The 108,619-nt window shown below is 32.0% G+C and carries 82 protein-coding genes and 2 tRNA genes; 42 read left to right on the plus strand and 42 right to left on the minus strand.

All coding sequences use genetic code 11. From position 1 onward, the window contains the following. Window positions 1–522: 522 nt before the first annotated feature. The 6 genes from OM075_RS08045 to OM075_RS08070 form a co-directional block, all read right to left on the minus strand. Window positions 523–3,162 carry a glycoside hydrolase family 3 C-terminal domain-containing protein gene (locus OM075_RS08045; protein WP_301189980.1) on the minus strand — a complete coding sequence of 880 codons (2,640 nt, stop codon included), beginning with the start codon at window positions 3,160–3,162 and terminating at the stop codon, window positions 523–525. A gap of 284 nt (window positions 3,163–3,446) precedes the next feature. Continuing rightward, complete coding sequence (locus OM075_RS08050) at window positions 3,447–5,123, minus strand: glycoside hydrolase family 28 protein (RefSeq protein ID WP_301189981.1); 1,677 nt, start codon at window positions 5,121–5,123, stop codon at window positions 3,447–3,449. A 103-nt stretch (window positions 5,124–5,226) separates the two neighbouring features. Next, a complete protein-coding gene (locus OM075_RS08055) occupies window positions 5,227–6,870 on the minus strand; it encodes a glycoside hydrolase family 43 protein (protein ID WP_301189982.1) in 1,644 nt (547 codons plus the stop codon). 61 nt (window positions 6,871–6,931) lie between these two features. After that, entirely contained in the window at window positions 6,932–8,137 is a 1,206-nt protein-coding gene (locus tag OM075_RS08060; protein WP_301189983.1) for a glycoside hydrolase family 88/105 protein, read from the minus strand. Between the two features lie 777 nt (window positions 8,138–8,914). Beyond that, on the minus strand, window positions 8,915–10,648 hold the full coding sequence (locus tag OM075_RS08065; protein ID WP_301189984.1) for a RagB/SusD family nutrient uptake outer membrane protein: 1,734 nt from the start codon (window positions 10,646–10,648) through the stop codon (window positions 8,915–8,917). A gap of 137 nt (window positions 10,649–10,785) precedes the next feature. Beyond that, a complete protein-coding gene (locus OM075_RS08070) occupies window positions 10,786–14,124 on the minus strand; it encodes a SusC/RagA family TonB-linked outer membrane protein (RefSeq protein ID WP_301189985.1) in 3,339 nt (1,112 codons plus the stop codon). Between the two features lie 414 nt (window positions 14,125–14,538). Between OM075_RS08070 and OM075_RS08075 the strand changes: the two genes are divergently transcribed. The 8 genes from OM075_RS08075 to OM075_RS08110 all read left to right on the plus strand — a co-directional run bounded on the left by OM075_RS08075 (window position 14,539) and on the right by OM075_RS08110 (window position 29,844). Continuing rightward, window positions 14,539–18,918: a hybrid sensor histidine kinase/response regulator transcription factor gene (locus OM075_RS08075; protein ID WP_301189986.1), complete on the plus strand. Its 4,380-nt coding sequence runs from the start codon at window positions 14,539–14,541 to the stop codon at window positions 18,916–18,918. Window positions 18,919–19,280: 362 nt separating this feature from the next. Then, window positions 19,281–19,796: a sigma-70 family RNA polymerase sigma factor gene (locus OM075_RS08080; RefSeq protein WP_301189987.1), complete on the plus strand. Its 516-nt coding sequence runs from the start codon at window positions 19,281–19,283 to the stop codon at window positions 19,794–19,796. A 231-nt stretch (window positions 19,797–20,027) separates the two neighbouring features. Further along, complete coding sequence (locus OM075_RS08085) at window positions 20,028–21,221, plus strand: TlpA disulfide reductase family protein (RefSeq protein ID WP_301189988.1); 1,194 nt, start codon at window positions 20,028–20,030, stop codon at window positions 21,219–21,221. A 43-nt stretch (window positions 21,222–21,264) separates the two neighbouring features. Then, window positions 21,265–22,425, plus strand: a complete 1,161-nt coding sequence (locus OM075_RS08090; protein ID WP_301189989.1) for a FecR family protein — start codon at window positions 21,265–21,267, stop codon at window positions 22,423–22,425. A gap of 242 nt (window positions 22,426–22,667) precedes the next feature. After that, on the plus strand, window positions 22,668–25,937 hold the full coding sequence (locus OM075_RS08095) for a SusC/RagA family TonB-linked outer membrane protein (RefSeq protein WP_301189990.1): 3,270 nt from the start codon (window positions 22,668–22,670) through the stop codon (window positions 25,935–25,937). An 11-nt stretch (window positions 25,938–25,948) separates the two neighbouring features. Next, window positions 25,949–27,382, plus strand: a complete 1,434-nt coding sequence (locus OM075_RS08100; RefSeq protein WP_301189991.1) for a RagB/SusD family nutrient uptake outer membrane protein — start codon at window positions 25,949–25,951, stop codon at window positions 27,380–27,382. A gap of 16 nt (window positions 27,383–27,398) precedes the next feature. Continuing rightward, window positions 27,399–28,145, plus strand: coding sequence for a DUF4843 domain-containing protein (locus OM075_RS08105; protein WP_301189992.1), 747 nt, complete (start codon window positions 27,399–27,401; stop codon window positions 28,143–28,145). A gap of 115 nt (window positions 28,146–28,260) precedes the next feature. Then, the gene (locus OM075_RS08110; protein ID WP_301189993.1) at window positions 28,261–29,844 is read left to right on the plus strand and encodes a PKD-like family lipoprotein; all 1,584 of its coding nucleotides are present in this window, start codon (window positions 28,261–28,263) and stop codon (window positions 29,842–29,844) included. Window positions 29,845–29,905: 61 nt separating this feature from the next. On the opposite strand, the gene OM075_RS08115 is transcribed toward OM075_RS08110, so the two are convergent. Further along, complete coding sequence (locus OM075_RS08115) at window positions 29,906–30,499, minus strand: sigma-70 family RNA polymerase sigma factor (RefSeq protein ID WP_301189994.1); 594 nt, start codon at window positions 30,497–30,499, stop codon at window positions 29,906–29,908. Window positions 30,500–31,008: 509 nt separating this feature from the next. After that, on the minus strand, window positions 31,009–31,815 hold the full coding sequence (locus OM075_RS08120; RefSeq protein WP_301189995.1) for a Cof-type HAD-IIB family hydrolase: 807 nt from the start codon (window positions 31,813–31,815) through the stop codon (window positions 31,009–31,011). Window positions 31,816–32,039: 224 nt separating this feature from the next. On the opposite strand from OM075_RS08120, the gene OM075_RS08125 reads away from it, so the two are divergent. From OM075_RS08125 to OM075_RS08145, 5 genes are all read left to right on the plus strand, one after another. Continuing rightward, complete coding sequence (locus OM075_RS08125; RefSeq protein WP_301189996.1) at window positions 32,040–33,755, plus strand: SWIM zinc finger family protein; 1,716 nt, start codon at window positions 32,040–32,042, stop codon at window positions 33,753–33,755. A gap of 35 nt (window positions 33,756–33,790) precedes the next feature. Further along, window positions 33,791–34,255, plus strand: coding sequence for a hypothetical protein (locus OM075_RS08130; RefSeq protein WP_301189997.1), 465 nt, complete (start codon window positions 33,791–33,793; stop codon window positions 34,253–34,255). Between the two features lie 644 nt (window positions 34,256–34,899). After that, a complete protein-coding gene (locus tag OM075_RS08135) occupies window positions 34,900–35,127 on the plus strand; it encodes a hypothetical protein (protein ID WP_301189998.1) in 228 nt (75 codons plus the stop codon). Between the two features lie 59 nt (window positions 35,128–35,186). Next, complete coding sequence (locus OM075_RS08140; RefSeq protein ID WP_301189999.1) at window positions 35,187–35,825, plus strand: DUF6266 family protein; 639 nt, start codon at window positions 35,187–35,189, stop codon at window positions 35,823–35,825. 307 nt (window positions 35,826–36,132) lie between these two features. Next, the gene (locus OM075_RS08145) at window positions 36,133–37,308 is read left to right on the plus strand and encodes a hypothetical protein (RefSeq protein ID WP_301190000.1); all 1,176 of its coding nucleotides are present in this window, start codon (window positions 36,133–36,135) and stop codon (window positions 37,306–37,308) included. Window positions 37,309–37,345: 37 nt separating this feature from the next. Here the strand turns inward: OM075_RS08145 and OM075_RS08150 are convergent, their stop codons facing one another. The 4 genes from OM075_RS08150 to OM075_RS08165 all read right to left on the minus strand — a co-directional run bounded on the left by OM075_RS08150 (window position 37,346) and on the right by OM075_RS08165 (window position 39,845). Continuing rightward, complete coding sequence (locus OM075_RS08150; protein ID WP_301190001.1) at window positions 37,346–37,840, minus strand: DUF4199 domain-containing protein; 495 nt, start codon at window positions 37,838–37,840, stop codon at window positions 37,346–37,348. Window positions 37,841–37,878: 38 nt separating this feature from the next. Next, window positions 37,879–38,718 (minus strand): alpha/beta fold hydrolase, encoded by an 840-nt coding sequence (locus OM075_RS08155; protein WP_301190002.1) that lies wholly within the window; start codon window positions 38,716–38,718, stop codon window positions 37,879–37,881. A 51-nt stretch (window positions 38,719–38,769) separates the two neighbouring features. Further along, the gene (locus OM075_RS08160) at window positions 38,770–39,339 is read right to left on the minus strand and encodes a hypothetical protein (protein ID WP_301190003.1); all 570 of its coding nucleotides are present in this window, start codon (window positions 39,337–39,339) and stop codon (window positions 38,770–38,772) included. A 68-nt stretch (window positions 39,340–39,407) separates the two neighbouring features. Further along, on the minus strand, window positions 39,408–39,845 hold the full coding sequence (locus tag OM075_RS08165) for a nuclear transport factor 2 family protein (protein WP_301190004.1): 438 nt from the start codon (window positions 39,843–39,845) through the stop codon (window positions 39,408–39,410). Between the two features lie 408 nt (window positions 39,846–40,253). Here OM075_RS08165 and OM075_RS08170 point away from each other — a divergent pair, with 408 nt between their 5' ends. Further along, the gene (locus OM075_RS08170; protein WP_301190005.1) at window positions 40,254–41,171 is read left to right on the plus strand and encodes a nuclear transport factor 2-like protein; all 918 of its coding nucleotides are present in this window, start codon (window positions 40,254–40,256) and stop codon (window positions 41,169–41,171) included. A gap of 142 nt (window positions 41,172–41,313) precedes the next feature. Here the strand turns inward: OM075_RS08170 and OM075_RS08175 are convergent, their stop codons facing one another. Further along, window positions 41,314–41,601, minus strand: coding sequence for an HU family DNA-binding protein (locus tag OM075_RS08175; protein WP_301190061.1), 288 nt, complete (start codon window positions 41,599–41,601; stop codon window positions 41,314–41,316). A 324-nt stretch (window positions 41,602–41,925) separates the two neighbouring features. On the opposite strand from OM075_RS08175, the gene OM075_RS08180 reads away from it, so the two are divergent. Together OM075_RS08180 and OM075_RS08185 are read left to right on the plus strand one after the other, a co-directional pair. Then, entirely contained in the window at window positions 41,926–43,221 is a 1,296-nt protein-coding gene (locus OM075_RS08180; protein ID WP_301190006.1) for a PAS domain-containing sensor histidine kinase, read from the plus strand. Between the two features lie 416 nt (window positions 43,222–43,637). Beyond that, the gene (locus OM075_RS08185) at window positions 43,638–44,741 is read left to right on the plus strand and encodes a hypothetical protein (protein WP_301190007.1); all 1,104 of its coding nucleotides are present in this window, start codon (window positions 43,638–43,640) and stop codon (window positions 44,739–44,741) included. Window positions 44,742–44,830: 89 nt separating this feature from the next. On the opposite strand, the gene OM075_RS08190 is transcribed toward OM075_RS08185, so the two are convergent. Beyond that, window positions 44,831–45,481, minus strand: a complete 651-nt coding sequence (locus tag OM075_RS08190) for a shikimate kinase (protein ID WP_301190008.1) — start codon at window positions 45,479–45,481, stop codon at window positions 44,831–44,833. A gap of 652 nt (window positions 45,482–46,133) precedes the next feature. Here OM075_RS08190 and OM075_RS08195 point away from each other — a divergent pair. Both OM075_RS08195 and OM075_RS08200 read left to right on the plus strand, forming a co-directional pair. Continuing rightward, window positions 46,134–47,510: a glycoside hydrolase family 28 protein gene (locus OM075_RS08195; protein WP_301190009.1), complete on the plus strand. Its 1,377-nt coding sequence runs from the start codon at window positions 46,134–46,136 to the stop codon at window positions 47,508–47,510. 13 nt (window positions 47,511–47,523) lie between these two features. After that, window positions 47,524–48,588, plus strand: a complete 1,065-nt coding sequence (locus OM075_RS08200) for a hypothetical protein (RefSeq protein WP_301190010.1) — start codon at window positions 47,524–47,526, stop codon at window positions 48,586–48,588. 80 nt (window positions 48,589–48,668) lie between these two features. Here OM075_RS08200 and OM075_RS08205 read toward each other — a convergent pair whose 3' ends face one another. The 5 genes from OM075_RS08205 to OM075_RS08225 form a co-directional block, all read right to left on the minus strand. After that, complete coding sequence (locus tag OM075_RS08205; protein ID WP_301190011.1) at window positions 48,669–49,937, minus strand: CHASE2 domain-containing protein; 1,269 nt, start codon at window positions 49,935–49,937, stop codon at window positions 48,669–48,671. Further along, the gene (locus OM075_RS08210) at window positions 49,934–50,740 is read right to left on the minus strand and encodes a hypothetical protein (protein WP_301190012.1); all 807 of its coding nucleotides are present in this window, start codon (window positions 50,738–50,740) and stop codon (window positions 49,934–49,936) included. The genes OM075_RS08205 and OM075_RS08210 overlap by 4 nt, the downstream gene beginning before the upstream one ends. Window positions 50,741–50,768: 28 nt before the next feature. Then, on the minus strand, window positions 50,769–52,751 hold the full coding sequence (locus OM075_RS08215) for a caspase family protein (RefSeq protein ID WP_301190013.1): 1,983 nt from the start codon (window positions 52,749–52,751) through the stop codon (window positions 50,769–50,771). Between the two features lie 74 nt (window positions 52,752–52,825). Beyond that, the gene (locus OM075_RS08220) at window positions 52,826–55,540 is read right to left on the minus strand and encodes a SiaC family regulatory phosphoprotein (protein ID WP_301190014.1); all 2,715 of its coding nucleotides are present in this window, start codon (window positions 55,538–55,540) and stop codon (window positions 52,826–52,828) included. 292 nt (window positions 55,541–55,832) lie between these two features. Further along, window positions 55,833–57,248, minus strand: coding sequence for a sigma-54-dependent transcriptional regulator (locus OM075_RS08225; RefSeq protein WP_301190015.1), 1,416 nt, complete (start codon window positions 57,246–57,248; stop codon window positions 55,833–55,835). Between the two features lie 555 nt (window positions 57,249–57,803). On the opposite strand from OM075_RS08225, the gene OM075_RS08230 reads away from it, so the two are divergent. After that, the gene (locus OM075_RS08230) at window positions 57,804–59,711 is read left to right on the plus strand and encodes a methyl-accepting chemotaxis protein (RefSeq protein ID WP_301190016.1); all 1,908 of its coding nucleotides are present in this window, start codon (window positions 57,804–57,806) and stop codon (window positions 59,709–59,711) included. A gap of 85 nt (window positions 59,712–59,796) precedes the next feature. Here OM075_RS08230 and OM075_RS08235 read toward each other — a convergent pair whose 3' ends face one another. Next, complete coding sequence (locus OM075_RS08235; protein ID WP_301190017.1) at window positions 59,797–62,568, minus strand: PAS domain-containing sensor histidine kinase; 2,772 nt, start codon at window positions 62,566–62,568, stop codon at window positions 59,797–59,799. Between the two features lie 246 nt (window positions 62,569–62,814). On the opposite strand from OM075_RS08235, the gene OM075_RS08240 reads away from it, so the two are divergent. The 3 genes from OM075_RS08240 to OM075_RS08250 are packed head-to-tail and all read left to right on the plus strand — an operon-like array spanning window position 62,815 to window position 65,361. Next, the gene (locus OM075_RS08240; RefSeq protein ID WP_301190018.1) at window positions 62,815–63,597 is read left to right on the plus strand and encodes an MlaE family ABC transporter permease; all 783 of its coding nucleotides are present in this window, start codon (window positions 62,815–62,817) and stop codon (window positions 63,595–63,597) included. Window positions 63,598–63,615: 18 nt separating this feature from the next. Continuing rightward, entirely contained in the window at window positions 63,616–64,377 is a 762-nt protein-coding gene (locus OM075_RS08245) for an ABC transporter ATP-binding protein (protein ID WP_301190019.1), read from the plus strand. Between the two features lie 21 nt (window positions 64,378–64,398). Beyond that, on the plus strand, window positions 64,399–65,361 hold the full coding sequence (locus tag OM075_RS08250; RefSeq protein ID WP_301190020.1) for an MlaD family protein: 963 nt from the start codon (window positions 64,399–64,401) through the stop codon (window positions 65,359–65,361). Between the two features lie 74 nt (window positions 65,362–65,435). Here OM075_RS08250 and OM075_RS08255 read toward each other — a convergent pair whose 3' ends face one another. Further along, window positions 65,436–67,808, minus strand: a complete 2,373-nt coding sequence (locus OM075_RS08255; protein ID WP_301190021.1) for a beta-glucosidase — start codon at window positions 67,806–67,808, stop codon at window positions 65,436–65,438. 433 nt (window positions 67,809–68,241) lie between these two features. Between OM075_RS08255 and OM075_RS08260 the strand changes: the two genes are divergently transcribed. Further along, window positions 68,242–69,000 (plus strand): NUDIX hydrolase, encoded by a 759-nt coding sequence (locus OM075_RS08260; protein ID WP_301190022.1) that lies wholly within the window; start codon window positions 68,242–68,244, stop codon window positions 68,998–69,000. 37 nt (window positions 69,001–69,037) lie between these two features. On the opposite strand, the gene OM075_RS08265 is transcribed toward OM075_RS08260, so the two are convergent. Both OM075_RS08265 and OM075_RS08270 read right to left on the minus strand, forming a co-directional pair. Continuing rightward, complete coding sequence (locus OM075_RS08265) at window positions 69,038–69,820, minus strand: Mut7-C RNAse domain-containing protein (RefSeq protein WP_301190023.1); 783 nt, start codon at window positions 69,818–69,820, stop codon at window positions 69,038–69,040. Window positions 69,821–69,969: 149 nt separating this feature from the next. Beyond that, complete coding sequence (locus OM075_RS08270) at window positions 69,970–70,485, minus strand: hypothetical protein (RefSeq protein ID WP_301190024.1); 516 nt, start codon at window positions 70,483–70,485, stop codon at window positions 69,970–69,972. 270 nt (window positions 70,486–70,755) lie between these two features. Here OM075_RS08270 and OM075_RS08275 point away from each other — a divergent pair, with 270 nt between their 5' ends. Beyond that, window positions 70,756–71,145: a YchJ family protein gene (locus tag OM075_RS08275; protein ID WP_301190025.1), complete on the plus strand. Its 390-nt coding sequence runs from the start codon at window positions 70,756–70,758 to the stop codon at window positions 71,143–71,145. A 70-nt stretch (window positions 71,146–71,215) separates the two neighbouring features. Continuing rightward, entirely contained in the window at window positions 71,216–71,470 is a 255-nt protein-coding gene (locus OM075_RS08280) for a hypothetical protein (protein WP_301190026.1), read from the plus strand. A gap of 55 nt (window positions 71,471–71,525) precedes the next feature. On the opposite strand, the gene OM075_RS08285 is transcribed toward OM075_RS08280, so the two are convergent. The 8 genes from OM075_RS08285 to kamA form a co-directional block, all read right to left on the minus strand. After that, on the minus strand, window positions 71,526–72,941 hold the full coding sequence (locus OM075_RS08285) for a sensor histidine kinase (protein ID WP_301190027.1): 1,416 nt from the start codon (window positions 72,939–72,941) through the stop codon (window positions 71,526–71,528). Between the two features lie 332 nt (window positions 72,942–73,273). Beyond that, entirely contained in the window at window positions 73,274–73,492 is a 219-nt protein-coding gene (locus OM075_RS08290) for a Nif11-like leader peptide family natural product precursor (RefSeq protein WP_301190028.1), read from the minus strand. A 273-nt stretch (window positions 73,493–73,765) separates the two neighbouring features. Continuing rightward, window positions 73,766–74,026 (minus strand): GlsB/YeaQ/YmgE family stress response membrane protein, encoded by a 261-nt coding sequence (locus OM075_RS08295; RefSeq protein WP_301190029.1) that lies wholly within the window; start codon window positions 74,024–74,026, stop codon window positions 73,766–73,768. Window positions 74,027–74,207: 181 nt separating this feature from the next. Further along, complete coding sequence (locus tag OM075_RS08300) at window positions 74,208–74,690, minus strand: MarR family winged helix-turn-helix transcriptional regulator (RefSeq protein WP_301190030.1); 483 nt, start codon at window positions 74,688–74,690, stop codon at window positions 74,208–74,210. Between the two features lie 133 nt (window positions 74,691–74,823). Then, window positions 74,824–75,066: a hypothetical protein gene (locus tag OM075_RS08305; RefSeq protein ID WP_301190031.1), complete on the minus strand. Its 243-nt coding sequence runs from the start codon at window positions 75,064–75,066 to the stop codon at window positions 74,824–74,826. Window positions 75,067–75,077: 11 nt separating this feature from the next. Next, window positions 75,078–75,278: a hypothetical protein gene (locus OM075_RS08310; protein WP_301190032.1), complete on the minus strand. Its 201-nt coding sequence runs from the start codon at window positions 75,276–75,278 to the stop codon at window positions 75,078–75,080. A 2-nt stretch (window positions 75,279–75,280) separates the two neighbouring features. Beyond that, complete coding sequence (gene ablB / locus OM075_RS08315) at window positions 75,281–76,129, minus strand: putative beta-lysine N-acetyltransferase (RefSeq protein WP_301190033.1); 849 nt, start codon at window positions 76,127–76,129, stop codon at window positions 75,281–75,283. Next, window positions 76,116–77,435, minus strand: a complete 1,320-nt coding sequence (gene kamA / locus OM075_RS08320) for a lysine 2,3-aminomutase (RefSeq protein WP_301190034.1) — start codon at window positions 77,433–77,435, stop codon at window positions 76,116–76,118. The genes ablB and kamA overlap by 14 nt, the downstream gene beginning before the upstream one ends. 526 nt (window positions 77,436–77,961) lie before the next feature. Here kamA and OM075_RS08325 point away from each other — a divergent pair. Next, window positions 77,962–78,198, plus strand: a complete 237-nt coding sequence (locus OM075_RS08325; RefSeq protein WP_301190035.1) for a hypothetical protein — start codon at window positions 77,962–77,964, stop codon at window positions 78,196–78,198. A 103-nt stretch (window positions 78,199–78,301) separates the two neighbouring features. Next, complete coding sequence (locus OM075_RS08330) at window positions 78,302–79,135, plus strand: BadF/BadG/BcrA/BcrD ATPase family protein (protein ID WP_301190036.1); 834 nt, start codon at window positions 78,302–78,304, stop codon at window positions 79,133–79,135. A gap of 110 nt (window positions 79,136–79,245) precedes the next feature. On the opposite strand, the gene OM075_RS08335 is transcribed toward OM075_RS08330, so the two are convergent. Continuing rightward, complete coding sequence (locus OM075_RS08335) at window positions 79,246–81,387, minus strand: S9 family peptidase (RefSeq protein WP_301190037.1); 2,142 nt, start codon at window positions 81,385–81,387, stop codon at window positions 79,246–79,248. A gap of 263 nt (window positions 81,388–81,650) precedes the next feature. Here OM075_RS08335 and OM075_RS08340 point away from each other — a divergent pair, with 263 nt between their 5' ends. Continuing rightward, entirely contained in the window at window positions 81,651–82,085 is a 435-nt protein-coding gene (locus tag OM075_RS08340) for a hypothetical protein (RefSeq protein ID WP_301190038.1), read from the plus strand. 29 nt (window positions 82,086–82,114) lie between these two features. Next, window positions 82,115–85,201 carry an ATP-binding cassette domain-containing protein gene (locus OM075_RS08345; RefSeq protein WP_301190039.1) on the plus strand — a complete coding sequence of 1,029 codons (3,087 nt, stop codon included), beginning with the start codon at window positions 82,115–82,117 and terminating at the stop codon, window positions 85,199–85,201. A gap of 44 nt (window positions 85,202–85,245) precedes the next feature. Here OM075_RS08345 and OM075_RS08350 read toward each other — a convergent pair whose 3' ends face one another. From OM075_RS08350 to rpsA, 8 genes are all read right to left on the minus strand, one after another. After that, window positions 85,246–85,626, minus strand: coding sequence for a DUF1987 domain-containing protein (locus OM075_RS08350; RefSeq protein WP_301190040.1), 381 nt, complete (start codon window positions 85,624–85,626; stop codon window positions 85,246–85,248). Window positions 85,627–85,644: 18 nt separating this feature from the next. Then, entirely contained in the window at window positions 85,645–86,193 is a 549-nt protein-coding gene (locus OM075_RS08355) for a SiaB family protein kinase (protein ID WP_301190041.1), read from the minus strand. Window positions 86,194–86,309: 116 nt separating this feature from the next. Beyond that, window positions 86,310–87,236, minus strand: a complete 927-nt coding sequence (gene epsC, locus OM075_RS08360) for a serine O-acetyltransferase EpsC (protein ID WP_301190042.1) — start codon at window positions 87,234–87,236, stop codon at window positions 86,310–86,312. A 12-nt stretch (window positions 87,237–87,248) separates the two neighbouring features. Continuing rightward, a complete protein-coding gene (locus OM075_RS08365) occupies window positions 87,249–88,847 on the minus strand; it encodes a S41 family peptidase (protein WP_301190043.1) in 1,599 nt (532 codons plus the stop codon). A 125-nt stretch (window positions 88,848–88,972) separates the two neighbouring features. Further along, window positions 88,973–90,502: a glutamine-hydrolyzing GMP synthase gene (gene guaA / locus OM075_RS08370; protein WP_301190044.1), complete on the minus strand. Its 1,530-nt coding sequence runs from the start codon at window positions 90,500–90,502 to the stop codon at window positions 88,973–88,975. Between the two features lie 79 nt (window positions 90,503–90,581). Continuing rightward, on the minus strand, window positions 90,582–91,502 hold the full coding sequence (locus OM075_RS08375; protein ID WP_301190045.1) for a ribonuclease Z: 921 nt from the start codon (window positions 91,500–91,502) through the stop codon (window positions 90,582–90,584). After that, entirely contained in the window at window positions 91,502–91,855 is a 354-nt protein-coding gene (locus OM075_RS08380; protein WP_301190046.1) for an STAS domain-containing protein, read from the minus strand. The genes OM075_RS08375 and OM075_RS08380 overlap by 1 nt, the downstream gene beginning before the upstream one ends. Before the next feature lie 44 nt (window positions 91,856–91,899). Continuing rightward, window positions 91,900–93,750, minus strand: coding sequence for a 30S ribosomal protein S1 (gene rpsA, locus OM075_RS08385; RefSeq protein ID WP_301190047.1), 1,851 nt, complete (start codon window positions 93,748–93,750; stop codon window positions 91,900–91,902). A gap of 401 nt (window positions 93,751–94,151) precedes the next feature. Here rpsA and OM075_RS08390 point away from each other — a divergent pair, with 401 nt between their 5' ends. The 6 genes from OM075_RS08390 to OM075_RS08415 all read left to right on the plus strand — a co-directional run bounded on the left by OM075_RS08390 (window position 94,152) and on the right by OM075_RS08415 (window position 100,778). Further along, window positions 94,152–95,480 (plus strand): UDP-glucose dehydrogenase family protein, encoded by a 1,329-nt coding sequence (locus tag OM075_RS08390; RefSeq protein ID WP_301190048.1) that lies wholly within the window; start codon window positions 94,152–94,154, stop codon window positions 95,478–95,480. A 212-nt stretch (window positions 95,481–95,692) separates the two neighbouring features. Beyond that, on the plus strand, window positions 95,693–96,640 hold the full coding sequence (locus OM075_RS08395) for a UDP-glucuronic acid decarboxylase family protein (protein ID WP_301190049.1): 948 nt from the start codon (window positions 95,693–95,695) through the stop codon (window positions 96,638–96,640). 13 nt (window positions 96,641–96,653) lie between these two features. Then, window positions 96,654–97,526 carry a glucose-1-phosphate thymidylyltransferase RfbA gene (gene rfbA / locus OM075_RS08400; RefSeq protein ID WP_301190050.1) on the plus strand — a complete coding sequence of 291 codons (873 nt, stop codon included), beginning with the start codon at window positions 96,654–96,656 and terminating at the stop codon, window positions 97,524–97,526. A gap of 43 nt (window positions 97,527–97,569) precedes the next feature. Beyond that, window positions 97,570–98,118: a dTDP-4-dehydrorhamnose 3,5-epimerase gene (gene rfbC, locus OM075_RS08405; RefSeq protein ID WP_301190051.1), complete on the plus strand. Its 549-nt coding sequence runs from the start codon at window positions 97,570–97,572 to the stop codon at window positions 98,116–98,118. An 8-nt stretch (window positions 98,119–98,126) separates the two neighbouring features. Continuing rightward, complete coding sequence (rfbD, locus tag OM075_RS08410) at window positions 98,127–99,005, plus strand: dTDP-4-dehydrorhamnose reductase (protein ID WP_301190052.1); 879 nt, start codon at window positions 98,127–98,129, stop codon at window positions 99,003–99,005. Between the two features lie 21 nt (window positions 99,006–99,026). Next, window positions 99,027–100,778, plus strand: coding sequence for a phospho-sugar mutase (locus tag OM075_RS08415; protein ID WP_301190053.1), 1,752 nt, complete (start codon window positions 99,027–99,029; stop codon window positions 100,776–100,778). 62 nt (window positions 100,779–100,840) lie between these two features. Here the strand turns inward: OM075_RS08415 and OM075_RS08420 are convergent, their stop codons facing one another. Then, on the minus strand, window positions 100,841–102,262 hold the full coding sequence (locus tag OM075_RS08420; protein WP_301190054.1) for an ATP-dependent DNA helicase: 1,422 nt from the start codon (window positions 102,260–102,262) through the stop codon (window positions 100,841–100,843). Window positions 102,263–102,352: 90 nt separating this feature from the next. On the opposite strand from OM075_RS08420, the gene OM075_RS08425 reads away from it, so the two are divergent. The 3 genes from OM075_RS08425 (at window position 102,353) to OM075_RS08435 (ending at window position 104,422) form a co-directional block, all read left to right on the plus strand. Further along, a complete protein-coding gene (locus OM075_RS08425; RefSeq protein ID WP_301190055.1) occupies window positions 102,353–102,982 on the plus strand; it encodes a hypothetical protein in 630 nt (209 codons plus the stop codon). Between the two features lie 61 nt (window positions 102,983–103,043). Continuing rightward, a complete protein-coding gene (locus OM075_RS08430) occupies window positions 103,044–103,895 on the plus strand; it encodes a DUF3822 family protein (RefSeq protein WP_301190056.1) in 852 nt (283 codons plus the stop codon). After that, complete coding sequence (locus OM075_RS08435; RefSeq protein ID WP_301190057.1) at window positions 103,886–104,422, plus strand: RsmD family RNA methyltransferase; 537 nt, start codon at window positions 103,886–103,888, stop codon at window positions 104,420–104,422. The genes OM075_RS08430 and OM075_RS08435 overlap by 10 nt, the downstream gene beginning before the upstream one ends. 28 nt (window positions 104,423–104,450) lie before the next feature. Here the strand turns inward: OM075_RS08435 and xerD are convergent, their stop codons facing one another. After that, window positions 104,451–105,353: a site-specific tyrosine recombinase XerD gene (gene xerD / locus OM075_RS08440; RefSeq protein ID WP_301190058.1), complete on the minus strand. Its 903-nt coding sequence runs from the start codon at window positions 105,351–105,353 to the stop codon at window positions 104,451–104,453. A 617-nt stretch (window positions 105,354–105,970) separates the two neighbouring features. Between xerD and aroQ the strand changes: the two genes are divergently transcribed. The 4 genes from aroQ to OM075_RS08460 all read left to right on the plus strand — a co-directional run bounded on the left by aroQ (window position 105,971) and on the right by OM075_RS08460 (window position 108,617). Then, complete coding sequence (gene aroQ, locus OM075_RS08445; protein WP_301190059.1) at window positions 105,971–106,411, plus strand: type II 3-dehydroquinate dehydratase; 441 nt, start codon at window positions 105,971–105,973, stop codon at window positions 106,409–106,411. 28 nt (window positions 106,412–106,439) lie between these two features. Next, window positions 106,440–107,876, plus strand: a complete 1,437-nt coding sequence (gene pyk / locus OM075_RS08450) for a pyruvate kinase (RefSeq protein WP_301190060.1) — start codon at window positions 106,440–106,442, stop codon at window positions 107,874–107,876. A gap of 524 nt (window positions 107,877–108,400) precedes the next feature. Continuing rightward, window positions 108,401–108,474, plus strand: a tRNA-Asp gene (locus OM075_RS08455). A 69-nt stretch (window positions 108,475–108,543) separates the two neighbouring features. Next, a tRNA-Asp gene (locus OM075_RS08460) sits at window positions 108,544–108,617 on the plus strand. Window positions 108,618–108,619: the final 2 nt, after the last annotated feature.

Below are 108,619 nucleotides of genomic sequence, written 5' to 3' on the forward strand. Positions count from 1 at the left end.
TTGATTATAAAGCAGGATTTGCAATCCGGGCATTAAATGTTACAATCATACAATCCAAATCTCACAGCAATTATTTACAGCACTTTCGTGGCACGGATTGCGCTTCACTTCTAAATCCGCAGCTACAACCGTATTTTATTTGATAAGATTTACAGAATTGAACAGATCGATTTCTTATCATGTAAATACTGTTTCAGTATGAAACATTTAATCCTGAAAATCCTGTGAATCCTGTCTTTTTATTTTTGGACAAGATTTACAGGATTAACAGGATCGATTTATGTGCTATAATTCGTTTTTAGGTTGTCTGATAACTACTCTCAATAAAAATAAGCTGCACCAAGTTGGCGCGGATATTCATCCGTGCAATTTACATCTTGTAAGTATCTATAATTATTTCAATGATAAACTATCTGGCTCTTTTGATTAGTTGCCAGGATTAGCAATCTGGTATTATAAAAAATAAAAACAGCGAGGCATAACACCTCGCTGTTCAGTCTAACACAAACTTGTTACTAAAAACTATTTAATATCAAATCTTTTATAACCTAAAACTTTAAAGCTACCCTTAATTACTTCAGTTGATGAAGCATCGTTATCACCACTAAAACCAGGTTGCTCACCTCCCACATAAATATCAAATGTACCAGGTTCAATAACTCTTTGAGTCTTTTTATTGATCATAGATAATTGTCGTGGTGTTAATGTAAACTCAACAGTTTTGCTTTCGCCTGCTTTAAGATAAATACGTTTAAAACCTTCAAGCTGTCTTATTGGTCGTGCCGTAGATCCTTTTTTATCTGTAATATAAAGCTGAACTACCTCATCACCGGCAAGCTTACCGGTATTGCTTACTATAACCGTTACTTTAATATCGTCACCAGCCTTTACGCTCGATGGCACTTGTAAATCAGAGTATGCAAAGGTGGTATAGCTTAATCCATAACCAAACGGATACAAAGGTTCACCTTTATAATATCTGTAAGTTCTGCCTTCCATATTGTAATTTTGGAAATCGGGCAGTTCACTTAACGATTGATAATAAGTAATAGGTAAACGACCGGCAGGATTATAATCTCCCCAAAGAACATCGGCTAAAGCATTACCGCCTTCCTCACCCGGATAACCAACATTTACAATGGCGTCAATATTTTCTTTTGCCCAGTTAATCGCTAAGGCACTACCTGCATTAATAACCAATACAACCGGTTTACCTGTTTCTTTAACTGCTCTTATTAATTCTTCCTGCTCTTTAGGTAATGAAATATCTGTACGGTCACCTCCCTCGCCTTCTAAACGTTGCGATAAGCCTACCACCACAACAGCAACATCAGCCTGTTTGGTAATTGCTACGGCTTCATCAACTAAATTTTGATCTGGTCTGGCCCATAGCAGACTAGCCTGCGCATTAGTTTCATCGGTATAAAATTCCACCGCTATAGCATATTTCTTACCTCCTACTAACTGTAACCTGTCTGTAGCATATTTTGAATGATGTATAGATCCCCGGCCATTTGAAATTTCTTTACCCTCGATTTTTACGGACATACCACGCTTTGCCAATAAACCAAGCTCATAAGTTCCATCTGCAGGTGGTACCAGGTATCCTTTCCAACGAACGGAAAATGTATCAATTAATTCCTTTGAAACCGGAGCATATTGCCACGAGAAATCTATTTTATCATCTACCCTTGTAAATGCAGGTTCTCTTGCAAATTGAGTATTGTTATAATAAGCACCATCCAACCCCTGACGACCATCTTCTGTTTGCAGATATACAGATGGAATAGGCTTGAGGTTTAATGTTTCATCGTTTAGATGCGAACCCTCAGCATAAAGCACTTCTATTTCCGGTTCTACTTTATTTTTAATACCGGTTAAAAAGGTAACCGGATTTTTTGGTGTTCCATGATAATTACCAACTAACGATTCCCAGTTATCAGCATTAGGTCCGATTACTGCTATCTTTTTAATCTGGCTTTTTGAAAGAGGAAGTAAATGATTACTGTTTTTTAACAAGATGATACTTTCCTGAGCAGCTTTTCTGGCCAGACTGGTATTGGCATCAGAACAAACTACTCCAATCGGAATTTTTGAAAAAGGTACTACCTCATCCGGATCAAACATTCCCATTTTAAAACGTGCCATTAATATTCTGCGCAATGCAACATCGATTTGATCTTCGGTAATAAAACCTTGTTCAACAGCCTCGCCTAAACTTTTATAATAACTTCCGCAATTTAAATCACAACCACCTTTAACTCCTATTGCAGCAGCTTCTGGCTTACTATTGGCAATATGATGGCCTGTTTCAATATCACGAATAGCCCCACAATCAGAAACCACATAACCATCAAATCCCCAGGTATCACGTAATACCTGATTTAACAGAAAATCGTGTCCACTACACGACTCCCCTCTAAAACGATTATAAGCTCCCATTACCGAGTATACTTTGGCATCTTTAATGGTTTTATAAAAGGCTGGCAGGTAAGTCTCATACAAATCCTTATCGCTAACATCAACATCAAATGAATGTCGTAATTTCTCTGGTCCGGAATGAACGGCAAAATGCTTAGAAGTAGCAATGGTTTTAAAATACTTAGCGTCATTTCCCTGTAATCCTAAGATAAACTCAGTAGCTAATTCTCCTGTTAAATAAGGATCCTCACCATAGGTTTCGTGTCCTCTTCCCCATCTTGGGTCCCTGAAAATGTTAATATTGGGAGACCAAAAATCCAAACCTGTATAAATAGTTCTTTTATTCTGACGTAAGAATTCATGATGCTTTGCACGTGCCTCATCAGATATAACCGTACCAATCTCTTCCAACAACTCTGTATTAAATGAGGCTGCTACAGTTATTGATTGCGGAAATACCGTAGCATAACCCGCCCGGGCAACACCATGTAAACATTCATTCCACCAGTTATATTCAGGAATCTGCAAGCGTGGTATAGCTTTTGACTCATTGGTCATTTGACTGATTTTTTCCTTTAATGTCATTTGATCCATTAATATATCTACCCTTTCTTCAAAAGGAAGATTATAATCCAAATAACTAAAGTCCACTTCCTTTTCCTGCGCATTACCTGTTAAACTGCTTAAAGCAATGGCTGCATATAAAGTATATTTACCAACTTTTTTAAGTTTTGAAATCATATCTAAATTAAATCGTGAATGTTTATAAAACTTGTTTCATGTGTCAATCAAATGTCAATAATGAACACAGAGGCACTGAGACACTGATTCTTTTTTAAAAAATTAATTAAATCCACAAGGATTAACCTCTGTGGACTTCTTTGTAATTTTATAAAAATGGTGTTGCATTACTTCTCTTTTTCTAATTTGTGCCATTTATAAGAGTTATATATGCAATACGCTCTGTGCCTACTATGTTATTCTTTATTCAACTATTGATTCGCATTTCTTACTAATTGTACTTATTACTCGGTTATCACATTATTTACCGGAGTACCTATAATCTTTATATACTTTTTAATATCCGGATTATTATTCAGGTTAAAATAAACCTTACCTGTTGACTCTCCTTTTACAACAACATTATGATTTTCTAAATCAGCAACTTCACTCTTAACAAATTTAATGTCGTCACTATTTTGCACAATAATCGACTCAGGTTTCTTTACATCTAGCGTTAATCCTTCTAACTCTACATCTTTAGCGTAACGCATTAAAATACCTTCGTTTGAAACGATATTAATATTTTTGATTTTAATGTTTTGCACCGGCATTTCAGGAATACCATTAATGGTAATTGCTTTTTCAACATTATAACATTCAATATCTTCGAAAGAAATATTTCTAAAACAAGGCGTTTCCTCTGTCACAGGTTCTTTAGTTACACCAATAATATTTCCGTTTTCATCCTCATTGATTTTTCCACCGTAATACAAGTTAAAACGAATGGCATCAGTAGGGATGTTAGTCATACGTACTCCTTTTACATATATATTTTCAACAACGCCACCTCTACCTCTTGTACTCTTAAAACGCAAGCCACAATCGGTTCCTAAAAAGGTACAGTTTTCAATATACATATTTTTTACTCCCCCTGACATTTCGCTACCTATTACAAAGCCTCCATGACCATGATAAACGATACAATCGCGAACAATAACAAATTCGGTAGGTACCCCAATATCTCTTCCTTGTTTATCTTTACCTGATTTTATACAAATTGCATCATCACCCACATCAAAAGTACAATTCTCAACGATCCCGAATCTACAGGATTCTAAATCAAGACCATCTCCATTTTGTGAGAACCAGGGATTTCTGACATTAATATTTCTAACTGTAATATGGGTACATAATAAAGGATGAATATTCCATGCCGGTGAGTTTTGAAATGTTGGTCCGTCCAGTAACACATTCTCACAACTGATAAGGTTGATTAACTGAGGTCTGAAAAGATCTTTATAGGGTTTAAGCGCCTCTACATCATTGTAATCAATCTTTCCACTACGCAGTAATTGCTCTCCTTTAAAATATGATTCAGAGGGATACCAGAGTCTTTCGTTATAAACAAATCCTCCGCTTGAGATGACTTCATTCCATTGTCTTTCAGTTAACTTATCCTTCTTTATTGGCCTCCAGGCACCACCTTCACCATCAATAATACCTTTTCCTGTAATTGCAATATTCTTTAGATTCTTACCTGAAATAGGATTTTGACATCTTGGATTTTTCTTTCCTTCATAAAAATTATCTAAAAGTGGGTATAAACTACGGTCGCCACTAAATTGAAGTAATGCACCCTCTTCTAAATGCAGATTTACATTATCTTTTAATACTACAGGTCCTGTTAACCAAACGCCCTTTGGTATTAATACTACACCACCATTATTTTTTGAGCATAATTCTATGGTTGAATTGATCACTTCGGTATTCAGAAACTTGCCATTTGAAATAGCGCCGTATTTTAGAATATTAAATGTATCTGCTTTAAATACCGGAACGATTACTTCTGGCATTTCAAAAGGTAAATTTAATCCCAGCGATTTAGATGCTGACTTTTTTACTTCAGAACAAGAGGTAAATACTACTGCAATACCGATTAGTAATAAAAGCTTATTTATTTCTTTTGAAAGGTTATTCATTCTATTTATTATTTAGTGGTTGCAAGAAAACTTTGGAAATTTAAGTCTTTGATAATGTCAAAGTTTTTTGAGATTCTTGTTCCCGAACTTTCTGAACAAGAATCTATTTAGTTACTCTAAACCAATCCACATCAATCCAGCCACTATCTTTATTATATTCATGGCGATTGATAAATAATCCCATTTTAGCACCAATCCATTTACCCTCTCTTGCTTTAAAAGGTTGTCCTATATTTGTAAACTTCTTACCATTAAAACTGTAGCTAAACTGACAATCGTTTTCGCCTTGCATGGTAACTCTTAAGTAAATAGGTTTGTCGTTTTTAATCGTTACTTTTTCGTTTATAACCTCTGTTTTTCCATTATCAGCACTTTTACAAAATCCCTGAGACAGCACAATACCGTCTTTAGTATCCTCCAGAGCCACAACACCATAATCACGTCCCATAATTACAAACCCGGCACGCTCACCATCATTATCTGGATTCGGTTGAAATGTCATTTTAACTGTGGCTGTAAATTCGGGTGCAGGAATCTTTTGTAAAAATAAATTCGGAACGTCCCATAAACTCTTATAATCTTCAGGAGTTAATACAGAATATAGACGCATATAACCGTTTGTAGCATCATTAAAAATCCAGAATGGAGCGCTATTACCATGCCATTGCCACTGGAATCCGGTTTTTGTATCGTTAAACTCATCGCTTTCGGCAGGTGTTATTATTGGATAAGTTTTACCCACATTTGGTTTTTTATAGGTAAGAACAGGATCTCCACAACCATCGTTATCTTTATCAATGCCCATTACCGGCCATCCATTTTTCCATGTCATGGGTTGTAAGTGTACAATACGACCAACTGCACCTACATCCTGAAAGTGAATGAACCAATCTTCGCCAGTTGGTGTATCAACCCAACCTCCCTGATGCGGACCATTAATCTCAGTTTTTCCCTGAGCCAATACAATTTTGTCTTCGTAAGGACCATATACATTTTTAGATCTCATTACAATTTGCCATCCTGTTGGAACGCCACCTCCCGGAGCAAAGATGTAGTAATAACCATCCTTTTTATAGAATTTAGGTCCTTCAATTGTAGGATGCTTTCCATGTCCGTCAAAAATAATAACACTCTCTGTTATGGCTTTTGTAGCATCCTTATTTAACTCACATACTGATAATACACTTTTAAAAGAAGCCCTGCTTCCTGCCACTCCATGTACAAGATATACACGACCATCTTCGTCCCATAAAGGACATGCATCAATTAAACCTTTACCTTCTTTTACTAAAGTTAATGGAGCCCATGGACCAGCAGGATCTGTTGCTTTAGTCATATATATACCATAATCAGGATCACCATAAAAGATATAGAATTCGTTATTATGATAGCGAATAGATGGAGCCCAAATACCGTTACCGTGTTGAGGTTTAGAAAATACATCAGCAGGAGGTAAACCGTAAGGAACTGCAGCACCAATTAATTCCCAGTTTACCAAATCTTTAGAGTGTAATATTTGTAAGCCTGGAATACAATTGAAACTTGATGAAGTCATATAGTAATCATCACCGGCACGACAAACATCCGGATCGGAATAATCTGCATATAAAATAGGATTTTTATAAGTGCCGTCTCCCTGATCAGCCACCCATACTTCAGAGGTAAAATTTAATTTATCCTGAGCCGATATGTTAGCTACTCCCACAAATACTATCATCACTAAAAATGATAATACTCTTGATTTCATTTGATAATTCATTACGTTTCTTATTTCCTTAGTTTATAACTATAATTCGAATATTAAGTATCTACAATCCTGGATTAAAGTCCGGATTATTCTCTACCATTAAACAAGTCATGATAAGCGGACCAATGGCCTTTCCATCATTTGATCTGATCTTTTCTTCTATATAATATTTATAAGAACCATCTCTTACCGGATTGTCTGCAGGACCTAATCCGGCACCGGCACAACAATTGGTAATTTCGAGATTTCCATTTTGATCTTTGCGTACAAAGTTTTTAAAAATACCCTGGTAACCTTTTTTTGCCGCATCAAGGTATTCATCACTCAGGATTCCGTTTTGAATACCTTTAAACATGCCGAACACAAACATACAAGAGGCGGTTGCTTCAAGATAGTTTCCTTCTCTGCTTGGATAATTAGGAACCTGGTACCATACTACTGTTTCTTCCTGCTGAAATTGAATAATGGCATCTGTTAAATCCTGATACATTAATACCAAATTTTGATAGTCTTTATGATCCTTAGGTATATAATCCAAAACATCAACTATAGCCATGTATAACCAACCAACTCCTCTACCCCAGAAGTTTTGAGACAATCCTGTTTCCGGATCAGCCCAGTAAACTTTTTTAGTGGCATCCCAACCATGATAATAAAGTCCTGTTTTATCATCCTTTAAGTTTTTTTGTACAAGTAATAATTGGCTTGTGATATCATTTAAATTATCCGTGTTGCCATATGTAGTTGCATAATGCGCATAAAAAGGAAGTCCCATATACAAACCATCCAACCACATTTGATTGGTATAAATCTTCTTATGCCAAAATCCACCTCCCTCAACACGGGGCTGATCTTTCAATTGATCTCTTAAAATATCAATTAGTATGCGATAACGTTCATCGCCGGTTTTACTATAAAGGGTAAAGAGTAATTTACCTGAGTTAATGTCATCCAGCTTAAAACTATTTTTATTGTATCTATTAATATGACCGGAAGAGTCAACTACCATATCCACGTAAGTATTTTTCACATAATCAAAATACTTTGGTTCATTATATTGTTCCGATACTTTTAATAAGGCCTGACAAACTAATCCCTGCACATAACCCCATTTGGGTTTACTTTGAAAATCGGTCATCCATGCCTTTGGATTATTGTACATAACAGATTCTGCCAGTTGAACAGAATAAAGAGGCTCCTTATTCTGATTTGTTTTGCACTGCACAAATAATAACAAGAGACAACTTAGAATAAACACTCTATTCATAAATTTCATCTTTTAAATCATTTATATTTTTTATTCCCCATTTTTACTATAACTCCTTACAAAACTAATACAGGCTTTCTTTGTAAAAGGGAGACAAAAAATCAAAACATAGGGGGAATATTTATAAAATGGCAGAAAATTCAGCATATACACTCATATTTTAGGCAAAAAGACAAGATATGAAATAGAGAAACACTCTTATTTTGCAGCCTAATCTGGGAACTGGAAACTATATAAAGAATTAGAGGAAGTACAAAAGCACTTCCTCCAAATTACTAAATCAAATAAATAATTATCGGTTATGATATAAACTCCTAAACCAAAATTCTATGAATTGCTCACTACAGTTTGTTAAATAGCTTAGGCGTATGATATCATAACTTAAGTTGGTAGACTTTATATATTGATAATACATTATTTGCTAATTTTTATTACTTATGCTGAGCACTAATTATCGCACTCAATAAACATAAAATAATTAGGGAGACACATTTATTAACTTTCATATTAAAACACCTTTCCTAATTTATATCGATTACTATTTAATGAGTACTTTAATTTACAGATAAATTTCTTTGTCTAATCATATTACATAACCAACGCAAAATCATCCATAGTGCCAGGAATTTTTTTTTTAATTTAGGGTGTATTAATTCCAAAACCATTTAGAATTTTAGAGCAGTAACAGAAAGAATATAAACTGGTTATCACATATTAACAATGATAACCAGTTCTTCTAAATAAGTACTAACAATTAAAAATTAAAATAGACTTCAATTAATAACCTGGATTTTGTTCAATTTCTGCGTCATTTAAATTAATAGCATTTTGAGGTATAGGTCGATACAGTTTTTGATTACCGTCTGCACCATTAAATGAATTTTCTCCATTGATTAATTCAGGGTTGTAAGCAATATTGTATTCTACCAATTTTTTAGTTCTTCGAAGATCACACCAACGAAGTCTCTCACCTGCTAATTCAAGTGCTCTTTCATCTAATATATCATCAAGGTCAACATTTGACTTTTCATATTCACTAGCAGTTAAACCACTACCTCTATAGGCACGTTCTCTAACGGTATTAACCATTTGGTCTACTTCAGCCTGATGTCCTCCTGCTTCAAGATATGCTTCTGCTGCAATTAAGTAGGTTTCTCCTAATCTGGCTAAAACAATATCTCTGTAACATGTATTATTATTAAATGAAGATTCCGGATCATCAAACTTACGTATACATGTTAATCCAAATACATCTAACGTAGCAGCCTCATAATAAGTATATGGTGTTACTTCATCAGTACTTAATGTTATTGATGTCATAGGAATAACTTTTGTACTTGCTCTATGAGCAAGATCTTCATTTCTCCAGGCTGCAATATCATCCGCTGAACTCTGATAATGTGCAGGATAATAATAAGAAATATCGTCATCTTCCGCAGTTCCATTATATGGAGCATAATAATCACCTGAATATTGATCATTTACATCTGTACAATAAAGTTTTGTCATATAAGTAGCCTCATATCTTGAATCTCCGGGTTCATATAAATACATTAAATGTTCTGAAGGACAAAAATTAGACGATGAATATTTATAATGATTTTCTTCTCCTCCATAATAAGATCCAAAGGGTGTTTGTAATTGATTACCATTTGAGGTTTCCGATAAACCTGCTGCTCCTGAAGAGATTCTGTCGTACTGTAAAGCAAAAACTACTTCCTGATGCATATTATCTCTTGATGGATCCCATAAGTCTGCATATGTTTCATCTAAACCTGAGCCTAAAGCAATTGCTTGTTGTGCATAATTGGCAGCAGTTGTGAAATATGTATTATTATTTAAATCCCATCCTGCAGTTAAATATACTTTTGCCAAATAATGATAAACAGCTTGCTTTGTAATACGTCCATTTAAGTCCGTTTCTTCCAAAGCACTACCACTTCCAACTATAGCTTCCATCTCAGAAATTATAAAACTATATGTTTCCTCTAAAGTGTTTCGAGGCATGGTAGTAACAATGCTACTAATGTATTCATCCACAATAGCAACCCCTCCAAAATGTTGTACTAATTCAAAATAAAAATAAGCCCTGATAAATCTTGCTTCTTGTGATCTTTTAGAAACTAAATTGTCATCAGCATCAACACTATTTGCATAGAATAAGGCACAATTAGCTGCCTGAATACCTCTATAACAATTCACATAAAAGCTATTAACTGTTCCATTCTCAGCATTCAAGGATGAATAGATCTGTAAATCCGTGTCAGGCATAGAATTTCTTCCTCTATGATACATATCTGTACCACTACATTGCATTGTAGGACTTGCATTATACAATGGCTTAAGTTGCGCATATGCATAATTGATCAATGTTTCAAAACCTGCTTCTGTATTAAAGTATTCATCTGAAGTTACATTTGATTTGTTGTCTGCATCCAAAAAGTCATCACAACCAGTAACCGTTAGCAATGCTATACACGAGAGCATTACTATATTTAATATTTTCTTCATGTATCTTAATTTTATTTTTAATGGTCAGATGAAACTTGCCAAAATTTAACGTCCTACTTTTTGAGAAACTATTGTATTGACTCAGTTTCATATGCCTATATTTTTTTAAAGAATTTAATATATTAACATATAACGCATTAAAATCTAACATTTACACCAAACTGGTAAGTCACTGTACTTGGTCCTCCATTTGATAAAGAAGCCGAAGCCCATTCTGGATCAAATCCCTTATAATCTGAAAATACAAAAGGATTTGTAATATTTGTATAAACACGTAAATAGCTAATACCTACTTTATCCAAAATCTCAGAAGGTAATGTATATCCTAAAGTAATGTTCTTAATTTTTGTATATGATGCATCAACATATTGATTTACATTACGGTAATAATTTCCTGATCCACCACGACCAGCACCTGAAAAATTGTTTGGATAAGCATATTTTCCATAATGTGTTGATTCTTGTACACCAACTGTTCCGTCAGACAATAAAATCGGAGTACCTGCAGGAATATAATAATCCATATTAATATGCATTCTACCACGGTCTCCATAATCCTGATATCTTTCCAGGAATCGTGATCTCACCATATAATTTTGTTTAGTGTAAAGGCTAATTCCCAAATCAATATTCTTATATCTTAAGGATGTTGAAAAACTTCCTGTCCAATCAGGTTCTGCATGTCCAATAATAGACTCATCGTCGCTATTAATTTCTCCATCATTATTTCTGTCTTTTACAATAGGCATACCCTCGTACCATCCATAATATTGATAATAGAAATCATATGCATGGTCAAATGATTGTGTCTGATTTGTTCCTGGTAAAGTAACAGTAATAGGTTTATCGCTAACAATTCCATCCAATGTATAGTTATAAAATACATCAACAGGTTCACCTACCCACCAGTTATTTCCAATATCTTCAGAAGTTCCATCACCATATAACTGTTCAATTTCATTTTTATTTTTTGCAAATGAAAATGTTGTTTCCCATTGCCAGTCGTTAGTTTTAACATTAATGGTACGTAAACTTAGTTCAATACCTTTATTTCTTACCTTACCGATATTATCTCTAACTACTGCACCACCTCCTGCTTCCACAGGTAAACTACGATTCATAAGAATACCATCCGTTAGTTTATTATAAGCATCAAAAACCAGACTTATTCTTTGATTAAATACTGACATATCAAAACCAAAATCAACTTCTTTGGTTTTCTCCCACATAATATCCCTGTTTACAATTCCATTAGGACCATATCCGTATGCCATTTCAGAACCAAAAGCATAATAAGCCGTTGAACTAGGCATAGTTGCAATATCATAATTTCCAACAGCATGACTACCTGTTGTACCATAACTAAGGCGAAGCTTCAAATTACTTAACCAGTTAAATTGTTTCATAAAAGATTCTTCTGATGCTCTCCAGGCAACAGCTGCAGATGGAAATGATCCCCAACGCTTACTTTCTGAAAATCGAGACGACCCATCAGCTCTAACAGTAGCCGTTAATAAATACTTTCCTTTATAAGAATAATTTAACCTTGCAGCGTAAGACATCAAGCTATTTTCGGTATAACTACTTGTACTTGATAGAACATTAGCTGCAGTTCCCATATTATAATAGCTGGTATTTGCAGGAAAATCTTCTCCATATTGATTGAATCTTTCATTAGTATATTTATTCATACTAAACAATCCCATAATACCAAAAGAATGATCTTCTATATCTAAAGAATAATTAACCTGATTATCCCATGTCCAATCAAATGAATTACTTGCTCTAACTGATGCATAATCCGTTCCTGCACTAGCTCTGGCGTCAGTTTCTGCTGTTTGGTAAAGATGTTCTCTTCCCTGATATAGATTTGGTGAAAAAGTAGATTTAATTTGAAAATCTTTAAATGGTTTCAATGCTACATATAGATTACCCAGAATATGTAATTTTTTATCACCATGAGTAGTATTGGCAATATCAAGCATTGGGTTACGAGAAGAAGTAAAACCACCAAAATCGCTATTTAAAGCCCCTGCAGATCCAGGCTGAACAACCAACTCTCCATTACTATCATATGGCGCACAATATGGATTTAATCGAAAAGCATTTGAAACTCCATCATCACTACCCCAATCATTTTCTGTTCTGGCAAGATTTAGAGAGATTCCTGTTGTAACATGATCACTAACTTTTGCATCAATAGCAGCTTTAATATTAAATCGATCTTCCTGATCATTAATAATAACCCCTTTATCCTGTTGATAACCAAAACCAAAATGATAACTTACATTTTCGCTTGCTCCGCTTACATTTACGAAATGATTTTGTTGAAAACCGTTACGAGTTACATAATCTCTCCAATTCACATCCTCCCCATTCATCATCATTCTTTCAACATTTGACATCTGAGAATCTGGATCATCATAATAATTATCATGATAGTTACTACCTACCATATAATTACCATTACCATCAACCTCAGGTAGATAATTTGCAATCAAAGTGGTTCTTAAATTAGGAGCTGTAATACCATAATTTAAAGATCCAACATCTGTAGCAGACCCGTCTTCAGGAAGAGTATACCTTGCAAAACGATATTTCATAAAATCTATACCATTCATGAAATCAGGCATTCTGGCAATACTTCTTGTACCTACATAACCATCATAAGATACTACAGGCTTTTGTGTTTTACCACCCAATCCTTTACCTGATTTAGTAGTTACAATTACAACACCATTAGATGCTCTGGACCCATAAATAGCAGCAGAAGATGCATCTTTAAGTACATCAATACGTTCAATATCTGCTGGGTTTAACATTTGAATATCACTAACAACAATACCATCAATTACATAAAGTGGAGAACTGCTGCCTCCTATTGATTGATTACCTCGAATAGCAATGTCAAAGCCACCACCTGTTCTTCCACTACTTTGAGTGATTGATACTCCAGGAACCTGACCTTGCAAAGATTCCATCATAGATGGTGCTCCTTTTTTTGTTAATTCCTTTGGTGAAACAGTACTAACAGAACCTGTTAAATCTGTCTTTTTTACAGTACCATAACCAACAACTACAACCTCGTCAATATCCTTGGTATCAGCTTCCAATACCACATTGATAACGCCTTGGCCTGAATACACAGTCTCTTGCGTTTTTAATCCTATAAAAGAAAATAGAATTACAGAATTAGCAGGCACATTTGACAAGGTATAATTACCCTCAACATCTGTAATGGTTCCAATAGTGGTACCTTTAACAACAACAGTAGCTCCAATGATAACCTCACCACTGGTGTCTTTAACATTTCCCTTAATTACACCCCCATCCTGAACAATTGCACCTGCATAAATACTTTCATTAGGAATTGCAGAGGTTATAACCAGAGTTAAAACAATAGCTTTAAATAAAGCCAAATTTGATTTCCATATTTTGTTCCATATGGAAATCAATGCATCATTTTGTTTTTTCATAAAAATAGATTTTTGAAATATTACGATAATAGTTTATCCAACATTTATGTAAGGCTGAAATAGATTCCCCAAAGCACTATCAAGTCATATTCTTATCATACCCTGAATAGTCATTACAATTATATTTAGGAATTTTAACATTTAAGGTGGGCATATTACAATTACAAAAGGGTACAATTACATAAACAACAACCAATCATGTATGAGCCGATTCATCAAATACCCATAAAATCAAGGCATACTCCTCTATACACATTTGTAACTCAATAATATTTTAACAATGTAACAACAGGTAAATAACACAACCCGTTACACAGGGGGCATTTTACCATTTATATAGGGTCATTTTACAAGTAAAATATATTTAACACCTATTTTGTATCATTTTGTTAATGACGGTTGTATTTTTATACAATGGAAAAAATAAAACTCATTTTTATTGCCCTGCTCTTAACATATACAGGTATTATATTGGGTAATGATAGCTACAAGGTAACCTCAATAAAACAGTATTTAGTTGAGGATGGCCTTTCGCACAATTTGATTAATGAAATCATTCAAGGTAATAAAGGTTTTATTTGGTTGGCAACATATAATGGACTATGTAAATTTGACGGATATTCTTTTACTCAATATTTACCTCAACCCTCTGATTCTATTTTATCAAAAAACAACAGAATAGATAAAATTACACAAGATAAATACGGAAGAATCTGGACTAAATCAATAATATTTAACCCCAAAGTCACCTGTTTTGATCCCTCTACACTTAAATTTTGGGGTAAAGAATTATTAAACAAAAAATCGCTTCGGGATTTTCCATTAACAAAGATTATACCCACCAATTCAGGACCTGTTTGGCTTTTATCTGAAACCAATGGCTGCATTTGTATTGCGGATACTAATTATACACTTATTGAGTTTAATAAAAATGAAAAGAACCTAAACGCACAGGCTGTATATAATGTACATGAAGATAGCGATCAAAACACCTGGCTTTTGACAAACAATGGAATCATACAGTTCCATCATAACAACATGAATACTCCTAAGTGTTATTTTAATATAGAAACTAATAATTCATTATCATTTTTTTCGTGCATAGAGTTTGATGATGAAATATGGTTTGGTGGCTCATTAGGAATTATCGCAAAATACTCAAAAGCAGAGGGAACTTTTAAAACTCAAAAATTACCCATAGACAGCGATATATTTAATCTTTATTTACTTAAAGATCACAAAATATTAGCCGCATCCAATCAACCTGAATTTTGTATAATCAATCAGTTTACAACCGAAACTGAACTATATAATTCAAAAAACATAAATATTAATAGTATAAATCCATTAGCTGTTACAAACGGTTCTCAATTTTGGTTTTACAATAAAAATACCAATGGTATATTTCAATTCGATCTGCAATCGAAACAATTTAAAAATTTCCCGGTAAATGAAACCAGTAAAGACAAATTAAAAAACCAAACAAACCCATTGGTTCTTACTGATAAAAATGGACAAGTGTGGGTACAGCCTCGTGAAGGGGCTTTTTCTTTTTACGATCAGGAATTAGATCAACTTATACCCTTAAAACCTCATTTAAATACTAATTCGTACAATACTTTTTCAAACAAGTTTCATGCTGTAATTTTCGATGAACAAAACAATTTATGGTACAACAGTTATGCAGCCGGATTAGGAGAAATTGTATTTAGCAACAATCATTTTAAATCATTTCAACTTAAACCCAACAAAAATGTTATTAGTAATGATATCAGGGCTATTTATCAGCTAAAAGACAGCACAATATTGATCTCCAACAAAAAAGAACAGATTTCAATACTTGATAAAGACCTTAATTATATTGGGCAACTGTCCATGAAAGGTGAAATAACAAATAATGCCTTTTGGACAAAATCTGCTTATAATTTTCTAGAAGATTCAGATAACAATATCTGGATTGCCACCCGCGGTGATGGTATATACAAACTTGTACCAAAATTAAAAACACGTTCCTACGATGTAATTCACTTCTTGCATAATCCCAATGACCTATATAGTTTAAGTAATAACGATGTTTATTCTATTTATGAGGATAGTAACAACAGAATATGGATTGGAACTTTAGAAGGTATAAACCTAATAGATGACTCTGATGATAAAGTAAAATTTGTTAATCATAATAATAAGCTAAATATCCCATTATCAAAAGGAGGTAAACGAATTCGGTGTATTACAGAAACACCAACCGGACTAATCTGTGTTGGCTCTATGGAAGGCTTTTACATTTTAGATCCAAATACAAGTGATTATAAAAACATCAAATGGAAATCATATGAAAACCAATTAATCAACAATCAAGGCTTGGTCTGTAATGATATAATGGACATCTGTATAACAAGTAAAAAAGAGATTTTTCTAGCAACATCTTATGGTGGCATTTCTAAAATTGATTCAGTTGATCATTCCGGATATCCTGTTTCTTTTACAACATATACAAAACAAAATGGACTACCTTCTAACAATACACTCTCACTGTTAGAAGACGTAGATGGTAAAATATGGATCAGTACAGATTTCCAACTCTCTCGTTTTAATCCTGAAAATGAAACATTTGAAATTTTCCCTGAAATAAAGACACTTACGAACTGGAATAACTTTTCTGAAGCTACAAAATTCAGATTAAACTCAGGAGATATATTATTTGGATATTCTGATGGGATTATTCATTTTAATCCTAAAAACATTGAAACCTATCAATATACCCCCTATTTATCTCTTGCAAACTTTAAAATATTCAATCAAAAGGGTTCGTATAAAAATCAAACACCTATTTTAAAGGATATCGATAACTTACATCAGATTACACTTTCGCATAGTGAGAACTTTTTTAATATTGGATATGCTGCACTGGATTACAAAGACTCTAAAAACATTAAATACGCATACAAACTGGATGGATTTGACAATTATTGGAATTATGTAGATAAGCAACGAACCGCTATTTATACTAATGTACCTAAAGGAGACTATATTTTTAAAGTTAAATCGACCAATAGCCAGGGAGTATGGACCAACAACCAAAGAGAATTACCAATTACTGTGTTACCCTCATTTTGGGAAAGCAGGTGGGCTTATTTTTTATATACAATTAGTATCCTGGTGATATTACTAACTATCAATTACACTTTATTTACCATTTATAAGTTAAGATCGAACATAAACATTGAAAAAAAGATGTCGGGCTTAAGACAAAAGTTTTTCATAGATATTTCTCACGAAATACGAACCCCATTAACAATGATTACGGCTCCTATTGAGTATTTAATAAATGACTCAAACACCCCGGAAAGAGTAAGAAACCAATTAAACTATGTAGCACAAAGTTCATCGCGTATGTTACGCCTGGTAAACCAAATTTTGGATTTCAGGAAAGTGCAGGAACTTAAATTACAAGTATCTGAAATTGAAATAGGAAATTATGTGAAGGATATATGTAATGATTTTGTTGAAATTGCTCATGAACAAGAAATCTCCTTTTCTTTTGAAAATAATGCCGAGGGTGTAAAAGTTTGGGTTGATCTTAACAGCCTGGAAAAAATATTGATGAACTTACTTTCTAACGCCTTTAAATATACACCACAGGGTAAATCAATTTATGTTAGGGTTTTTAATGACGAAAAGAGCGTAACTATTAATGTTAGTGATGAAGGTATTGGTATTTCAAAAAGTGTAATTAACAAGCTGTTTACCCGTTTTGTTTCTTTTAGCAACGATGAAAATAAACCAAGTACAGGCATTGGTTTATCTATACTTAAAGAGGAAGCAGATAAACATAGAGCCAAAGTTATGGTACAAAGTGAGCCCGGAAAAGGAAGTACATTTTCTGTTCAGTTTAAAACCGGTAAAAATCATTTTGCTAAGGATATAGAGTTTCTTGATCATATACCTACTAAAAACCTTACCCCTGATCTTGCTCAAAAACAACCATTATTTGATATCAATCAAGACGGAGATAATAAAAATACAGTCCTTATTGTTGAGGATGACGAGGAACTAAGGTCTTTTATTAAAAACATTCTTGAACAATCATATGATATATTATTAGCCGAAGATGGAGAAATTGGTTTTAGCATAGCAGTTGATAAATGTCCCGATTTTATTATAAGTGACATCATGATGCCTAAAATGAATGGTATTGAATTACTTAAAAAACTCAGAGATGATATAAAAACCAGTCATATACCCATTATTTTATTAACAGCTAAAACCAATATCGAAAGTAAACTGGAAGGTTTAACATACGGAGCAGACGATTATATTACCAAACCATTTAGTGTGACATATTTTAAAGCCAGAATTGAAAATCTCTTACTACAAAGAAAGAGATTACATGAAATATTTACTCAGGGAGACAAGACTAAATTCATAGATTTTAATCCTAAACCATTTCTGGTTACAAATAAGGATGAAGCCATTATGGAAAAACTTATACAAACAATTGAGGAAAACATAGATAATACAGAATTCTCAATTGAAGATTTAGCTGGCGAAGTAGGCTTAAACCGTACAACCATGCTTAACAAAGTAAAAGGCTTAACTGGGAAATCTCCTGTTGAATTTGTAAGAGATATTCGATTAAAACGATCTGCTCAATTGATAACAGATACTCAACTCCTTATAAAAGAAATAGCCTTTATGACAGGCTTTCAGGATCTTAAGTATTTTGGAAAGTGTTTTAAAAAGAAATACGAAATGACACCCATGGAATATAGAAGGAATAACGTAAATAAATAATATTCTTATGGCTAATATAAAAATCTGAATCACAAAGTAAAGTTTGCAGGTTTGGCATACTATAACTTTAACTTACACCTGTGCTTTATTTCTTTTAGGTGGAATAATTTTGTATTATTCCAAAGCGTATCATCGTTCAAAACAATACTTTATTTATCTACACCCCCAAAAAAATAACATTCTTCAATAAAGGCCATAAAAGTACATCAATTACATTTATATTATACTATTTTTCAATTTCTACCCTATCCTAATAGGGGTACAATTCATTTTTATACACTATTTAATTAAAGAATGATTTTTCTTAATCACTTTTCCTCACCCGAATTGTAGAATAGGTAGTATATAATTAATGATAGAGAATGAATAGGGATTTAGACTTAGGAATAAGAAGTAGTGCTCAGAAAATATACTCGGAAATGTATATCACACTTAAATATTTTGCGATAAGAATATTGAAATCTGAAGAAATTGCAGAAGATGTTATTCAGGATATGTGGCTTAAAATATGGACTAAAAAACCATCTTTCGAAAATAAACCTCAACTAAAATCATACCTGTATCAGGCATTAAGAAATACAGCACTTAACCATATCAGACAATCGAATACGCAAAACCTGTTTATTGATCAAGTGCTGATTTCAGAACTTGAAGAAAACATGTACGACGAAATGATTGAATTTGAAACGCTGGCTTTAATCAATAATGCCCTTGACCAACTATCAAACTCTGCCAAAAGGGTTTACGAAGAAAAACTTAATGGTAAAAAATATAAAGAAATAGCAAAAGATTTAGATATCTCTATCAATACCGTAAAAACACATATCACTAATTCCAATCAATTTTTACGTAAAAAACTGTTACCATACGTATCGTAATTTATGGCATTAACATGAAACCATAAAATAACAGTACCGGGAATCAATACATAAAACCAACCCTACTCAAATACACTTTAAATAAAGACAACCCCCACAAAAAAAGATGGGTTAAATTAATTTATTTAATTTTTTTGAATTTTTTCCATTTTAAACTAGGGGTACATATACTTTTTATACACTATAAAGACAACAGGAGTTAAAACATTAAAACTTAAAAATTTTATTCTTATGATTAAACGTCTTGCTTTTTTTGCAACTATGCTTTCTTTAGCATCTTGTGCTCAAACAAAAAGTCCTTCAGACACTAAATTCAGCGTTGAAGGAAAAATTGAAGGAGCACAGGGTAAAAAAATTGTGCAGATCATGTACTTTGATGAAGGAGAGCGAATTTATTTAGCAGATACCATTGATGATGGCATCTTTCATTTTGAAGGTAAAGTTACCTGCCCGCTAAAAGGTAATTTAAGAGTCAATGATTTGGATCCTGAAACCGGCAGAATTAAAATGACTATCGGTGATGCAGGTATGACTCAGTTGTATTTGGAAAATACAGCCATTAATGTCTCATTTAAGGAAGGAGATATTAAAAATGCATTAATTACAGGTGGACCTGTACAAAGCGAATTTAATGAATATAATAAATTCATTGAAGAACCAGCTTCCAAACAACGTGAACTAATGGAAAAACTTTACGCTGGTTACAGAAGTAAAAATCTCAAACCAGAAGATTTCCAGGCATTACAAGCTGAAATAGGAACACAAGTTGAAAAAATTACTGACCTTTCTATTAATTACATTATCGAGCATACAGATTCATATGTTTCTGTGGGGTTATTAGAAGAAATTGCAAGAAGAGAAGGCAAACCTGTTGACGAACTATTTGCAATGTTTAACAACATGAGTGAAGCTGTTAAAACCAGTCATGTAGGCGAAAAGTTAAATCAATCGTTAACTTATTTAAAAGCCAGTCAGATTGGAAATGTAGCACCTGACTTTACTAAAAAATCTATTACCGGAGAAGATCTTACGTTAAGTTCTTTAAGAGGTAAATATGTTCTTTTAGACTTTTGGGGAAGCTGGTGTGGACCTTGTCGTGCTAGTCACCCTCACTTAAGAGAAATAAACGAAAAATATAAATCTCACGGTTTAGAAATAGTTAGTATTGGTTGTGAAAAAAACAGGAGCCTTGAAAAATGCGAAAGCAGCTGGAAAACTGCCGTTGAAAAAGATGGTATGCAAGATTGGAAACATGTTTTGAACAACTATGATAAAGATAAGTTTGACTTACCATCAATGTTTAGTGTAAAAGCATATCCTACAAAAATATTGTTAGATAAAGACGGTAAAATTGTAGCCAAACATATTGGAGGAGGTAACAATGAAGAATTAGATCAAAAATTAAAAGATTTAATCGGATTGTAGTTATCATTGCACATTATCAATTGAATAAGTCATACAATATTTCATGAAAGACCCATTATCTATAAACGAACTAGCACACAAAAAGCTAAACGGCACTATTAGCGAAGAAGAAAATCGTTTGCTTGAAGAATGGTATCAATCAGAAGCCAGCAATAGTGATGCAGATTGGACCAGAGAAATTCCTGAAGAAAAACTTCAAAAGGAAATGTTTGATAAGATTATGCAGCGTGTAGACAGTTATGAATCTGCAAAATCAAGAAAAACAAAAGCAAAACATATTATTCGCCGATTTACTGAAGTTGCTGCTATATTAATTTTTGTTGTTGGTGGATATTGGATTTACACTGAAAGACAAAAGGCTGAAAGTATTGCTCAAGTAGAGCAAAAACAAGATATTTTACCTGGCACTGAAGATGCAATACTCCGCATTGGAAACAATAAAGAAATTAATTTGAGCAAAGTTTCAGATGGCCGTATTGTAGATAATGGAAAAACTAGTGTAGATAAAAAATCGGGATTATTATCATACGCAGCTGCAAATAGCTCTGTTAATGATATGGTTGAAATTCATGAGATAATTACCAAACGAGGCAATCAGTATCATTTGGAATTATCTGACGGAACAAAAGTATGGATGAACTCAGCAAGTTCTCTTAAGTTTCCTGAACGTTTTAATTCGGACAAAAGAATTGTTGAACTTGAGGGAGAAGCATATTTTGAAGTGGCCCACAATGCATCAAAACCTTTCTTAGTAAAAGTGGACGGCACTGTGGTCCGGGTTCTGGGTACTCATTTTAATATCAGTGCATATAAAGATGAGAAAGAAATTAAAACCACATTACTGGAGGGTTCTGTACAGGTTTCAAAAGATGAAAACGATGTTATCATTAAACCTGGAGAACAAGCTATAGTTCAAAACTTTAAAAAGGAACCTATACAAGTAAATCAAGCTGATTTAGCTTGTACAATGGCATGGAAAGATGGTTTTTTTGAATTCGACGGTGTACAACTTCCTGTTATTTTACGTCAATTAAGCAGGTGGTATGATGTAGACTTTGAACTAAAGGAATTCTCTACTAAAGAAACATATGGTGGTAGAATCAGTAAAAACCTTAAACTTTCTAAAGTGTTGGAGTTATTGGAAATAAACAATGTTTCCTTTGAATCAAATGGTGATAATTTTATTGTCCGTATTAAAGAATAAATCCCTAAAGCTTATTCAATTGGCATAATTAATAATCCAATAAAGACAACCGAAATCTGTTGGCGCAGACTCCGGTTGTATAACATTTTTAAGAGAATGCATGTCAAATATTAACTTAAAAATCAACGAAAGTTATGCATTTAATTCGTAAAAAAAGTAACGACACAAATAAATATAAGCGGCAGTATCTTAATCTTGCCGTTTATATTCTGTTTTGTTTATTTTCGTTCAACACAAATATCATGTCACAAACCCAAACGGTAGATCTTTCTTTTAAAGATACCCGAGTGCAGGATGTGATTAAAGCAATATCTCGTCAAACTGGTGTTTCTATTATATATAGCGACTCATACTTTGAGGGTGTTGCCCCGGTTTCAATAGAAACAAAAGGAGAAAGTATACTTGATGTACTTCATAAAATACTTAACGATAGCAAATTTGCTATTACTATGGATGGCGATGTCATCAGTATTAAAGAAAAACCACAAAGTGTTCCTTCACAACAAATCAACCAGCCGGTAATTATTATTAGCGGTAAAGTTCTTGGACAGGGCAACGAACCATTACCAGGAGCTGCAATTGTTGATTTACATTCGGGAAGAGGTGTTATTACCAATGTAGATGGTGAATATAACCTAAGACTACCAACAAGAGAAGGTGCTGTATTAAGAGCTAAATTCCTTGGTTATAAACCTATGGACATAGAAGTTGGCAAGCAGACTAATATCGACTTCAACCTTGAGGTTCTTAATAACGACTTATCTGAAGTGGTTGTAACTGGTATCTTCGATTTTAAATCAGAAACATTTACAGGAGCTACTCAAACATACAATCACGACGATTTACAAGCTGTAGGTAATATTAATGTTATCCAGAGTTTACAAAACCTGGATCCTTCGTTTATTGTAACAGAGAACCTTGCTATGGGATCAAATCCCAATGCAATGAACGAACTTTCCATACGTGGACAGTCTGGTTTTCCTGATTTAAATAATGAATATTCTACTAGTCCTAACCAACCGTTATTTGTTTTAGATGGATTTGAAACAACCATGGAAACAATTAACGACCTTGACATGGAAAGAGTTGAATCTATTACTATTCTGAAGGATGCTGCAGCTAAGGCTATCTATGGATCTAAAGCGGCCAATGGTGTTATTGTAATTGAAACACGCAGACCTCAACAAGGTAAATTACGATTAACATATAATGGAACAGCAAAAATTCAGACTCCTGATTTAGACAGTTATAATTTAACCAATGCATCAGAAAAACTTCAGGTTGAACAAAACGCAGGCTTATACGATGGTGGTATTGGTGGATTTATCAATTCGGTAACCAATGCAAATTTCCAGTATATATCAAGAGAAAGTTACTATGATTTATTGGATGAAGTATACAGAGGAGTTGAAACAGATTGGTTGGCACAACCAGTTCGCAATGCTGTCGGACAAAAGCACACCTTATATCTTGAAGGAGGTAGCGATAAATTTCAATACGGACTTGATTTTGCCTATAATAACGATGCCGGTGTTATGAAAGGATCTAACCGTAGAACCATTTCAGGTGGTATGACATTCATTTACCGCTTCAACGATTTAAAAATCCGAAATCAATTACTTGTTGCCAACAACAAAGGAAACAACTCTCCCTGGGGATCATTTAGCGAGTATGCGCTTATGAACCCCTACTTAAGACCTCGTGATGAAAATGGACATTTGATTCAAAGCTGGGAATTGGAACGTGCAAATTCCACATTGAGATATGTAAACCCTATGTGGAATAGTACTATCAATACAAAAGATTTTACTGAATACAACCAAATTACCAACAACTTTTATTTGGAGTGGACAGGTATTGAGGGTCTTAAAACAACCTTACGTGTAGGATTAAACCATTCCGACAACGGATCAGAAATTTTTCATCCTACAACGCATACCGATTTTATTACCTATACCACTGAAGATTTAATTGCTCGCAGAGGAACCTATGATTATATGGATGGAAAAAGTAATAAAATCACAGTTGACGCTATTGGTAGTTATACTAAAGTAGCCGGAGATCATTTCTTTCTGGCTAACCTTGGTTGGAACTTAAATTCTCAAACTGAAGAAAGAGTTTCTTTTACAGCAGAAGGTTTTCCTAATGATCAGTTAGATGATCCTGGTTTTGCCAGACAATATGCAGAAAACACAACTCCTTATTCGTTTGAAAGTACAACAAATGATGTAAGTTTTGTTGGTGCGGTGAACTATTCTTTCAAAGATCGTTACCTAATCGACCTTTCTGCTCGTTTAAATGGTTCATCTCAATTTGGTGCTGACAACCGTTGGGGTAATTTCTGGTCTGCTGGTTTAGGGTACAATTTACACAAAGAAAATTTCTTAAGTGATGTTGAATGGCTAAACCAATTAAAATTGAGAGGATCTTTAGGTTATACAGGTTCACAAAACTTTAACTCATATCAGAGTAAAACAACTTATACTTACGAAACTGAGTATTACTATAATCTGAATTCAGGAGCCTATTTACTTGGCTTGCCTAATAATAATTTAGCATGGCAACGTAAACAGGATTTAAATATTGGAGTTGATTTTACACTATTAAAAAATCGCTTAAGTGGTCGTTTTGATTACTATGTTTCAACTACTGACGATTTGCTTACTGACGTTACCATCCCTTATTCAACAGGATTTAATTCATATAAAGAAAATTTAGGTAAGGTTGAAAATAAGGGAACTGAAGTTTATTTGAACTATAGAGTTTTTCAAAACACATCTAAAAATGCGTATTTAAACGTTTTTGCTAGCGTTGCTACCAACAAAAACAGAATTAAAGAGATTTCAAACAGCCTTGCCAGTTACAACGAAAGTCAGGTTGAAGAATTGACAAACAGACCTGTAACAAGATATGAAGAGGGTCAATCAATGAATGCCATCTGGGCTGTAAAATCAAGAGGTATCGATCCTGCTACAGGACAGGAAATCTTTGTAAGAAGAGACGGAACAACAACAACAGAGTGGTCTTCTGATGATATGGTGGTATGTGGTGTTGCTGAACCGGATTTAAATGGTATCGCAGGATTATCATTTGGTTACAATGGAGTTCGATTAAATATTAACCTGAATTATTCTTTAGGTGGAGATTTGTACAATCAAACGGTAGTGGATAAAGTTGAAAATGCTGATCCTTATTATAATGTTGACCGAAGAGTATTCTCCGACAGATGGGTTAATCCTGGTGATATTACAAGGTTTAAAAATATCGAAGATCAATCAACTACTTATCCAACAAGTCGTTTTGTAGAAAAAAATAACTATTTAAATATTTCCAATATCAATATTAACTACGATTTAAATAAAATTAAATCAATCAAAGCTATTGGACTACAACAACTCCTTTTGGGTCTTTACATGGATGACATTGCTCGTTTTTCTTCTATTGATATAGAACGAGGTACTGATTATCCTTATGCTAAAAGTTATTCATTATCACTTAAAGCAACATTTTAAATATAAAGATTATGAGAACAAATTATATATCATATCTACTCATTTTATGTACGATACTTTTTGTGGCGTGTGATGATTTCTTAGATGTTCATCCTAAAACAGAAGTAGAAGGAACAGACTTATTTGATGATGAGGATGGTTTTAATGATGCATTAAATGGTTTGTATATAAAAATGACTTCAACCTCTCTGTATGGCAGAGAGTTAACGTTTGGATTTTTAGATGTAATCGGTAATTGCTACTATGATGCAGGAATACAGACATACAGTTATGCAAAAGATTATGACTATGCAAACGCTGATGTGGAATACATTATCAATAATATATGGATTGAAGGTTATAACATTATAGCCAATGCCAATTCATTGATTGAGAATATTCAGGATAAAGATCCATCTTTCTTCTCCAATGGCAATTATAACTTAATTTATGGAGAAGCATTAGGCATCAGAGCTTTTATGCATTTAGATTTATTACGTCTGTTTGCACCTTCGTTAGCTTATGATCCGGAAGCTGTTGGTATTCCTTATGTTAAGGCGTTTTCATATAACAGAACGCCATCTTCCAGTGTTACTGAATGCTTAGATCTTGTTTTACAAGACCTAACAGAGGCTGCTGCATTATTATCAGAGGTTGATCCTGTTTATTTAAGTAGTGAAAGTACTGAAAGATACTACTATATGAATTATTACGCCGTAAGAGCTTTAATGGCACAAGCCTATCTGTGGAAAGGAGATAATCAAAATGCACTATTAGCTGCTCAGGAAGTAATCAATAGTACAAAATACCGTTGGACAGCTTCCAATGCCTTATCTACATCTTCAGATGAATCTGTAGACCGTACTTTTACTCCTGAAACAATTTTTGCATTACAAAGCAATCAAATTGAAAACAACATATTGGGATATTTATACGGGCAGTCTTCTGATAATACCGCTCCTATTTTTGCAACGCACATAGATTGGTTGGCTAGTATTTTCCCTACCATCACTCATTCTACTGATTTAAGATATAGTATTTTGTTTGAAGCCGGAGGTAGTGAACCTAATTACATGGTATCAACAAAATTATGGCAAAAAGATTCGAATGGTGATGATTTAAGAGATGAATTTATAAAGAGATTACCTCTTATCCGTTTACCTGAAATGTATTTAATATGTGCAGAGGCTGACATTGATAACGCAGCTCAATACTTAAACGTAATCAGGCACAACAGAGGTGTGGAAGCTCCGGTAGAATTAACTACAGCCCCTGAGCTTTATGATGAGATTTTATTAGAATATTATCGTGAATACATAACTGAAGGTAAGCTGTTTTATTATAGTAAAAGACACAATCGTCAGTATATCGGAGGAAGATCTGCTTATAATCTGACTGCTGAGTTTGATACTGATAATTATACGCTTCCTATGCCACAACAAGAAATTGAGTATGGAAACAGATAACTTAAAGATTTTGAAGATGAAAAGATTAATCTATATTAGTTTTTCGCTCCTGCTTATTTTAGCTATAGGATGTGAAAATGATGATTTTGTTTACAATGGAGATGCTGGTATTTACGTAAGTAGCCTAATGGATCAATCTTCAAGTAACAATGCTGATTCTGTAGTATTTTCCTTTAAAAGCGTAGATGCTACTGAGGATAGTTATCCTGTAAATATGTTTGTTCACTTACAGGGAAGGCCATCCAGCCATGATTTATCATTCGATTTTGAAGTGGTAGATTCATTAACAAATGTACCTGCCTCTGCTTATGAAATAACAAATTTCACTTTACCAGCAGGTCAATTTAATACCGCTGTTCCTGTTGTTGTTCAAAAAAATATTGAAGGATTTGATCTTACTGAAGAAACAGCTCGTGTAACTTTTAAGATTAAAGATACTCCTGATCTGGAACAGGGCTTATCCGATTTTCAAACCTTTAGTATTGTATGGTGTGATTTTCTTGTTCGTCCGGAATCATGGCGATTTATTGAATACTATATCGGACCATTTTCTCAGGCACGATATAAATTTATTATTGAAAATACCGGCTATGAAACCTTCGAGGATTATAGTGGTAATTACAATATGCAATTCTGGCTTCAGGGAACTCTAATTAGACTTTTAGATGAGTATAATAGCAATCCTGCAAATGAGGGAAGACCGGAAGGATGGCCCTATCTTGACGATGATGGTGAACCATTACGCTTTGGTGCAGGTATTTAATACAATAGATCGTAAGATTTTAGATAAGAGATGTTAGACTGATTTACATTATAGCATAGGGATTCTTAGCTAAAATATTCAGCGATTATAATTAATTAATTAAAAATGAATATTTATGAAAAATCATAAATTAACAATATATCTGGTAGGTGTTTTTATATCTTTGGGATTGTACTCTTGTGATAATGATGATGGTAATTATGACTATCACGAACTTGCCGAATTTAGAATTGAAGAAAGTGAAGCCAATCAAACACTGGCAGTTAATCAGCTTGATTATGTACATTTAACGCCAACGTTAGTATACGATGAAGATCTTTCTGACATTGAATATACATGGTCTATCTATTCTTCAAATATTGATGCATATAACGATATTCTTGCAGATACAATCTCAAAAGAAAAGAATTTGGAGTATCAAATTGTAGAAAAACCAGGTTCTTATGTTATAGAATATGCTGCTACTGTTATGTCTTCAGGCAGGAGAACAACTACCCGATACTTTTTAAATGTTGAAGGTATCTTTGGAACATCCGGTTTATTTGTTTTATATGATGATGGATATACATCCGACTTTGCTATCATTAAAACACCTGTTTTTTCAGGAACTGCTCAGGAGGGGTCTGTAATATATGATATCTATTCGCAGGCAAACCCACAACGTCCGTTATTAGGTGAGGCCAGAAAGTTGGGTTTCTTCTTTAATCAAACCAGTTCGCGTGTGTATTTGCTAACGTCAGAAGATATGGTTCGCTTGTCAACCGATAATTATTCTGTTGTTGGTGATCCTCAGGACGGTTTATTCTTAACTCCTCCAACAACAGTTAATCCGCAGTTTTACTATACTCGTTTACAACCTAATTACCCATTTCCATGGGCTATGTATATACCAATAGAGTTTATGGTAAACGACGGTAAAATACATGGTTTGCTGACTGATTATGCAGGTGAATATCCTTATTTTATGACACCAAAAGTTGTTACAGGCAGTAGTTATGTAGCCAGTCCTTATATTTCTTTAGTGGGATCGGCCATAAATGCTTATGACGAGCAGAATGGAAGATTCTTAATTGGTTCAACATATAGTAGTGAATTATTTGAATTTGCAGGTACAAATGCTGAAGCATCCCGTAACTTAAACAGAACACTGTTGGATTATGAACCTATTCAGAATATGAATCTGGCAGCTATTATGAAAGACAATGATAATGATGCTTATTATTTAACTGCTGTAACAGCAAGAAATGCTAATACTGCAGGAGTTGTTGCCGATATTAATATTAGCACTCTAACAAATCTTTCTGAAGCTAATTTGTTTGCGTTACATCCTCTTGCTCCTGTAGGATTTTATGCAACAAGTAGCACGTTGTATAATTTCAATTACAATACTTATTCAGCCTCGGCAAACCCAGCTTCAGTATGTTGGACTGCTCCTGATAATGAAGAAATCACAAGTTTGTATTTAATGTCGAATGCAGGTTCTGATTTAGGAGGATTCATGGAAAATGATAAAAATCCTCAGGGAAAATACATGTGTGTTTCTACCTGGAATGGAACTGAAGGAAAGATTTACATCCTTGAGTTAAGTCTTGCTACCGGAGGATTTGTTGATTTAGTTGATTCTTATGAAGGATTTGGTAAGATTAAAGATATGAATTTCAATATTGGTCGTGTAGTTATGGTATTACCTGGTCAGTAAATAGAAATCGCTTATAAATGAAAAATCCTGCTTTGAATAAAATATTCAAAGCAGGATTTTTTTATTTAGAAAAATACAAAGTAATAAAAACATAAAAGGATGAGCGCAATAGCTTTAAAGCCTTAGTCATGTGGTTTTCAACTGTTTTCACAGATATACTAAGTTCCTGAGAGATTTCTTTCTGTGAGTAACCATGCATACGGCTAAGCCGAAAAACCTGTTTGGTTTTATAGGGTAATTGCTGTATTAACTGTTCAAGCTTAGAATAACTTTCGGTATAATCAAACCACTCTTCTGTAGTATTAATGCCAACATTGGGTATTTCATCTTCTGAGGTATGAATAACATCATTTTTGTAACGTTTTGCCAGTTGTGCAAACACCTGATACTTAACTGCAGATGACATGTATGTAAAAAAACTATAATTAATATCAATAGCACTTCTTCGTACCCAGATATCTAAAAAAACATTTTGTAGTACTTCTTCTGCTTCAGAATATGAGTTTAACTTTCTTTCAGCTTGGAGCAGCAGTTTTTTCCAATAGCGATTATACAGCGTTTCAAAGGCTAACCTGTCATCGTTATCCTTTAAAAATGCCAGTAATTCGCTATCTGCACAATTGCTGTACTCCTCCAATTTTACTCCCATTCCCATATATAAAGAAATTATATACTATTAGTTTTATATTAAAACTACATAACCCCTATTGAGTATTAATCTATAAGATCTATCCCAAAAATAGAACAAAATCAAAAGATAATCGCTTAAAAAATGTTATTTTTTAACACAAACCCATGTTATTAAAAGTTAACTCTATTAGGGTTATTTTCATGATCCCTGCAAAAGAGTACATGTATCAGATCGTATGATTGAAAAATACCTAGCTCTAAGCAAAAGAAGCAATAGGAAAAGAAGAATTAATCCTACTCATTAAAAAATGATATTCAACGAGAAAGAACCAAATAATGAGGATATTAATAGTATTATTCTTATTATACAGAAAACAAAATGAACCTAACAGCAGGACGTAACCCTAATTTATTTTGTCCCCGTACATTCGCCCGGGGAATAAATTCTCGTGTACATCTGAATCCGGAATGAAAAGCCCTATTTTGTCACATCCTGGCTGGAAAGAAATAAAACCTGCTCTGGTTAAAAATTCATTAATTCATAAAAAGCTCAACAACGTGGGCCACGCCATCCTCATCGTTTGATAAAGTAACAAAATCAGATACTTGTTTAACCTGATCCTGAGCATTGGCCATTGCAACACCAAAACCTGCAAATTCAATCATGGTTAAATCATTGAATCCATCTCCACAGGCAAGCATTTCTTCACGGGTATGACCGGTGTAATCCAATAACAATTGCAGCGATTGAGCTTTATCAATATTCAAAGGATTCAATTCTAAAAAGAAGGGTTCACTGCGATAGATATTCATCTCTCGACTAAACTGCGCTTTCATTTCCTGTTCCAGTCTTATTAAAATTTCAGGATTACCAACCATCAGGCATTTAGGCACCGGAAGTTTAAGTGCTTCAGTAAATGAATCCACCTTTTTAATTGGCATTTTATTTAAAAAAGCCTCATACTGAATATATTCATTCTCTGTATTTTCTGAAATAATACTTTCATTTTCGTATGAAATAATGTCGACCTTATTGTCTCGGGCTATTTCATGCAAAACCGGTAAATTTTCAGTATTCAATGCCGATTGGTGAATCACTTCCTTTGTTTGCCAGTTAATAATAGTACCACCATTAAACGACAAAATATAGCCACCATATTTAGCCAACTCCAATTCCTCTGCTAAAGGCACAATACCATAAGTTGGTCTGCCCGATGCCAATACAATCTTCACCCCTTTTTGCTGCACTTTTAATAAGGTAGCTTTTGTTCGTTCCGAAATTTCTTTTTTTGAATTGGTTAAAGTTCCATCTAAATCAAGCACAAGTAACTTATACTGCATTATTCCCCCGGTTTTATTATTTTTTACAGATTAATTTAAATACATACAATGTTTTATGTACTTAAAATAGCTTGCAAAAATAGAAAAATTGTGGTGATTAAAGAGTATTATTTTAAACAATGGAAATAAATGTATTTTTGATTTTGCTCTATGGCAAACAGTTACTATTTTGTGTCCATATCACCCTATTGAAACTGTGGTTCTTTAGAATATACTTGTTAATTATGACAATACAACAATTAATCAATATGATACCCTTTGAAATATTAAAACGAGGGGAATCATACTATAACAATAAAAAAATCCTGCAACTAAATCAGGGAAGTGATCAAACCTGGTATGCAGAGGTTGAGGGTAACTACGACAACTATGAAGTAGAGATTAAACCAGACAACGATAGCAATTCTGCTGATTATTATTGCGATTGCCCCTACGATGGTACTATATGTAAACATGTTGCAGCTGTTGCTCTGGCTATATTCGATAAAAAAACTATTCCTATTTCTTCAAATGATAAAATTCCTGATGAAGAAAGTTGGGAAGAATTAATAAAGGCGGCCAATTCTGAGGATTTAAGAAATTTCATACTTGACTTTGGAGTTAAAAATAAAGATTTCAGACATCAAATTAAGCTTACCTTTTCAAAACCAGCTTCTGTTCAGGATGCGAATAACATTCCCTATTATCAAAATCAAATAAGTGGAATATTTGACAATTATGATTACAGGGGTTTTATCGACTATCGAAATAGTTATAAAGCAATGAATGATGTTTCTGAATTCCAGATAAAGGCTGATAATTATTACTCCGTAGGAAACCTTAACGAGGCTTTTTGTATTTCGGCTGCCATTGCAATGGAAAGTGTTAAAGCCATTCAAAATATGGATGATTCATCTGGCGAATGTGGTTATGTAATTTCTGAAGCATTCAATGTTATTGCTACAATCATTAATAACAACCCCTCAAATAAACTAAAAGAAAGAATTTTTAACTGGCTACATGAACAGGTACAAAATAATGATTACAATGCTTATGGTGTTGGAGATTGTTTAGAACCACTATTTTTCGATACAGCTGCCTCTTTAAATAAATTAGAAATTGCCTATAAATTTATTGATACCAAAATCATTGATCTGGATAAAGAAGACAGTTGGAGCAAGAAATATAGTTTACAAAATTATATTGGCCATAAGATAAATTTGTTACAATCAGAAGGTCGTAATTCTGAAGCCGAAAATATCATTGATTCTTATCTACATTTAAAAGACTTTAGACAAACACGAGTAAAAGAAGCTTTAGCAACAAACCAGTTAAAAAAAGCTGAAGATCTCATTCAGGAGGGAATAAAAATAGCTCTAAAGGATAATGAACAGGGTACTGTTCGTCAATGGAAAGACCAATTACTTGAAGTTTACAAAAAACAAAACCAAACAGTAAATTACAATAAACTAGCCAAGGAACTCTTTATTGAAAATACCTATGAAATAAAGTACTTTAAGTTTTACAAAGCAACCAGCCCCAAAGATGGTTGGGAAACAAAACGAAATAAACTTATTGCAGAACTAAAAAACAATAAAAGAGGTTATTACGGAGGAATACCCATTGATAATTTGGCTAGTATTTATATTGAGGAACAAATGATTGAGCAACTCTTTGCTTTAGTTAGTTCTTCAAATAGCATTCATACAATTATAAGATACACTAATCATCTTAAATCGAAATATACTAGCGAACTATTAGAATATTATAAAGCTGCTATTGAAATAGAAGCAGAACAAACCGGCCGTAATGTTTACGAAACCCTGGTACAATACTTAAAGCAGATGTCTAAACTTAAAGGAGGCTTACCTGCTGCAAAAGCTCTAAAAGATTCTTTATTAAACAATTATAAAAATCGCCCGGCAATGAAGGAAATATTTAAAAAATTAAACTGGAACTAATATTGAATTTTTTGTAATTAACTATAAATACTAAAATGAAATCTCTATCGGACAACTTTAGTTATGAAGGTAAACAGCTCTTTAAAAAAGGAGGAGAAATAATAGAAGTAATTGAGCATATTGCAAACTTAATACCTGAGGATAATGAAGCATTGCAATCTATTAAAGAGATAATGTTGCATGATGCCTATCAGCTTCAGGTAAAAGTATCCGGAGCCGAAGCTATTGATCTGTATGATCTTAAAATGGAAGCTGCCAGCTTTATTCGCAAAGCTGCCAAAGACCTAATAGTTCAGAAACATGCTTTGGAAATGTTTGATTTTGAAGATTCAGGCTATTTTGATATAGTGAGAGAATTAATTGAAGAATACCGCCTGCTTTTTATTCAATGGGTAGCAAAATTTGATAAGTGGGACTATATCATAGATAGATGGGGATTATTTAACCCTCCGGGAGTTAGCCCTCACGATAAAGATCCTGATGATGATATACCTTTTTAACCAACTATAAGAAATCACTTCTCTTTTAACCTCCTCTACCCCACAATCGGACCTCCTCTATACCAAAGAGCATACTGATGCGGATGGTTATCGGATGGTCTGCGGCATTTCTGCGGATGCTATAGACCGATGCTCACCCGCAGCCTATCCGCAGACCACCCGCAAAAACCCGTTCACAACCCGCAGCCTGTCCGCAGCAGGTATATTGCAAGTCCGTTTACAGTCCGTTCATGCACAGTAAAATGCCTTTTTTAACACTTTTGTGCACAATTTTTTGCCGTTTTTGCCAAATCATGCACAATTTACCCAAAAATCACCTTTTTTGACTATAAAACTAAATCCAACCTCATCCGATAAAAACCATATACACCTATTAATCAATAGATAACAACACCCAAAAAGTAACGGTAAAATTACCGTTATTTTTTTGTCCATCCACTTGATATAATTTAGTTATCGAAAGCTAAGGGAAAGGTTAGCAGTAAACAGTTGCCAGTTGGCAGTTGGCAAAGTAGACTAAGAACTGCAGGCTGAGGACTGAGGACTGTTAACCAAAAACCAGCTAAAACATCGGCCGATACCATGTTTAACCCGATCCTCTTTATTATCTGATCAATACTGGAGAGGGTTACAAAAACAAGATGATGCATGAACTTAAAAATTTCGCCATCGGTTCACTGGGTTCTTTAGGAGTAATGGAGGCTGTAGACAGTCAAATATTCTCTGCCCAGGATGCAGATCCACAAACAATAATCATCAGATCTGCGATCACCCTGCTAGCAGGAGTTCTTACAACAGTAATTTCTAAATGGATGAAACGCAACAATGTTGAAAAGACAGATTCTAAAAATAAAGAAGTTACTGCACCCTAAGAAAAGGGCAATAAAATTAAAAACATTTTTAAAATTAATAATCGTAAAAATTAATAGTCATGGGAAAGTTTGTTAAAGGTTTAAACGGAGGATTTTCAGGAAGAGTAGGTAGCACAGTTGGTAGCAAATGGAAAGGTATCAATTATATGAAATCACTTCCTGATATCAGAGATAAAAAGTCATCAGAGAAACAAGTAATGCAAAGAGCAAGGTTTGCATTTGCTGCCCGATTTTTACAACCATTGTATCCTGTTTTTAAACAGGGCTTAAAAGCGCAAGGTGTAAATCAGTCGCCACAAAATGCAGCATTCTCAGAGTTTTTAAATTATGCATTAATAGGCGAATATCCTGATTTTGGTATTGATTATCCAAACCTGGTCTTTGCAAAAGGAAGTATTCAGGTGGCCGATAAACCTGCAGTGACCATCGAGGATGAACAGATTGTTTTTACATGGTCTGATAATCCCAATGCATTAAAATATGTTGGAACAATGCAGGCTCTGTTAGTTGGTATTGCAGAAGGAGGTTATCCCAGTTATTCTGTTGATGAATATACCAGAGCAGATGGAAAAGGTAGTTTGTATATGCCTAATGCGCCATCAGGAACTCCTATACATTGCTATTTAGCATTTGCCTCATCAGGAAAAATGGGTACAGCCAGCAATAGTATTTATCTGGGTACCGTAACTGCTCCTTAATAATTAACGATCATCATAGTTTAATTAGTATAGCTACTATCAGAATCCTCTTTGTCTTAGGCAGGGAGGATTTTTTTATTTAACAATAATGATTATTAACGCAGACAGGCCTTTCTGACGCTGTATAGTTATTACGTACAGAAACCTGACTGCGACTTAAGAGATGTCTGCGTTAATCAAAAGTTTGTGCACTTGAAACAACATTCGGGCGAGACTTTGTCTATTTATATTATTTTAACATTTAAACAATTAATTCTGGTATTCTATTTGTATCATTTAAAACATTACAAACCAAACACATAATACCATGATCGCTACTCTTCATAATATCACAGACAGTATTGTCATTAGAAAATCCTTAAAATGGAGAAACTGCATTTTAAATGATGACAATAAAACAGAATGCAATACTATTTTTGAAAATATGCAATTAATGCTTCTTAAGTTTTTAAGAAAACTATCAAAGAACAGCAGCAAAACAGATTTAGTTTCACATTGTATTCGTAATGTTTATTCCATAAAATCGCGATTACAGGAAAAAGAATGGCCCCTTCCCTGTTCATTATCTAAAAATGAAAACGAAGTATATTTACATGATTTCAATTTTTACCTGATGTTATGTGGTATATTAACCAAAGCCAGTACACTTTTTAAGGGCTATTTATCAGCTAAAGACCGCTTATCATTTGCTCAAACACTACCTGTGGTACAGGGTAATTCCCGACGTATCATTCAAACTATAAATTTACTACCTCAAACCACATGGATTCAAATTATTAAATTAGAACAAGAGAAAAATAAATTTTTGCAATCGTTAGATATGCTGGATCATAAAATTTCAGAACTGGATCCATCCTCAGCTGCTTATTCTTTTTTATCAAATTACCACATGTCAATTACCAGCTCGCCTGATAATTTAGAACAAGAAAAACACATCATTAAATGCCATCAAAATATACTTCAAATAGTTGATGATTATAAGCATTTAGACTCATATAATATGACTAGTGAATTAATGCACGAAGGTTTTAAATTGGGCTGGACTCACAAAAAAACAAAAGAAAAGATTTATGATTACTTTATGAATGATTACCTAAATAAAGCATTTATTGTAAGCGAAATAAAGAAACTTCGTTATACTCAAAAGAAATGTAAGAAGTTAATATCAAAAGGGGTCATAAAAAACGAAAGAGTGATGAATTTTATGAACGAAATAATTCTTAAACTATCACAACTAAGTAAAAAAGATACAGTTGTTCATGATTATATTGAATGGACTCACAGTCCCAAAGAATTTGTAAAGGCTATACACAAATTTATAACAGAGGGCTATATTAATTTTAAAGGAAATACCGATTTACAACCCATTGTTGAGCATCTGACCAGATTTATAAAAGTACGAAAAATGAACAATAGCGGTATGCTTACACAAAGTAGTTTACTATCTTATTTTAAGAAAGCAAACAGTGGTGATTTAATTTAAAAACAGGTTATCGTATAGCTGTATTTTACCAATTACATCAATTAGTTTTCTTATTTCCTGAACGTATAAATATCATAGCGATTGCAATGGTTATAAAGCCCATAATTAAGGCTCCAATTATTCCTTGTATGGCATAATTGGAGTAATTAAAATTGGCTTCTGCGTCCATGGTAGTTTTATAATAACCTAATTCTACTGAACGTTTAATTACATTTGGAAAATATTCAGGTGTAATAATATATGTAGTTATCCATTGCGTCAATGGACTTAATAAAGCAATAAAAACCGTTAAGATGATACCTGAAATAAAGCCTTGCTTATAGTTCATCATTCCATTGTAAAAACGTTTCTTTTTATCTTTCAACGCCATCACCATTACTATAATTGCAGGGATAGCAAAAAGATTGGTGAAATACATATGATAATCGATATATTTATCATGCAATCCACTCATTTTTTCTAATACCATCCAAAGTAAAACAACAACAGAAAAGATAATAGCCCACTTGATTTCAATTTTTAATTTTTGCATGTTTTGATCATATAAGTGATTAATTGAATAAACTTGTTCTACTTGCCATTTAAAAAATCAATAATAATTCTATTAACCAAATCTGGTTTTGAGCCAAAAACAAAATGAGAAGTGTTAGGTAATATACATAATTGAGAATTAACAATGGCACGATTTAACTCCAGTGCATGCTCAGTTTTAATTACATCTTTATCTCCTTGCATAATAAGGGTTGGGATTTTTATTGATTCAATCATTGCATCATCGATATTAATATCCACCAACCACATCTTTTTTGTATTATCAAGATATTCATCTACTTTTTCGGGTTGTGATCTTAATGGAAATTGATTTTTCATCCACCATCCATTTTCGTTTTTAGCCCATGCAATCATGCCATTTTTCATCCACTCAATATCTTGCTGTTTTATTGCACTAAGTCTTGTATTTGCACTAATCGCCACTAACTTTTTAATTTTATCTGGTCTTTCTGCTGCAAGTAATAATCCTATTATTCCACCATCACTCCATCCTATTACATACAAACTATCCAGTCCCAGTTTATCTATAAAATGAGAAACATTCTCAGCAAGGATTTGATAACTTAAAGAATCCAGATGACTTGATCGACCATGACCCGGGCTATCCATTGCAATAACCTTAAAATGTTTAGATAGATCTTTAATAGAGTTTTCATAATTCATTATAGACCCTAATCCACCGTGGATGAGTAACAATGGGGTGCCTTGTCCATAAGTTTCATAATATATAGTACTGTTATTAACAGAAATATGTCTTCCATTTTCCAGATTTGATCCATAATTAACCTCATCATTGTTTTGAGCATAAGTTTGAAATAATGAAAAGATGACGCATAATAGTAATATAGAATTTTTCATAGCTGTTACATTTATAGAGTGCTTACTGCTTCAGTTCGTATCTCATTGAAATTAATCCTTATTCTTCATCATAATTTGTCCCTCCCAGTGATGATGTGAATTTTGATCCTCAGAACTATTATAGTCATCCGTCTTTCCATTTCCTGTAGCATCTTCAAATTTTCCGGTTCCTCCGAGTATTACAAAATCATCTTTCCAATATGATGTTACATATGAAGGATGATCATCCGTTTTTCCATTTATTACCGCACCTTCCAAACCTACAAATAGTGTATCACTATCTGAATCAACAAAATAAGAATAGACATTACCATAATGTCCATTGTTGGGATTAACACAAAAATCAAAATGAACATTGATCTCTCCCATCAAATCAGAGGTTCCTGTACATTTTACCTTAACCCTAATGGGTAATATTGTATCCGTACAGTGTGGAGCGGGTAAGGTATCAGGCCCGGTGTACAAGTAGGTTCCTGTAAAATCAGCCTTAAAATCAGAAGTAATCATTTCTGTTTTACGATCACTCTGATTAGATCTATTTGATTTATTGATACATGATTCATAAGTCAATACAAGTAATATTAATATGAGATGACTTAAAATGTAGATTATTTTTTTCATAATACAGTGTCTTATATTGTTGTAGGATAGCGGGTTTTCTTTTTTATTCTTTATAAGTTCCATTCAAATTATTGCCTGACTGTTGAATGAAGGAAGTTCATTTTCCATTCTCCTTCCACTTTTTTAAAAGAGGCACTTTCTATCCAATCATAATTATCTTCAATAGTATCATTTAACACCATATCCATATGATTGAAATAATTAATATTACCATACTCGCTACCAATATTTACATGAATATTATTGAAAGAAAATGTTGCTACATATGGGGGTAATTGATTCAAGAAGTTATACAAGCTGTCATTATTCCAGACTGAGCCATTTTCAAATAAAACAAAATCTTCTGTTGTAACTGAGTTCATCTTATCTAAATCCTTATCCTTTACTCCATCAAAATAACTGATTATTAATTGCTCCAACACTTTAGGATCATCGTTTTTTTTCATATCCTGACAACTAAATAATAATCCTAAACCAACCATGAGTAATAAGTTCTTTGTCTTCATAATTACAGATTTTTCAAAGTTCATTAATGAGAGATATATTGAATTATTGATTATGATAACGCTTCTTGAATAACTTTTTTACAATCAATAGGCTATTAGTCTGGCTTTTATTATTTTTTTTAGCCTAATAAAAAGTAATCAATTGTAGTATTAAATTCAAGTGCTATTTTAAAATTGCCTTTATAAAAAAGATTAATAAAGGAATTTGCTCAGAATAGATTGAAGACTTAAGCCTGTTAAAACTACACGCCACTCCCATTTAATTAGTAAAAAACTATGTATCAGACTTTAAACAAACCGTAAACCTTTGATATTATTTGACATCCATATTAATTTCAACTAAATTGTATAAGCTTCTCCCTTTCTCTACTTGTGGGTATCTATTTATTCATCTAAAAACATTCTGTTATGCGTTTATCATTGAATTTTTTAGTAGTACTTCTTTTTGTAAGTACATGTTTATTGTCACAAAAAAAGAATGGAACAATTTTTATTGAGCATGAGGCTATTGATAAAACGGTAAATCTATGGAAGGCCTTTGAAAATGGTGACAAAGAAACTTTCTTGAGCTATTTTGCTGATAGTGTTTATATTTTAAGCAATGGAAAATTAAGTAATTGGACAAAAAAATCATTAGGTGAAAGTTTAGAATGGTGGAATAAAGAATTTGAAAATTTAAAAATCACTGATCAAAAACCTGCATTCCCTGATGCCTTAGAATATAAAGAAGGAGGTCTTTGGGTTCAGGATTGGCAATTGATGACTGGAAGACATATAGAATCCGGTATTAACTTAAAACTGCCTGTACACAGATTATACAGTTTTAATAAAGATGGAAAAATAACATCGCTACACTCCTATTATAACAATGATATTTTTGAGGAAATACGTAATAGCAAAATGACTAAAGAAAATGGTACAGTATATATCAATCATCCTTATATTATTACCATTAGAAAAGCCATGAATGCATTTATAGATAAAGACATTGACAAATGGTCCAGTTTTTATGCACCTAATGCTTCATTTATTTATTCTTCCATGTCACCTGATCAATATCTAAAATTAGAAGAAAATAAAGATATGCTAACAAAAACATTCTTTACATCCGGAAAAGAATATAAGGTTGAACAAATTGGTTATCCGGATTGCATCTATTATGCAAAAAGCGATGATTATGCTGTATTTTCCTGGTGGAAAATGACAATTAAAAAGAACGATAAAAAATACGAATATGTTTTTATGCTAACAGATAGTTTTGATAAGGAAGGTAAAATTATAAGTGAATACATTTATAGTAGCAGCAATCATATAGAGGGTTGGTAAATATAAATGCCTCAATAAAGTATGCTTAAATAACATCTTATGGATAGACCAAAATGGCAAGGATTTATTAAACCTCTGCTTTGAAACAAAAAAACTCCCGGCAAAAACACCGGGAGTTCATTTTTCTTAGGAATTGCTATCCTTAGTTTACTTTTTCATCTAAAGCCTTACCTGGTTTAAATTTAGCAACTTTTTTAGCAGCTATTTGGATTTCTTTTCCTGTTTGAGGGTTTCTACCTGTACGAGCAGCACGCTCACTAACTGAAAAAGTACCAAATCCTATTAATTGAACACTCTCACCTTTAGCTAAAGCGTTTTTAATTGCTTCTGTTGTTGCTGTGATTGCTTTTTCTGTATCAGCTTTTGATAATCCGCTTTCTTCTGCGATTGCGTTTACAAATTCTTGTTTAGTCATCTTCTTTTTTTTGATTGAGTTTTATTTCGTGCGCAATATATATGTTATTTCTTTAATTAACCAATACGTTATTTTTTTATTTTTAGGATAAATGAACTTATAGAAGTAAAGAGTTACAAATAAGAGAAATATAAATGTATCTGTAAATCAACTTTTAGTATCTATATTTTGCAGCTAAAAAAACTTGAATATTATATTATTGAAAAATACACAATTGAAAATACTGCATAATTGTATATTAATACGTATCTTAATTACAGCTAATAGGATTAATCTTTTTATGTCAAGATTTATTATCATTACAAACTAAGTAAGAGTATCAAAGCGATAGTGAGTAACATGGAAGAAACTAATCATAAAGAAGAGTTTGAGGAACTTAGATCAGAAATTAATAAGCTAAAAGAAGAACTGATCAAAGAGCGTGAAATAAAAGGTTATTCCTTGTTATTACAGGAAATTGTGGATAAAAGTCCATATCCTATGTGGATTTCTGATGCCGCAGGTCTGATGCAAAAAGCCAATAGGGCATTGTTAGATACTTTAGGATTAAACAATGAAGATCTTATTGGAAAATATAATATTCTAGAAGATAAAAACCTTGAAAAGGAAGGTTTTTATAACGATATCAAAGATGTTTTTACCAAACTTACAACAACTACCATTATGATGTCGTGGGATGGAAAAAACTCAAGAATTGATGAAATAAAAAATGCCAGAAAGGTTTGGATTGAAGCTAGTTTTTTCCCTATTATCGATAAAAAAGGTGTGCTTACTAATGTTATTTGTCAATGGTTTAATATCACCAAACAAAAGGAAGCAGAACTTAAACTAGCCAAACAAAACCAGGAACTTGAGAGCATCGTTCATGAAAGAACAAAGGAACTGGAAGAGAAAAACCAGGAACTGGAACGCACTTCTCAAAATTTGGCTGAAATCCAGTCTAAAATGATGGAATCTGATAAAATGGCATCATTAGGTTTCTTAACTGCCAGCATTGCTCATGATTTAAATAGTCCATTAAATTTTATTTATTCCGGATATCAGCAATTGGTTGAATTATTAAAGGAGAAAAATGCCATAAACAAGGAAGAAAGCCAGGTTTGGTTAGATGCTATCGACAAAGGTGTACACAACTGTGTAAACATTATAAAAAGTCTGAACCAATTCAGCAGAACAAACATTGAAGATAATGAATCATTAGATATTCATAATGTTTTGGATAACTGCCTTTTGATACTACACAACAAATTAAAGTATCGTATTAATATAAAAAAGGACTATTGTAAAAAAGACATTAGCATTTCGGGTAACTCCGGACAAATGCACCAGTTATTTTTAAACATCATTACTAATGCCATGCATGCCATAGAAGATAAAGGCATCATTACCATTGAAACAAGATCTGCAGAAAATCATATCACTATTAAAGTAACTGATGATGGATGTGGTATTAAGCAAGAGCATTTAACTAAAATTATGGATCCTTTCTTTACAACAAAACCTCCTGGTTTTGGAACAGGATTAGGATTATCTATCACTCAAAAAATTGTTAAAGAGCATAATGGTACTCTGGAAATTGAATCTCAACCAAATCTAGGAACAACAGTAAAAATTATTTTGCCTTCAAAAATATAATATACCTTACTCGTCAAAAAACATGCAGGGAATAATCGTTTTAACTCTTCAATACGATTAAAGTCACTATTCATATCTGAATTAGTGTTATTATATATTTTCTCTCATCAAAAAAAAGGGGTACTCAACAAAAAAACATATTCCACGAGTTTCTTCAATACCAAAAATCATTATTTTCACACGAATTATTTGAAAAACTATATCAGTTAATAACTTTCTAAATATTAAAATGGACTAAACATTAAGTGCCCACATCATATATAAGCATATAAAAAATAATAATCCAACCACACATTTTATGAAAAACCAATTTATAAAACCTTAATTATTCAAATCGTATTCCACTATACTCTGAACAGTATATACAAACATTTTGAGTAAAATAAATCATTAAGCAAATCAAAAATAACTTAAACATGAAACATCTTTCAATACTACTCTTAGTCTTATTTTCATGCCAGCTCTTTGCTGAGACAAAAAAAGCTGATCAAGAAAATAAAGATGAACTAACAACACAAAACACAAATATTACTTTAGAAAACCTTTTGATCTATAAAGCAAAAATTGATTCTATATCAGACGCTTCAATAAAAACATCTATTAATACAGAACCTACCCCATTAAGTAAGACAGATTGGGATGAATACTTAAATATTATTTTAGCTCTGATTGCTGCTGTTGGTACGTTTTTAACGGTATTGGTTATTTATCTCGATACAAAACAAAATAGTATTAATAAGACAATTCAGGAAGAATTATTTAAGGATTTAATCCGCCATTTTTATAGAAACTTAGTAGTGATAGGCGTACTAAAACATAAGCTACAAGGCAAATACCATGAAATATACCCATCTGAGGAACATATTTTAAAATTCAAACTACTTCCTGAAGATCTGCGTGTTGATCGTTTTAGCAGTTCTCATATCCACTATCAGCAACTACATAAACTTGAATTACAACTACGTAATTTTGATATAGAAGTAGATGTAGCAATGGATCATTTTAAAAATAAGGATATGGATACTGAAGTCAAAATAAGAGACCTTAAAACATTGGAGTTTAAATGTGGTCATCTCTCAAATTTAGTATTAGAAGTACTAGAAAAATTAAAGTTTAAGTTTCATACCTTAGAACAAGCAGAAGAATTTATTAATGAATTGTCAGAGGATGGAAGAAAAGAAAAATCCAAGTCCAAAAAGAATCCGAAACATAAGAAAAAATGGGATGTTTTCCTTAAACTGTTTAATCGAATAAGAAGGTTAATGACAAAACTTCTTTCTAAAATAAAGAGATTTTTAAAAAAGAAAGCTGCCCCACTAAGTGATGAGGAAAAAATAGTTATCGAGCAGAGATATTTGCAATATATAAACACTTTACTTGTGGATAATAATCTAAATATAAAACTATTAGAAGACGATGAAAAATATAAATTCTATATTGAGATGACTCAAAAACTACAGTACAATCTATGCATGGATATACTTGCAGAAAAAGATAAAATATATACAATTTCCTTCTGAAATTAGACTTTTCATATTTGTTTCGTAATAAAGCGAACCTGCATAAGCGGGTTTACAATTTATATGTTCAAGGCAGATATAAACAACATTTACTTTTTTAAGTGAGTTTTAATATAATCAATGAGGTTTTCTACGGTTTTTTCCGGAGCCTCATTATTATTTATGGTATAAACAATATCCGCTTTATTATAGGTATCAAAGCGGATATTATAATCATCATTAAATAGGTTTTTCCAACCGTATCCATTTTCCTCTGCGATTTTATAGATGGATCTTTTTGCCCATGAATTTTCATAGGATAAACGATCAATTAAAACATCCTTATCTATGTTTAAAAATATTGATATATAGCCTAATTCCTTAAGCTTATGCCTATAGTTTTCTCTCATAAATATTTTACCTGGTAGATCCAGTATTAAGTCAGAAGTTTCTTCCTTTGTTAAAATATCAATGTTTAAAAACTCCTCATAATCACGAAAAAGAGTCTCTCCATATTCTTTAATAAAATCTTCAGATCCACTACATTTTTTAAAGTGTCCATCTTTTTGATCCGGAAATCTCAAACGGTAATACTCTATCGCAATATCAGATTCCGGGGTATTCAATATTTGATCATAATATTGATCACACTCTAATATCTTTTTATTTAGCATAGAAGAAAACAGCCTTGCTATAGTTGACTTACCTGATGATGGCATTCCAACAAAAACAAAATTTATATTTGATAATTGAATCTCCATATTAAATTATATTCAATTGAACAACATCAGTTACATCCTGATACTTTTGTTTCAAATATAAATGATTATAATTAAAATGAAAATTAACGAATATCTATCCTAATAAGCATAACCTGTATATCTGTTGAATTTTTATAATTAAAGATACTGGTACACACATTAATCTTTCTTAATTAATAATAGCTTACCGTTTTGGGGTTGAATACTATACTCTTTATATTGATTTGCACTGAATTGTAATTTTAAATCTTGCCCGTAATTAGAGGTAGACCCCATTCATATTTTTAATTTTATAAAATTATTATAACAACAAAACAATTTCAAGTAAGGTGCCACACATAGACAAACCACCCAACACTCAATATATCAACAATATAAATACAAACCCTATACAACTTCAATAGTATAATAATCGTCTACTTGGGCGGATATTACTTGTTAAGTCATTCATTATAAAACTATATCAATTGTTTTTACTACTTTTATTCTTCTATGATATCTATAATTTTTATCAAAACTCTAAGCTTTACAAATAACCATGCAAAACAAACGAACAACTCAAATTCTATTCTCCCTGTTCATCTCCTGTTTTATTTATAGCTGCACCAGCAACTTAAATTGGGGATCCGACTTAGAAAGTAACTTAAATTCAATGGCTGATTCACTGATGAAGGATTTAAGTAAGTTAAATAAACCCAATGCAACTTATAATGTGAATGACTATGGAGCTATTGCAGACAGTTTAACTTTAAACACAAAAGCTATTCAGCAAGCCATTGATACATGCGCTAATAACGGAGGCGGAATCGTATTATTTCCTGAAGGCAATTATGTAACTGGTACTATTGAACTAAAATCAAATGTGTATTTAAATGTCGATAAAAATGCCCGGATTATTGGAAGTACAGACATTAAAGATTATCCGGATCACATAGAGTCTTTAAAAAGTATCATGAGCGAAAGCTATGAGTTTAAGCAGTCTTTAATATATGGTGAGAAGCTAACCAACATTGGAATTATTGGAAATGGAGAAATTTACTTTCGAGGTGAGAAAGAATATTTCGGTGGACCGGAAACTCAAACTCTAATAGTGGATCGCCCGTTAGGAATCAGGATCATTGAATGTAAAAACGTTATTGTAAAAGATATTCATCTTAGCAACTCTGCAGCATGGATGCAAAACTATTTGCATTGCGAAAACCTGCTATTCAAAAATATGACTGTAAATAATCATGCAAACTTTAATAATGATGGATTAGATTTGGATGGTTGTAAAAATGCAGTAGTAGATGGTTGTTTTATTAATGCTGAGGATGATGCCATGTGCTTTAAAGGTGCCAGCTTTTATGATACAGAAAATATTATCGTCAAAAACTCAACTTTCTTATCAACTTGCAATGGATTTAAAATTGGAACAGATACTCAAGGTAGTTTTAGAAATATTATTGCTAGAAATCTGATTCTGGGAGGAATTCCTGATTCATTGGAATCCTTCAGAGGTCATGAGGCTAGTACAGGAATAACTTTGGTAACTGTAGACGGTGGCACAGTGGAAAATATTATATTAACCGATATTACCATCAACCAAAGCAGGTGCCCTATATTTTTACGAATTGGTGACAGAGGAAGAGTAATGAAAGGCATGCCAAAACCTGAACCAGGTTCTTTACAAAATATCATTATCAAAAATATTGATGGAAAAGATAACTATACACAAGGATCATTGATTACAGGTATGGAGGGATATCCTGTTGAAAATGTAATTATAAAAGACATGAATATATCCATGCAAGGAGGAGGAACTGATAGTATGGCACATGCCACTGTACCTGAAGATATTGCCGGGTATCCTGATGCCCATCAGTTTAACAGAGAAGGTCTCCCCGCTTACGGTTTTTACATAAGGCATGCTAAAAATTTGATACTTCAGAATGTAAAAATAACAACGGATAGTATTGATGCCAGACCTGAATTCAAATATGGTAACAATGTTGAGAATGTTATCATAAACAACAAAATAATTAATTAATCAAGATTTTATAATGAAGAAAATTAATATACTAATTACGCTCCTAGTATTAATTCAACCTATATTCAGTCAGAATAAGTTAAATACATCTGCTAATAATGCACTCCTTCCAAACAGCTTGTTATTGGAAACCCTATGTCCGCTTGATACCAACTTTTCAAAGAGCAACAGTTTAGGTAATGATCTTTATTATTCAATCATTGACTATACGGGAGGAAAATTACCTCATCAATTTACTGAAATAGCTTTCAATAGTAAAAATCATAAGTACACCTTAGAACCATCAAACTATTATCCTTATGATTTTACGTCATATACAAGTCTCAATGAGGATGAAGTAAAAATCAGCTTTGGTGAATCAAAAGAAACAGTTGTTTCTGGTGGTAAAAATATAGAAGTTATAACACCGTTGAATCCTATAGAAATAAAGGCCGTTCAGTTTATTGAGTCGTGGAATTTAAATACTCAAGCCAACACTTTTGATAAAACCATAAAAGCAATTATTCCTATTCGTTCCTTAATCAATTACTCTGGCAGTATTCAAAAGCAGACTTGTATTATTGAACAAACTCCTGATAAAGACATAAAAAATGAAAGATTGATTGCTAAGGTTAAATATGAGGTGTTATTGTTCAACAAAAATGAATTTAAAGGAGATGAGGATGAATATGATTTATTTAAAAAGGAACTTTCCAATGCTCCTTTATTAACCAGTTATGCCAGATACCAATTGATTGGCTTTATTGAAACATCTGCACATCAAAAAATAATAAATGCTTATGATTTTAACACCAACAAACCTATAGAAGATATTAAATCTATCAAGCAAATGCTGGGATACACAAGTACAGTACTAAATGTAATAGATACTTCTACTGGTGAAGTTGTAGAGAAGATTATTGAAGACCGCACTGCATCTGTTAAGTCCATTATTTTCTGCGAAGAATGGTATACTAATAAAGATAAAAGCTCCATCCATAAAAAAGTAGTTGGCATTGCTCCGGTTACATGGAAAGAAAACTCTCTGGAGAAAAATACAGGTTTTACACTTTGGTTTGATGAAGCGAAGGTTTTTTGAAGGTTATAAGGCTATCTTTGTTAGGATAGCCTCATGTTTATTTGAATATTTTTCTCTTTATAGAACAGAATAATAAGTTATTAAACCTTTTCTTCAATTTGCTTTTTGAATTTTGCAATTATACTTTTTGCTACACTTCCAAATAAAGTAAAATAAATGGCCAGAATTAATACATTTAGATACACCTTAAAGAAAATCATTGAAATAACAGTAAGTAATAAAAATACGAATCCAATTGATAACAATCTAACAAAAAAAGCAGTGATACGATGTTTTAACATCCATTGCCTAAAGCCCTTAATTTTTATTAAACTCCTATCTTCAATTAAACTATTAGTTAGTAAAAAGTATGTTACAAAAAAGATCAAAATCATCCAAAAAGAAATGTGATTGTTTCCATACTTTAAATTAATATATGCATTAAGTAATATCAGAGTACCTGGCATCTTCCCAACAAAAGTATCATGTTGATCATACTCAGCAAAGTCACCAACTAAAACAATCTTATCTTTAAACTTTTGTTCCAAATCTTCCGGATTCATCCATAATAAATCAGCCCCTAAATCATAATAATTGTTTTCCATATTTTCATTGTATTTGGAAAACTTTTTAAAATAGAAAGTGGGAACTATCGACCTAAAGGCAAGCTGTCCATTACGACAATAAACAGGCCCTTTTTTTTCAAATCTACCACCATCTATCAATTCAAAGAACTTTACAGGAATTGACTTTTGTTGATTTATTATGTAAGGGTATTTTAAAAATGTACCACTTAAAACAGTACTATTCCCATTAACAGCTGCCATTATAACAGATTGTTCCTTTTCAATATATTTATTTGTTGTCATGGGTAAATAGAAGTTTTTCGTTCTACCCATTATTTCACCCATAATGGAATCTTCAGCATATTCTTCATCGAAATCAATATCAAAGAAGACAAGTTTATGCAGGTTATTTTGGCTTAAAACGCTTAAAAGTTTGGTTAGTTTCCTTCTATCTGTTAGAATTTGCTCTCCTGCAGGAAGCCCTAAATCATCATTTTTAGGTACAAGTACTTTATCATAGGCAATATTTATAAAAACAATACTATCAAAATTTTCATCATACTTGTAACTATCCTGAAAATATTCCTCAGCAAAAGTAAAAAGTGTAAGATGCTCTTCTCCTGCATCATAATCAAAAGGTTGATTTAACCATACATAGGTTACAACAAGTAATATCAACGCGTGTAATATTGCAATCAGTCCCCAACGTTTTCTATTTAAAAACTTTAAAATCTCTAATAGAATCCGAAAAATAAAAGCTACAACATTTTTTATTTTCGATGATATTAAAGTAAAAAATCTCATCTTTGCTCCATATACTGTTTTACAAAATCCTTTTCTACATAGTAATCAGGATACTGAACCTTAAGCATTTCAAACAATGCATCAATGATTGCTTCTTCATTCACATCCATACTAAGTAGTTCTTTTACGTATTTTTCAAGTTCACGATCATCAATAAAAGCAACATAGAACTCCTCAGTAACCAATTGTTCTCGACCTGCAATAGGATCAACCACAGTTAAAGTTACGGGACCCAAAATTGTGTCTGTAACTGCTGATGTAAACATATTATAATTAAACGTAAAGCTATTGTTTAAGTATGGAATTTCTTGTATTACATCTGTAAAATTATCCATGTAGTACATTTCAAGAAAACTACCATCATTGGGAGAATTAAGAACTAAAGGATTTACTGATAACATATTATCTGCAAGAATCAATATAGGCTTTTGTTCAAAGTAGTTCACTAGTTCAGGTAAAGACTCCAATGATCCACCACGAGTTTTATATGCAGTTGTTTCAAGTAATTGCCTCTTTTGTACACTACTATAATTACTAATAGTCTTTTCCAGAATCACTTTATTTTTAGCACAGTTATTATAACACACAATCACTAAACCACTTTTATCCGGAGTTGAAAAGCTAAGCTTCTCAATATCCTTTATATCATATTCTTGACCTGGTTTTATGGGATTATTGTCAATTGTAGCATTGCCCTTAATGCGTAATACCTTAAAAGTATCGGACTTAAATGCCCCTCCTAATAAAAACACGCTTACAACAAGTAATAAAATACTAGCAATTCTATATTTGATATTATTCATGAGTTTATATTTGAGTTCTAATAATACTTTATTGCACCATAATCAACGGAAAGTTATTTCCATTAAATGTTTCATGCATAGGTGTTTGTTGATTTCCTGTTAAATTCTTTACTTCCCCTGTTACAAAATTGATAAGCTCAAGAATGGTTATTACTCTGTCACCATCAGCATCTGCTTTACCAGAGATCCCTTCAAGGAGTGCTTCTGTAAAAGCCCCATTCTCCCATTTTGAGTCTTCCATTGATTTTTGCGCTCCGGTGGAAGATGCAAAAGAAAAAGCACCATCTTCTGTGGAAGTCAGATCGTGAACAACTGAGGAAACAGTTGCACTTCGTGTTTTTATTCCTCCACCTGAATGACAGGCATCTGTTAAAAACAAAGCTTTTGTCCCCAAATCATTTAATAAAATGCTTAATGTGCGATTAAACTCAGTATAGGGTACACATGTTGAACGTAAAGAGTTTGGATTTGCACCATAAGGAAAATAGTAATATCCATCTCGATTATCAACTCCTCCATGTCCTGCAATAAAGATTATTGCCACGTCATCTTGTGTACAGCTGGATTCTATCCAGGAGAGACCATCAAGAATAGCTTCTTTTGTAGCCTCACTATTTAATAATGATTTACTTTTAACCTCCTTATAGAGATCATGATTACTAGCCTTCATTATTTCGACAAAATCAGATGCATCTTTAGCTGCATAATCTAAATCTACAATTTCGGAATTCTCATAATCATTTATTCCAATAGCCAGAATAACCAAACGAGGCTTAGTCTGCAAACGTTTCTTTATCAAAGTAATTAATGCAGGTTTACCATAGCCATATTGTGTTTTTGACTTTACTGTCAAATTACAGGATCCCTTTGCCGGTAAACTGACATAAAAATAACCTTTGCCATCTGAATATGAATATTCAGTTTTACTTGCTGGTGCACCATTAATCTCAACCACTATATTATTCTCTGTCCAATTTTCAGTAGTATTTAATGAAAATTCTATTCTTTTTAACTGATCAACATAAAATTCCTTGTTAAGAGGTGACAGAATAGTAACTTCTGGTGGTGGTGAGGCTTTAAAACCTTGCTCACTTATATAAGTAAGTTTATGTATCATATCTGTACTTACTCTATGACATGCACGATTAATCCCAATAATATCATCTGCTGAAGCAATTTGGGGATCCTCTATTCTTCCTGTCATAATATCTATCAAACTGGCTTCGATATAATATTTACCTCCTGCTTTTGTAATTTTTGACACACACACATAATCAGCACCTGACAGTTTTCCTAATTGTACACGTTGCTCTTCTTCTACAGTACCAGATTCCTGAAAATAGTTTGCTTTCATTAATTGATCAATTTCTTGATTTGCAAATGCAGAAAATCCGTCGTCATGACTTAATGATTTTGATAATTCACCTCGTACCATAAATCTTATAAGGTTCGAAATATCTTCAGTATTTGTAACAGATTCTAGCATTACTATTTTCTTTACATTTCCAATTTTATTGATATCTCTCTTTTGTTCGATTGCATCAATAGTTTTTTTTATCAATTCTGTAGCCAGTCTATTAGTTGCATGGCTGACCTCATTAGCTTTTGTAAAAGCGGATGCTGGATCTTCAATCTTTCCTGTCTCTATATCAATCAAAATAGCTTCAATATAATACGCATCTCCTGCCTTTGAAATTCTTGAGATACATGCATAATTAGCTTCTGACAGTTTTCTTAATTTTAACCTATGTTCCTCATCTACCATTCCATGTTCCTGAAAAACATCAACTTTCATTAACTGATCAATTTCAGTACTCGAAAAAGCTAATATTCCATTTTTTAGGTTTAATGATTTAGCTAGCTCTACACGGGTCTTATTTTTTATAAGGTTCGAAATATCATCAGTAACTGCAATCGTTTCTAGCATTGCAATTTTCTTGTCTTGTGCTAATGCATTAGTAAAACTTAAACTAAAAATAAATGTACTGAGATAGAATACAATTTTGTTCATATACTCAAAACTTGTTCTCATTTATAAAATCAAACTTTCTATTATATATTAAGGTTACTATTAGTTTCTTTAATCTAATTTATTAAAGAATCTATTTTCTTATATTTTTCTATCACCTCTCCTTGCACATACCCAACCCTTCTTGGCCTTTCTACTCTGCTCTCTACTTTTATATAGGATGATATCAGCTTATTTACATCCTCATATTTTATAAGATTTAAATCACTTTCAGATTCACTTTCACTATATATTATTCTACTGGCATGAATCAGCTTTAACTTCTCAAATAAGTTTCTGCACTCCCTGGCATTACCAAAGTGTTTTGTTTTTTCTTTTGATAAAATTGTAATAAAGTTATTCATCGCCTCAATTGCTGATTCTTCAAGAACATAATTTGCAGCATCAACCATTTGAAGAAATATTTGTGCCAATGCAGCTTCATTATAGTCATTAAAGTTTATATGATATGGAAAACGACTGGCTATACCAGGATTTGAATCTAAAAACGGAAGCATTAATTCAGGATAACCGGCCATAATAACACAGGTTGAATCTTTTATATTTTCCATTTCTGCAACTAAAGTATCAATGGCTTCTATTCCATAATCCTTTTCACTATCTCTTTTATACAATGCATACGCTTCATCTATAAACAAGATACCTCCTCGTGCCTGATCAATAAAGTTTTTCATATTAATTGCAGTCTGTCCAATAAATTGCCCAACAATATCATGACGTTTTACAATCACAACATGACCTTTACTTAAAACACCAATACTTTTATATATCTCGCCTAGAATTGAAGCAACAGTAGTTTTTCCAGTTCCCGGGTTACCTGAAAAGATTGCGTTTAAAGACACTTCATCATTTGATTTTCTAAGCTTGGTCATTTTAACAAAAGCCGCATTGTCTTTAATTCCCTGTTTAACATCATCCAGTCCAACTAAATTGTCTAAATCCTGCATAATTTGAGCTAAAGGACGTTGTTCTTCTAATGAATATTCATCTTTTATAGCATCATAAACATCAGACCTTGTAATCACTTTCAACGACTTTCCCTGCAATTCACTATCTCTGATAGCATTATAGTATCTTACCTCACGATCCAACATCGTTGATAGCATTGGCCTAAACTGATTTGGAGTTAATTGCTTTTTCAAATATTGAAAATATTCTAACGCCAAATCTTTTGCATCATCATTTAAAGAATATTGCTTCTCTTTTAATCGATTTTGGAAATAACTCAGAAGATGATTCTCTGAATACTGACTAAATTGAAATATGTGTTGAAAACAAACCCTTAACAATGGATATAAGGCATCTTGTTTTTCCCAAGCTGACTTTTCAATAGAAAGAATGAATATATTCTTTGTATCTCGTTCCATATGATTGCACAAAATTTGAACTAAATCTGATTTTGTTACATCCAGATTCATCAAACGTTCGGCTTTCAATTCTTTTTCCAGATTTTCAATAACGATAATCTTTCGTCCCTGTGATTCCAGAAAATTCCGTAGACTATCAGCTGAATCAATTTCATTAAAATTATATTGAACTACCTCTATTTTACCATCTCCAAAGATTTCATCGTTAACCGATTTTAAAAAGTATTTAGCGGTTTCAACACCAGCAATATTGTTGGAATTAACCAACACCATATTTAGGGATAATTCAAATATATTATTAAGATTACTCTCATCTGAAAATAAAGGTTTGAGCTCATCTATATAGTTAAGAAATTCAACCGGAGCAATATCTTTAATTTGCAGATCATCCGGATCATCCTTTGTCAATACTTTTTTAATACTATCCGGCTGTAAATAAGTAGACAGACTATTCACAAATTCGTAAAAATCACTCGACACATCATCCAACTCATCCTCAGGTAATGTTTTAATATCAAAATCACCCAGTAATAAAAAATTAACTTCTTCTCCCAAATCACATTGGTCATTATAATCACCAAAAGGATCTTCGCCATCACCTGAAAGAGCTAAAGATAAAACTTCGATCTCTCTTTCTTCTGGTAAAATATCATTTAACACAGAAAGCATCTCTTCACGTTTTAAGGAAATACGTTTACACTCTTCAGAATTAGCATCCTCCTCATCTATAACAATAAAAAAATGAATCATATAAATTACATAATTCCTTTCCGCATCATATTTATGCCCTGCTTCTGTTATCAATAAGAGATCGACATCTTTCATGCCGGTAAATAAAATTCTAACATTGACATCTGATATTTGTCGTTGAATTTCCCTTAAAAACACTTTTTTCCACCCTTGATTTATATCTTCTAAATAATCAATATATAAATCAAATGCATCGTTCATCTGATTATTTGCAAGTTTCTGATTTGCTTTATTTATATAGTCCCAATTATTCATTTCTTTCTTTTTTTGTTCTTCTATTACTTCTTTCTCAATAAAATGAAAAGGAGCTTTTGTTAAACATTCAAAATCTTCCCCGGCTTCGTATAAATCTTCATCATCACCAGGATAATACCAAAAAATATCTATTCTATGATGTTGAACTAGTTTGTCGATCTTAATCAGAAGGTTATTTATTTCTCTAACAACAGAATTAGGTACATAATCCATACAGAAATTAACTGTAGTATATTCTTTGGGTGAATCAAAATAAAGATCCATCCAATCCATCAGTTCCTGAAATAAATCTCTTTGATCGGAACAATACATTCCCTTAATCCAAATTTCACCAGAGTATGCATCTGCGGTAATTTCTGCATTTGTGTGAAAGGTCGATATTTTAAGGTTCTCCAACATCTGGTTTCTAGAAATTCAATTTTACAACTTAAAACTATCAATATTTTAGTTATTTAAATTGCTATAAAACAAAATAGAATCGAATATGTGACCAATAGTTGGAATTGTTTGATAAATGACTAAACTTCAAAAGAAGAGAATATCTGTTTATAATTTGATAAGGCACAGATTAATCTTTATTAGAATAATCTAATCAACAATGTAGAGAATGATATCAGGAGAAAGATAGATGAACCAAACAACAAAGTTATTTATTATCTGATCCAATCCAGTATTAAGTATAACACAGCGTTTATACTTCCTTCGTAATATTAAGTTTTTTCATTTTGGCGAGTAAAGTTGTTCTCTTTAGTCCAAGTAACTCTGCAGCTCCATACTCACCTCCTATTTTCCAAGATGTTTTTTCAAGAACTTTTAAGATATGTTTTCGTTCAACGTTAGTTAAAGTTAGATCAATTTGCTCATCAATTACTTTATCGTGGAAGATTAATTGATCAACATTTAAATTTGAATTTGAAGAAATAATTACACCACGTTCTATCACATTTTCTAATTCTCTAACATTACCCGGCCAATCATATTGTTTCATAAAAGCCATCTTGGGAGCTAATATTGATTTAATGTTCTTACCATACTTTTTATTAAACTTTGCAATAAAATGATTGATTAAAACAGGAATATCATCCCTACGTTCTCTTAAAGGAGGAATATTTAACTGAAATATGTTTAATCTGTAATACAAATCAAGTCTAAAACGTCCGTTTTTTATTTCTTCATTAATATCTCTGTTAGTAGCAGCAATAACTCTCAAATTTAGTTGAATTTGGTCCTTACCTCCAATGCGTTCTACAACGTTTTCTTGTAAAACTCTGAGTAACTTTGTTTGCATTAACATAGGCATTTCTCCTATTTCATCCAGAAATATGGTTCCATTATTGGCCAGTTCAAATTTACCTTTACTCATATTTTTGGCATCAGTATAGGCTCCTGCCTCATGACCAAACAACTCATTTTCAATTAAACTATCAGGTATGGCTGCACAGTTAACAGAAATAAAGGGTCCTGAATTGTTGCTCGCCTTATGAATGGCACGTGCTATCAGTTCTTTTCCAGTGCCAGTTTCTCCTGTTATCAAAACCGAAGCGTTAGTTGAAGCAATTACTTTTAATTGTTCCAACAACCCTTTTAATTGAGCATTATAAGTAACAATTTCACTGTTATTATAAGAATCATTCAATTCATTTCTTAAATAAATAACTTCATCCTGTAATTTTTGCTGTAGTAAATTAAGCGCTTCGTTTTTCTGTTCCAGTTCCTGAACTAATTGCTTGTTTTTTATCGATGAATAATATTTATCTATAGCATTATCAATTTCAAAACCTAAGCTTTCCTCTTTCCACGGCTTCAATAAGAATCTATAAACACGACCTATTTCTAATGATTCTTTAACTGTATCAAAGTCCAAATAACCAGACAATATCATAAAAACAGTATCAGGATAATTTTCTTTTTCGCGTTTTATAAATTCAGTACCAGTTTCCCCAGGCATTCTCTGATCAGTAATTACAACACATATTTTATGCTGTTGTAATATTGCAGAACCTTCTTGCCCTGAACCTGCCAAAAAAATATTAAACCTATCAAAAAAACAAGCATAAAATACATCAAGGTTTGGTTGCTCATCATCAATGTATAAGATGTTACTCATATAATTTTCTTATTTCTCCCGTGAAAAATCTGTAATAAAAAACAAGGACGCCAAAATTACTGATTCAAGTTGGTTATATCGCAATATGAGTTTAAATATTAATAATCAAAAGAAGGATTTTCATCAAAAGACACTTGATATAATATTCATATTCAACACAAACATCCGGAACACAAAAAAACACTTTAATTACCTATACCTCAACCACATAAACTCATTTTGAAATTTAACAATACATTAAAACAATAGTGTCGAAATAATGACTTTTTGTATTATTTCTGTCAATATTTAGTCAGTATTAAACTAATAAGATGCTTCCTAAAAAATATATAAAACTAACATTCAATTACATATATAGATTGGTAAAATAATTGATATATAACACTGCACTAATAATATTTTTTATAACCACAATGATGTAATAGTAATGATTTGTTATGGACAGGTTTTTAGAATCCTTAATTTGTAATATCAGAAAAGAAGGCTATGTAAGCAATTGAAAATTGCAATGCAACACACAATAATACCCACACACTTAAACAAATAATACTTAAAATGAAATTCAACGATTTTAAATTAAAGAAACGTATCAACATTACCATTATTACCATGATAGTTGTAGTATTTGCTGTAATAGGTTTTATAATTACAAGCAATCAGAAAGACGCTATTGTAAAAAATACTCAGGAGCAAATGAACATGCATGTTAAGGATCTCGTGGAAATCCTTAATTCGCATGTACAAGGCAAACAATCTTTAGTGAATATGTCGTTAAATGATGCTCATAGGTTATTTTATAGTAAAGGGGCAATTAATTTATCTGATAAAAAAACAGAGACAACCATAACGTTGGACAATTCAATAGTAAAACAAATTACCTTCAACAGCTTAACTCAAAACAACGTTGCACTCTTTAACAACAATATGTTTGTTGATGAGCTAAAACACGATTCAATAAATGTTGCCAGTATATTTCAGAGAACAAATGAGGGATATTTAAGAATTTCCACATCTGTTACAGACCATAATGGGGATCGGGCTTTAGGAACTATAATTCCTGACTCATCAGAAATTATAAAAACAATTGAACAGAAAAAAAACTTCTATGGAAGGGCCTTTGTAATTGATGACTGGTATTTAACTGCCTATGAACCTATTATTATAAATGGGAATATTGAAGGTATGCTATCTGTTGCAATAAAAGAGAAAGACTATAATTATCTTAAACATGAGTTTTCATCAAGAAAATATTTTTCTGAAGGTTATCCTTTGATTGTTGATAGTGAAGGGAATTTAATTATCCATCCAACCAATGAAGGTGAAAACATTTCGGATAAATTATATTTTAAAGATATAAAAGATGCATCCAAAGCTATATTTAATCATTCACGTTATAAATGGCCTGAAACAGAGGATGGAGAATGGAAGCAGCAGTATTTTAAATATTTTAAACCCTATGATAGTTATATCTGTGTATCGCTGTATGAAAAAGATATGTATCATAGTTTACAAGTAACCACCAATATTAGTGCAATTGGTATTATAATCAGTATTATACTATTATCCGGTTGTATTTACCTATTAATGGGACCTATTCTTAAAACTATCAATGAAATTTCTGATATATCCTCAAATATTTCACAAGGAAATTTAGATGTAAAAATTGAGGTTAATGGAAAAGATGAGTTGGCAGAAACAGCCAATTCATTGCAAATTATGGTCAAAAAATTAAAAGAGATTATATCAGAAGTTGTTGCTGGGTCAAATAATATTGCTGTTGCAAGTCAACAATTAAGTAACTCTTCACAGATACTTAGTCAAAATGCAAATGAACAAGCTGCTTCAGTTGAAGAAATTTCCAGTACAATGGAAGAAATGGCAGCAAACATTGCTCAAAACTCAAGTAATGCAAGGCATAATGAACAAATATCAGTTCAAACAAAAAAAGGATTGGATGAATTATTTGTGAGTACTGAAAATACAATACAAGCAAATAAGATGATAGCTGACAATACAAGTATTATAAAAGAGATTTCATCTCAAATTAATATTTTAGCTTTAAATGCTGCTGTTGAGGCTGCAAACTCAGGACAACATGGAAGAGGTTTTGCAGTAGTTGCTGCAGAAGTTCGAAAATTGGCAGAAAAGAGTTCTACTGTTTCTGATGAAATTGTAAATAAAGTTACCAATGGTGTCAATATAGCTATTGAAACCGGAGATAAAATGAAGTCGTTGCTACCTCATATAAAAACGGTAACTAATTTAACACAAGAAATTACAGCTGCTAGTAATGAACAAAATGAAGGAGCTTCTCAAATAAATTCATCCATCAATCAATTAAATCAGGTTACTCAGGAAACTGCAGCTGCAAGTGAAGAATTAGCATCCAGCTCTGAAGAGCTATCTACTCAAGCCGAAAGGTTAAAAGAGCTAGTAGCTTTCTTTAAAACCGATGATAACTAACACTCAATTATATTCTCAACATAAACATATTTTTTCCACAACATATGTTAAACCCTCAATTAGTTAACCTTCTTCTAATTGGGGGTTAATTTTTTGTGGTAGCTTCCTGACGAAATGCGGGTAATTCAATATAAAATGCTGTACCACTATTTTTTTCGGTCTCAAACCAGATTGAACCTTCATGTTCTTCAATGATTTTATAAGTCAGATACAATCCCAATCCGGAACCCTGACCTACGTCTTTTGTTGTATAAAAAGGGTCAAATATCTTTTTCTTTTTATCAAAATCAATCCCTACTCCGTTATCTTTAATGGTCACCTGAACTACATCTTTCTCTGTAATATATTTTGTAATAATTATTATTTCACCAGAATCTTTAATAGAATCAATACTATTTGAAATTAAATTTGTAAATACTTGTTGTATACGCCCCGGAATACAATAAATATCTGGAATTTGAGAAAAGTCTTTAATAACTTCAATGCTCTTAGATTTTAAAGCGCTTTCAAATAACACGATAGTACCATCAATCAATTTATCAATATCATAATTGGTAAAATCCGTAGTTTTATTTCTTGAGAATGTCCGCATACTATAAACAATATCAATAACCCGGGCAATTCCATTCTCCATAATCTTAATCATCTTATCTCCGGTTTCAAAATAAGATCCTATTTGAGATTCTATATCCTTAGTATCTCCTCCCCTATGTTCTAACAAAGCACTTATTGCAGTCTTGATCCTAAGAAATGTTTTATTAAATGCTGTCATTCCAGCATTTACATAATTCACCGGATTATTAATTTCATGGGCCAGGCCAGCAGTTAAAACACCCAATGCAGCCATCTTTTCCGATTCAATGAGTTTTTCCTGAGTATTTTTCAAAATATCAAGTGTAGTTTCAAGATGTTTCTTCTCTGCTTCTAATTGGGCAGATTTATTTGAAATTTCTTTATTAACCTTCAGTAGCTGCAATTCTGCATTAATTAGCTCACTAATATCCATATTTACTCCAACAGCACGTATTGCTTTTCCCTCTCCATCTCTTTTTAATACTTTACCTGCATCAAGTATCCACTTCCAGTTACCATCCTTCATAAGTAACCTGTGCTTCAATCTAAAAAATGGTATCTTCTTCTCTAAGTGATGATCTAATTCATCCATTACCTTAGGCTTATCTTCAGGATGTACCAAACTTTTCCATGTATCCAAACGATGAGCTAGTTCATCTATTTCATAACCTAGCATAGTAGCCCATCTTTCACTAAAATAGAGTTCCCCTGTTTCTACATTCCAATCCCACAAGCCCAAATCTGCACCTTGCAATGCCAACTGAAGTCGTTCTTCACTATTCTTTAACTCCTCCTCTATTTTCTTTTGTTCTGTAATGTCATGTATAGAGGCTAGCATCATTTCCTCCTTATTAAACTTAACAATGGATACCTGATTGATAATATTAAGTAAGCGTCCACTTTTAGTTTTCAATACAGAGGTAAATGTTGTCTTTTTTGTAGTATTGATAATTTCAATAGTTTTATCGTACCACTCTTTTCCATTATATGAGGATATCTCATAAAAGTGCATTCCATATAATTCTTCTGAACTATATTCTAATAATTCTATTGTTGCCTCATTAAAGAACCTAATACGCCCTTTTTTATCTGTAATTACAATTGGATTATAAGCATTCTTAAAAATTACGCCATAACGAGTCTCACTTTCTTTGAACTTATCTTCAACAAGTTTCCTTAATGTAATATCCTGGAAACTCGTCATTAACAATGTCTCTTCGTTTAAGCTAACTGTATTTACATTAATAATAAATGTTTTCCTCTTTCCTGATTTTAACTTAACAGCAACCTCTAATCCATGAACTGATCCATTTTTTTTTAAGTCTTGAAGCATTTTATTTCTTGTTTCAACTTTATCATAAAAATCAATGATATTTGATGATAAAAGCTCCTTTTTATTAGCTCCAGACACATTGAGTAACGCCTGATTTACATCTACAAATGTTCCATCATAACGCGTAAGAGCAGTACCTATTGGTGAGTTCTTATAAAAAGCTTTGAATTTTTCTTCACTTTCCTTTAGATTCTGATTTACTTTTTCGAGTTCACTAATATCTTCATAAATGCTCATTAATAAGTTCTCGCCATTTGAAACAAAAGGTAAAAACTTACAACTAAGCTTAACTGGTTTTCCAAATGTACTTACAGACGAATAAATTATTTTCTCTTGCTTATTATTATTAATAGCACTAATTGCAGCATCATACAAGCCTGTTGTTTTCCATGCCTGCACCTCTCTAAAATTGTAGTCAATCAACTGACTTACTGAAGCTCCAATCATTTGAGCTGCGGCTCTATTAGCAAAAACACATCGCCCCTCAGCATTAAAAATCGTAATACCTATAGATATTTCATCAACAATTAATTGATTATATTCAGATAAATCTAATATTTCCCGTTTTGCATAGCTATTTTGAATAGCTTCTTTGAGCTTTTTATTTAAAAATTTTGGGTCTTTTTTAGCACCACTTATATCAAGTAATGTACAATATGAAATATTATCTCCCTCTGATGATACCTGGTTAAATCTTAATGAAAAAAATTTTTCTTGAGGATTTATAATTAATCTCGTATCAAATTGTTGATTCTTCATTGATACTTCATCAAACTCCAAGGGTAATTCAAATAGCTTATTAATGGGTAATCCAACACATTCAGTTTTCTTTAAGCCTGTTAATTTTATAAAACTTTCATTTACGTCAGATACTATACCTTGCTCATGAACAATAACAGCTTCTGCAAAAATAGAGAGCGCACTGAGAAAATTATTCCTGGAGATATTCATATATACTTCATTTTTGAAGCAAATTTAGTCAAACAAACAGTTTTGTTACATTAAAAAATAAGAATTAGTTACTATGGTTATCTAAAACTTTATGGGTAAACAACCTCGATAAACAATACATCCTCATCAAAAAAAAATACCAAAAACTTCAGCTATTTTATCACTGGATTTTATGTACAAATTATATTAACTTTTAAAAACCAAGAGAGACAGATATTTAAAGTAAAGTAATCTAATTAGGGGAATATGGACTATTGGTTGTACACCATAGAGAAATTAAGGCAATTTATTATTATGGTTGGCGAAGTTGCTTACTTTACCTGTCGTTTTTTCAGAGAGGTAACTAGTCGCCCTATTGAGTTTCAGGAATTTTTGAAACAAAGCTATATGGTTGGATATAAATCCCTACCCCTTGTTGCCACCACAAGCCTCATTATGGGAATGGTACTTACCCTGCAAACTCGCCCAACCCTTGTTAATTTTGGTGCAGTTTCACTAATGCCAAGTATGGTTGGAATTTCTATTGTTCGCGAAATTGGACCGGTGATAACCGCGTTAATATGCGCAGGAAAAGTAGGCTCGGGAATTGGAGCAGAATTAGGTTCTATGCGTGTAACAGAACAAATTGATGCCATGGAAGTTTCCGGAACAAATCCGTTTAAATACCTTGTGGTAACCCGAATTTTGGCAACAACCATAACCTTACCAATATTGGTAGTATTAGGTGATACAGTGGGCCTGTTAGGCTCTTATATGGTTGAGAATATAAAGGGAGCAGTATCCTTTACCCTATTTTTTAATTTGGTTTTTGATTATTTAAGCTACGGAGATCTGATTCCCGCCATTATAAAATCTTTCTTTTTTGGTTTTGCTATTGGATTAATTGGATGTTATAAAGGTTATTATGCGGAAAGAGGAACAGCCGGTGTTGGATTAGCAGCAAATTCGGCCGTTGTGATCACTTCGATGTTGTTATTCTTCATCGATTTTTTGGCGGTTTTAGTGGCAGATATTTTTTACGAGTTATAACTACTTGAAAGCAAATGTATGTTATCAAAAGAAACATATAACAAAGATGATCAGCAAAAAATAATTGAAGTAGTTCAGTTGTTTAAAAAATTTGCAGGTAAACAAGTGCTCAATGGTTTTGATATCGATTTATATAATGGTGAATGCTTGGTAGTAATTGGTAAATCCGGTTCGGGAAAAACTGTAATGATTAGATGCATGGTTGGACTAATGACTGGTGAATCAGGACAAATTAAGATATTAGACAAGAGTATACCTGATTTAGATCAAAAAGAGCTGGATGAACTAAGATTACACATTGGGTTTTTATTTCAAGGAAGTGCATTGTATGATTCAATGTCTGTGAGGGAAAATCTTGAGTTTCCGTTAAGAAGATTACGGAAAAAGTATTCAAATAAGGATGCCGTTGAAAAACTTATACGTGAAGTTCTGGTCAGTGTAGGTTTGGAGCATACTATTGATTTAATGCCTTCGGAACTTTCAGGAGGAATGAAACGCAGAATAGCTTTGGCAAGAACGCTTATTTTAAGACCAGAAATAATATTTTACGACGAACCAACTACTGGATTAGATCCTATTACAGCAAAAGAAATTATTAATTTAATAGCTGAGGTTCAAAAGAAATATAACACCACATCATTAATCATTACGCATGATTTAAATGTGGCTAAACTCATTTCAAACAGAGTTGTAATATTAGTTGATGGTAAAAACTATGCAGAAGGAACCTATCAGGAAATGGTTAATTCCAGCGATCCAGTTATTAAAGCGTTTTTTTAATTAACAACAGAAAGGGAAAAAATGCAAAAGACAACATCTCAAAAAATAAGGCTTGGCATCATGGTTCTTACCAGTATTTTACTATTCACTGCAGGTGTTTATTTAATTGGTAACAACCAAAGCTTCTTTACTAAAACATTTGAAATTAGTTCTGTTTTTAAAAACGTTAAAGGACTAAGAGTAGGAAATAATGTAAGATATCTGGGTATAGATGCTGGTAATGTTGAAGCCATTGATATTATTAATGATACAACAATCAGAATTACCATGAAAATCGATATCAGAACAAAATCATTTATTAAAAAAAATGCCGTTGCAAAAATTAGTTCAGATGGATTAGTTGGTGATATGATAGTTAATATAGAACCAGGAAGTGGCGATAGTAAAACCATCGAAAATAATGACGAAATTAAAGCATTTGACCCGATTGCTACTGATGAAATGCTTAGTACTCTTAGCGAGACAAATGAAAACGCCGCTTTACTTACTGCCGGCATATTACAGATTACAAGATCTATAAATGAAGGAAAAGGTACTTTCGGAATGTTAATCAATGATAAAAACCTGGCTAAAGACATCAGAATTATCATTAAAAACTTAAAAGAAACTACCTCTAAAACAACAACATTAATGAAAAATCTGGAAGATATATCTCAATTAATGGACAATGATAAAAATCTTTTAGGTATGTTACTTAACGATACTGTAACGGCATCAAAAATACGCACTTTAATATACGATCTTAATACTTCAGGAACAGAGTTTAAATCAATGTCAGAAACATTAAATGATTTAGTTGAAGAACTTGCAAAAGGTGATGCTAGTCTGATTAACACCATAGCCAACGATTCTCTTTTAAAGCAAGACTTAAAAGAAACACTCGAGAACATTAATTCTGGCAGTCAAAAGTTTGATGAAAATATGGAAGCACTCAGACATCATCCTTTATTTAAAGGCTACTTTAAGGAAAAAAAGAAGAAGTAATTATATCTCGTTAAAATAAAAATGCCCTGTGCTAAATAAACACAGGACCTGAAAATTAAAACCTATTAGAAAAATTAGTTATTTTCTAAAACATCGTCCATTGTTACATCTAAATCAAATGCATTATGAACTTTTTCTGTTGTAATATTTGAAGTCAATGAAAATTCATCTTTCAGTTTAATATCTAAACTTGAAGCTCCAACTTTAACTGTATAAGTTCCTTTTTCAGCAATCCATGCACTTTGTGCATCAATAAATGAAGCTAAATCCGAGGCCTTAATTGTAAATTTTAAAGTTTGTGATTTACCAGGAGCTAATTCCTTAGTCTTAGCAAAAGCCTTCAATTCTTCAGCTGGTTTATCCGCTAACTTTGCAGGTGCAGCAATATATAACTGAACCACTTCTTTTCCGGCAACTTTTCCGGTATTAGTAACTTTAACTGACACTTCAATATCATCTTTAAAGTCTGTAGAACTCAATTGTAAATCGGAATAATCAAATGTTGTATATGAATCACCATAACCAAACTCATACGAGGGAGTAACATCAAAAGTATTGAAGTAACGGTAACCAACATATATGCCTTCTTTATAAAATACATCTTTGGGGTCATGTAATGGAACCCCCATCCAATTAACTGCTGAAGCATGATGATTATAATCCACAGGGAAAGTCATTGTTAATTTACCTGAAGGATTTGATTTGCCTGATAAAACATCAGCCACAGAGTTACCTCCTTCTTGTCCTGGCTGCCACGCTAATAAAATGGCATCCACTTTATCCTTCCAACTTGCAGTTTCAATAACTCCTCCAATATTAAGAATCACAATTACCTTTTTATCCTTAGCATGAAAGGCTTCTGTTACTGCATTGATCATTTTAACCTCATCCTGACCTAAATAAAAGTCATTATCAATCTTTCTATCATGTTGTTCACCTGCATTTCTTCCAATTGTAATGATAGCAATATCTGAAGACTGTGCTTTTTTAGCTACCAGTTCTTTGCTTAAAGGCATTTCAGGAAGACGATGTACATCAGCCAACAATCCACCATTTTCTTCACGGCGTTTTAATTCTTTTATCTCAGCTTCCTTAACAAAAGGTTCATACATTCCCTGAAGCTCCTTATCTATAGAATATCCTGCATTATCCAATCCTTCAATCAAAGAAACACTATATGCTTCATTTACATCTCCACTACCAGTACCTCCTGAAATAAAACTATATGAAGTTCCTCCAAATACAGCAATAGTTCCTGTTTTAGAAGTATAAGGTAAGATGTCTGCTTCATTCTTCAACAATACCATTCCTTCTGTTGCGGCATTTCTGGTTACTTCAGCATGAGCTTTTAAATCTGGCTTATTACTGTATTTATATTTCTTCACCGTTGGTGTTGCAGCAATGTATTCTAAAATTCGCTTTAAGCTCGCATTCACAGCATTTTCATCAATAGTACCTTCTTTTAATGCTTTTATAAGCACTTGTTTTTGCTCTTTGGTTCCAGGCATCATTAAGTCATTTCCTGCCTCTAACTGAGCCACAACATCCGATACTGCATTAGGATCCATGATAGACTGAAAACCAGGATATCCACCAAACCAATCTGTCATTATAATTCCTTTGTATCCCCACTCCTCTCTTAATACTTTAGTAATTAAATCATGACTAGCAGAAGCATAGTGACCATTAATTTTGTTGTACGCAGTCATAATTGTCCATGGTTGAGCTTCTTTTACGGCAATTTCAAAACCTTTTAAATAGATTTCACGCATTGCTCGCTCTGTAATATGGGCATTTACTGATAACCTGTTGGTTTCCTGATTATTTGCAGCAAAGTGCTTTAGAGAAGTTCCCACATTATGAGATTGTATTCCATTAATATATGCCGCAGCAATTTTACCTGACAAAAGTGGATCTTCTGAAAAATATTCAAAGTTTCTGCCGTTTAAAGGATTTCGGTGAATATTTGCAGCAGGCGCTAATAATACATCTACTCCATATTCTTTCACTTCCTCTCCCATGGCTATTCCAACTGATTCAATTAATTCCGTATTCCATGTTGAAGCCAAAGCTGTTCCAACAGGAAATACAGTAGCGTAATATGTATTTGGATCGTTATTTCGCTTAGGCTGAATACGTAAACCGGCTGGACCATCAGCAAACACAGTCTCAGGTATTCCTAATCGTGAAATTGCTGCATTTCCTCCGGCTGCACCTAAAACACGAACGTCTGGCTCACCTTCCAAAGGCACTAATCCTGCATAACCTGGCATTCCTGGTCCAATTAGTAATTCAGCTTTCTCTTCCGGAGTCATTGCTTTAATAACTTCATCAATCGATGCTTTTCCAAACTGAGGTGCTTTTTGCGCCATAGTAAGTTGCAGACTTCCGGCAACAGCTATAGATAAAATACCTAATCTTTTTAGTCTTGATTTAATTTTATTCATGGCCTACAAGTATTAAATTTTGTCTTATATTTTGTTATTGATCCTTCCTCATTATTTCGATTGACACTCTATTTTAATATCATTCAACTGTTAACAGATCTAAACTACTCTAACACAGATTTTAAATATCTATTAAGTTTTTACATCTATATTACTAATTCAATTAAAATACGAATGGCTTCCATTTCGATATTTCATCCTATTATACAATGAATTATATTTTATCAATTCAACTTTCACTCATTGCTTATATACGAAGCAATATTACAAAACATTTTCTTTGCTTCAAAGTGAATCATTGATTTATTTTAAGATATTTTAAGACATGACAGAATTTCATTAACAAATGCTTACTTTTGAAGCTATAAGAATTCTAAGACAATTATAAATCTTACAGATAAAATGTATTTTTGCATCACTAGAATAATAAAATATGGCAGCAGAAATTGAAATCAATAGAAATCTGATAGAAATATCCCCGATCTTTAAAAAAGAATATTTACCAAGTATTTCTGTAGACTGCATCGTATTTGGATTTCACGATGGCAATTTAAAAATCCTTTTAGTCAGACTCATCCATTCAAAAACATGGAGTTTACCTGGTGGATACATTAAAAAAGATGAAGACCTGGAAAAAGGTGCAAGCCGTATACTTAAAGAAAGAACCGGAGCTGAAAATATATTCTTAAATCAATTTAAAACCTTTGGAAAAGTCAACAGGTCGGAACAGTATTTTAAGGATTATCCTGATGACATGTGGCACAAACAGCGCTTTTTATCTGTTGCCTATTATGCTTTAACCAACTACTCTTTAGTTCAGCCTGAAATAGATGGATTTTCGGATGCCTGCGAATGGAAAGATATTAACGACCTACCGGATTTAATGATGGACCACCAAGAGATGTTAAATGAAGCTTTATTACAACTGAGAAGAGATTTAAACTATAAACCAATTGGATTAAACCTGCTTCCGGAAAAATTTACCATGCCTGAATTACAAAAGCTTTACGAAGTAATCCTGGATAAAGAATTGAATCGTGGAAACTTTTTTAGAAAGATGAAACGATATAATATTCTGACTAAATTAAACGAAACAAGAAAAGGCGGAGCACACAAAGCCCCGGATTTGTATTCCTTTAATATAGATACTTACAACAGTGCGTTGGAAAATGGATTTCAGGAAGGATGGTAAGCTATTCTTAATATATAATTCAATAGCAACAGACCAATTAATTATTATCCTTACCTATAATATTTAAAATCTGAGATTTCATGCGTTCAAAATGCGAACCTTTCCAAAATACTTTATGGCATTTATTACAATAATAAAACTCTTTATATCTCACTAAAATATCATTACTTATCAGATGCTTTACCTGGTCTGGAGCTTTACTTATTAAGATTGAATTACATTCCATACATCTGGAAAATGGATGAAACTGACTCTTCAAATCAAATTTATCAACAATCTCTATCAATTGCTTATGCTTATCGATAGCTCTTACAAAATACCCATGAGTTATTCGCTTTGAATTCAACATTCGTTTATCTCTTGTCAGTATAATACGTTTATCTTTTAAAGAGATATTAATGATTTCTTCATCTCCAAAATCATTCTGATACAAAGTATCAAATCCAAGCATTCTTAAATATTTAGATAATTTACATAAATGAGCATCTGCAATAAATTTAGTTTTTCGTAATGGTTTTTTATTTGTCTTTTTTAATCCAGATATATCAAAGCTTTCAAATACGGGGTAAACAGAAATATAATCACCCTGAGCTAGTTTATGGTTAAGCTGTACAGGGACACTATTCACCAATATTAGATCTACCTCAGACAAAGGAACACCAATGGTTGAAATAACTTCTGACACAATTACCGGAGTTTTAATTTTTAAAGGGAAAGATTTGAATTTTTGCGCATACTTAAGAAAGTCATTCAATTCTGCATAACATCTCAATACTACCTCAATATGTATTTTATCAATATGATTTGCAGGATATAACATTTCAACATCAAATAAAAATCATTAACAACATAAATTTAGTTGATTTAAGACGCTTAATAAATTTTAGAACACGTAATATGAACAAAAAAAAGAGCTGCAGTTATAAAAACTACAGCTCTTTTTTTTTAGAAATACGAAGACTCAGAAAATTATATTCGTTTCATCATATACTCAATTTCTTTTATCTGATCTGATAATATTTTTTGTTTATCAAGTTTTTTTGCCTCCTGCAAATAATATTTTGATAGCTTTTTATTTCGTTGCGATAGATAAATACCCGACAACTGAAGCTTTGCAACCGCCTGATCATTCTTCATTCTTAATCCAGTAGATAAAGCTTTTTTAAAAGTTTTTTCAGCTTCTCTTCGGTTATTTTTCTGAGTTTCAACTAATCCTTTTAAATAATAATAGTAGGCTTCCTGAGTATCAATCATATTTTCAGGATGTTTAACCTTACTTAAAATCATATCTACTGCTGCAAATTTGTTTTTTCGTAAAAACAAAAACGCCATAAGGTTCTTTTCGTTTTTAAAATGAAAAAACACAACCAATCCTGCAATTAACACAGTTAATATTCCCCAACCTATTTCGCCTTCCATAAAAAGAGCTACTGCTCCAATACAGATAATTCCTCCTAAAATCAATCTTATATACTTTCCAATCATAACATAGTTTTAAATTCGGGCACTAAAAAAAGGTTTTTTATTAAAAAACAAACAAAACAAACCATCATTTTTTTATGATTTTTACCAGTTTGAATGTTTCTTATGTATTTAAATCCTCTTAAAATCTTAATTATAAACCATTAACAAATTAAAATCTAATTCCACAATGATTATTTGAAAAATTTTAAAAAACATCTATTGGTTGAAAAAAGTTATTTATATGCCAGATATTTTAATTTTGTGCCTACATCCTACTTAAAAGCAAAATCAATGAAATGCTATTGTAATTCAGGGAAGGAATTTGAACAATGTTGCGAACCCTTTCTACTAAATAAAAAAACGCCAGATACTGCAGAAAAATTAATGCGTTCCAGATACAGTGCATTTGTAACTGCAAATATTAATTACTTATTAAATACACACCATAAAACAACCCGACCAACAAAAGACAGAAAAAATATACTCAAATGGACTAAGTCTGTTGTTTGGCAAAGGTTAGAAGTTATAAAATCACAACAAGGAACACCAATAGATTTGGAAGGCTTTGTTGAGTTTAAAGCCTTTTATTTAGAGAATGGAAAATTAGAGTTCATTCACGAAAACTCTCGTTTTGTGAAAGAAGATAATTTATGGTATTATATTTCAGGGACACATCATTAGATATAGACTTTTAGATTATTGACAAAAGACCAGTTTTCCATCTGCACATAAAAATTATATAAATTATAATATGGAGATTTCACCTAAAGATTTTGGATTAAATTCTCGAGTTCAGTTAAAACAATTGGATACAAATCATATTGCTATTGTAAAACAAATTAAAAGCAGAATTATTACTAAAGATGCGATTAAAATTATCGAAATGTCTGATGCTATAAAAACAAGAGAACCTTCAACAAAAGTAAGTTTAATGTGCAATAACAATATTTGTTCTAAATCAATAAAACTATTAAATGATCATAGCATTGATATTATTTTCTCCTAAATCCTAACCATTCAAGTTAAAAGGTCTCGTTTTTTTTTACATTTAAGTATAGCAATCAATTAAGATTAGGTAACATAAATCTAAAAACACTCCCCTTTTGTTCCTCACTTTCAACATGAATAGTTCCTCTATGTAAATCAATAAATTCCTTACACAACAATAAACCTAATCCTGTTCCCGCCTCATTATTAGTTCCTTTAGAAGATACATTTTTCGATAGTGAAAATAGCTCAGATATCTTATCATTATTCATACCAACACCATCATCCTCAACAACAATCTCGGTATATTTTTTATTTACTCTATCTTCAATAGAAGCATTTATAATAATTTTACCATTGGGATATGTATATTTAATTGCATTCGAAACAAGATTTCTGATAATTGTTTCCAGCATATTACAATCAGCATAAACCTCTAAATTATTCGGAACTTTATTTATTATATGAATGGATTTTTTATCTGCAATTTGCTGCAAAACTTTTATCTCCTTTTCCACAACTGCTTTAGCATTATGTACAACAGGATTATACACTATCGATTTATTTTGAGCCTGGGCCCAGTTGAGCAGATTTTCCAATAGTTCATGCGTATGTTTAACACTATCATTAATGGCTTCAATACAATGTTGTTTTTCTGCATCATCTATATCTCTATCCAAAACTAATAAATCAGAAATCCCCCATATAGCCCCAATTGGATTCTTTAAATCATGAGCTATAATAGCTAAAAACTTATCCTTGGTGGCATTACTCTTATTCAATTCCTCATTCTTTTCCTGAATTTCCTCTTTTATGATTATTGCCTCTGTAGCAGCTCTTTCCAACTCTCTATTAACTTCTAACGTTTTTTTATATAGCAATTTCGTTTTATCTTGCTCCAGCTTTAACAATTGATTTGATTTAAACAACCTGAACCTTAATTTGTATTGTATTCTGTTTACTGTAAATCCAACAAAGGCAATTGGAAAAACATCAGCCAATACAAAAAACTCTTTACTCGAAGGCTTTTTATAAAAAATAAGCAATAAGGAAAATATACATATTGGAATAAGATATATAAATACTGTTTTAATCGTGTTTTGCTTATTATCCAGTGATAGAAGAAAAATAACTAATATTACTCCAGTTACGCTGGGTGCTAGTGCATCTTCGTGCAAATGTATTAAGCATTTGGCATACATCATCATTTGTACCGCAAAATAAAATAGTATATAGAGACCAACTTTTAACTGATAATATTTTTGCTTGCTTACTAAATGAATCGTAATCAATACTATAACTAATACAATTGGGATAATTCGTGTTGAAGCCGCTGCTAAGTTATGTCTTACGCTCCAATCTGAATACATATAATAAAAAAGTACACCAAGGCCAATTCCTAATATAAGAGTTAGATTCTTCAGGAAAATTTTGCCAAGGTATTTCTCAAAATCAGATTTTAGTATTCTAGAGTTTAATATCTCTTCCATATTCAAAAAATATCTACTTTATATCCATTATATCAATTTAACATATGAGTTTATTGATATAACAGAATACGAAATCAACATTGTAAGTGTTTTATACAGATAAAAAAGATAGAAGTAGGTTCTTAAACAAAAGTAAAAAATAATATCATTATAAGCAGATAATACCCTGTACATTATACCTCAAACATAATATTCTACTAAAATAATTTAGAGTTTATTGCGTAGTTTCGAAACAAATAATACAAACTGGGAAAAACAAAAAATGCTTTCTATATACAGAAAGCATTACCGGGGAATGAAACCATCCCCCATTTTTCTTAAAAAGGCATGGACTAATACCAAATAGTTCTTTTAGGAGGGTTTCCAAAAGACTCAAATTGATCTCCATTACTGTTTACTACTTTCATCAGTTCTTCAACTGTAAAATCGTAACCATCTTCAATTGCACGTTTAACAAACTCTTCTTTAGTGTTTGCTGCATTGTACTTAGCGCGAAATGCTTCATCTGCGCCTCCCTTTTCTAATAAGGCTTCTACACTTTCTAATGACATAACTTTACTATTTAAAATTTCTGGTGTTAAAATAGTTATTTTTTGCATATGCCATGCAATATTTAACCAATCAAGCTATATTTTTTATGTTTTTTTTGCTTTTACCCTTCTTTTTGATGTTACTCAATGTTATTTTAGGTAATATTAAAATTTCAGACCCCTATTTTAGATAATTCAACGACATAAAAAATCATCCTTACCAAAACAAAAAATCCTGCTGGAAATATACCAACAGGATTCTAGTATTTTATTCTTACCTATTACTCTATAATTTCATTCAGAGTAAAACTTTTCAAAAGCCCGGTACCATGTCAATATAAACGAAGAAGCGCCGACTGCTAAAACAACAATCATAAAACGCATACCATCTACTTGTCCAAATCCTAAATAAGAAGCAATGGCACCACCAGCAATAGCACCTATAAGACCTAAAAATATGGTAATATGAATATGACGTCGATTAACATAAGGCTCAATCAACAATGTTAATACACTAACAACCAAACCTATCAAAATCCAAAGTAGAATTCCCATATCAACCTCCTCTCTTTACTAATAATCTTTGTAAGGTTGATGAATACAAACTATCAGCCCCACAAATTAAGGCTTCACCTTATACAAATATACTAGCGAAAAGGTTAAATATCAATAAAATAAAACCTAAATTACATTGAAAAAAGAGAGAATTATCCTACTAATAATAATACATTTATATTTACTCTTCCTCGTCAAAATTAACATCCATAGCAATTAATGGAGAAGCATCCACTTGCTCAATATCTAAAAGACTTATTAGGGTATTTAAACTATCCTCCACTTCCTGAAGCTTTTTATCATCTAACTTATTTAGTTTAGCAGTTAATTGCTCATGCAATAGTGAAGGAATTGAATTTAAAAGTTTATCTCCTGATGAAGTTAAGGTAATATTTACAACACGCTTATCTCCTTGTTTGGGTAATCGAGCCAACAATCCTTTTGTTTCTAATCTATTAATAATACCACTTACCGTACTAGAATTCAAATTTAAAAGATTTCGAATTTCACCCTGAGTTAGTTGATAATTAGGGGCATCTCTTAAAAATCCAAGACACAAAACCTGAGGAATACTAACTCCATATTCCTTTTGTATTTTTTTTGATTCAATATCGACCGAGCGTACTATCTTTCGGATTTTTATGAGAATTTCCTTTGTATCCATGCGTTGTTAATTACGGAACAAAAATAAGTGGTATTTTAAAATGTCCAAAATTACAAAGAAAAGATATTTATATTTTTCCAATCTTTTCAATGCAAACAAATTCAATACTGTAAAATATTAGCTTTTACATTTCCTAATTCTGTTCTTCAACAGCTAACTGTAATTGATAAGATTTTTTACAATGTTCTATAATACCTTTGGATATCAATGAAAATATAATTTGTTGTCCTTTCGTATAGGATAAATGCAAATCTTTAATGATATGTCCATACAAATACTGTCCTTTCTCTTCTAACAGCTCAATAACTTTTTCTTCTTCTGTATTAATAGTTCTGATGTCTTTTTCTAATTTTTCTGTACTATTTTTTCTACTCATAAAATTTTAACCTATTTTAATTTATTATTATTTATATTGGACGAAGGTCCTATGTTTTCAAACATCAAATACTCTTTGCAATTTTGCCAACCTCTATACCCCCTAATACAAAATACATTTTTATACACAGTAAGCATTCTTTTATTTTCAATAGTTCTTCCTTGATAAACCTGACAAACATCCTTATGCTTACATATATTTTTATTGGCCATAATTAAATTTGTTTATAATAAACATTCATACTTTCAATATCTCCCGATATATTTGTATTCTTGATTAACGTACCCGTATAATTATAATTCATACGTATAAACGTTAAGTTCATGGGTATTGATTTTAAGCGTGCAATTGTATAGAGAGTATGAATTCCATTATGTTTCATTTCCTGCTCCATTCTTCTTAACAACGCAGATGCCAATCTATTTCCTGAATATTTTGGATATGTTGCAAAATCAGTCATTTCAGCATTTTTATTTTCCAGATCCATTTCTGATGAAGCGATAGCGGCTAATTCACCATTTTTCTCTGCACCAAAGTACCTTACATTTTCACTCATTGTTTGCAAAACATATTCTTTTTCATGAATTGGAAAGGGATATGTTTCGAATACCTTAGAATAAATATCAGTTATCTTTGAAACATCACTCTGATTTAGTTCTCTAATAGTAAATTTAGTTGGAGAACTAGTAATTATAGGCTGTTCTTTACTTAAAATAGCTGAAAAAGCACTTAACTTATCCCTTTCTATTTTAAGCACCCTATCTGAACTTAAAAATTTTGAAACAAAAAATGCATCATCTTGCCCCTTATAAAACTTAGGAATTTGAGCCTCTAAAATAAAACCATTAGCAAAAAATACAGGAGCATACTTTTTAGGTATTTTACAAATAATTTTCGAATACCATTCTTCTTTTACTATTTGATGCATTAAAGTAAAAACCTGAGGTATATCCCTGGAATCCAACTTCATCAAATAGATTCGATTATTTAATTTCCCATGCTGAATACATGTTCCATTTGCAATAGTTTCTATTTTATCACTTATAACATTAATCACACACATGATGTTCCCTCCTGGTCAACCTTTCATTATCACCCGGTATTAAAGATATTGTATCACACTCATCTGAAAGTAACTTCTCAATTCCAATCACCTCTGATTCATCCTTTTCCGAAATAGCCAATTCCAAATTACAATTACCACAATCTCTATCACACATCTTAGGCTTATAACTATCAGGTTCTTTATATGTTGTAATTACGCCCTCATAATTTCTCAACACCACCTTATTCGTTGACCAGGAAATTATGTAATTAGGCATTACAGGAATCTTTCCTCCTCCTCCGGGAGCATCAATTACATATGTTGGTCGGGCAAAACCACTTGTATGTCCAACGAGACTTTCCATAATTTCTATTCCTTTTCCTATTGGAGTTCTAAAATGAGATAAACCTTCTGAAAGATCACATTGATACAGATAATAAGGTCTCACCCTATTCTGAACCAACTTATGAACTAACATTTTCATAATCCTTGGGCAATCATTTACATCAGCTAATAGCACCGACTGATTCCCTAAAGGAAAACCTCCATCTGCCAGCTTAGCAAGAGCCTCTTTTGATGATGTTGTAATTTCATTAGGATGATTAAAGTGTGTATTTATCCATAATGGATGATACTTCTTCAACATCGATACCAATTTATCTGTAATTCGATAAGGTAAAACAACAGGCATTCTCGTTCCTATACGAACTATTTCTACATGAGGTATACTTGTTATTTTATCTAACAACCATTCCAACTTTTCATCAGAAAGCATTAACGGATCACCTCCAGACAATAAAACATCTCTAACCTGAGGATTAGAGGCCACATAATCAATACCCTTTTGCAATTGTTCCTTACGAGGAATAAAATCCACATCTCCCACCTTCCTCTTCCTGGTACAATGCCTGCAGTACATTGAACAAACATTACTTACATGAAACAACACTCTATCTGGATACCTATGCGTAATTCCTTCTACCGGACTATCCTTATCTTCAGACAATGGGTCTTCTAATTCAAAAGATTTTGTTGTTAATTCCTCTACACAACCAAAAGCTTGCTTAAAAACCGGATCATTTCTAAAATTATCCCTATCAATTAAAGAAAGATAATACGGTGTAATTGACAATGGAAACTTTTCAAACGTACGTTCCAACTCCTCCCTCTCTTCTTTTCCAAAGCATATTCCTGTAATATGCTCAAATTTCTTAATTGTACTTATGGAATTTCTTAATTGCCAACGCCAATCCTTCCAGTTTGATAATTTTGTTTCAATTTCAATTTTACTTGCAATTTCCTTTTGTACATTGTTGTAAATCATACTTTTTCTATGCTTTAATTAAGCGTGAAGTTGTTTATTTAACGGATAATCAATTGGTATGTAAGAAGGGATACCGAAACTTCACTTTATCCAATATTTCATACACATTCAGCAATTTTAATATGTACACCAATCATCACCTAAAATATTATTTCCTACACGAACAAATTTAGACAAATTAACCATCAAAACCAAAACACTTCGTCTACCTTTAGATCTCACATCCACTACCGTCACTAACAAAACACAACTTTAAACCTTATTTTTCAACACATTACAAAAACAACAAAACTCCAACACCCTATCGATACAAAACCATTATTTAAATTCCTTTTACATTATAACATTAGCATAGAACCGCTTAATATAACTATATTCTTAATTGATTTACATTTGTTCGTATTGACACTATTTGTTTTTAATAATAATTGCAGGTAGCTTTTTTAATAAGAAAAGGATAGGTTAGCATTGAATTTATCCATTATTAGCATTTATTTTGCCTAATAAAATATAGAGAATTTATAAAATGGAGAATATTAAAATAAATGCATCATCAAATAAAGAAGAAGCAATTGCTGAGTTATCGATTTTTTTTGCACCTTATGCAAAGGAATTGCTTAACTCTGGTGCTGATTTTAGTTATATGAATATGTATGCTGACAACTTTCGTGATGAACTACTAAATTCAACCAATTTTAACGAAGAGGAAATTTTTGAAATTTTAAATGAGGCATGTGATAAATGTTGGAAATCTCAAATTTAGTGTAAGATTGTTTTTCCTATATACAATATCCAGACAATAATACATCATTACAGAATAGAAATTTAGAGCACTATAATCTAATTAAATTTAATCCTGAGATTTAATGATTTTAATAGCAGATAGCGGATCTACAAAAACCGAATGGACTATTTTAAATACAAAAACAAACCATTCGCAACAACACACCACACAAGGCATAAATCCTTATTACCAAGATATTAAAACAATAAAGGATCTACTTAACAAAGAATTTCCTACAGAATCACGTTCTTTTGACTCGATCTATTTTTATGGCGCAGGATGCAATCATAAAACAAAAAATAAAATAGTAGAAAGTGCACTTTCTTCAGTTTTTATCTCACCACATATTAATGTTCATAGCGACCTAATGGCAGCAGCTCATTCTGCTTGCGGACATTCGCAAGGCGTTGTTTGTATTTTGGGAACAGGATCTAATTCTTGCTTTTATGATGGAAATGAAATTACCCAAAATGTTTCTCCTCTTGGATTTATTATTGGTGATGAAGGTAGTGGTGCATCGATTGGAAAAACATTTATTGCTGATCTATTAAAGAATCAATTATCTCAATCAACAAAAGAACTATTTTTTAAAGAATACAATATTACGGAAGCAGAAATTCTTGATCATATATATAAACAACCTTTTCCAAACAGATATCTGGCACAATTCACAAAATTCATCAATAAACATATTGACATTAAAGAACTTGAAAACATAATAAACCAGACATTTACTGCATTTATTGAAAGAAATTTATTGCAATACAACGAAATAGAAAAGTACTCAATTCATTTTACCGGGAGTATTGCATACTATTTTAAGGAACAACTTGAAAATGCACTTAATTCCCATCAGTTAAAATTAGGTACCATAACTAAATCTCCAATGTCAGGATTAATAGAATATTACAGCTAAGATCCGCAAACAGATTCCTTCTATTAAGACAATTCAGCATATAAAAATACCCTGCAGACAAATTTATTGACATACAGGGTATAAAACATTTTAACTATTGAAGATTTTGACTACAAAAAGTCTTTAAAATATTGGGTTACTTTTTCCATTAAATGAACACGATCTGGACCTAATACATTATGCTCATGACGAGGATAAACAAAATAATCTACCTGCTTTCTTTTTTTAATACAGTGCTCAATAAACTGTAAACTATGTTGCCATACAACAGTTGGATCAATAGCTCCATGAATAACCAACAAACGCCCTTGTAAATTATCCACTCGTAAATTTAAATTTGATTTTTCATATCCTTCAGGGTTTTCATCCGGAGTATCCATATATCGCTCTCCATACATAATTTCATAGTATTTCCAATCAATTACTGGCCCACCAGAAACTCCTACTTTAAAATCATTTGGATATTTTTCCATCAGGTTTATAGTCATAAAACCACCAAAACTCCAACCATGAACCCCAATTCGATCTTGATCAACGTAAGGCAATGACTTTAAAAACTTTACACCCTCATACTGATCCTGTGTTTCACACTCTCCTAATTGTCTGTGTATCACCTTCTCAAAATCACATCCTCTATCCGGGGTTCCTCTGTTATCCATTGTAAAGCATATATAACCATTCTGAGCCATATAAAGTTGCCAATATCTTGCACCTCCTAACCATGAATTATTAACCTGCTGCGAATGAGGTCCGCCATAAACATACACCACAACCGGGTATTTTTTATTTACATCAAAGTTTGCTGGTAAGATCAATCGATAATTTAAATCGGTAATTCCATCAGCTGATTTAATTGTTCCTAATTCAACTTTTCCAAAATCATACTCTTCAAATGGATTTTCAGCCTTAAATAATACCTGCTTAGTTTTCTTCTTTACATCATATAATTCTATAACCCTTGGAACATTTAAGCTTGAATAATAATCAAGTACTTTATTCTTTGAATCATTTAAAACCACCGAATGAAACCCTTGTGCACTTGACAACTTATTAACCTTACCATTTTTCATTGAAACACTATATAAATGTCGATTCATGACATCGTCTTTAGTCCCCTCAAAAAACAAGGTATTTCCTTTAGCATCAAATCCAAAATTATCTGTTACGACCCATTCACCTTTCGTGATTTGTTTTAGTAATCCCTTATTAATATCATATAAGTAGAAATGATTATACCCATCTCTTTCACTTTGCCACACAAATTTGGTGTTACTATTGGGCACAAAGACAGCCGGATTCTCTGGTTCCACCCACTTATCACTCTTTTCTTCAAACAAGGTTTTAAACAAACTACCATCTGCTACATTATATAAATTGTAATGCATATGATTTTGAGCTCTGTTAAGCTCTGCTACTCCTATATACTTTTCATCTGGTGACCACGAAACATTCGTTAAAAACTTCTCCTTTGGCAAACCCGTCTCCAGATACAATTTTTCTTTGGTTTCAGCATTAAATACGCCAATTGTAACATGATGACTATCCATGCCTGCCATTGGATATTTAATATTTTCAACTTTAGCAACTCTCTCATTAATATTAACTAAAGGATAATCCGTGACCATAGATTCATCTTTTCTATAAAATGCCAAAGATTTGCCGTTTGGTGACCAAAAAATACCGCCACTTATTCCAAATTCATTACGATGAACAGTTTGACCTAAAACAATATCTTTACTTTCTGCTTTCTCAACTAAAACAGATTTATTATCATCTCCTACAACAAATAAATCGCCATCATTTAAATAAGCTACGAATCTGGATACAGGATTAAAACTTAAAAATTCAGCTTCTTTAGGATAATTAATAATATACTTAACCTTATCACTATTAACATCCGCAATTACTATTGCTCCTGGTAAATTTACGTAATAACTATTTGAGGTAATCCATTTTATGGGATACAAGGAGTTTAATTTAGAAAGATCACTATTTGAAAATAAATCATTAACCTGTTTCAAAGTTAAAAATGATGATTTCTCTAATTGATCTTCAACATAAAATATAGTATCACGCTGAAATAAAACTAAAGAATCTGTACCAGGCAAAAACTCATATTTCACATATTTAGGAATGAAATTTCTAAAATTTTTACCCCCCGATATTACATCCTCAAGCTCTAATTTATTTTGAGCATTTAATCCTACCAAACACAAAAAAAATGTTAGTAGTGTAAAATAAAATACTTTCATTATATATTTAAATTTATTGATTGGTCCATTGAAACATTAAATAAAATCTCTAAAAAACACTATTTACTTATAGAAACCTGTTCAGATTTACTTTTGTTTTAATAAAAATAACTATTTTAGACAAGCAGAATTTATAGTATTTACAAAGCATTGACTGATTATCAACCTGATGCTTTATTTTAGATGGCTGCAAATATAACATAAAAAGCCTTTGGGCATTAAAACATAACAAATAACCGCATAATACTAAACGAATTATACTCATGAAAAAAGGACTTTTATTATTTTTTGTTCTAACTTTTGTAATTAGCATACTTGTACCAAACAATGCAAATTCTCAGGATGAGAAAATTGAAACATGTGAAAAGTTATTACAAGCTCCTTTTATCTCAAACGGACAACCTTTCAGGGCTTTTTTAACAGGTGATGAAGTGGCAGAATTTCATACTACATTTTTAAATGGAAGTTTATACAGACTTGTGGCTTGCTCTGCTAAAAATGAACCCATCATTTTTTCAATATACGATACTAACAGAAACCTTCTTTTTACCAACGAAGAACATAACAACACCAATACATGGGATTTTAAAATAGACGGTTCTGTAGAATGTATTATTGAAGCCAAATTAGATAAAAAATTAGCAACTTCAGGAATGGCTCTTTTATACATTGGTTTTAAAAACCAACTAGAAAACTAAGCCATTTATAATTATTATAAACTCTTTATATGAGCGAAGGAATATTAAAAGCATTAATACAACTTTTTGCTTTAATAGCATTTCCTCAAAAGGACAGTAAATCAAGAAGAAACATAGTTAAGAACTTCCTTGACCAGCAGTTAAACAAACAAATGGTTGAGGAATATCTTAATATCTATGAAAAACACTATCAAGAGCACGTATCAAAATTAAAGAAGCTCCAAAATAGCGAAATCGAACGCTCTACCTTAACAGCCAATTCTGTTAAAGCCTTAAGAATTTCAACCGCAATTAATAAAGAGCTTGTTCACTACCAGAAGCTCATTGTAATTATTCAGCTTATTGAATTTCTAAAATCAGGAGTTGAAATCAGCAGATTCGAGAAAGACTTTGTTTACACAATAGCGCAAACTTTTCATATTTCGGATGAAGAGTATCATTTAATGGAAGATTTTATCATTGGAGATATGAATACTCCTGTCAACAATAATAATCTTCTGATCATTAACAAAAACAAAGGCTCAAAATACAGTCAGACAAGACACTTACAATGGGCAAATCTTAAACAAGAAATTCATATATTAAGAATAAAATCCGGCAGTTTATTTCTTTTAAGATTAAATGACAATGTAGAAATTAGCATCAATGGCCAGTTATTAGCCACTAACAGAGTTCATGTTCTTACTCCAGGATGTTCTTTACGAAATAATAGAATTGATCCAATATATTACAGTGATATTGTAGGTAAATTCACAAGTGATAATATTTCGGAACCAATAACATTCAATGTTAATAACATAAGTTATGCATTCAAAAATAAAACTATTGGAATTCAACCATTAAGTTTTTATAGTGAATCAGGTCGATTAGTGGGGATTATGGGAGCTAGTGGTGCTGGAAAAACAACACTTACCAATATTTTAAGTGGCATTGTACAACCACAAGAGGGAAATGTAAAAATAAACAATGTCGACATACATAAAAATCCAAAAAAAATAGAAGGTTTGATTGGTTACGTTTCGCAGGACGACCTGCTAATGGAAAACCTTACAGTTTATCAAAACCTTTATTACAATGCAAAATTATGCTTTGGTGATTACAGTGAACTTAAAATTCAAAAAAGAGTTTTATCCCTACTCTCATCTTTAGGTCTTCATGAAATTAAGGACATGAAAGTAGGTTCTCCCTTGAATAAAAAAATAAGTGGAGGACAACGTAAAAGACTGAACATTGCTCTAGAATTAATACGTGAACCTGCAATCCTGTTTCTGGATGAACCAACATCCGGTTTATCTTCTAAAGATTCTGCCAACATTTTAGACTTATTAAAGGAATTGGCATTAAAAGGAAAACTCGTATTTGTTGTTATCCATCAACCATCTAGTGACATTTTTAAAATGTTTAATCAACTATTGGTAATGGATAATGGAGGGTATTTAATATACGATGGAGATCCTGTCGAAAGCATTAACTACTTCAAATCATCAGTAAACCAAGCAAATAAACAAGAAAGCGAATGCCATACCTGTGGAAATGTCAATCCGGAGCAGGTTCTTAATATCGTATCATCTCAAATTATCGATGAATACGGAACTCTTACCAGAAGTAGAAAAATAGAACCTGACGAATGGCATCAACGTTTTAAGGAGTACAAACCTGAATCAAAAAGAAAAGAGAGCTTAAATGATCCACCTAGTATAAATTTTAAGATCCCAAATAAACTAAAACAACTTAGTGTTTTTATAAAAAGAGATGTACTTTCAAAACTTTCTAATAAGCAATATTTATTAATTAACCTATTAGAAACACCCATATTAGCCATTCTTTTGTCTTCCATTATAAAATTTTATAATGTAGACACCACCAACAATCAAGGGTATGTATACCAAGACAACCCAAACATTGTTGTTTACATTATCATGGCAGTTATTATTGCTCTTTTTGTTGGCCTTACTGTTAGTGCAGAAGAAATAATACGTGACAAAAAAATATTAAAGCGAGAGGCATTTTTAAATCTAAGCAGATTAAGCTACTTGCTTTCAAAATTCTTTATTCTGGGATTTATTTCTGCCATCCAAACTTTATTATTTGTAGCAATAGGAAATACAATCATCGAGATTAAAGGGATGTTCTTTGAGTATTGGATTATTCTGTTTAGTGCATCTGTATTTTCTAATTTATTAGGTTTAATCATCTCTGATAGCTTTAAAGATGCTATTAACATCTATATTCTTATTCCATTTCTACTCATTCCTCAAATCATTCTTTCCGGAGTATTTATAAGTTATGATAATTTAAATCCTAAATTATCAAATCCGGAAAAAATCCCCTGGTATGGAGAAGGAATTACTGCAAGATGGGCTTTTGAAGCCTTAGCTGTAAATCAATTTAAAAACAACAAATACGAAAGGGAGTTTTATACATTTGATAAGATTAAAAGTGAAGCAAAATTTAAAAAAGAATATTGGATACCCTCAATTCTAGCCAAACTTGATGACTGCTTAAAATATTATGAAAACCAAGATATTGAAAATCTTAATAACGCTTTTTCTCTTATTGAAAATGAGATTGCTTACGCGAGTAACAATGGCATACTTAAAGACAAGTTTTATGCTATAAATGCAATTTCTGACACTTTTAATATTGACACTTACAATAAACTTAAAGAGGAAATAAACAGCCTAAAGAAAGACTATATTAAGATTTTCAATAAAACGGATGAATTACTTGATAACAAGAAAAAGCAATTCCTTAAAACAAACGCAGAGAAAGAAGAATTTAATAATCTTAAAAGATTAAATTATAATTTAGAACTTGAACGATTTGTAAGAAATACTAACAATATCTTTTCTAATAAGATTATTGAATACAATGGTAAGTTACTACAGAAATCAGACCCAATATTTAAAGACCCTCAAAATAATTATTTATTAGCTCATTTTCTTAGTCCTTACAAGAAAATAGGTTCCATAAAAATTGATACAATATGGGCTAACACAATCGTTATCTGGTTATACAATATTGTATTATTTCTAATTCTATACTCTGGAATACTAAAAGAAATGCTGCATATTTTTGAAGAGAAATACAATAAACTAAAAAATAAAAGAGAGTAGCATATAAATATACTACTCTCTTTCACATTGTAATCTTAATATTTTTACTCTTCCATTTCAATCATTTTAAAAGGTATGTTTATTATCGACTGATAATCCTCTCCAGCCTCAAACATATCCTCATCATCTTCTTCATAATACCAGTTAACTTCTACTTTCTGTCCCTTTTTAAATATACTTTCCAATTTCTTGAAAATATCTAAAATACATTTTGAAGAACTAGTGTTAAAATATTCAAGCTGGACATTCACTGCAGTGTCATTATTAACATCACTGCTATACTCTTCAAGCCAATCAATAAGAGGCTTATAAAACTCTATTGAATTTTCTGGTATTGAACGTCCTTTAATTTCGATAATTCCTTTTTCTCCATCTAATCTAACATATGGAGTTTTAGGTGTTCCTTCTCTAACTATTGTTTCCATATTGGTAACTATATGGTTTTAACTAATATATACATCTAATGAAAAAAATATATGACTGTCATTATACTTATAAAAATAGTATTCTAATTTATTGCCAGTCTTTCTTACGATATCAAGCATCCCAAGGCCGCCACCCCCTTTATCCGAAAACTCTCCATTACTCATAATATCCAAATACAACATGCGTATTTCTTTATCAGAAAGAGAATTTACCTGATCAATACGATCCTTAATAACATTAATTTTACTTTTATCTACAAAATTTCCTGTTGAAATCCTGTAAAAAGAGCCATCTTTACTTAAAATGATAACTCCAAAATTATTTTGCTGATTATCATGTAAATCAACAGGTGCTTTATCTACGTGATGATATAAATTTTGCAAACACTCCACAAACACATTATACACCTTTTTCCTAATCTTATTTTTTTCATTCTTAAGGTTTAAACTATTTTCAATAGTACCTAATGCTTCAGTTATAAGATCAGGGGTAATACTTCCATTAAAGTTAAGAATAACTTCTCCCTCTAATTTATCGTTATACCACTCTGTTATGTTAAATGCCATCTGTATTATTAATAAAGCTTGTCACAAATATATAAATTTTGACTATTGTACAAGCTTAAACTTTAATCAATTTTACGAATAATCTTAAACAATAAGTTTAAAATATGGAAAACATCCTAAATTCCCCCTCCTTCTGTATACAAAGAATCCTTAGGTTTAAATTGTACAAGTTTCGACCCCGGTTTTACATCATTAGTTACCCAAACATTACCACCTATAACAGAACCTTTTCCTACAGTTATTCTTCCCAAAATAGTTGCCTGCGAATAAATAACAACATCATCTTCAACAATCGGATGTCGTGGAATTCCTTTAATTGGATTACCATTATCATCCAATGGAAAACTTTTTGCACCTAATGTAACCCCCTGAAACAACTTAACATTTTTACCTATAATAGATGTAGCCCCGATAACAACACCTGTTCCATGGTCTATTGTAAAGTATTCATCAATTTGTGCTTTAGGATGAATATCTATTCCTGTTTCAGAGTGTGCCATTTCTGATATCATTCGAGGAATAATAGGTACGCTCAACTTAACCAATGCATGTGCTATACGATAACTGGAAATAGCTCTAATTGCAGGATAGCAAAATATTACTTCACCCCTGCTTTTTGCTGCTGGATCACCCAAATAAGCTGCTTCCACATCGGTTGTCAACAACCGCCTCAATTCAGGAAGCAAGGCAATAAAATCTTTAGTTATTTCAAAAGCCTTCAGCTTATTTTCCTTTAATTTTTCAGGATCAGACATGCTACATTGAAAACATAAACCTGCTAATATTTGACGATTTAATAATTCAAATAAACGTTCGGTATTTACTCCAATATAATAATGTATACTCTCTGAACGTACAGGTGAATCTCCAAAATAACCCGGAAAAAGTATCTCCCTGGTCAAATTAACAATTTCACCTATTACATTTCCTGAAGGCATAGGATACTCAAAAAAGTGTGTATGACATACACTTTTATAAGAATCTTTTACAGTTAATGCTTTAATCGTTTCTTGTATTACTTCTGGATACTTGAAATGGGTCATAATATATAACTATTAATTCAGCAAATTTGAATATGATTTATCTGAAGATAATATCTCTAAAGCTTTATTAAATTCATTTGAATTGGGATTGATTGTTTGGAAATATTCATTTACTCCCCAAATATTTCTTGCTATTAATGCTTTAAGTTGATTTTTCAATAAACTCAGCGAAACTTCTAACTCATTAATATCAGATGTTATTTTCTCTTTCTTGCCTTCATCCAATAAATCCGAAATCATCTTATCATCAATTTCAAACGAATTATTAAACTCCTTATAATTTGAGTATCTTTCTTTTAAACCAACTCTATTTTTATCCATAAAAGATAAAACATACCTATTAATTACACCTAGAGCAATCAAATCCCTGTAATAATCGGAATAACCAGTAGTATCTGCGGCAATAAAGATATCAGGATTTATTCCTCCTCCTCCATATACTAATCTTTGTGATGATTTGGTATGATATTCTGGTCCTTTATGTGAAACAGAATCATTTTCCTGATGAAGAACATCCCGCATATATATTTCTCTTCTGTATGCATCTACTCCCTTATCATAAGGTTTCTGAATACATCTGCCAGACGGTGTATAATATTTAGCAATTGTAAGTTTTATCATTGATCCATCTTGTAAATTTAATGGACGCTGAACCAAACCCTTTCCAAAACTTCTCCTACCAAGCACAATACCTCTATCCCAATCCTGAATAGCCCCTGTTACAATTTCACTTGCAGAAGCAGATCCTTCATTAATTAAAACAGCAACTTTACCTTTCTTAAAAAGACCTTCACTAGATGAATGATATTCTCTTCTTGGATTAGTCATTCCCTCTGTGTATACAATTAACTTATCTGCATCTAAAAATTCGTTTACAACTTCAATTGCAGCCTTTAAATAACCTCCAGGATTACCCCTTAAATCAAGAATTAAATTCTTCATTCCTTGCTTATTCAAATCCTTTAAAGACTTTTCGAACTCACTTGAAGTTGTTGCACTAAACTGACTAATTTTAATATAGCCAACATCATCAGATGCCATATATGAAGCCTCTACACTATATATTGGAATTTTATCTCGTTCAACGGTAAAATCTAATAACTTATCAGATCCTTTTCTTAATATTTTAAGTCTTACTTCGGTTCCTTTTTTTCCTTTTAAACGCTGCTGTACCCCACTATTTGTTAAACCTATACCCGCTACATTTTCATCATCAATATAAATGATTCTATCGCCTGCTAAAATCCCAACTTTTTCAGAAGGACCTCCAGATATAGGAGCGACTACCAATAGTGTATCATTTAAAATATTAAACTGTACACCCACTCCTTCAAAACCACCATCCAAAGGTTCATTCAATTTTCTAACTTCTTCTTGTGAAAGATACTCTGAATGAGGATCCAGATTTTTAAGCATTCCTACAATAGCATCTTCAACTAATTTTTCGTTATCAACCGAATCAACATAAAATGTAGAAATTAATTTATATGCCAATTGCAACTTTTGTAGATCCTGATTAAAATTCTGAGCTTTTATATTACTCCCATATAAAAACAATACCATTAAGAAAATAAATTGCAAAGAACCTTTAACCACCTTATTAAAATGCATAGTACTAATTTGTGTTATTATTTAGTCGTTTAAAACAAAGATATAAACTATTAAAAACCTTCAACCTTTAAAACAAAAAAAAGACCAGAAATGTTCTGGTCTTTTTTTTGTTTTATATTTTCAATCTACTCCCACTCAATTGTTGCTGGTGGTTTTGAACTTATATCATAAACAACTCTGTTTACTCCTTTTACTTTATTAATAATATCATTAGATACTTTTGCAAGGAATTCATATGGTAAATGCACCCAATCCGCAGTCATACCATCTGTAGAAGAAACTGCTCTTAAAGCAACCACTCTCTCATATGTTCTCTCATCCCCCATAACTCCAACAGACTGCACTGGAAGTAACATTGCTCCTGCCTGCCATACATCATCATAAAGTTCATTATCTTTTAATCCCTGTATAAAGATATGATCTACTTCCTGAAGGATGTTAATTTTCTCTTCGGTGATATCACCTAAAATACGAATTGCTAAACCAGGTCCCGGGAAAGGATGACGACCAAGTAATGCTGGTGATATTCCTAACGCACTACCTACACGACGAACTTCATCTTTGAACAACAAATTTAATGGCTCAACAACCTTCAAATTCATCTTTTCAGGTAATCCACCTACATTATGATGCGACTTAATTGTAGCAGAAGGTCCATTAACAGAAACTGATTCAATTACATCAGGATAAATAGTACCTTGAGCTAACCATTTTACATCCTGAATTTTGTGTGCTTCCTTATCGAATGTTTCAATAAAAACGCGACCAATTATCTTTCTTTTTGTTTCTGGATCCGACACACCTGCAAGTTCACTTAAAAACTCTTGTTTTGCATCAACTCCAATAACATTTAAGCCCATATGTTGATATGAATCCAAAACATTTTGGTATTCATTCTTTCTCAATAATCCATTATCAACAAAGATACAAGTAAGGTTATCACCAATTGCCTTGTTTAATAAAACACCAGCAACTGTTGAATCAACACCACCTGATAAACCTAAAACAACTTTATCATTACCTAACTTTTCTTTTAAAGAAGCTACTGTTGAATCTACGAAAGAATCTGGTGTCCAATCCTGAGAACAACCACAAATTGAAACAACAAAATTGAAAAGTATTGTTTTACCGTCTGTAGAATGATAAACTTCAGGGTGGAATTGTAATCCCCATGTATTTTCGCCTTTTACCTCGTAAGCAGCAACCTTTACATCTCCAGTACTTGCAATTATAGAATAATTTTCAGGTAAATTTACTATAGTATCGCCATGCGACATCCATACTTGAGAATGTTCGGGCACACCTGTCATTAATTCATTGCCTCTATCAATAAATCCAAGATTTGCTCTACCATACTCTCTGGTATTTGAAGGTTTTACTTCACCGCCAAAAAACTGAGATAAGAATTGAGCACCATAGCAAACTCCTAATAATGGATACTTACCTTTAATACTTTTTAAATCTGGAATTGGAGCCTCTTCATCTCGCACACTATAAGGGCTACCTGAAAGAATTACTCCTTTTACACTACTATCTAACTCTGGTACTGAATGAAAAGGATGAATTTCACAGTACACATTTAACTCTCTTACCCTACGGGCAATTAGCTGGGTATATTGTGACCCAAAGTCAAGAATAACTATTTTTTCTTGCATTAAACAGAGGCTTAATGGGTTTATAAATTATTTAAATTTTTCGCAAATATAGGGATTAAAATCCACTTTTTTAAGATAATTATGCTAATGTTACCACAACACCTTCTCTACCCAAAACTGTATTTTCAAAAACAGTTTTGGCTTCTTCCAAAAAAAGACTCAAATCTTTATATCGAGTAGAGTAATGCCCAATCATCAATTGTTTTACATTAGCTTCCTTAGCTATATTAGCGGCTTGTTCAGCTGTACTATGATAAGTTTTATGAGCCAACTTTTTATCTTCTTTTAAAAAAGTACTCTCATGATACAGTAAATCCACATCTTTTATTTGATCAATAGCTTTCTTTGCCGGCCTGGTATCCGTACAAAATGCATATGCTAGTGGCTTGGGTGGTTCAATGGTAATATCTTCGTTTAATATCAATTCTCCATCTTTAGTATAATAAGGTTCACCATGTTTAATGGCAATGATTTCTTTTATTGATGGTTGATATTTAAATACAAATTCTTTACGAACTTTTCTCTCTGCAACTTTTTCTTTAAACAAGAAACCTACAGTAGGAACTCTGTGAACTAAAGGAATAGTATAAACTTCCATATTCTTATCCTCATAGATCATATCCTGTTTTTTCCAATCAAAACAATCGAATATAACTTTAAAGGGCATGTCTTTACAGAAATAATCCAATTGTGGCACTAATATTTTTTCCAGGTCGGGATGACAATGAATATGCAAATCAACAATTCTTCCAAGCAAACCCATTGTTGAGATAAGGCCGATTAAACCAAAACAATGATCGCCATGTAAGTGCGAAATAAAAATATGATTTATCTTAGAAAACTTAATCCTATTTCTTCTTAACTGAATTTGCGTTCCCTCTCCACAATCTATCAAAAAAAACCGCTCAGATACATTGAGCACCTGAGCGGTTGGATATCTTTCAGAAGTTGGTAATGCTGAGTTACTTCCTAAGATGGTAATTGAAAATGTTTTCGACATTATTTTTCAATAGCTTTCTTCATTAATTCAACACCTTCATCAAGATCTGAAGCAATAGTTAGCACTGAATCTAACTGCGAAACAGAGATTAATCTCTCTACCGCGGGTTGTAGTCCAGATAAAACAAACACTCCATCAGCATTTTTACACAACCTATTAGCTACAAGAATAGCACTCAATCCAGATGAATCACAATAACTTGATTTACCAAGGTCCAAAAGAATATTGCGTTCTCCATTACCTGATAATAATACAAGTTCAGACTTAAGAGAAGGCGCAATATGCGTATCTAGTTTTTCCTTTAAAATCTGAATAAGTGTGAAATCATCTAATTTATCTATTTTAAAGTCCATCTGTAAAAAGAATTTATTGAATACTACTCATTTAGGCTACTTAATTACTTCTGCTCGTCTTGCTCCATTTTATCTTTTAGAGCTTGTAAGCTAGAAATATCACCTAATGTAGTCTTTTCTAAGTTATCTTTCAACTTCTTAACGCCTTTTTTCGTAGTTTTTACTTGTGCAGCTTTTTCTGTATCATCTGCAGCTTTTTTCTCATCCTCAAAAACTCTTGAGTGTGAAAGGATTATACGCTTAGACGCTTTATTAAATTCGATTACTTTAAAATCTAATTTTTCATCAACCTTAGCTTGAGAACCATCTTCTTTAACTAAATGACGAGGAGTTGCAAAACCTTCTACTCCATAAGGAAGAGAAATTACAGCACCTTTGTCGAATAATTCCATGATAGTTCCTTCGTGAATTGAATCAACAGTAAACATTGTTTCAAATACATCCCAAGGATTTTCTTCTAATTGCTTATGACCAAGACTTAATCTTCTGTTTTCTTTGTCAATTTCTAAAACAACAACATCAACAACATCTCCAATTGAAGTAAATTCAGCTGGGTGTTTAATTTTCTTAGTCCAAGAAAGATCTGAGATATGGATTAATCCATCAATACCTTCTTCAATCTCTACAAATACACCAAAGTTTGTAAAGTTTCTAACTTTAGCCTGGTGCTTAGATCCTACTGCGTAGCTTTCTTCAATTTTTTCCCATGGATCAGCTTTTAATTGCTTAATTCCAAGAGACATCTTACGCTCATCACGATCTAAAGTAAGAATAGTAGCTTCTACTTCATCACCTACTTTTAAGAAATCTTGTGCACTTCTTAAGTGTTGTGACCAAGACATTTCAGAAACGTGAATTAAACCTTCTACACCTGGAGCGATTTCAACAAACGCACCGTAGTCAGCCATAACAACCACTTTTCCTTTTACTTTATCACCAACTTTAAGCTCTGCATCTAAAGAATCCCAAGGATGAGAAGTTAATTGTTTTAAACCTAAAGCAATACGTTTTTTCTCATCATCAAAATCAAGAATTACAACATTTAATTTTTGATCTAACTGAACGATTTCTTCTGGATGAGTTACGCGACCCCAAGATAAATCTGTGATGTGGATAAGTCCGTCCACTCCACCAAGGTCGATAAACACCCCGTAAGAAGTAATGTTTTTAACAGTTCCCTCAAGAACTTGTCCTTTTTCAAGCTTAGAAATAATATCTTTTTTCTGTTGCTCAAGTTCTGCTTCAATAAGAGCTTTGTGAGATACAACAACGTTTTTAAATTCTGGGTTGATTTTAACAACTTTGAATTCCATTGTTTTACCTACATACATATCGTAGTCACGAATTGGTTTCACATCAATTTGTGAACCTGGAAGGAAAGCTTCAATTCCAAATACATCTACAATCATACCACCTTTAGTACGACACTTAATGTATCCTTTGATAACTTCGTCATTTTCTAAAGCTGCATTAACTCTATCCCAAGAACGTAATGCACGTGCTTTTTTGTGAGAAAGAACTAATTGACCTTTTTTATCCTCTTGGCTTTCTACATAAACTTCAACTTTATCACCTACAGCTAATTCTGGGTTATAACGAAATTCATTTCTAGAAATAATACCATCAGATTTAAAACCAATGTTAATTACAACTTCTCTTTTGCTTAATGCGATAACTTCACCTTCAATAACTTCTTTTTCAGAGATTGTAGAAAGAGTTTTATCATACATTTTTTCTAGATCAGCTTTTGATCCAGTTTTTCCAAATACTTCTCCTTGCTCAAACTCATCCCAATCAAAGTTTGCATCAGAAGTTGTTGCAGTCACGTTTGCTGCTTCATTTTTTACTTCAGGAGTTTCGTTTAATTCCTGAGCATTTTCATTTACTTCACTCATTGTAAATCAATTAATTACTAGTAGTTAGACATTATATTTTATAAAAACAGGTGCAAAAGTACAAACTTTTAACCAAATTCTCTTATAACCAACAGGATATTTTAATCATTTCTTAAAAAAACAATTACACAAACTAGGTTATCCATATAAATACAACGATTATTCATTAACATGTAGAAATACAATACAACTTTATATAATATAGTATTGCTGGCTTTTTACTAAACCTCATTTCATCAAATAAATTTGTTTTTTAATTGCAGAGACATCTACTTTTATCAAAAAGTATGACTTCATCCAATTATTGGAAAGTATATTGTCTTAAATTAACAAAAATCTTTACTTTTGAGGCTGGTAAAAAATTAACGAGATACCTTATAACAAAATAAAACTTTAAACAAATGAAAATTTCTATTGTTGGAACCGGATACGTTGGACTTGTATCAGGAACTTGTTTTGCTGATGTTGGAGTAAATGTTACATGTGTTGACATTGACGAAAAAAAAATTGAAAACCTTAAGAATGGTATCATTCCAATATATGAACCCGGTCTAGAAACAATGGTTCATGATAACATTGAAAAAGGCAGATTATTCTTTACCACAAGTATAAAGGATTCGCTTGAAAATTCAGATATTGTTTTTATTGCAGTAGGAACACCACCTGACGAAGATGGAAGTGCTGACTTAAAATATGTATTAGAAGTAGCTCGCCAAATTGGAAGAAACATTAATCATTATGTGGTTGTAGTTACTAAAAGTACAGTACCTATTGGAACTGCTAAAAAAGTTAAGGCGGCAATTACTGACGAATTGGAAAAAAGAGGTGTTGAAGTAGAATTTGATGTTGCTTCAAATCCGGAATTCCTTAAAGAGGGAAATGCTATTGAAGATTTCTTAAAACCGGACCGTATTGTTGTTGGTACAGAATCTGAAAAAGCAGAAAAAACAATGCAGCGCCTATATAAACCATTCCTTTTAAATGGTCATCCAATTATTTTCATGGATATTCCATCTTCAGAAATGACTAAATACGCAGCCAACTCAATGCTTGCTACAAAAATTAGCTTTATGAACGATATGGCCAATTTGTGCGAAATTGTTGGTGCAGATATTACTTCTGTAAGAAAAGGTATTGGTTCTGATGCTCGTATTGGAAACAAATTTATATATGCAGGAGCTGGATATGGAGGTTCTTGTTTTCCAAAGGATGTAAAAGCAGTAATTAAAACAGCAAATGACCATCAATATAAATTAAGATTACTTCAAGCTGTTGAAGATGTGAATAACGATCAAAAACACGTTCTTGTAAGAAAAATAAAAGAAGAGTTTGGTAGCAATCTTGAAAACAAAACATTTGCGCTTTGGGGATTATCTTTTAAACCTAAAACAGATGACATGCGAGAAGCCCCTGCTCTGGTTCTGATTGAGGAGCTAATCAAAATGGGAGCCAAAGTTAAAGCCTATGATCCGGTAGCTATGGAAGAAGCTCAAAGAATTCTTGGTGATAAAATTGAATATGGAAAAGATCCTTACGAAGTTTTAATTGATACTGAAGCATTAATTGTTATCACTGAATGGCCTGAATTCAGAATTCCAAATTTTAAAGTTTTAGAGAAATTATTAAACAACAAAATTATTTTTGACGGTAGAAACATTTATGATCCTGAAGAAATTGTTGAAAATGGTTTTACTTATTATAGCATAGGTAGAAAACCTTTAAAACCATAGTAAATATTATTTCGCAAGCTTAATATTAAACATATTTCACTTTGCGATCATATTTAATTATAATAAAACATTAAGCAATAAGATTTGAGTTTAAACAAGCATTTTTGTTTAAACTCAATTTATATGAAACGAGCCATGAGAAATCTTTTTCGCACAGGGAAATGATCTAATTTGGCGAGTTCCATGTGAAAATAAAAATCAAATTAAAACACATGAAACGGATATTAGTAACAGGAGGTGCTGGTTTTATTGGCTCTCACCTGTGTGAAAGATTATTAAATGATGGTAATGAAGTTATTTGTATAGACAATTACTTCACAGGTAGTAAATCAAATGTTATTCATTTACTAGAAAATCCTTACTTTGAATTAATCAGACACGATGTAACTCATCCTTATTTTATTGAGGTGGATGAAATATACAATTTAGCTTGTCCTGCATCACCTGTTCATTATCAGTTCAATTCAATAAAAACCATAAAAACATCAGTAATGGGAGCTATTAATATGCTTGGTTTAGCCAAACGTATTAAAGCAAGAGTTTTACAAGCCTCAACATCTGAAGTTTATGGAGATCCTGAAATTCATCCGCAAAAAGAAAGCTATTGGGGAAATGTAAATCCAATTGGTATTAGATCTTGTTATGATGAAGGTAAACGTTGTGCTGAAAGTTTATTCTTCAATTATCACCAACAAAATAATGTGGATATTAAAGTAATCAGAATTTTCAACACATACGGTCCACGAATGAATCCTAACGACGGAAGAGTGGTTTCAAATTTTATTGTTCAAGCTTTAAAAGGTGAAGACATTACCATATTTGGCGATGGTCAACAAACAAGAAGCTTTCAATATGTTGATGATCTAATTGAAGGCATGATTCGAATGATGAACTCCCGTAATGATTTTCATGGACCCGTTAACATTGGTAATCCGAATGAGTTCACAATGTTAGAATTAGCTGAGCAAGTAATTGAATTAACAAATTCAAAATCAAAACTTACTTATTTACCTCTTCCTGCTGATGATCCTACACAAAGACAACCTGACATAACTCTTGCAAAAAAAGAGTTAAATAACTGGGAACCAACAGTACAACTAAGAGAGGGATTAACCAAAACAATTGAATTTTTCGATAATCTTTTAAAAAATCCAAAATAAACCCTAATTACATATGGCAAATTACAAAGGAATTATTCTTGCAGGAGGTTCTGGAACAAGACTCTACCCTATTACACAAAGTATATCAAAACAAATTATACCAGTGTATAATAAACCGATGATATATTATCCTCTATCCGTATTAATGCTTGCTGGAATCAAAGAAATATTAATTATCTCAACACCACAGGATCTTCCTTTGTACAAAAACTTATTTGGTGATGGCAACCAATTAGGACTTACCTTATCTTATGCAGAACAGCCTAGTCCTGATGGTTTAGCTCAAGCCTTTATTATTGGTGAAGAGTTTATCGGAGACGATAATGTATGTTTAATTTTGGGTGACAATATTTTCTTTGGATACGATTTTTCCAAATTACTTTCTCAAACTGTAAAAGAAAATACAGGAGCTACAGTTTTTGGATATTATGTAACAGATCCGGAACGATATGGAGTTGCGGAATTTGATGCTAATAATAATGTAATTAGTATTGAAGAGAAGCCTGAAAATCCCAAATCGAATTACGCTGTAACAGGTTTATACTTTTACAATAACTCAGTTGTTCAAAAAGCAAAATCATTAAAACCTTCTCCCAGAGGAGAATTAGAAATTACAGACTTGAATAAGATCTTTCTTGAAGAAGGTGATTTAAAAGTAAATTTAATGGGCCGCGGTATGGCTTGGTTAGATACCGGAACTCATGACAGCATGTTGGAAGCCTCTAACTTTATTGCAACAATAGAACATCGACAAGGATTAATGGTGGCTTGTTTAGAAGAAATTGCATTCAATAAAGGATACATTAACAAAGACCAATTATTAAAATTAGCAGAGCCTTTAGCTAAAAATGAATATGGAGCTTATTTAAAAAGAATTGCAAAATAAATTAAGCATACAATCCTATAAAATATTTAGGTACTAATAATATATGGAAATTTTAAAGACAGATATAAAAGACTTACTTATTATAAAACCAAATAAATTTGTTGATTCAAGAGGATTTTTCCTTGAATCATACAATAAAGAACGCTATTATACATTAGACATAGTCAATGAATTCGTTCAGGATAATGTTTCCTGTTCTCAATATGGAGTAATAAGAGGTTTACACTATCAACTAGCCCCCTATTCACAGGCCAAACTAGTTCAGGTTTTAAAAGGAAAGATTATTGACGCCGTTGTTGATTTAAGAAGAGACTCTGATACATTTGGAAAAAGTTTTAGCATTGAATTATCACAGGAAAACGGATTACAATTATTAGTACCTAGAGGTTTTGCTCATGGTTTTTCCGTATTAAGCAATGAAGTTATATTTTCCTATAAATGTGATAATTTATACAACAAAGAGGCAGAAAGAGGTCTATTATATAACGACCCCAATCTTAATATAAACTGGCAAATACCAACAAACGAAGCCATTGTATCTGAAAAAGATTTGCTTCACCCACATTTTAAAGATGCTGAATATAATTTTTAACTATAGAAATGATTAAAGTATTAATTACAGGAGGAAAAGGTCAATTAGGTCAAAGTTTTCAATCAATTTCAAACAAATTTGTTGATATCAACATATCTTTTACTGATGTTGAAGACTTAAATATTTGCGACATTGACAATATTCGAGATTTTATTTCTGACAAAGATTATAACTATATTATTAATTGCGCAGCCTACACTGCTGTAGACAAAGCAGAAAGTGATAAAATTGCCAGTTTACAACTAAATGCCGAGGCAGTTAAAAATATTGGTATTGTAGCAAAGGAATTCAATATTCCTGTTATACATATATCTACTGATTATGTATTTGATGGCAACTCATTTAAGCCATATACAGAAAACGATTATGCCGTTCCTTCATCTTATTATGGTCAAACAAAGTTGTTAGGCGAAAAATATTTACTTGAAGAACAGCCCAATTCAATAATTATAAGAACAGCATGGTTATACTCTGAGTTTGGAAATAACTTTGTCAAAACAATGATTAAACTTGGTAATGATAGAGACTTACTTAAAGTTGTTGTTGATCAGGTTGGCTCTCCAACCTATGCAGTAGATCTTGCCGAAGGAATTTTGAATATAATTTTAAAAATTGAAAATAAATCAGTTAATTTTACACCTGGAATATATCATTTTAGTAATGAAGGTGTTTGTAGTTGGTATGATTTTACAATTAACATTCATCAATTAATGGGAATTGATTGCAATGTATTACCAATTGAATCAAAAGAGTATCCAACAGCAGCACCTCGTCCCTACTATAGTGTTCTTAATAAAACTAAAATAAAAACTACCTATAAGATAGAAATTCCATATTGGAGATTTAGTCTTGAAAAATGCTTACGTAAGTTAGCAACCAAAAACTAAAACTAATAACAGAAAAATACAATGGAAAACCAAGATGTATTGGCATTGGTAACAGAAAAAGCTAACCAATGGCTATCAGGAAATTACGATGAAGAAACTAAAAAACAAGTTTCTGAACTTTTAAACAAAGAAGATAAAAGTGATCTTATTGATGCATTTTACAAAGATTTAGAATTTGGAACAGGTGGTTTAAGAGGAATTATGGGACCTGGTTCTAACCGAATGAATATTTATACTGTTGGAGCTGCAACTCAAGGTTTAGCAAACTATCTTAACAGCCAGTTTGCCGATTTAGATGAGATAAAAGTATGTATTGGTCACGATTGTAGAAACAACAGTAGAGAATTTGCAGAAATTTCTGCTAAAATTCTTTCTGCAAACGGAATCAAAGCCCTTCTTTTTGATGATTTACGCCCAACACCAGAAGTTTCTTTTGTTATTCGTGAATTAAACTGTCAAAGTGGTATTATTATCACTGCATCTCATAACCCTAAAGAATATAACGGATACAAAGCATATTGGAATGATGGAGGTCAAATGATTGCTCCACATGACACTAATGTTATTGATGAGGTGCAAAAAATCACATCAATTGATGAGATTAAATTTGAAGGTAATGATACTTTAATTGAAGTATTGGGTGAAGAAATGGACAAAAAATACCTGGATAAGGTAAAATCTATTTCACTAGATACTGGTGCAATTGAAAGAAATAAAGACCTAAAGATTATTTATACTCCTATCCACGGAACTGGTGTAAAATTAATTCCTGCTGCATTAAAGCAATATGGTTTTACAAATATTATAAATATTCCGGAGCAAGATGTTGTTAGTGGAGATTTCCCAACTGTAGTTTCTCCAAACCCGGAAGAACCTGCTGCATTAAAAATGGCAGTAGATAAAGCAGCTGAAATTGATGCGGATTTAGTAATGGCTTCTGACCCTGATGCTGACAGACTTGGTATTGCATGTAAAAATGAAAAAGGTGAATTTATCTTATTAAACGGGAACCAAACAGCGCTTTTATTAACGTGGTATATGGTTAAAAGATGGAAAGAAAACAATCTTTTAACCGGTAAGGAATTTATTGTTAAAACTATTGTAACAAGTGAATTACTTAAAGAAATTGCGGTTAAAAACGACATTGAATATTTTGACGTATTCACTGGTTTCAAATGGATTGCTGATAAAATTAAAACCTACGAAGGAGAGAAAAAATACATCTGTGGTGGAGAAGAAAGTTATGGATTCTTACCTGGAGACTATGTTAGAGATAAAGATGCTGTTGCTTCTTGTGCTATGTTTGCTGAAATTGCAGCTTGGGCTAAAGACAATGGAGTAACTTTATTTGAACTACTTCAAAATATTTATATTGAATACGGTTTTTCTAAAGAAAAGATGATTTATATCGTTCGCAAAGGAAAATCCGGAGCTGATGAAATTCAGCAATTAATGAAAGATTTTAGAGAAAATCCTCCTGTTGAATTGGCTGGTTCTAAGGTTTCTGTTGTTAAAGATTATGCTGTTTTAAAAGCATTTAATAAGGTAGACAACACAGAAACAGATATTGATCTACCTGCAACATCTAATGTGCTACAATTCTTCACTGAAGACGGATCTAAAGTTAGTGTAAGACCTTCAGGAACTGAACCTAAAATCAAATTCTATTTTGAGGTAAAAGGTGAAATGAAAGATAAGGCTGAGTATTATGATGCAGATGCTAAAGCTGAAGAAAAAATCAATGCTATTGCGACTGATTTAAAGATTTTGTAACAAATATTATTACATATTATGATTAAGAAAGGGGAAAATTTCCCCTTTCTTATTTTATGCTATTACTCAAAATATTCATCTTTAAAGTTTACCAGGTATAATTTTTCTGTACACCTTGTTATTGCTGTATATAGCCATCTATAATAATCTTTATTTATATTTTCCTCTGGCACAAAACCTGGATCTACAAACACTACTTTCCATTGGCCACCCTGAGCTTTATGACAAGTCATTGCATAAGCAAACTTAACTTGCAAGGCATTATAGTACTCATTGTTTTTTACAGCCTCATATTGCTTTCTTTTAGGTGAAAGATCTTCATAATCTTTCATGATTTCATAAAAGAATACCTCCTGTTCTTTTTGAGTAAATCCTGCGGTATCTGTATTTAACACATCTAAAATCAACTTAACATCAACTTCCAGCTCCTTATAATCAATTAACCTGATAGTGCAATTAACAAACCTCTTACCATAAAGTTCTTCATATCCTTTTATCCTAACTATTTCAGCAATATCTCCATTTGCTATAAAATCAACTTCCTTATGCTCTTTCAACCAGAAATAGTTATTTTTTACAACCAGAATATAATCACCAACAGAAACTTCTTCTTCTTTATACAATATTGAATTACGAATACCTTTATTATATAAGTTTGTTCTTTTATTTGATCGATTTACAATTAGAGTTTCATCCATACCCACAGAATCGTATGCCGTATTTATTTCTTCAATAAGCTCCTCTCCTGATATCCTTTTGATATCCTTGTACCCATATGTATCAAATTTAGGAAGATCATCAAAAAATGTATCCGACTCAATAGAACATCTTAGATTTGAAGCATTATTTAATATTCCGCTTTCCAATGACTGTCGAACTACATCTGTAAGAAAGCAGGAAAAAAGGGTAACTCCATAATAATTTAAGGTATCAGTATCCAAGGCCGGACTTTCAGAGTTACCTATTGGTGGCAACTGTGCAGAATCGCCAATTAAAACTAATCTGCAATTTCTATTTTCAAACACAAAATTTAATAAATCCTCAAGCAAATTGCCGCTACCAAAACTTGTGTACTCATTACTAAAACCGGATATCATAGAAGCTTCATCAACAAAAAATATGGTATCAGGTTTCAAATTTTTATTCAAATTAAAAGTACCAAAGCCATCATTTGCCGATTTCTGACGATATATAACTTTATGAATAGTATAAGCTGGCTTTCCTGCATAACCAGAAAATACTTTGGCAGCCCTCCCTGTAGGAGCCATTAAAACCTGTCGAAATTTAAATTCATCCAATGATGCTACAATTGAACTTATTAATGAAGTTTTTCCCGTTCCGGCATATCCTTTTAAAATAAATACAGGATTATCATCTGTTGAAGTAAGAAAATCAACAAAAAGATCAATTGCGCTGTTCTGAGATTCTGTAGGAACATGCTCAAAATGAGCTTTAATATTCGATATGATATGATTATTTAACATTATTCGTTATAAAATAGGTGAATCAAAATCCAAAATTTGATTTTTTTTTTAAATTTGTGCATTCAAACTAATACAAAAATCTGTAAAATAATGAAAACAGTAATTCAAATCGTACTTCTTATTGCAATTGTTGGTTTAGCATATCTGTGTTATGACAGTATCAATAGTGTAATTGAGTTTAACAGAGTTCACAAACTTCGTACAGAAGCTAACATCGAAAAACTAAAAGACATCAGAACTGCGCAGGTTGCTTACAAATCGCAATATGAAAAATATACAGGAAGTTTTGATTCCTTAATTAATTTCGTAAAATCTGATTCTTTAAAATTAGTAAAGAAAGAAGGTAGCCTTTCAGATAGCTTATTAGCTGAAGGTTGGACGGAAGAAAAAGCATTAAAATTAGGAATGATTAAACGTGATACTATTTTAGTAAGCGTTCTTGATTCTCTTTTTGGTAAAAATTACCACATTGATTCTTTAAAGTATGTTCCATTCGTTGCAAATGAAGAATACGAAATGGGAGCTGGAGTCGTACAAACAGGTTCTGGTGTTAAAGTTGAAGTATTTGAAGCTAAAGTACACAACAACGTTTATCTTGATGGACTTGATGAGCAAGAAATCATCAACTTAAATGATAAAGCTTCTAAATTGGAGAAATATCCAGGATTAAAAGTTGGTTCATTAGAAGAAACTAATAACAACGCTGGTAACTGGGAGTAATATTTTGCTTTTATTGCAGATTTATAATATAAAACACACTGCTTAAGCGTAAAATATTATCATGAGTAACCAATTTGTTGTTGATAGTAATTTCGATAAAAACATTACGAATTCATATTTTTTATCCATCCAGTTAACTCTGGATGGATTTTCTTTTTGTGTTCTTGATCCAATTAGTAATGAATACATCTTATTTTCAGAACATCCTTTTTCAATAAATGATTCGTTAATCAATACGATTGAGAAAGAATTAAAAGAAAATGAATATCTCCAATTCCCCTATCAGAAAGTATTTGTACTGTACTATACGAAACAAAATACATTAATTCCTACTTCTTTATATCAAAAAGACCAAAAGGAATTATATCTTGACTTCTGCTTTAATCAGAATAAATTTGAGGAAGAGTTAACTTTTAGCAATAAGATTAAGATGGCTGATTCTTATTGTGTTTTTAACATACCAAAAACTATAGTTGAACTTTTTAATGATAAATTTTCCAATGTTTACTATTATTGTTCAACTACTCCGTTTATTGAAACAGCGCTCCTGAATACCAGTTTTAATTATGATCAATTTCAGATCTATATCAACTTACAAAACTCAATTTTTGATATCATTGCAATTGCAGGAAATGATTTAAAGCTGCACAACTCTTTTAAATTTCAGGATAAAAAAGAGTTTTTATATTACACTCTTCTTATTTTTGAACAACTAAAACTTAATACAAATACTTCCACTGTATTTTTAAGTGGCATGATTTCAAAAACTGATGAAATCTACGCTCTTTTGAAGAAGTATATTAAGAATATCGAAATTGTAAAAGAGAGTAAACATTTTAAGTTTGCATCTGTTTTTAAAACTATTTCCTTACAAGAACATATCAATTTAATTAATATTCCATTATGCGTATAATAAGTGGCTCTTTAAAAGGGAGACGATTTTCTCCACCAAAAAATTTTAAAGCCAGACCAACTACTGACTTTGCAAAAGAGAACTTATTTAATGTTCTAAACAACCATTATTCTTTCGAAGAACTTAAAGTACTTGACTTGTTTGGTGGTACAGGTAGTATTAGCTTAGAATTTGCATCCAGGGGTACAAATAATATTACTTGTGTTGAATTAAACTTCAATCACTTTAGATTTATTAAAAAAAACATAGATGAACTTGGTATGAAATCATCTATTAAAGTCATTAAGGCTGATGCTTTCAAATTTATTGAAAAAACATCGGAGACTTTTGATATGATTTTTGCTGATCCACCATATGATCTTGAAAATGCAGAAACTATTCCAGACCTTGTGTTAAGCAATAATTTATTAAACAGCGAAGGAATTCTAATTTTTGAACATTCCGGGAAAGTGGATTTTAAATCACACCCTAACTTTGTAGAGAACAGAGAAAACGGAAAAGTGATATTTACGTTTTTCAAAGCATAAAAAAAGGAGCATTGCTCCTTTTTTTTATTTATGATCTTGGATGAAACTGAATCATAGTATTTTTTAAATACTCTTTATCTAAATGAGTATATATTTCTGTTGTAATTATCGACTCATGTCCTAGCATTTCCTGTACAGCTCTTAAATTAGCACCCCCATCAATTAAATGTGTGGCAAATGAATGGCGGAACGTATGCGGGCTCACATTTTTATCCATTCCTATCACTGCAACAAGACCTTTAATTATAGTAAAGATCATTACCCTAGATAGCTTCTTCCCTCTTCTGTTTAAAAACAATATATCTTCACTATCATGGTGAATCTTAAGATTTCGTCGGTATTCACTTAAATACAAATTAATTTCTTTTATTGCCTTGGCACTAATAGGCACTAATCGTTCTTTATTCCCTTTTCCTTCAATCTTAATAAATCCTGATTCAAAAAACAGATTAGAAATTTTCAATTCTATTAGTTCCGAAACCCTTAACCCACAACTATATAAAGTTTCCAAAATTGCTTTATTTCTTTGTCCTTCTGGCTTTTTAGTATCAATAGCATTAATGATAGTATCAATTTCTTCAACTGATAATATTTCAGGTAATTTTCTTCCTATTTTAGGTGATTCTAGTAATGCTGTTGGATCTTTCTCGATCTTTTCTTCAATTAATAGAAACTTATAAAACGATTTGATTCCACTAATAATTCTGGCTTGAGTTCTTGGGCTTATACCTTTTTGAGCAATCCACTCAATCATTTCTTTAAGATTATTCAAAGTAACTCCTTCCGGACCTTCTTGATCTAGAGCACGATCTTTAAGAAACTGAACTAATTTTGTTAAATCTGTAACGTATGCATGAATTGAATTATCTGATAACCCTTTTTCGACTTTTAAATAACCTTTAAAGCCTTCAATTTCTGAATCCCAAATCATTTTTAGTATATTAATTAATTATAAATTGAATAGTATAGTAAATATAATAACATATATATTTCCAATCAACAAAAAATAATTTTTTATGTAAATATTAATTTATTATCTTAAAAATGTAACACACTATCCTACTTTAATTTATATATTATATTTTACTCTTATTAACACATTACTACTAATCACAACATTTAATATATATGGTATATTAGTCAAAAAATTAGTTCCTACGTTCTATTTAAAGTATGATGCAATTGTTCACTAAACCTCTTTGAAATATAACTAATTAGCAAAAAATCAAAAGTAAACTGATTTATTTAATATCAATTTGTTACAATATTTAACTCTAAAGTTAAATATTGTAGATTTTATCTTTATATATTAAACCTCTTTTAAAATAATATTTTTAAATAGCTGATTATATGACACTTAAATATTGCCAGTATCAATACATTAAATAATGGAATATCAAGAAGTTATTTATAAACTGTAAAAACTAGGTTTTTTATCACAATGTTTATTAAATCGGTTTTATAATCACATAAGTTTTCAATACATTTGCTGCGAATTTTAGAGTGCCCCATAAACCAAATTGTATTTACTACAATTTTTCAGAAAAAATGAAGCTTTTAATACTAAATGGACCTAATTTAAATTTATTAGGGAAAAGAGAAGTAAATATTTATGGAAATAAGTCCTTTGAAGATTATTTCAATGAATTGAAAACAATTTACAATAATATTGAATTATCTTATTTTCAATCAAATATCGAAGGTAAATTAATTGATAAAATCCACGAAGTAGGTTTTAGTTTTGATGCAATAATATTTAATGCAGGCGCCTACACTCATACATCCATTGCACTGGCTGACGCAATTTCTGGCATTACCACCCCAGTAATCGAAGTTCATATATCAAATGTATTTAAACGAGAGTCATATAGACATCACTCTTACATTTCTCCTGTTTGTGCAGGAACCATTGCTGGTTTTGGGTTAGATTCATATAATTTAGCTATTCAAAGTATATTAAATGCATCTGAATTTAAGCAAGATAAATAATTAGAAAATTGAAATAAATAATTAGTTGATGAAAAAGTTTACAAAAATCGTTGCTACTGTATCAGACATGAAGTGTGATCAGGAGTATGTTAGAAGTTTAATTAAATCAGGTGTAAACGTAGTGAGATTAAACACTGCTCACATGGATTACGAAGGTTTAAAAAGAGTTGTTGAAAGAGTACGTAACGTATCTGACAAAGTAGCAATTCTTGTTGATACAAAAGGTCCTGAAATTAGAACTACACCTACTGAAGATGGAAACAAAATTTTAGTTACAAAAGGTAGTACTATTTTAGTTAAAGGAGAGCCTGATACTAAATCAACTGCAGAGTGCGTATGCGTATCATATGCTGATTTTGTTAAAGATGTTCCTGTAGGAAGCGACGTTTTAATTGACGATGGTGAAACTGCTCTTAAAGTTATCGACAAAAAAGATGACTGCATAGTTTGTTCTGTTGAGAATGACGGCGAAATTGGTGGTAAAAAAAGTGTTAACGTTCCTGGTGTTCGTATTAACTTACCATCTTTAACTGAAAAAGATATTCGTTTCTTAGAATATTCAGCAGCTCAAGAAGTTGATTTTATTGCTCACTCATTTGTAAGAAACGCTCAAGATGTTGCTGACGTTCAAAAAGAATTAGATCGTTTAGAATGTCCTGCTAAAATCATTGCTAAAATCGAGAACCAAGAAGGTGTTGATAATATCGATGAAATTGTTGACTGTGTTTATGGAGTTATGATTGCTCGTGGTGACATGGGTATTGAAATTGCTCAAGAAAAAATTCCAGGAATCCAACGTAAATTAATCAGAAAGTGTGTAGAATTCAAAAAGCCAGTAATTGTTGCTACACAAATGTTACACACAATGATTAAAAATCCTCGTCCAACTCGTGCTGAGGTAACTGACGTTGCAAATGCAATTTACTATCGTACTGATGCAATTATGCTTAGTGGTGAAACTGCTTACGGAGATTATGGTGTTGAGGCTGTTCAAACAATGTCTTCTATTGCTCAGGAAGTTGAAGCTGCTAAAGATAACCGTAACGACATTCCTGTACCAAACTTACTAAAAAGTAAAACAACTTATTTAGCAGAAACTGCATTCAAATCTGCAGCTGACTTAAATGTTAAAGCTGTAATTACTGATAGTATTTCTGGTAGAACTGCTCGTTATTTAGCTGCATTTAGAGGAAATATTCCTGTATACGCATTATGTTTTAGCCCAAGAACAGCTAGAGAATTAAACCTTTCTTATGGAGTTACTCCTAGAATTATGGAGCAAGGTGGTTCTAAAGAAGAAATCCTTATTAAAACTCTTGAAAAATTATTAAAGAAAGATGTTTTAGAAGGATCTGATCAAGTTGCATATCTTGGAAGTAGTTTTGGTATTGGTAGTGGTACAACATTCCTTGAAATCATCACTGTTGATGAACTATTGACTAAAACAAAAGAAGCAAAGAAATAATAATTTCTTTCTATATATAAAAAAAGAGGCTTATGGCCTCTTTTTTTTTGCATTGTAGATAAACCATACTCCATCAATAGGCATTGCATAAACAGACCATATTGTAACAATTCATCTATTTCTTAGGTTTCTTTTCTTTATCACAATTTAAAATCAACTTTACTTTAATACTATTTACATTACTCACACATGTATCAACTGTAAATAGTAGGTCGATTGTATAAAAAATCTGATTATAGAGACTACTTCTTTATCATAATATGATATTTTTTCATTATAAAAACTCCAAAAATATACCGCAATAAACCTCATATTAGATAACATTATGTATGAATTAGTTTTTAGAGTCGTTTTTTTAAATATTTTTCCATTTTTTTCACCCACTACAACACCCTGACAAGCAAGCCTGTAGCGGGATACAGAGATTTTATTTTGATTTTTCTTATAAAAAAAAGCACTTAACTATTGCAAGTAGACACAAAAGCTCTATCTTTGCATCGCTTTCAGAAAAAACAAGCACACTTGGTCTGGTAGTTCAGCTGGTTAGAATGCCGGCCTGTCACGCCGGAGGTCGCGGGTTCGAGTCCCGTCCAGACCGCAAACTGAAAGTAAATAAAGATAATGATCTTTATTTTAAACTCGAAAAATATTGATTTTGTTTTATACTGGTCTGGTAGTTCAGCTGGTTAGAATGCCGGCCTGTCACGCCGGAGGTCGCGGGTTCGAGTCCCGTCCAGACCGCA

It is taken from the genome of Plebeiibacterium sediminum, assembly GCF_026013605.1.
GTDB lineage: Bacteria > Bacteroidota > Bacteroidia > Bacteroidales > Marinilabiliaceae > Saccharicrinis > Saccharicrinis sediminus.

Bases quoted from the DNA above. Each gene is read 5' to 3' on its own strand.
- OM075_RS08045 (WP_301189980.1), bottom strand. From the start codon at position 3,162: ATGATTTCAAAACTTAAAAAAGTTGGTAAATATACTTTATATGCAGCC.
- OM075_RS08050 (WP_301189981.1), bottom strand. From the start codon at position 5,123: ATGAATAACCTTTCAAAAGAAATAAATAAGCTTTTATTACTAATCGGT.
- OM075_RS08055 (WP_301189982.1), bottom strand. From the start codon at position 6,870: ATGAAATCAAGAGTATTATCATTTTTAGTGATGATAGTATTTGTGGGA.
- OM075_RS08060 (WP_301189983.1), bottom strand. From the start codon at position 8,137: ATGAATAGAGTGTTTATTCTAAGTTGTCTCTTGTTATTATTTGTGCAG.
- OM075_RS08065 (WP_301189984.1), bottom strand. From the start codon at position 10,648: ATGAAGAAAATATTAAATATAGTAATGCTCTCGTGTATAGCATTGCTA.
- OM075_RS08070 (WP_301189985.1), bottom strand. From the start codon at position 14,124: ATGAAAAAACAAAATGATGCATTGATTTCCATATGGAACAAAATATGG.
- OM075_RS08075 (WP_301189986.1), top strand. From the start codon at position 14,539: ATGGAAAAAATAAAACTCATTTTTATTGCCCTGCTCTTAACATATACA.
- OM075_RS08080 (WP_301189987.1), top strand. From the start codon at position 19,281: ATGAATAGGGATTTAGACTTAGGAATAAGAAGTAGTGCTCAGAAAATA.
- OM075_RS08085 (WP_301189988.1), top strand. From the start codon at position 20,028: ATGATTAAACGTCTTGCTTTTTTTGCAACTATGCTTTCTTTAGCATCT.
- OM075_RS08090 (WP_301189989.1), top strand. From the start codon at position 21,265: ATGAAAGACCCATTATCTATAAACGAACTAGCACACAAAAAGCTAAAC.
- OM075_RS08095 (WP_301189990.1), top strand. From the start codon at position 22,668: ATGTCACAAACCCAAACGGTAGATCTTTCTTTTAAAGATACCCGAGTG.
- OM075_RS08100 (WP_301189991.1), top strand. From the start codon at position 25,949: ATGAGAACAAATTATATATCATATCTACTCATTTTATGTACGATACTT.
- OM075_RS08105 (WP_301189992.1), top strand. From the start codon at position 27,399: ATGAAAAGATTAATCTATATTAGTTTTTCGCTCCTGCTTATTTTAGCT.
- OM075_RS08110 (WP_301189993.1), top strand. From the start codon at position 28,261: ATGAAAAATCATAAATTAACAATATATCTGGTAGGTGTTTTTATATCT.
- OM075_RS08115 (WP_301189994.1), bottom strand. From the start codon at position 30,499: ATGGGAATGGGAGTAAAATTGGAGGAGTACAGCAATTGTGCAGATAGC.
- OM075_RS08120 (WP_301189995.1), bottom strand. From the start codon at position 31,815: ATGCAGTATAAGTTACTTGTGCTTGATTTAGATGGAACTTTAACCAAT.
- OM075_RS08125 (WP_301189996.1), top strand. From the start codon at position 32,040: ATGACAATACAACAATTAATCAATATGATACCCTTTGAAATATTAAAA.
- OM075_RS08130 (WP_301189997.1), top strand. From the start codon at position 33,791: ATGAAATCTCTATCGGACAACTTTAGTTATGAAGGTAAACAGCTCTTT.
- OM075_RS08135 (WP_301189998.1), top strand. From the start codon at position 34,900: ATGCATGAACTTAAAAATTTCGCCATCGGTTCACTGGGTTCTTTAGGA.
- OM075_RS08140 (WP_301189999.1), top strand. From the start codon at position 35,187: ATGGGAAAGTTTGTTAAAGGTTTAAACGGAGGATTTTCAGGAAGAGTA.
- OM075_RS08145 (WP_301190000.1), top strand. From the start codon at position 36,133: ATGATCGCTACTCTTCATAATATCACAGACAGTATTGTCATTAGAAAA.
- OM075_RS08150 (WP_301190001.1), bottom strand. From the start codon at position 37,840: ATGCAAAAATTAAAAATTGAAATCAAGTGGGCTATTATCTTTTCTGTT.
- OM075_RS08155 (WP_301190002.1), bottom strand. From the start codon at position 38,718: ATGAAAAATTCTATATTACTATTATGCGTCATCTTTTCATTATTTCAA.
- OM075_RS08160 (WP_301190003.1), bottom strand. From the start codon at position 39,339: ATGAAAAAAATAATCTACATTTTAAGTCATCTCATATTAATATTACTT.
- OM075_RS08165 (WP_301190004.1), bottom strand. From the start codon at position 39,845: ATGAAGACAAAGAACTTATTACTCATGGTTGGTTTAGGATTATTATTT.
- OM075_RS08170 (WP_301190005.1), top strand. From the start codon at position 40,254: ATGCGTTTATCATTGAATTTTTTAGTAGTACTTCTTTTTGTAAGTACA.
- OM075_RS08180 (WP_301190006.1), top strand. From the start codon at position 41,926: ATGGAAGAAACTAATCATAAAGAAGAGTTTGAGGAACTTAGATCAGAA.
- OM075_RS08185 (WP_301190007.1), top strand. From the start codon at position 43,638: ATGAAACATCTTTCAATACTACTCTTAGTCTTATTTTCATGCCAGCTC.
- OM075_RS08190 (WP_301190008.1), bottom strand. From the start codon at position 45,481: ATGGAGATTCAATTATCAAATATAAATTTTGTTTTTGTTGGAATGCCA.
- OM075_RS08195 (WP_301190009.1), top strand. From the start codon at position 46,134: ATGGCTGATTCACTGATGAAGGATTTAAGTAAGTTAAATAAACCCAAT.
- OM075_RS08200 (WP_301190010.1), top strand. From the start codon at position 47,524: ATGAAGAAAATTAATATACTAATTACGCTCCTAGTATTAATTCAACCT.
- OM075_RS08205 (WP_301190011.1), bottom strand. From the start codon at position 49,937: ATGAGATTTTTTACTTTAATATCATCGAAAATAAAAAATGTTGTAGCT.
- OM075_RS08210 (WP_301190012.1), bottom strand. From the start codon at position 50,740: ATGAATAATATCAAATATAGAATTGCTAGTATTTTATTACTTGTTGTA.
- OM075_RS08215 (WP_301190013.1), bottom strand. From the start codon at position 52,751: ATGAACAAAATTGTATTCTATCTCAGTACATTTATTTTTAGTTTAAGT.
- OM075_RS08220 (WP_301190014.1), bottom strand. From the start codon at position 55,540: ATGTTGGAGAACCTTAAAATATCGACCTTTCACACAAATGCAGAAATT.
- OM075_RS08225 (WP_301190015.1), bottom strand. From the start codon at position 57,248: ATGAGTAACATCTTATACATTGATGATGAGCAACCAAACCTTGATGTA.
- OM075_RS08230 (WP_301190016.1), top strand. From the start codon at position 57,804: ATGAAATTCAACGATTTTAAATTAAAGAAACGTATCAACATTACCATT.
- OM075_RS08235 (WP_301190017.1), bottom strand. From the start codon at position 62,568: ATGAATATCTCCAGGAATAATTTTCTCAGTGCGCTCTCTATTTTTGCA.
- OM075_RS08240 (WP_301190018.1), top strand. From the start codon at position 62,815: ATGGACTATTGGTTGTACACCATAGAGAAATTAAGGCAATTTATTATT.
- OM075_RS08245 (WP_301190019.1), top strand. From the start codon at position 63,616: ATGTTATCAAAAGAAACATATAACAAAGATGATCAGCAAAAAATAATT.
- OM075_RS08250 (WP_301190020.1), top strand. From the start codon at position 64,399: ATGCAAAAGACAACATCTCAAAAAATAAGGCTTGGCATCATGGTTCTT.
- OM075_RS08255 (WP_301190021.1), bottom strand. From the start codon at position 67,808: ATGAATAAAATTAAATCAAGACTAAAAAGATTAGGTATTTTATCTATA.
- OM075_RS08260 (WP_301190022.1), top strand. From the start codon at position 68,242: ATGGCAGCAGAAATTGAAATCAATAGAAATCTGATAGAAATATCCCCG.
- OM075_RS08265 (WP_301190023.1), bottom strand. From the start codon at position 69,820: ATGTTATATCCTGCAAATCATATTGATAAAATACATATTGAGGTAGTA.
- OM075_RS08270 (WP_301190024.1), bottom strand. From the start codon at position 70,485: ATGATTGGAAAGTATATAAGATTGATTTTAGGAGGAATTATCTGTATT.
- OM075_RS08275 (WP_301190025.1), top strand. From the start codon at position 70,756: ATGAAATGCTATTGTAATTCAGGGAAGGAATTTGAACAATGTTGCGAA.
- OM075_RS08280 (WP_301190026.1), top strand. From the start codon at position 71,216: ATGGAGATTTCACCTAAAGATTTTGGATTAAATTCTCGAGTTCAGTTA.
- OM075_RS08285 (WP_301190027.1), bottom strand. From the start codon at position 72,941: ATGGAAGAGATATTAAACTCTAGAATACTAAAATCTGATTTTGAGAAA.
- OM075_RS08290 (WP_301190028.1), bottom strand. From the start codon at position 73,492: ATGTCATTAGAAAGTGTAGAAGCCTTATTAGAAAAGGGAGGCGCAGAT.
- OM075_RS08295 (WP_301190029.1), bottom strand. From the start codon at position 74,026: ATGGGAATTCTACTTTGGATTTTGATAGGTTTGGTTGTTAGTGTATTA.
- OM075_RS08300 (WP_301190030.1), bottom strand. From the start codon at position 74,690: ATGGATACAAAGGAAATTCTCATAAAAATCCGAAAGATAGTACGCTCG.
- OM075_RS08305 (WP_301190031.1), bottom strand. From the start codon at position 75,066: ATGAGTAGAAAAAATAGTACAGAAAAATTAGAAAAAGACATCAGAACT.
- OM075_RS08310 (WP_301190032.1), bottom strand. From the start codon at position 75,278: ATGGCCAATAAAAATATATGTAAGCATAAGGATGTTTGTCAGGTTTAT.
- ablB (WP_301190033.1), bottom strand. From the start codon at position 76,129: ATGTGTGTGATTAATGTTATAAGTGATAAAATAGAAACTATTGCAAAT.
- kamA (WP_301190034.1), bottom strand. From the start codon at position 77,435: ATGATTTACAACAATGTACAAAAGGAAATTGCAAGTAAAATTGAAATT.
- OM075_RS08325 (WP_301190035.1), top strand. From the start codon at position 77,962: ATGGAGAATATTAAAATAAATGCATCATCAAATAAAGAAGAAGCAATT.
- OM075_RS08330 (WP_301190036.1), top strand. From the start codon at position 78,302: ATGATTTTAATAGCAGATAGCGGATCTACAAAAACCGAATGGACTATT.
- OM075_RS08335 (WP_301190037.1), bottom strand. From the start codon at position 81,387: ATGAAAGTATTTTATTTTACACTACTAACATTTTTTTTGTGTTTGGTA.
- OM075_RS08340 (WP_301190038.1), top strand. From the start codon at position 81,651: ATGAAAAAAGGACTTTTATTATTTTTTGTTCTAACTTTTGTAATTAGC.
- OM075_RS08345 (WP_301190039.1), top strand. From the start codon at position 82,115: ATGAGCGAAGGAATATTAAAAGCATTAATACAACTTTTTGCTTTAATA.
- OM075_RS08350 (WP_301190040.1), bottom strand. From the start codon at position 85,626: ATGGAAACAATAGTTAGAGAAGGAACACCTAAAACTCCATATGTTAGA.
- OM075_RS08355 (WP_301190041.1), bottom strand. From the start codon at position 86,193: ATGGCATTTAACATAACAGAGTGGTATAACGATAAATTAGAGGGAGAA.
- epsC (WP_301190042.1), bottom strand. From the start codon at position 87,236: ATGACCCATTTCAAGTATCCAGAAGTAATACAAGAAACGATTAAAGCA.
- OM075_RS08365 (WP_301190043.1), bottom strand. From the start codon at position 88,847: ATGCATTTTAATAAGGTGGTTAAAGGTTCTTTGCAATTTATTTTCTTA.
- guaA (WP_301190044.1), bottom strand. From the start codon at position 90,502: ATGCAAGAAAAAATAGTTATTCTTGACTTTGGGTCACAATATACCCAG.
- OM075_RS08375 (WP_301190045.1), bottom strand. From the start codon at position 91,502: ATGTCGAAAACATTTTCAATTACCATCTTAGGAAGTAACTCAGCATTA.
- OM075_RS08380 (WP_301190046.1), bottom strand. From the start codon at position 91,855: ATGGACTTTAAAATAGATAAATTAGATGATTTCACACTTATTCAGATT.
- rpsA (WP_301190047.1), bottom strand. From the start codon at position 93,750: ATGAGTGAAGTAAATGAAAATGCTCAGGAATTAAACGAAACTCCTGAA.
- OM075_RS08390 (WP_301190048.1), top strand. From the start codon at position 94,152: ATGAAAATTTCTATTGTTGGAACCGGATACGTTGGACTTGTATCAGGA.
- OM075_RS08395 (WP_301190049.1), top strand. From the start codon at position 95,693: ATGAAACGGATATTAGTAACAGGAGGTGCTGGTTTTATTGGCTCTCAC.
- rfbA (WP_301190050.1), top strand. From the start codon at position 96,654: ATGGCAAATTACAAAGGAATTATTCTTGCAGGAGGTTCTGGAACAAGA.
- rfbC (WP_301190051.1), top strand. From the start codon at position 97,570: ATGGAAATTTTAAAGACAGATATAAAAGACTTACTTATTATAAAACCA.
- rfbD (WP_301190052.1), top strand. From the start codon at position 98,127: ATGATTAAAGTATTAATTACAGGAGGAAAAGGTCAATTAGGTCAAAGT.
- OM075_RS08415 (WP_301190053.1), top strand. From the start codon at position 99,027: ATGGAAAACCAAGATGTATTGGCATTGGTAACAGAAAAAGCTAACCAA.
- OM075_RS08420 (WP_301190054.1), bottom strand. From the start codon at position 102,262: ATGTTAAATAATCATATCATATCGAATATTAAAGCTCATTTTGAGCAT.
- OM075_RS08425 (WP_301190055.1), top strand. From the start codon at position 102,353: ATGAAAACAGTAATTCAAATCGTACTTCTTATTGCAATTGTTGGTTTA.
- OM075_RS08430 (WP_301190056.1), top strand. From the start codon at position 103,044: ATGAGTAACCAATTTGTTGTTGATAGTAATTTCGATAAAAACATTACG.
- OM075_RS08435 (WP_301190057.1), top strand. From the start codon at position 103,886: ATGCGTATAATAAGTGGCTCTTTAAAAGGGAGACGATTTTCTCCACCA.
- xerD (WP_301190058.1), bottom strand. From the start codon at position 105,353: ATGATTTGGGATTCAGAAATTGAAGGCTTTAAAGGTTATTTAAAAGTC.
- aroQ (WP_301190059.1), top strand. From the start codon at position 105,971: ATGAAGCTTTTAATACTAAATGGACCTAATTTAAATTTATTAGGGAAA.
- pyk (WP_301190060.1), top strand. From the start codon at position 106,440: ATGAAAAAGTTTACAAAAATCGTTGCTACTGTATCAGACATGAAGTGT.